General features: G+C 59.7%; 114 protein-coding genes and 2 pseudogenes (1 of these 116 only partly in view). 52 read left to right on the forward strand and 64 right to left on the reverse strand.

Going from position 1 to position 110,376, the window contains the following annotated elements; genetic code table 11:
• Positions 1-141 precede the first annotated feature (141 nt).
• Genes AB4Z13_RS23760 through AB4Z13_RS23770 form a run of 3 tightly spaced genes read right to left on the reverse strand, consistent with a single transcriptional unit; the run spans position 142 to position 670 of the window.
• Positions 142-375 (reverse strand): hypothetical protein, encoded by a 234-nt coding sequence (locus AB4Z13_RS23760; protein ID WP_439015987.1) that lies wholly within the window; start codon positions 373-375, stop codon positions 142-144.
• Positions 372-545, reverse strand: a complete 174-nt coding sequence (locus AB4Z13_RS23765) for a hypothetical protein (protein WP_439015988.1) — start codon at positions 543-545, stop codon at positions 372-374. Before AB4Z13_RS23765 ends, AB4Z13_RS23760 begins: the two co-directional genes overlap by 4 nt.
• Positions 524-670, reverse strand: a complete 147-nt coding sequence (locus AB4Z13_RS23770) for a hypothetical protein (protein ID WP_439015989.1) — start codon at positions 668-670, stop codon at positions 524-526. Before AB4Z13_RS23770 ends, AB4Z13_RS23765 begins: the two co-directional genes overlap by 22 nt.
• 229 nt (positions 671-899) lie before the next feature.
• Between AB4Z13_RS23770 and AB4Z13_RS23775 the strand changes: the two genes are divergently transcribed.
• Positions 900-1,643: an SIMPL domain-containing protein gene (locus tag AB4Z13_RS23775; RefSeq protein ID WP_442206940.1), complete on the forward strand. Its 744-nt coding sequence runs from the start codon at positions 900-902 to the stop codon at positions 1,641-1,643.
• Between the two features lie 115 nt (positions 1,644-1,758).
• Here the strand turns inward: AB4Z13_RS23775 and AB4Z13_RS23780 are convergent, their stop codons facing one another.
• From AB4Z13_RS23780 to AB4Z13_RS23815, 8 genes are all read right to left on the reverse strand, one after another.
• Positions 1,759-2,130 (reverse strand): hypothetical protein, encoded by a 372-nt coding sequence (locus AB4Z13_RS23780; protein ID WP_113324515.1) that lies wholly within the window; start codon positions 2,128-2,130, stop codon positions 1,759-1,761.
• A gap of 152 nt (positions 2,131-2,282) precedes the next feature.
• A complete protein-coding gene (locus AB4Z13_RS23785; protein WP_113324514.1) occupies positions 2,283-2,588 on the reverse strand; it encodes a hypothetical protein in 306 nt (101 codons plus the stop codon).
• Between the two features lie 122 nt (positions 2,589-2,710).
• Positions 2,711-3,133: a secondary thiamine-phosphate synthase enzyme YjbQ gene (locus tag AB4Z13_RS23790; RefSeq protein ID WP_439015991.1), complete on the reverse strand. Its 423-nt coding sequence runs from the start codon at positions 3,131-3,133 to the stop codon at positions 2,711-2,713.
• A gap of 73 nt (positions 3,134-3,206) precedes the next feature.
• Complete coding sequence (locus tag AB4Z13_RS23795) at positions 3,207-3,560, reverse strand: DUF1428 domain-containing protein (protein WP_113324512.1); 354 nt, start codon at positions 3,558-3,560, stop codon at positions 3,207-3,209.
• Positions 3,561-3,666: 106 nt separating this feature from the next.
• On the reverse strand, positions 3,667-4,890 hold the full coding sequence (locus AB4Z13_RS23800; protein ID WP_442206941.1) for an MFS transporter: 1,224 nt from the start codon (positions 4,888-4,890) through the stop codon (positions 3,667-3,669).
• Positions 4,891-5,013: 123 nt separating this feature from the next.
• Positions 5,014-5,706, reverse strand: a complete 693-nt coding sequence (locus AB4Z13_RS23805; RefSeq protein WP_442206942.1) for a hypothetical protein — start codon at positions 5,704-5,706, stop codon at positions 5,014-5,016.
• 104 nt (positions 5,707-5,810) lie between these two features.
• The gene (locus AB4Z13_RS23810; RefSeq protein ID WP_007824207.1) at positions 5,811-6,209 is read right to left on the reverse strand and encodes a DUF427 domain-containing protein; all 399 of its coding nucleotides are present in this window, start codon (positions 6,207-6,209) and stop codon (positions 5,811-5,813) included.
• Positions 6,210-6,435: 226 nt separating this feature from the next.
• Positions 6,436-7,371, reverse strand: a complete 936-nt coding sequence (locus AB4Z13_RS23815; RefSeq protein ID WP_113185690.1) for a phytanoyl-CoA dioxygenase family protein — start codon at positions 7,369-7,371, stop codon at positions 6,436-6,438.
• A gap of 135 nt (positions 7,372-7,506) precedes the next feature.
• Here AB4Z13_RS23815 and AB4Z13_RS23820 point away from each other — a divergent pair, with 135 nt between their 5' ends.
• Positions 7,507-8,370: a helix-turn-helix domain-containing protein gene (locus AB4Z13_RS23820; protein ID WP_442206943.1), complete on the forward strand. Its 864-nt coding sequence runs from the start codon at positions 7,507-7,509 to the stop codon at positions 8,368-8,370.
• On the opposite strand, the gene AB4Z13_RS23825 is transcribed toward AB4Z13_RS23820, so the two are convergent.
• The 15 genes from AB4Z13_RS23825 to dnaG all read right to left on the reverse strand — a co-directional run bounded on the left by AB4Z13_RS23825 (position 8,367) and on the right by dnaG (position 24,266).
• The gene (locus tag AB4Z13_RS23825; RefSeq protein WP_442206944.1) at positions 8,367-9,254 is read right to left on the reverse strand and encodes a DMT family transporter; all 888 of its coding nucleotides are present in this window, start codon (positions 9,252-9,254) and stop codon (positions 8,367-8,369) included. The two genes, AB4Z13_RS23820 and AB4Z13_RS23825, sit on opposite strands and share 4 nt — an antisense overlap.
• Before the next feature lie 72 nt (positions 9,255-9,326).
• Positions 9,327-10,127: an AraC family transcriptional regulator gene (locus AB4Z13_RS23830; RefSeq protein ID WP_442206945.1), complete on the reverse strand. Its 801-nt coding sequence runs from the start codon at positions 10,125-10,127 to the stop codon at positions 9,327-9,329.
• A 108-nt stretch (positions 10,128-10,235) separates the two neighbouring features.
• On the reverse strand, positions 10,236-11,033 hold the full coding sequence (locus tag AB4Z13_RS23835; protein WP_442206946.1) for an APH(3') family aminoglycoside O-phosphotransferase: 798 nt from the start codon (positions 11,031-11,033) through the stop codon (positions 10,236-10,238).
• Between the two features lie 49 nt (positions 11,034-11,082).
• Positions 11,083-11,244 carry a hypothetical protein gene (locus AB4Z13_RS23840; RefSeq protein WP_183740999.1) on the reverse strand — a complete coding sequence of 54 codons (162 nt, stop codon included), beginning with the start codon at positions 11,242-11,244 and terminating at the stop codon, positions 11,083-11,085.
• Positions 11,245-11,352: 108 nt separating this feature from the next.
• Positions 11,353-12,450: a DUF930 domain-containing protein gene (locus AB4Z13_RS23845; RefSeq protein WP_442206947.1), complete on the reverse strand. Its 1,098-nt coding sequence runs from the start codon at positions 12,448-12,450 to the stop codon at positions 11,353-11,355.
• 48 nt (positions 12,451-12,498) lie between these two features.
• On the reverse strand, positions 12,499-13,239 hold the full coding sequence (locus AB4Z13_RS23850; protein WP_442207052.1) for a DUF930 domain-containing protein: 741 nt from the start codon (positions 13,237-13,239) through the stop codon (positions 12,499-12,501).
• A gap of 108 nt (positions 13,240-13,347) precedes the next feature.
• Positions 13,348-13,641 (reverse strand): GYD domain-containing protein, encoded by a 294-nt coding sequence (locus AB4Z13_RS23855; RefSeq protein ID WP_113324502.1) that lies wholly within the window; start codon positions 13,639-13,641, stop codon positions 13,348-13,350.
• Between the two features lie 243 nt (positions 13,642-13,884).
• Positions 13,885-15,939: an RNA polymerase sigma factor RpoD gene (rpoD, locus tag AB4Z13_RS23860; RefSeq protein WP_112543627.1), complete on the reverse strand. Its 2,055-nt coding sequence runs from the start codon at positions 15,937-15,939 to the stop codon at positions 13,885-13,887.
• A 445-nt stretch (positions 15,940-16,384) separates the two neighbouring features.
• On the reverse strand, positions 16,385-16,732 hold the full coding sequence (locus AB4Z13_RS23865; RefSeq protein ID WP_442206948.1) for a GFA family protein: 348 nt from the start codon (positions 16,730-16,732) through the stop codon (positions 16,385-16,387).
• Between the two features lie 10 nt (positions 16,733-16,742).
• A complete protein-coding gene (gene tdh, locus AB4Z13_RS23870; RefSeq protein ID WP_113324500.1) occupies positions 16,743-17,780 on the reverse strand; it encodes an L-threonine 3-dehydrogenase in 1,038 nt (345 codons plus the stop codon).
• Between the two features lie 23 nt (positions 17,781-17,803).
• Positions 17,804-18,991 carry a glycine C-acetyltransferase gene (locus AB4Z13_RS23875; RefSeq protein ID WP_113324499.1) on the reverse strand — a complete coding sequence of 396 codons (1,188 nt, stop codon included), beginning with the start codon at positions 18,989-18,991 and terminating at the stop codon, positions 17,804-17,806.
• 67 nt (positions 18,992-19,058) lie between these two features.
• Positions 19,059-19,787, reverse strand: a complete 729-nt coding sequence (locus AB4Z13_RS23880) for a class I SAM-dependent methyltransferase (protein ID WP_442206949.1) — start codon at positions 19,785-19,787, stop codon at positions 19,059-19,061.
• 61 nt (positions 19,788-19,848) lie between these two features.
• A complete protein-coding gene (locus AB4Z13_RS23885) occupies positions 19,849-20,310 on the reverse strand; it encodes a cupin domain-containing protein (protein WP_442206950.1) in 462 nt (153 codons plus the stop codon).
• A 75-nt stretch (positions 20,311-20,385) separates the two neighbouring features.
• Positions 20,386-22,251 (reverse strand): DNA helicase RecQ, encoded by a 1,866-nt coding sequence (gene recQ, locus AB4Z13_RS23890; protein WP_442206951.1) that lies wholly within the window; start codon positions 22,249-22,251, stop codon positions 20,386-20,388.
• Positions 22,251-24,266 (reverse strand): DNA primase, encoded by a 2,016-nt coding sequence (dnaG, locus tag AB4Z13_RS23895; RefSeq protein WP_113324530.1) that lies wholly within the window; start codon positions 24,264-24,266, stop codon positions 22,251-22,253. Before dnaG ends, recQ begins: the two co-directional genes overlap by 1 nt.
• 666 nt (positions 24,267-24,932) lie before the next feature.
• Between dnaG and AB4Z13_RS23900 the strand changes: the two genes are divergently transcribed.
• Positions 24,933-25,829: a hypothetical protein gene (locus tag AB4Z13_RS23900; protein ID WP_442206952.1), complete on the forward strand. Its 897-nt coding sequence runs from the start codon at positions 24,933-24,935 to the stop codon at positions 25,827-25,829.
• Here AB4Z13_RS23900 and AB4Z13_RS23905 read toward each other — a convergent pair.
• Positions 25,810-26,262 (reverse strand): GatB/YqeY domain-containing protein, encoded by a 453-nt coding sequence (locus tag AB4Z13_RS23905; protein ID WP_113185705.1) that lies wholly within the window; start codon positions 26,260-26,262, stop codon positions 25,810-25,812. The two genes, AB4Z13_RS23900 and AB4Z13_RS23905, sit on opposite strands and share 20 nt — an antisense overlap.
• 368 nt (positions 26,263-26,630) lie before the next feature.
• On the opposite strand from AB4Z13_RS23905, the gene carA reads away from it, so the two are divergent.
• Together carA and AB4Z13_RS23915 are read left to right on the forward strand one after the other, a co-directional pair.
• On the forward strand, positions 26,631-27,836 hold the full coding sequence (gene carA / locus AB4Z13_RS23910; protein ID WP_442206953.1) for a glutamine-hydrolyzing carbamoyl-phosphate synthase small subunit: 1,206 nt from the start codon (positions 26,631-26,633) through the stop codon (positions 27,834-27,836).
• Positions 27,837-27,950: 114 nt separating this feature from the next.
• Entirely contained in the window at positions 27,951-28,271 is a 321-nt protein-coding gene (locus AB4Z13_RS23915) for an antibiotic biosynthesis monooxygenase (RefSeq protein ID WP_442206954.1), read from the forward strand.
• 118 nt (positions 28,272-28,389) lie between these two features.
• Here the strand turns inward: AB4Z13_RS23915 and AB4Z13_RS23920 are convergent, their stop codons facing one another.
• From AB4Z13_RS23920 to AB4Z13_RS23930, 3 genes are all read right to left on the reverse strand, one after another.
• Complete coding sequence (locus AB4Z13_RS23920) at positions 28,390-29,793, reverse strand: MATE family efflux transporter (RefSeq protein WP_442206955.1); 1,404 nt, start codon at positions 29,791-29,793, stop codon at positions 28,390-28,392.
• 140 nt (positions 29,794-29,933) lie between these two features.
• Positions 29,934-31,181 carry a TCR/Tet family MFS transporter gene (locus AB4Z13_RS23925; protein WP_113325104.1) on the reverse strand — a complete coding sequence of 416 codons (1,248 nt, stop codon included), beginning with the start codon at positions 31,179-31,181 and terminating at the stop codon, positions 29,934-29,936.
• Between the two features lie 134 nt (positions 31,182-31,315).
• Complete coding sequence (locus AB4Z13_RS23930) at positions 31,316-32,221, reverse strand: LysR family transcriptional regulator (protein WP_442206956.1); 906 nt, start codon at positions 32,219-32,221, stop codon at positions 31,316-31,318.
• Positions 32,222-32,331: 110 nt separating this feature from the next.
• On the opposite strand from AB4Z13_RS23930, the gene AB4Z13_RS23935 reads away from it, so the two are divergent.
• Positions 32,332-33,324: an aldo/keto reductase gene (locus AB4Z13_RS23935; protein ID WP_442206957.1), complete on the forward strand. Its 993-nt coding sequence runs from the start codon at positions 32,332-32,334 to the stop codon at positions 33,322-33,324.
• Between the two features lie 52 nt (positions 33,325-33,376).
• Here the strand turns inward: AB4Z13_RS23935 and ypfJ are convergent, their stop codons facing one another.
• Complete coding sequence (gene ypfJ, locus AB4Z13_RS23940; RefSeq protein ID WP_442206958.1) at positions 33,377-34,309, reverse strand: KPN_02809 family neutral zinc metallopeptidase; 933 nt, start codon at positions 34,307-34,309, stop codon at positions 33,377-33,379.
• Between the two features lie 85 nt (positions 34,310-34,394).
• Positions 34,395-34,883, reverse strand: coding sequence for a DUF2306 domain-containing protein (locus tag AB4Z13_RS23945; RefSeq protein WP_439016009.1), 489 nt, complete (start codon positions 34,881-34,883; stop codon positions 34,395-34,397).
• 85 nt (positions 34,884-34,968) lie between these two features.
• Between AB4Z13_RS23945 and AB4Z13_RS23950 the strand changes: the two genes are divergently transcribed.
• From AB4Z13_RS23950 to AB4Z13_RS23965, 4 genes are all read left to right on the forward strand, one after another.
• Complete coding sequence (locus tag AB4Z13_RS23950; RefSeq protein ID WP_442206959.1) at positions 34,969-35,739, forward strand: LytTR family DNA-binding domain-containing protein; 771 nt, start codon at positions 34,969-34,971, stop codon at positions 35,737-35,739.
• 77 nt (positions 35,740-35,816) lie between these two features.
• The gene (locus tag AB4Z13_RS23955; protein ID WP_442206960.1) at positions 35,817-36,845 is read left to right on the forward strand and encodes a zinc-dependent alcohol dehydrogenase family protein; all 1,029 of its coding nucleotides are present in this window, start codon (positions 35,817-35,819) and stop codon (positions 36,843-36,845) included.
• A 172-nt stretch (positions 36,846-37,017) separates the two neighbouring features.
• Positions 37,018-40,503, forward strand: a complete 3,486-nt coding sequence (gene carB, locus AB4Z13_RS23960) for a carbamoyl-phosphate synthase large subunit (RefSeq protein WP_442206961.1) — start codon at positions 37,018-37,020, stop codon at positions 40,501-40,503.
• A gap of 119 nt (positions 40,504-40,622) precedes the next feature.
• Complete coding sequence (locus tag AB4Z13_RS23965) at positions 40,623-41,813, forward strand: T6SS phospholipase effector Tle1-like catalytic domain-containing protein (RefSeq protein ID WP_442206962.1); 1,191 nt, start codon at positions 40,623-40,625, stop codon at positions 41,811-41,813.
• 22 nt (positions 41,814-41,835) lie between these two features.
• Here AB4Z13_RS23965 and AB4Z13_RS23970 read toward each other — a convergent pair whose 3' ends face one another.
• Both AB4Z13_RS23970 and AB4Z13_RS23975 read right to left on the reverse strand, forming a co-directional pair.
• Entirely contained in the window at positions 41,836-43,281 is a 1,446-nt protein-coding gene (locus AB4Z13_RS23970; protein ID WP_442207053.1) for a UdgX family uracil-DNA binding protein, read from the reverse strand.
• On the reverse strand, positions 43,281-44,513 hold the full coding sequence (locus tag AB4Z13_RS23975; RefSeq protein ID WP_439016014.1) for a putative DNA modification/repair radical SAM protein: 1,233 nt from the start codon (positions 44,511-44,513) through the stop codon (positions 43,281-43,283). Before AB4Z13_RS23975 ends, AB4Z13_RS23970 begins: the two co-directional genes overlap by 1 nt.
• Positions 44,514-44,762: 249 nt before the next feature.
• Between AB4Z13_RS23975 and greA the strand changes: the two genes are divergently transcribed.
• From greA to AB4Z13_RS23990, 3 genes are read left to right on the forward strand one after another with little or no spacing between them, the layout of a single operon-like run.
• Positions 44,763-45,239 carry a transcription elongation factor GreA gene (gene greA / locus AB4Z13_RS23980; RefSeq protein ID WP_113325123.1) on the forward strand — a complete coding sequence of 159 codons (477 nt, stop codon included), beginning with the start codon at positions 44,763-44,765 and terminating at the stop codon, positions 45,237-45,239.
• A 31-nt stretch (positions 45,240-45,270) separates the two neighbouring features.
• Complete coding sequence (locus AB4Z13_RS23985) at positions 45,271-46,320, forward strand: glycosyltransferase family 4 protein (RefSeq protein ID WP_439016015.1); 1,050 nt, start codon at positions 45,271-45,273, stop codon at positions 46,318-46,320.
• A gap of 51 nt (positions 46,321-46,371) precedes the next feature.
• Positions 46,372-47,166: a hypothetical protein gene (locus AB4Z13_RS23990; protein WP_442206963.1), complete on the forward strand. Its 795-nt coding sequence runs from the start codon at positions 46,372-46,374 to the stop codon at positions 47,164-47,166.
• A gap of 103 nt (positions 47,167-47,269) precedes the next feature.
• On the opposite strand, the gene AB4Z13_RS23995 is transcribed toward AB4Z13_RS23990, so the two are convergent.
• Complete coding sequence (locus AB4Z13_RS23995) at positions 47,270-47,737, reverse strand: Lrp/AsnC family transcriptional regulator (protein WP_007824299.1); 468 nt, start codon at positions 47,735-47,737, stop codon at positions 47,270-47,272.
• A 230-nt stretch (positions 47,738-47,967) separates the two neighbouring features.
• Here AB4Z13_RS23995 and trxB point away from each other — a divergent pair, with 230 nt between their 5' ends.
• The 6 genes from trxB to AB4Z13_RS24025 all read left to right on the forward strand — a co-directional run bounded on the left by trxB (position 47,968) and on the right by AB4Z13_RS24025 (position 53,901).
• The gene (trxB, locus tag AB4Z13_RS24000) at positions 47,968-48,942 is read left to right on the forward strand and encodes a thioredoxin-disulfide reductase (RefSeq protein ID WP_113325115.1); all 975 of its coding nucleotides are present in this window, start codon (positions 47,968-47,970) and stop codon (positions 48,940-48,942) included.
• A gap of 22 nt (positions 48,943-48,964) precedes the next feature.
• Entirely contained in the window at positions 48,965-49,861 is an 897-nt protein-coding gene (locus AB4Z13_RS24005; protein WP_112543602.1) for a LysR family transcriptional regulator VtlR, read from the forward strand.
• 557 nt (positions 49,862-50,418) lie between these two features.
• Positions 50,419-50,712, forward strand: coding sequence for an ArsR/SmtB family transcription factor (locus tag AB4Z13_RS24010; protein ID WP_113325116.1), 294 nt, complete (start codon positions 50,419-50,421; stop codon positions 50,710-50,712).
• Between the two features lie 2 nt (positions 50,713-50,714).
• The gene (locus AB4Z13_RS24015) at positions 50,715-51,881 is read left to right on the forward strand and encodes an MFS transporter (RefSeq protein ID WP_113325117.1); all 1,167 of its coding nucleotides are present in this window, start codon (positions 50,715-50,717) and stop codon (positions 51,879-51,881) included.
• 24 nt (positions 51,882-51,905) lie between these two features.
• Positions 51,906-53,030, forward strand: coding sequence for an alkene reductase (locus tag AB4Z13_RS24020; RefSeq protein ID WP_113325118.1), 1,125 nt, complete (start codon positions 51,906-51,908; stop codon positions 53,028-53,030).
• A gap of 73 nt (positions 53,031-53,103) precedes the next feature.
• Positions 53,104-53,901, forward strand: a complete 798-nt coding sequence (locus tag AB4Z13_RS24025; RefSeq protein WP_113325119.1) for an aminoglycoside phosphotransferase family protein — start codon at positions 53,104-53,106, stop codon at positions 53,899-53,901.
• Here the strand turns inward: AB4Z13_RS24025 and AB4Z13_RS24030 are convergent.
• Positions 53,898-54,923 (reverse strand): NAD-dependent epimerase/dehydratase family protein, encoded by a 1,026-nt coding sequence (locus AB4Z13_RS24030; RefSeq protein ID WP_442206964.1) that lies wholly within the window; start codon positions 54,921-54,923, stop codon positions 53,898-53,900. The genes AB4Z13_RS24025 and AB4Z13_RS24030 overlap by 4 nt on opposite strands.
• An 89-nt stretch (positions 54,924-55,012) precedes the next feature.
• Here AB4Z13_RS24030 and AB4Z13_RS24035 point away from each other — a divergent pair, with 89 nt between their 5' ends.
• Positions 55,013-55,921, forward strand: a complete 909-nt coding sequence (locus AB4Z13_RS24035; RefSeq protein ID WP_442206965.1) for a LysR family transcriptional regulator — start codon at positions 55,013-55,015, stop codon at positions 55,919-55,921.
• A 34-nt stretch (positions 55,922-55,955) separates the two neighbouring features.
• Here the strand turns inward: AB4Z13_RS24035 and AB4Z13_RS24040 are convergent, their stop codons facing one another.
• Entirely contained in the window at positions 55,956-56,237 is a 282-nt protein-coding gene (locus AB4Z13_RS24040) for a DUF2188 domain-containing protein (RefSeq protein WP_007824317.1), read from the reverse strand.
• 239 nt (positions 56,238-56,476) lie between these two features.
• On the opposite strand from AB4Z13_RS24040, the gene AB4Z13_RS24045 reads away from it, so the two are divergent.
• The gene (locus AB4Z13_RS24045) at positions 56,477-57,571 is read left to right on the forward strand and encodes a calcium:proton antiporter (protein WP_113322082.1); all 1,095 of its coding nucleotides are present in this window, start codon (positions 56,477-56,479) and stop codon (positions 57,569-57,571) included.
• A gap of 126 nt (positions 57,572-57,697) precedes the next feature.
• On the opposite strand, the gene AB4Z13_RS24050 is transcribed toward AB4Z13_RS24045, so the two are convergent.
• Positions 57,698-58,900, reverse strand: a complete 1,203-nt coding sequence (locus AB4Z13_RS24050; protein ID WP_113322081.1) for a pyridoxal phosphate-dependent aminotransferase — start codon at positions 58,898-58,900, stop codon at positions 57,698-57,700.
• Between the two features lie 385 nt (positions 58,901-59,285).
• Here AB4Z13_RS24050 and AB4Z13_RS24055 point away from each other — a divergent pair, with 385 nt between their 5' ends.
• The 3 genes from AB4Z13_RS24055 (at position 59,286) to AB4Z13_RS24065 (ending at position 61,175) form a co-directional block, all read left to right on the forward strand.
• Positions 59,286-59,585 (forward strand): hypothetical protein, encoded by a 300-nt coding sequence (locus AB4Z13_RS24055; RefSeq protein WP_442206966.1) that lies wholly within the window; start codon positions 59,286-59,288, stop codon positions 59,583-59,585.
• Positions 59,575-59,910 (forward strand): sortase, encoded by a 336-nt coding sequence (locus AB4Z13_RS24060; protein WP_442206967.1) that lies wholly within the window; start codon positions 59,575-59,577, stop codon positions 59,908-59,910. The genes AB4Z13_RS24055 and AB4Z13_RS24060 overlap by 11 nt, the downstream gene beginning before the upstream one ends.
• A 110-nt stretch (positions 59,911-60,020) precedes the next feature.
• Positions 60,021-61,175: a PQQ-dependent sugar dehydrogenase gene (locus tag AB4Z13_RS24065; RefSeq protein WP_442207054.1), complete on the forward strand. Its 1,155-nt coding sequence runs from the start codon at positions 60,021-60,023 to the stop codon at positions 61,173-61,175.
• Here AB4Z13_RS24065 and AB4Z13_RS24070 read toward each other — a convergent pair.
• Positions 61,172-61,621 carry a hypothetical protein gene (locus AB4Z13_RS24070; RefSeq protein ID WP_442206968.1) on the reverse strand — a complete coding sequence of 150 codons (450 nt, stop codon included), beginning with the start codon at positions 61,619-61,621 and terminating at the stop codon, positions 61,172-61,174. The genes AB4Z13_RS24065 and AB4Z13_RS24070 overlap by 4 nt on opposite strands.
• Positions 61,594-62,157: a DUF1176 domain-containing protein gene (locus AB4Z13_RS24075; RefSeq protein WP_442206969.1), complete on the reverse strand. Its 564-nt coding sequence runs from the start codon at positions 62,155-62,157 to the stop codon at positions 61,594-61,596. The genes AB4Z13_RS24070 and AB4Z13_RS24075 overlap by 28 nt, the downstream gene beginning before the upstream one ends.
• 110 nt (positions 62,158-62,267) lie before the next feature.
• Here AB4Z13_RS24075 and AB4Z13_RS24080 point away from each other — a divergent pair, with 110 nt between their 5' ends.
• The 3 genes from AB4Z13_RS24080 to AB4Z13_RS24090 all read left to right on the forward strand — a co-directional run bounded on the left by AB4Z13_RS24080 (position 62,268) and on the right by AB4Z13_RS24090 (position 64,478).
• Positions 62,268-63,158 carry a DMT family transporter gene (locus AB4Z13_RS24080; RefSeq protein WP_439016035.1) on the forward strand — a complete coding sequence of 297 codons (891 nt, stop codon included), beginning with the start codon at positions 62,268-62,270 and terminating at the stop codon, positions 63,156-63,158.
• A gap of 488 nt (positions 63,159-63,646) precedes the next feature.
• Positions 63,647-63,862 carry a cold-shock protein gene (locus AB4Z13_RS24085; RefSeq protein ID WP_007824341.1) on the forward strand — a complete coding sequence of 72 codons (216 nt, stop codon included), beginning with the start codon at positions 63,647-63,649 and terminating at the stop codon, positions 63,860-63,862.
• A 145-nt stretch (positions 63,863-64,007) separates the two neighbouring features.
• Positions 64,008-64,478 (forward strand): BA14K family protein, encoded by a 471-nt coding sequence (locus AB4Z13_RS24090; RefSeq protein ID WP_442206970.1) that lies wholly within the window; start codon positions 64,008-64,010, stop codon positions 64,476-64,478.
• A 63-nt stretch (positions 64,479-64,541) separates the two neighbouring features.
• Here AB4Z13_RS24090 and AB4Z13_RS24095 read toward each other — a convergent pair whose 3' ends face one another.
• Positions 64,542-65,414 (reverse strand): oxidoreductase, encoded by an 873-nt coding sequence (locus AB4Z13_RS24095; protein ID WP_442206971.1) that lies wholly within the window; start codon positions 65,412-65,414, stop codon positions 64,542-64,544.
• Between the two features lie 98 nt (positions 65,415-65,512).
• Between AB4Z13_RS24095 and AB4Z13_RS24100 the strand changes: the two genes are divergently transcribed.
• Positions 65,513-65,893, forward strand: a complete 381-nt coding sequence (locus AB4Z13_RS24100) for a winged helix-turn-helix transcriptional regulator (protein WP_442206972.1) — start codon at positions 65,513-65,515, stop codon at positions 65,891-65,893.
• On the opposite strand, the gene AB4Z13_RS24105 is transcribed toward AB4Z13_RS24100, so the two are convergent.
• From AB4Z13_RS24105 to AB4Z13_RS24120, 4 genes are all read right to left on the reverse strand, one after another.
• Positions 65,890-67,266, reverse strand: a complete 1,377-nt coding sequence (locus AB4Z13_RS24105) for an ATP-binding protein (RefSeq protein ID WP_113323657.1) — start codon at positions 67,264-67,266, stop codon at positions 65,890-65,892. The two genes, AB4Z13_RS24100 and AB4Z13_RS24105, sit on opposite strands and share 4 nt — an antisense overlap.
• A gap of 25 nt (positions 67,267-67,291) precedes the next feature.
• Entirely contained in the window at positions 67,292-67,993 is a 702-nt protein-coding gene (locus AB4Z13_RS24110) for a response regulator (protein ID WP_007824352.1), read from the reverse strand.
• Positions 67,994-68,485, reverse strand: a complete 492-nt coding sequence (locus tag AB4Z13_RS24115) for a MarR family winged helix-turn-helix transcriptional regulator (protein WP_310386998.1) — start codon at positions 68,483-68,485, stop codon at positions 67,994-67,996.
• Positions 68,486-68,617: 132 nt separating this feature from the next.
• A complete protein-coding gene (locus AB4Z13_RS24120) occupies positions 68,618-68,875 on the reverse strand; it encodes a hypothetical protein (RefSeq protein ID WP_442206973.1) in 258 nt (85 codons plus the stop codon).
• Here AB4Z13_RS24120 and AB4Z13_RS24125 point away from each other — a divergent pair.
• A pseudogene (locus tag AB4Z13_RS24125) lies at positions 68,840-69,112 on the forward strand (aminotransferase class IV); the annotation flags it as partial. The gene AB4Z13_RS24120 and the pseudogene AB4Z13_RS24125 overlap by 36 nt on opposite strands.
• Before the next feature lie 106 nt (positions 69,113-69,218).
• Here AB4Z13_RS24125 and AB4Z13_RS24130 read toward each other — a convergent pair.
• Together AB4Z13_RS24130 and AB4Z13_RS24135 are read right to left on the reverse strand one after the other, a co-directional pair.
• Positions 69,219-69,485, reverse strand: a complete 267-nt coding sequence (locus AB4Z13_RS24130) for a hypothetical protein (protein ID WP_113323654.1) — start codon at positions 69,483-69,485, stop codon at positions 69,219-69,221.
• 175 nt (positions 69,486-69,660) lie between these two features.
• Positions 69,661-70,278 (reverse strand): DUF1236 domain-containing protein, encoded by a 618-nt coding sequence (locus AB4Z13_RS24135; RefSeq protein WP_439016041.1) that lies wholly within the window; start codon positions 70,276-70,278, stop codon positions 69,661-69,663.
• Between the two features lie 278 nt (positions 70,279-70,556).
• Here AB4Z13_RS24135 and AB4Z13_RS24140 point away from each other — a divergent pair, with 278 nt between their 5' ends.
• Both AB4Z13_RS24140 and AB4Z13_RS24145 read left to right on the forward strand, forming a co-directional pair.
• On the forward strand, positions 70,557-71,201 hold the full coding sequence (locus tag AB4Z13_RS24140; protein WP_310386993.1) for an MBL fold metallo-hydrolase: 645 nt from the start codon (positions 70,557-70,559) through the stop codon (positions 71,199-71,201).
• An 11-nt stretch (positions 71,202-71,212) separates the two neighbouring features.
• Positions 71,213-71,773, forward strand: a complete 561-nt coding sequence (locus AB4Z13_RS24145; RefSeq protein ID WP_442207055.1) for a DUF1349 domain-containing protein — start codon at positions 71,213-71,215, stop codon at positions 71,771-71,773.
• Positions 71,774-71,872: 99 nt separating this feature from the next.
• Here the strand turns inward: AB4Z13_RS24145 and AB4Z13_RS24150 are convergent, their stop codons facing one another.
• From AB4Z13_RS24150 to AB4Z13_RS24165, 4 genes are all read right to left on the reverse strand, one after another.
• A complete protein-coding gene (locus AB4Z13_RS24150) occupies positions 71,873-72,214 on the reverse strand; it encodes a tRNA-binding protein (protein WP_442206974.1) in 342 nt (113 codons plus the stop codon).
• 11 nt (positions 72,215-72,225) lie between these two features.
• Positions 72,226-73,053, reverse strand: a complete 828-nt coding sequence (proC, locus tag AB4Z13_RS24155; protein ID WP_439016044.1) for a pyrroline-5-carboxylate reductase — start codon at positions 73,051-73,053, stop codon at positions 72,226-72,228.
• A 3-nt stretch (positions 73,054-73,056) separates the two neighbouring features.
• Entirely contained in the window at positions 73,057-73,557 is a 501-nt protein-coding gene (locus AB4Z13_RS24160) for a YbjN domain-containing protein (RefSeq protein ID WP_113323648.1), read from the reverse strand.
• Between the two features lie 400 nt (positions 73,558-73,957).
• Positions 73,958-74,218, reverse strand: coding sequence for an accessory factor UbiK family protein (locus AB4Z13_RS24165; protein WP_113185736.1), 261 nt, complete (start codon positions 74,216-74,218; stop codon positions 73,958-73,960).
• Positions 74,219-74,410: 192 nt separating this feature from the next.
• On the opposite strand from AB4Z13_RS24165, the gene lgt reads away from it, so the two are divergent.
• The 6 genes from lgt to AB4Z13_RS24195 all read left to right on the forward strand — a co-directional run bounded on the left by lgt (position 74,411) and on the right by AB4Z13_RS24195 (position 80,429).
• Entirely contained in the window at positions 74,411-75,262 is an 852-nt protein-coding gene (gene lgt / locus AB4Z13_RS24170) for a prolipoprotein diacylglyceryl transferase (protein ID WP_439016045.1), read from the forward strand.
• A gap of 19 nt (positions 75,263-75,281) precedes the next feature.
• Positions 75,282-76,382 (forward strand): class I SAM-dependent methyltransferase, encoded by a 1,101-nt coding sequence (locus AB4Z13_RS24175; RefSeq protein ID WP_439016046.1) that lies wholly within the window; start codon positions 75,282-75,284, stop codon positions 76,380-76,382.
• A gap of 109 nt (positions 76,383-76,491) precedes the next feature.
• On the forward strand, positions 76,492-77,286 hold the full coding sequence (gene pgeF, locus AB4Z13_RS24180; protein ID WP_442206975.1) for a peptidoglycan editing factor PgeF: 795 nt from the start codon (positions 76,492-76,494) through the stop codon (positions 77,284-77,286).
• A gap of 5 nt (positions 77,287-77,291) precedes the next feature.
• Positions 77,292-78,443 carry a M24 family metallopeptidase gene (locus tag AB4Z13_RS24185; RefSeq protein ID WP_113324361.1) on the forward strand — a complete coding sequence of 384 codons (1,152 nt, stop codon included), beginning with the start codon at positions 77,292-77,294 and terminating at the stop codon, positions 78,441-78,443.
• Between the two features lie 102 nt (positions 78,444-78,545).
• Positions 78,546-79,391: a hypothetical protein gene (locus AB4Z13_RS24190; RefSeq protein ID WP_442206976.1), complete on the forward strand. Its 846-nt coding sequence runs from the start codon at positions 78,546-78,548 to the stop codon at positions 79,389-79,391.
• Positions 79,392-79,496: 105 nt separating this feature from the next.
• Positions 79,497-80,429, forward strand: a complete 933-nt coding sequence (locus tag AB4Z13_RS24195) for a ribose-phosphate pyrophosphokinase (protein WP_007824382.1) — start codon at positions 79,497-79,499, stop codon at positions 80,427-80,429.
• Between the two features lie 54 nt (positions 80,430-80,483).
• Here the strand turns inward: AB4Z13_RS24195 and AB4Z13_RS24200 are convergent, their stop codons facing one another.
• The 3 genes from AB4Z13_RS24200 to AB4Z13_RS24210 form a co-directional block, all read right to left on the reverse strand.
• Complete coding sequence (locus tag AB4Z13_RS24200) at positions 80,484-82,019, reverse strand: hypothetical protein (RefSeq protein ID WP_442206977.1); 1,536 nt, start codon at positions 82,017-82,019, stop codon at positions 80,484-80,486.
• Between the two features lie 105 nt (positions 82,020-82,124).
• A complete protein-coding gene (locus AB4Z13_RS24205) occupies positions 82,125-83,654 on the reverse strand; it encodes a hypothetical protein (protein ID WP_442206978.1) in 1,530 nt (509 codons plus the stop codon).
• A 168-nt stretch (positions 83,655-83,822) separates the two neighbouring features.
• A complete protein-coding gene (locus AB4Z13_RS24210; RefSeq protein WP_442206979.1) occupies positions 83,823-86,612 on the reverse strand; it encodes a bifunctional diguanylate cyclase/phosphodiesterase in 2,790 nt (929 codons plus the stop codon).
• Between the two features lie 416 nt (positions 86,613-87,028).
• On the opposite strand from AB4Z13_RS24210, the gene AB4Z13_RS24215 reads away from it, so the two are divergent.
• The 5 genes and pseudogenes from AB4Z13_RS24215 to AB4Z13_RS24235 all read left to right on the forward strand — a co-directional run bounded on the left by AB4Z13_RS24215 (position 87,029) and on the right by AB4Z13_RS24235 (position 92,204).
• Complete coding sequence (locus AB4Z13_RS24215; protein ID WP_442206980.1) at positions 87,029-87,640, forward strand: 50S ribosomal protein L25/general stress protein Ctc; 612 nt, start codon at positions 87,029-87,031, stop codon at positions 87,638-87,640.
• A gap of 186 nt (positions 87,641-87,826) precedes the next feature.
• Positions 87,827-90,184 (forward strand): EAL domain-containing protein, encoded by a 2,358-nt coding sequence (locus AB4Z13_RS24220; RefSeq protein WP_442206981.1) that lies wholly within the window; start codon positions 87,827-87,829, stop codon positions 90,182-90,184.
• A gap of 26 nt (positions 90,185-90,210) precedes the next feature.
• Positions 90,211-90,933, forward strand: a complete 723-nt coding sequence (locus AB4Z13_RS24225) for a substrate-binding periplasmic protein (protein WP_442206982.1) — start codon at positions 90,211-90,213, stop codon at positions 90,931-90,933.
• Positions 90,934-91,027: 94 nt separating this feature from the next.
• Positions 91,028-91,744 (forward strand): aminoacyl-tRNA hydrolase, encoded by a 717-nt coding sequence (gene pth / locus AB4Z13_RS24230; protein WP_442206983.1) that lies wholly within the window; start codon positions 91,028-91,030, stop codon positions 91,742-91,744.
• 5 nt (positions 91,745-91,749) lie between these two features.
• Positions 91,750-92,204 (forward strand): annotated as a pseudogene (locus AB4Z13_RS24235) (GNAT family N-acetyltransferase).
• A 25-nt stretch (positions 92,205-92,229) separates the two neighbouring features.
• Here AB4Z13_RS24235 and clpS read toward each other — a convergent pair.
• Complete coding sequence (clpS, locus tag AB4Z13_RS24240) at positions 92,230-92,541, reverse strand: ATP-dependent Clp protease adapter ClpS (protein WP_442206984.1); 312 nt, start codon at positions 92,539-92,541, stop codon at positions 92,230-92,232.
• Positions 92,542-92,768: 227 nt separating this feature from the next.
• Between clpS and ychF the strand changes: the two genes are divergently transcribed.
• Positions 92,769-93,872 (forward strand): redox-regulated ATPase YchF, encoded by a 1,104-nt coding sequence (gene ychF / locus AB4Z13_RS24245; protein ID WP_442206985.1) that lies wholly within the window; start codon positions 92,769-92,771, stop codon positions 93,870-93,872.
• Between the two features lie 119 nt (positions 93,873-93,991).
• On the opposite strand, the gene AB4Z13_RS24250 is transcribed toward ychF, so the two are convergent.
• A complete protein-coding gene (locus AB4Z13_RS24250; RefSeq protein WP_442206986.1) occupies positions 93,992-95,062 on the reverse strand; it encodes a hypothetical protein in 1,071 nt (356 codons plus the stop codon).
• 82 nt (positions 95,063-95,144) lie between these two features.
• On the opposite strand from AB4Z13_RS24250, the gene AB4Z13_RS24255 reads away from it, so the two are divergent.
• Together AB4Z13_RS24255 and AB4Z13_RS24260 are read left to right on the forward strand one after the other, a co-directional pair.
• Positions 95,145-95,615, forward strand: coding sequence for a MaoC family dehydratase (locus tag AB4Z13_RS24255; protein ID WP_113322017.1), 471 nt, complete (start codon positions 95,145-95,147; stop codon positions 95,613-95,615).
• Positions 95,612-96,079 (forward strand): MaoC/PaaZ C-terminal domain-containing protein, encoded by a 468-nt coding sequence (locus AB4Z13_RS24260; RefSeq protein WP_442206987.1) that lies wholly within the window; start codon positions 95,612-95,614, stop codon positions 96,077-96,079. The genes AB4Z13_RS24255 and AB4Z13_RS24260 overlap by 4 nt, the downstream gene beginning before the upstream one ends.
• Positions 96,080-96,134: 55 nt before the next feature.
• On the opposite strand, the gene AB4Z13_RS24265 is transcribed toward AB4Z13_RS24260, so the two are convergent.
• From AB4Z13_RS24265 to petA, 4 genes are all read right to left on the reverse strand, one after another.
• A complete protein-coding gene (locus AB4Z13_RS24265; protein ID WP_310386951.1) occupies positions 96,135-96,677 on the reverse strand; it encodes an adenine phosphoribosyltransferase in 543 nt (180 codons plus the stop codon).
• A gap of 116 nt (positions 96,678-96,793) precedes the next feature.
• Entirely contained in the window at positions 96,794-97,666 is an 873-nt protein-coding gene (locus AB4Z13_RS24270) for a cytochrome c1 (RefSeq protein WP_113322015.1), read from the reverse strand.
• Between the two features lie 25 nt (positions 97,667-97,691).
• Positions 97,692-98,960: a cytochrome b gene (locus AB4Z13_RS24275; protein WP_310386948.1), complete on the reverse strand. Its 1,269-nt coding sequence runs from the start codon at positions 98,958-98,960 to the stop codon at positions 97,692-97,694.
• A 14-nt stretch (positions 98,961-98,974) separates the two neighbouring features.
• On the reverse strand, positions 98,975-99,550 hold the full coding sequence (petA, locus tag AB4Z13_RS24280) for a ubiquinol-cytochrome c reductase iron-sulfur subunit (RefSeq protein ID WP_310386946.1): 576 nt from the start codon (positions 99,548-99,550) through the stop codon (positions 98,975-98,977).
• 287 nt (positions 99,551-99,837) lie between these two features.
• Between petA and AB4Z13_RS24285 the strand changes: the two genes are divergently transcribed.
• Positions 99,838-100,767 (forward strand): endonuclease/exonuclease/phosphatase family protein, encoded by a 930-nt coding sequence (locus AB4Z13_RS24285; protein WP_442206988.1) that lies wholly within the window; start codon positions 99,838-99,840, stop codon positions 100,765-100,767.
• Here AB4Z13_RS24285 and AB4Z13_RS24290 read toward each other — a convergent pair.
• Entirely contained in the window at positions 100,738-102,633 is a 1,896-nt protein-coding gene (locus tag AB4Z13_RS24290) for an ABC transporter ATP-binding protein (RefSeq protein ID WP_442207056.1), read from the reverse strand. The genes AB4Z13_RS24285 and AB4Z13_RS24290 overlap by 30 nt on opposite strands.
• 162 nt (positions 102,634-102,795) lie before the next feature.
• Between AB4Z13_RS24290 and AB4Z13_RS24295 the strand changes: the two genes are divergently transcribed.
• The gene (locus tag AB4Z13_RS24295; protein ID WP_007824443.1) at positions 102,796-103,047 is read left to right on the forward strand and encodes a CopG family ribbon-helix-helix protein; all 252 of its coding nucleotides are present in this window, start codon (positions 102,796-102,798) and stop codon (positions 103,045-103,047) included.
• Between the two features lie 67 nt (positions 103,048-103,114).
• Here AB4Z13_RS24295 and AB4Z13_RS24300 read toward each other — a convergent pair whose 3' ends face one another.
• Positions 103,115-104,971, reverse strand: coding sequence for an ABC transporter ATP-binding protein (locus AB4Z13_RS24300; RefSeq protein ID WP_442206989.1), 1,857 nt, complete (start codon positions 104,969-104,971; stop codon positions 103,115-103,117).
• 384 nt (positions 104,972-105,355) lie between these two features.
• Here AB4Z13_RS24300 and AB4Z13_RS24305 point away from each other — a divergent pair, with 384 nt between their 5' ends.
• Together AB4Z13_RS24305 and AB4Z13_RS24310 are read left to right on the forward strand one after the other, a co-directional pair.
• Positions 105,356-105,817, forward strand: a complete 462-nt coding sequence (locus AB4Z13_RS24305) for a tRNA (cytidine(34)-2'-O)-methyltransferase (RefSeq protein WP_310386939.1) — start codon at positions 105,356-105,358, stop codon at positions 105,815-105,817.
• Between the two features lie 187 nt (positions 105,818-106,004).
• A complete protein-coding gene (locus tag AB4Z13_RS24310; RefSeq protein WP_442206990.1) occupies positions 106,005-107,651 on the forward strand; it encodes a Na/Pi cotransporter family protein in 1,647 nt (548 codons plus the stop codon).
• Positions 107,652-107,653: 2 nt separating this feature from the next.
• Here the strand turns inward: AB4Z13_RS24310 and AB4Z13_RS24315 are convergent, their stop codons facing one another.
• A complete protein-coding gene (locus tag AB4Z13_RS24315) occupies positions 107,654-107,914 on the reverse strand; it encodes a hypothetical protein (protein ID WP_037100062.1) in 261 nt (86 codons plus the stop codon).
• Positions 107,915-108,048: 134 nt separating this feature from the next.
• Here AB4Z13_RS24315 and hemF point away from each other — a divergent pair, with 134 nt between their 5' ends.
• The 3 genes from hemF to AB4Z13_RS24330 all read left to right on the forward strand — a co-directional run bounded on the left by hemF (position 108,049) and on the right by AB4Z13_RS24330 (position 109,707).
• A complete protein-coding gene (gene hemF, locus AB4Z13_RS24320; protein ID WP_029868581.1) occupies positions 108,049-108,960 on the forward strand; it encodes an oxygen-dependent coproporphyrinogen oxidase in 912 nt (303 codons plus the stop codon).
• A 160-nt stretch (positions 108,961-109,120) separates the two neighbouring features.
• On the forward strand, positions 109,121-109,396 hold the full coding sequence (locus tag AB4Z13_RS24325) for a hypothetical protein (RefSeq protein WP_029868580.1): 276 nt from the start codon (positions 109,121-109,123) through the stop codon (positions 109,394-109,396).
• Positions 109,397-109,521: 125 nt separating this feature from the next.
• Entirely contained in the window at positions 109,522-109,707 is a 186-nt protein-coding gene (locus AB4Z13_RS24330; protein WP_007824454.1) for a DUF1059 domain-containing protein, read from the forward strand.
• 2 nt (positions 109,708-109,709) lie between these two features.
• Here the strand turns inward: AB4Z13_RS24330 and AB4Z13_RS24335 are convergent, their stop codons facing one another.
• On the reverse strand, positions 109,710-110,376 hold the 3' portion of the coding sequence (locus AB4Z13_RS24335; protein ID WP_442206991.1) for a CCA tRNA nucleotidyltransferase. Its footprint extends 590 nt past the window's final position; the window shows 667 of its 1,257 coding nt (coding positions 591-1,257); its start codon lies beyond the right edge, outside the window — the gene reads right to left on this strand; it ends in the stop codon at positions 109,710-109,712.

Here is a 110,376-nt window from a genome sequence, read left to right on the forward strand (position 1 = left end):
AGACAAAGGTCGTCCCGATCAGCAACAGCGCCGCATAGCGATAGCTATCGCTTTCCAGAATGGGAGCCGAAATCAGCAGCAGCCACAGGATGACGAGGACGGGCTTGAGGCGGGAGGGCGTGGCAATCGGCTCTTCGCTCGCTACCATAGAGAATATTGCACCCTTCTAGCATAATCGGCGGCGCGAAGCAGATACGTGACCGAGCGGCGTATTCCCTTGAATTTCTGCCGTCTGTAGTCGAGCTTCGTCGCAATCGCCGTTTCGTGGCTGTTTAGCCCTAGCTCTATCAGATTGTTCTCGACCGTAAAGGTATTAACCTCGGTCGACCACCCGCGTTCTAATGCCACATCGAAGGGATAGACCATGACGGTCATCGTCCTTCCTGCGGCCCGTGGATGCAGCGGCCGGTGGCATCGCCGAATTTCGTCGTCGCCTTCTTCAGGATGCCTTTGGACTGGTGGTTGAGCAACTTGACCAGTTCCGCTTTCGGAACCGCGGCAAGCGCAGCCTCTGCACGTTCCATCAGATCGGGCTGCGGTTCCACGTCATCTTCCATGATGATCGCTGCATCATGCCGACGTCGAGCGCCAGCGAATCGGCCTTCCGCGAAAGCCCTTCCCATCGGGCGATGGAGCGGTTCAGGTTGATGACATAGGCACCGATTTTCATAAAAGCGAAACTTCAGCATGAGACAGAAATGCGGTTCTTTATAAGTCGAGGCTTAACCGCGGGCAACATCCACACGCCCAGATTACCTACCATGCGTTGATTACCCCCTACACCCTTTAGTCGAAAGCAATCATCATGGTAAAGCAATTCTCATATCGATTCCTGCCGCAATAGCTTCACAATCCACAGACACAAAGCTCGCAGGGACGCAAACAGCCGAGGAACAAACATGGCGCCGAACTACACCAAGACTGCCCTTCTGACAGCCTTTCTGAGCCTGCCGCTCGCGGCATCAGCTCCGCTTCTTGCGCAGGAGAATCGGCCGCGCGAAGCGGTCATCAACGTATCAGGAGAAGGCGAATCGGCATTGGCTCCCGATATGGCCGTCGTCAATCTCGCAGTGGTCAAACAGGCAAAGACAGCCCGTGAAGCGCTCGACGAAAACAACAAGGCGATGGACGAGGTGCTGGCCGCGCTCAAAAAGAGCGGCATTGCCGATCGCGATCTGCAGACCTCGGGCTTTTCGATCCAGCCGCAGTACAATTACCCGCAGCCGGTCGACAACCAGCCGCAGCCGCCGCAATTGATCGGCTACCAGACCAGCAATTCGGTCACTGTCCGCGTCCGCGACCTGTCCAAACTGGGCGAGATCATCGATCAGTCTGTCACGCTCGGCATCAATCAGGGCGGCGATATCCAGTTCACCAACGACAAGCCGGAAGCAGCCTTGGAGGCAGCCCGCAAAAACGCTGTCGCCAACGCGATCAAGAAAGCGAAGACCTTGAGCGAAGCCGCCGGCGTGAAGGTCGGCCGCATCGTCGAGATCAGCGAGAATGTCATGCGCCCGATGCCGCAGCCGGTCTACCGCGCCGCGATGATGAAGGAAGCCTCCGATGCCGCTGCCGTTCCGGTCCAGGGCGGCGAGAACAGCTACAATGTCACCGTCAGCATGACTTTCGCAATCGAGCAGTAAAGCTCGACAGGGCGCTTCGGCGCCCTGTCCCGACGTGAAAAGCTGCTCAAAAGAAAACCGCCCTTGCTGTCTGCAAGGGCGGTTTTTTATGCGATGGACGATCGTGCGCCTGGTATCAGCGGCGCATGAGCGGGCAACCGCGAACGTTGCCGAAGGTCATCTGGTCGGGGCCGCGGCGGCTCCAGCCCTGTACGACGACACGGCGCGGCGTGACATCGACGACGCGCGTGCGGCGCAGGCCGTAATCCTCGGCGATGTTTTCCGCCATGCGCGGATCGCAGCCGCCACGCGGTGGACGCCCGTAACCCGGCGGACGGCCGTAACCCGGCGGCGGTGGCGGCGGGCGGCGCCAGTCCGGTGGGGGCGGACCACGGTCCGGTTCGCCAATAATGATATTCACCTGTGCTGCAGCCGGCGCAACGGTGCCGGCCAGTGCAGCAGCGGAAAGAAGGGCGGCAAGCCCCGCCTTCGCCAGAAACTGCATCATGAAAAAGATCCTCGTGGTTGATAGCCGCGCGGGCAACTGCCGGAGCCTGTTCCGGAATCACTTACATACAGTTCCGAGAGAAAACGGGTGACGGTGTCGCGGTCAAGGCAAAACGGCCGGAGCTCAAGTTTTCCTGACTCCGGCTGAACGAATTAGCGATACATGAGCGGGCAACCGCGCGCATTGGCGAAGGTCATGCGGTCCCAGCCACGGCGGTCACGGCCGGCAACGACGACCCGGCGGGGCGTAATGTTGGAAATACGCACGTCGCGCAGGCCGGAATAACGGGCCTTGCGGATGGCCTGCATCGGCGAGCAGCCGCGAACCGGCGGGCGATGATACTGCGCCTTGACGACGAAATCCGTCTGGGGCGCGGCGAAAGCAACGGAGCCGGCAAACGGGAGGGAACTCAGGGCGAGCAGTGCGGCAAGCGAAGCCTTGGCAAGGAAATGCGACATTGGGGTTGTCTCCTCGTAGTGTTTCCTCGATCTCCCTTTTGGGATTGTCTGGAGACTAAACGCATGAAGCTGAATGCCGCTCGAACCGCCCATTCAGTTGGCATTCACAAGGGTTAATGACCTCACGGACTCAGATGCAACACCACCTCGCGTCGGTGCGGCCGGTCTCGGTGCTCGAAGAGATAGATGCCCTGCCATGTGCCGAGCATCAGCCGGCCGCTGCTGACGGGAACGCTGATCGAAACCTGCGTGAGCGCCGCCTTGATATGCGCCGGCATGTCGTCAGGCCCCTCCGTCGTATGGACGACCCAGCCCATCGACGGATCGGATGACGGTGGCACGAGGCGACGGAAGAAACTGTTGAGATCCGTCTTCACGTCGGCATCGGCATTTTCCTGAATGAGCAGCGAGCAAGAGGTGTGGCGCACAAAGACCGTCAGCAGCCCCTCTTCCAAGCCGGACCGGCACACGAAGTCATTGGCCTGATCGGTAAATTCGTAGAGGCCCTGGCCGAGGGTGGAAATCACAAAGGTAGTCTGGGGCAAGGCTGTCTCCGTCGCAGATTGTCTCTGCGAGGTGCCGTGCCTTGCCCTCGAAGTCAATGGCATCGGCTCGATGTTAGAGCCGCAGCAACTCCTCGAAACCGCCATAGATCATGCGCTTGCCGTCAAATGGCATCTTCCACTTGTCGCTGGAAAGGCGCGGATCGGCCATGACCTTGGCATTGACCTCGTCGCGCTGCTGTTTGGATTCGTAGAGGATCCAGGAGAAGACCACCACCTCGTCATCCTTGGCCATCACCGCGCGTGGAAATGAGGTCAGCTCGCCATAGGGCACGTCGTTGCCAAGGCATTCGACATATTCGAGCGCGCCGTATTCCTTCCAGATCGATCCGGCATAGGCGGAGAATTCCTTGTAGGCATCGACATTCTCGCGGGGAACGGCGACGATGAAACCATCAACATAGGACATAGCATTTCTCCTCTCGTGTTAACGTCCGAAGGACGCTCGACGCCGGCCACATCCGACATTGCCGCGTCAATTAACGCCCGCGGCCGATGCAACAAGGAGATAAAGCCTAGCCCTGAAGGGTCTTCACCTTCAGCAGGTCGGGAAAAAGCCGCGTCCACAAGAGCACGACGACGATCGTACCGAACCCGCCGACAATGCCGGCCATGACCGGGCCGACCACGCCGGCAAGCATGCCGGATTCGAATTCGCCAAGCTGGTTCGAGGTGCCGATGAAGAGCGAATTCACGGCATTGACGCGGCCGCGCATCTCATCCGGTGTCAGAAGCTGCACGAGAGAGCTTCGCACAACGACGCTGACCGTATCGGAGGCACCGATGACGAGCAGCGCGATGACGGAAAGCGCAATGTTGGTCGAGAGCGAGAAGACGATGGTGGCGACACCGAAGACCGCGACCGCCGCCATCATCTTCCGGCCGACATTCGATGTGAGGGGCCGACGGGCCAGCACGATGGACATGGCAAGCGCACCGATTGCGGGCGCCGCGCGCAGCAGGCCAAGACCCCACGGGCCGGCATGCAGGATATCGCGCGCAAACATCGGCAGCAGCGCTGTCGCGCCGCCAAGCAGTACCGCGAAGAGATCGAGCGAAATCGTGCCGAGCATCACCGGCCGGCTGCGGATGAAGGAAACGCCGGCGAAGACGGAGGTAAGTGTCACCGGCTCGCGTTTCGAAGGCGTCCACTCCATGCGGATCGAAATCACGTTGAAGCTCGCGACAGCAAAAAGCACGGCCGCGATCGCGAAAGGCGCAATGGGGCTGACGCCATAGAGAAGACCGCCGAGCGACGGGCCGATGATCAGCGCCGTCTGCATCAGCGAGGTAGAAGTGGCAACGGCTCTCTGCAGCATCGAGGCCGGCACGATATTGGGCAGGAGAGCCGCCATGGTGGGCCGCTCGAACGCGACGACGGCGCCCATGATGGTGACCGCGACCAGAATTCCAACCGGCGAAAGCCATTGCTGCCAGGTCGCGACCGCCAACACCAGTGCAGTGATCGCCTCGATCAGCTGGCAGGCGAGCCCGATCCGGCGGCGATCGAACCGGTCGGCGACGTGACCGACGACAAAGGTCAGCACGGCCATCGGCAGGAACTGGCAGAAACCGACGAGTGCGAGCGCGAAGGCGCTGTGTGTCTGATCATAGATCATCCACCCCATGGCGATACCCACGGCCTGGAAGGAAAGCGAGGAGAAGACTCTGGAGGCGGCGAAGTTCAGATAGCCGGGATGGCGCAGAACGCTATCCCGCTCTTTCACTGGTATGTCCATTGTTCAGTCACCGGCCTGCGGCCGAGCCACAGGCACATATAGGAATCTTATAAGAACGGGACGGTGTTCTGCTTGAAAATGATTTATGTCAACCGGAATAAGCTCCGGCGCGCAATTGCCGCATCAACGTGGGGGCGGACAGCAGCCGACCATTTGGCACGCGGCAGTATGGAGTTGGTCGCGCATATCAAGCAGCCACATGGTCTCTTCCATGACATCAAGGATTGCCGTACGCAAACCCGGATCGACAAGCGCGAGTAGCTCGTTCTGCGAACTGCCTATGGTCGCTGTGCCGCCGAGAAGCCTCCTCATCTGCTCGACAGAGGGAGCGGTGGAAATCTCGACCCTATCCAGGATGTCCGGAGACGGAATGCCCATCCAGGCAAGTGCGGAAGCGACGAGCACTTTGGAAAGTGCCCGGCACAGAGGACAGGACAATTCCTCGGATGTGTTGACGATCTTCCGTTTGAAACAGGCGATTGTCGCCCGGACCTTGCTGTTGACGGCTGCGAACATGCCGACTGCGATCCTGCGGGCAGCGTCGACAGGTCTCAATATGTAGACCCTTTGTCGGCTCCTGAGTGAGGTGGCGGCACTATTTTCCTCATTGAAACCCTGAACAAGGAAATCGCCCCTTCCCGCCAGTATTTCCAGAAGGATCAGAACGTATCCGTCACTGCGAGAAATATCGAATTCAAGATTGAAAGAACCATCGCCGATGCTCTCTACAATCCGGATATCCAATACTTCGGAGCGAAGCTCCACCTGATCCAGTTTCATGAAGCCCCCGGTCTGCAGTATCCTCGCGCGCGGCAAAGATACTGCAACCTGAGAGGGATTCATATTAACCCAATACGCTTACGCATCCGGCGTCATCTTGAACCTGGTGCGTAGATCATAGGTGGAAGTCAAGTTATCCCTTAGAACTGCCCTGCTTCGGGCGACGACAGCTCTTCGATGGAATCGACCCTGTCAGGGTAAAAGGCCATATAGCCCTTGATGTTGGCGACGGCGGGATTGGGCGTCTCATACGTCCAGATCGCATTCTTCGAACGCTCACCGCCAACAGGAATGCTGTAGTAGGAGGCGTCCCCCTTATAGGGGCAATGGCTCTCGTGGTCGGTGCGCTCCAGCAGCGACATGTCCACATCCTTGCGTGGAATATATTGCACCGGTGGATAGGAAGCCTCGCGAAGCGTCAGCGCATCATGCGTATCGGCAATCACTCGGCCACCCAGTTTGACGACGATACGGGAGGGATTGTGTTCGACGGTGATCGGATGGTCCGGCCCGGGAATCTTGATCGGCTTGCCTGACATGGATGTCATCTCCGGATTGAAATCTCTTGGAAAGAGATAGGGTACGCAAGCGACCATCCCAAGGGGTCAGCAGCCCCCTTCTCGTTCTCGAGATTTTATAGGCCTACAGATGTGTGGTTGAGGGACAGCATCGGCGGCTTCGTGCCGGACTTCGCAGTGATATCGCCAATGATGATGAAAGAGCCGCGAAGGCGTCCACCTCCGCGGCTTATGATCTGCTATCCGCTTACCAGCGGTCGAGGCCGAGCAGCTTACGGCCGAGTGGCGTCAGCTCGGCGGTCTTGGCATTGTGCTTTTCCCATTCGCGCGGATCGCCGGGGAAGGCATCACGCTTCGGATGGTCGAGTTCCCGCCATAGGCGGATGCGCTCTTCGCGTTCTTCGGCATTGTCGTATTCGGCCGGATGCATGGAGATATATTGCGCCATGCGCACACGGTTCTCCGCATGGTTCGGGCGAACACCATGGGCAAGCAGCGAGTTGAAGATCATCAGATCGCCCGGCTCCATATCGATATTGACAGTCGAAAGGCCGGTCATGTCGGGATGCATTGGATCACGATCCTCAGGCTGCGTCTTCACCCATTCGTCGAAATGCTCGAAGAGATAGGGCACGCACTGGAAGCCGCCGACATCGCCGTCCTGCTTCTTAAGACTCAGTACGCCCTGCACACCGATCGGTAGCGGCCGGATGGACGTATCGACGTCCCAATGGATGAAGCCGTTCGGATTGCCCTTGACCTTCTTCGGCGGGTTCAGATTGGCGCGGTCGATCGTCACCCACAGGTCTTCGCGGTCCCAGATGTCGACGAAGACATCGTAGACGCGCTTTTCCATGCGGTTATCCCAGAGGGCCTGGTGATTGTAGATCTCCAGCATGCCTGTATTGTTGAGCTCTTTCATCTTGTGCTCACGGCGCTGCGGCGCATACCAGGTGGAAGAATCGTTCGGATCCTTCTCGTCAAAACGCCAGAGCACTTCCGCAAGCCGCTCGACATTGGCTGCAGGAACGGCCTGGCGAACGATCACATAGCCCTTTGTCGTCCAGTGCTGCCAGTCCGCCTCCGAGAGCACGCGCAGCGGCAATCTCTTCTTGATGTCCTTGAGCTGGGTGGTGACCGACGAGGCCGTCGGATGAGCGTCGCGTTTCGCTGCCAGTTGCATGAGATCCTCCCATCGTTTGATTCATCCCTGTGGTTTCAGGCAATAAGGAGAGTGTAGTGCACGGGCGCCGGCCATGTTGTGCCAGCTTGGCAAATTATGATACTATTCTGGCGTCAATAGTCCGAAAGGCGCCCGATGAGGCCTTATCTAGAGATATTGCCGCGGCATGCCGACAGCTCCTGGAGCATGCTGAACCGACGGCTGGATGACGCGATCCCGTTCCAGTGGCACCATCATCCCGAGTTCGAGCTGACGCTGACACTGAATTCCATCGGCCAGCGTTTCATTGGCGACCATACCGGGGAATATGAGGATGGCGACCTCGTGCTGGTCGGCCCCAACCTGCCGCACACCTGGGTATCGCGCGCGAAATACAACGAGGCAAACCCGCATATCGCCCTCGTGCTCTGGTTCCATCCGGACTGGATACAGAAGATGACATCAGGGGCTGTGGAGCTTCGTCCGGTCGAGTCCATGCTTGCCCGTGCAGATCGCGGCCTGCACTTCTCGAAGGAGGCAGCCGAAGCCGTCCGCAACGATATCGAGGCGATCTTCGCAAAGCCGCCTGCCGAACGGCTGCTCTCGCTCTTCGACATTCTCGGCTCCATCGCCGGCGACCGGCAGGCATCTGCGCTGGCCAGCACACCCGGCCAAAGCCGGGAATTGCAGGAGAGCCGTGAGCGCATCGACCGGGTACTCACCCACCTGCATCTGAATTATGCTCGCACGATCGCACTGGAAGAGCTCGCCGATATAGCCGCACTCAGCGTCTCCGGCCTGCACCGGCTCTTCCGCCGCCACACTGGTACGACCGTCTCCGACTATCTGATCCGTATGCGCATCGGTGATGCTTGCGCGCGCCTTTCGGCCACGGTCCAGCCCGTCGGCCATATCGCCGATGCGGTCGGCTATAGTTCGCTTGCCAATTTCAACAGGCAGTTCAGAACGCAAACCGGAATGACGCCGCGGGAATATCGCAACGTCTTCCGCCGCGCCTAAGCTTTCCCGTTTCGGCGTAGGCTGGCGAAACCAAGCCCGATGACGGCTGCGAGCACACAGGCGATCCCGAATATCTGGTTGAGGCCGATCGCTTCCCCCAGGAAAAGGAAGGCGAAGATGACGGCGGATACCGGCGCTACGGCGGTAAACAGGGACGCCTCTGCACCGCTGACGCGCTCCGCCCCCGCATACCAGAGCAGGAAGCCGCCGACTGTCGGTACCAGCGCATAATAGACCACGGCAAGGATGGCGGACCGCAAACCGATGCCGATATCATGATACTCGAACAGAGCCGGTACGGCTGCGACCATAAAACCGATCGCCGTCATCAATGCCGACTGCGTCAGCGGCGGAATGGCCGTACCAAGCCGCTTGTTCAAGAGAATGAACAGCCCTTCGCAGATGACGGCCCCGAAGATCAGCATGTCCCCGACAAGAGACCCTTGCCCGGCCGCCGGCGAAAAGGCGATCGAAAAGACACCCGCAGCCGCAAGCCCGATCGCCAGCAGCAGGAAACGATGCGGCCTCTCGCCAAGCAGGAGGATGGAGATCGCCGCGGAGACGACAGGTAGCGTGCCGATGATGACGCCGGCATTGGCCGCCGATGTCAGCGACAGGCCTGAAATCAGCAAGGTCGTGTAGCCGACGCTCCCGACCCCCGCCTGTGTGACGAGGATCAGCCAGTCCCGCCCGGAGAGCCGCGGCAGCCGCGATCCCGTCCAGCGCATGAGGAAAAGGAAGAAGGGAAAGGCTACGGCAAAGCGTAGCGCCGTCGCCGTAAAAGGCGGCAGGCCCGAGGCAATGACCTTACTGGCGATGACAGTGCTGCCAACCGTCACCATGGCCAGCGTGAGATAGATGTAACCCTGAAATTCCCTGCTCATCTGCCGCTCCCTTCGAGATGGAGCAAACAAACAGGTTGGGCAGCGCGGGGTCTTGAACGAAATTGCAGGAGATCAGGAATGGCCGCGCGCATAAGCGCCGGGCGTCAGGCCATAGCGGGAAACGAAGGCGCGCGTCATATGGCCCTGGTCGGCAAAGCCGCTTTCGGCCGCAGCCTCCGCCAGCGACGAACCGCCGGCGATCAGCCGCCGGGCAAGATGCACGCGAGCCTGAACGAGATAGGCATGCGGCGTAAAACCCGTCGCCCGCGCAAAGGCGCGCAGCACCTGAAACCGGCTGAGGCCGCTCTCCCCTGCCAGATCGGAAAGTGAAATCTCGGCCGCCGGATCATCATCGATCATGCTGCGGGCGTGAACAATGGAATGCGGTGCCGTTGCCGGCTCCTCCCGCATCGCCGTTTCCCGCAGGGCATCGGCAATGACCGACAACAGCAACTCCTCGCAGCGCATTCGTTCCTCGTTGCGGGTCACGGCAGAAAACAGCACGCGAAATCGTTCGGCGAGCAACCTGTCGTGAATGACGGGGTGCGGAATCTCCGAGCGGCCGATCCCGCCTTGTGCAACCTCGCGCGCAAGACCCTCCATCACGGCAGGATCGAAATATAGAATGCTCCAGGAGCGCGCCTCGCCGATCGGCGTTCCGTCATGAACCTCATTCGGATTGACGGTGATGAGATCGCCGGCCTCCGCCTCGACCATGCCGCGTCCGCTCAGCGATTTCTGCGCACCGGAAAAGATGAGGCCAATGCCGAACTGCTCATGCGTATGGCGCGCGAAACGATGGCCTGATGTCGCCACCACTGCTTCAACGCCCGGCACGGACGAACGCAGCATCCTGAACTGGCTGGTGGCCATGGCAATCTCCTTTCCGGCCGACTCTGACAGCCGGCCGCAAGCCGGGCAAGCGACGCGGAAGCAAGTCCAGCAAAAGTGCGCAGCGATTTTGCCTCAAAACAAAGAGTTCTAAAAGAACTCATCCAGGAGCTGATAGTAGTCCAGCTTCACGGGATCGATGATCGACAGGCCGTAAGCATTGAGAAACAGCCGCACGAACTCCTCGCCGAAATTATAGGCGATGCTGTGGCAGGCAAGCGCGACATCCTGATAGCGGTCGGCGACGCCAAGGCGGCAGCAATCGACATAACCGGCAAACCGCCCGTCTGCGACCATGAAGTTCGGCAGGCAGGCATCGCCATGCGTAACGACGAGATTTTCGCTTTCGGGCCGCAGCCGCTGCAATTCGCCGAAGAGGAAGAAGGCGCTTTTGCCGAGACGTATCTCGTCGAAATCCGTCTCGTCGACGACGCCGGCTCGCATGCGCGCTTCAGCGACCGCGAGGCGCTTCTCCAGACGATGATCGAACGGACAAGCGCTGATATCGACGTTATGGAGAGTGCTGAGCGCAGAGGCGAAGATCCCGACGCGCTCTTCCGGCAACAGCGTCGCGGCACTGACGAGATCCGCACCCGGCAGCGCCGTCATCAGGAGAAAACTACGTTCGCCATCGCTCTCATGGGCGATGACCTCGGGGCAATCGAGGCCTTGGCTGCGAAGCCAGACAAGCCTCTCGGCCTCATCGGCAAGCTCGCAAAACGGCCCCGCCTCCTCGACCTTCAGGTAAAGCCCGGGACGCCTCTCGCCTTCCAATCGGAAAACGCAAGCCGAGGAACGGCCGAGCGCGTCCCGCCGCCATTCATAGCCGCCAAGATGGCTCCGGAGCGAAACCGGAAGCCTGCCATCCTCCTGAAGCGGAACGACCATGACGATCCTGTATGGGAAGAAACTCTGTCTGAAAGTCGGTGTGGGCGCTTTAGTGGAAGGTTTCGGCCGGCGCGCTTTCCAGAAGAATTTCGAAAGCTTCTTCCAGGGCGGCGACCAGAATATCGGTCAGCTCGTCTGCCTTGTTTTCCAGAAACATCAGGCTGACGGCTTCTTCCTGACGCTCGAAGAAGTGCTCGATCTCGTTCGACATATCATTGTCCCCTTATCCACCATAATCATCACGGCCATGGGAAAACGATAGAGATAGTTCCTTGCGCGTGGCTTGTTTCGGGATGGGCGCGACCAAAGGTGCCGCGGACTATTCGCGAATATCGTATTTTCCATACTGGCTACGGGGGATCAAGCCGCCCACTTCGTGGGCAAACGAAACCACTTTCGTGGCATCCGCATCCACCTCACAACGGAAACGAACATGGTACCAGCCCTTGGCCGTACCAAAGGCTGCATCGTCAATATTCAGCAGGGTCCCTGCTCGCAACCCGTACTGGGGTAGTGCGTAGGGCTGGTAACTCGGGGAACCGTAAGCGAGTTGGGCTCGAAGCTCGCTGGCGCAAAGAACGGCCACCCTTTTGCTGCGTGGGAGACCGTCGACTGCAGACTGCGCAAGGGAGCTTCCGTCCTCAGTGGACGAGAACAGCGTCTTGGCGTTCGCCAGATCATTGTTCTTCACCATCTCTTTTGGCTTTTCAGGAGTTTTCTGCGCCGGCGGCTTGGTCTGCTCGATACTGGTCTTGGCTTCACCCGACACGTCTGCTGACGGCCCATTTGGCTCCGGAGAAGCATCAGCCGCCGCAACTTCCGGAAGCTTCACATCATCTGGAACGGGCCTTGATGGAGGCGTCTCAGTTTTTGGTTTCTCCGCAGCGGCCTCTGTGGGCACTTGCTGCGGCTCAACATCGCGCTTTGGGGGCGTCGTTGCCGGCTTTGCTTCGCCTTCAGACGAATTGCCTGCCAACGTTTTTTTGGGACCACTATTCTTATCACCAAATTCCGTGACAACACGCATCGGCGGCATAGGCGTCTGCTTCGTTTTTTCTGCCGTCTCTGCGGCAGGCGGAGGTGATTGCGGAGGTGGCGGTGGAGGCGGTGGCTGCTTGGCCTTCGCCTGCTCCTTCGGCTTCTCTTCCTCTTTCGGCTTTTCCTCGGGCTTCTTCTCTTCCGGTGGCGGGACGAGCTCGACCTTAACGCTCTCATCTTCTGCAGGCTTCGGCTGAATATCAGGCAAGCCGAAAATGAGGAGCGCGACGACTGGAACATGCACGAGCACGGACGCGACCACAACCCAGCGAACGCGAGGCTCCTGGTGCTCCTTTTCGTGGTCCGTATCTGCCGGTTCGACTTCGTCTTCTGTCACAGCAGCGATGTGGCCTTTAAAACTGGCAGCATCAAGCCACAAATCGAAAAAACCTCGTGAAGTTTGTGCACAGCGCCTATCGCTTCAGGCTCACTGATCGGCCTCGCCATCATCGGCGACCAGATTGTGTTCCTGCCACTCGCTCCTCGGAATGGCGTCACCTATGGCAAAGGCAAAGGCGACAACCGCCTGCCCCGCTGGATCGACCTCGCAATGGAACCGGACGTTGAACCAGCTGCGCTTGCTGCGAAAAGCCCCGCCATCCACCTCGACGCTGTTACCCCTCACCTTCTCCGCTTTCATGGCATAGGGCGCAACGAGGTCAGGGGCAGAGCCCGGACGCGAACGGCTGATCTGCTCCAGCGCTTCGAGATTGCAGAGCTGCAGATTGCGCTCCCCGCCGGACAATGTGCCGAGCAACTGGCGCGCCTCGCGACTGCGTGGGCTGGCCAGCGTCTTTCCCGAAAAGAGCTCTTTTGCCTGCCTTAACTCCGGCGGACCCGACGTCACCGGCTTCGGCGATGTCGGCAATGGAGGAGGCATCTCCCTCGATGCCGTCTCGGCTGCCGGCAGGGCATCCTCTCCCGCGGCAGAATTTGCTTTCTCTTCGCTCTTGTCCGGCAGCGGCTGGACGGCTTGCGGCGGAGCTGGAGTGGCGATCGCGGGCGGTGTCACGACTTCAACGTCGATGCTGTCTTCCGGCGCAGGCCTGATGGACTGCACATCAGGCAGGAAAGCAAGCAGAAGCAAGCCGATGACCAGATGCAGTACGAGCGATACCGGCCAGGCCGGATCGAACTTTCCTCTCTGCAACTGGCCGGCATGTTCCATCGGCAAGGCAAGTCCATGCTCTGGGTTCAAGGCGCAGCGACACTGCCAGCGCCGCGGGACAACCGCAACGCCGCATCCGGCTCATCACCAGCTATTGGCCATCCTGACCTACGAGAGCGACGCGATGATGTCGCGGTAGTTCACTTCCGAAAATGCCTTCATGGTTTTCGTGCGGACGTTTCCGCCTGTGGCGAGAGACAGCGTGAAGCGCGCCATCACGCGATCATCAGGCGCCTCGCAGACGGCCACCATGTCATATTCGCCCATGGTGAGATAAAACTTGTCGAAGGAACCGCCCATGCCGCCGAGCATGTTCCTTGCCGCATCCAGTCGCTTGGCAGAATCCTTCACGTTCCGGATGCCCTGATCGGTCCAGTTTATCAGCAGAATGTAGGTGGTCATGCTGCACCTCCCGACGGAGGCCACGGTCACGCGGCGCATGATACAGCTCGCACGCCGCGACCGCTCTCTTCCCCCGCTGCCGAAATTATAGGCCTGTCACCACATAGGGACAAGCGGCGCGAGAGTCATCAATCGGGCTAGACGTTCCCCGACGGGCTAATCCGCTCAGGATCGCAGGCAGAGAAAAACCCGGCCAACAAGGCTGGCCGGGTTCTGGTATCGATCGTCTGGAAGCGTGAAAGCTCAGCTGTCGAGGAACGAGCGCAGCTTTCTGGAGCGGCTCGGATGCTTGAGCTTGCGCAGCGCCTTCGCCTCGATCTGGCGGATACGTTCGCGGGTAACCGAGAACTGCTGGCCGACTTCTTCGAGGGTATGGTCGGTGTTCATGCCGATACCGAAGCGCATGCGCAGAACGCGCTCTTCGCGCGGCGTCAGCGATGCCAGAACGCGGGTCGTCGTCTCGCGCAGGTTCGCCTGGATGGCGGCGTCAATCGGCAGCAGCGCGTTCTTGTCCTCGATGAAATCGCCGAGATGCGAATCTTCTTCGTCGCCCACAGGGGTTTCGAGCGAGATCGGCTCCTTGGCGATCTTCAGGACCTTGCGGACCTTTTCGAGCGGCATAGCGAGCTTTTCGGCCAGTTCTTCCGGCGTCGGCTCGCGGCCGATTTCATGCAGCATCTGGCGCGAAGTGCGGACGATCTTATTGATCGTTTCGATCATGTGCACCGGAATACGGATCGTGCGGGCCTGGTCGGCGATCGAGCGGGTGATCGCCTGACGGATCCACCATGTCGCATAGGTCGAGAACTTGTAGCCGCGGCGGTACTCGAACTTGTCGACCGCCTTCATCAGGCCGATATTGCCTTCCTGAATGAGGTCGAGGAACTGCAGACCGCGGTTCGTGTACTTCTTGGCGATGGAGATGACGAGGCGAAGATTCGCTTCGACCATTTCCTTCTTGGCGATACGCGCTTCACGCTCGCCCTTCTGCACCATGTGCACGATGCGGCGGAATTCCGAGATCGAAATGCCGGTTTCCGTTGCGAGATTCTGGATCTCCTGGCGGATGTCGCGGATCGTCGTGTTCTCGCTCTTGGCGAATTCCTTCCAACCGCGGGCGGCCAGATTGCCGATCGACTTCATCCAGTTCGGATCGAGCTCAGCACCCTGATACTGCTCCAGGAACGAGTCGCGCTTGACGCCGTAGGATTCGGCCAGACGAAGCAGGCGGCCTTCGTTCTGCACGAGGCGCTTGTTGATGTCATAGAGCTGCTCGACCAGCGCATCGATGCGGTTCTGGTTGAGCGACAGCGACTTCACGGCCTTGATCAGCTCGTCCTTGAGCTCCTTGTAGCGGCGCTCCTGAGCGGAAGACAGCGTGCCCGTGGCAGCAAGGCGCTGCTCGACCTGCTGGTCCTGCAGCTTGCGCAGCTTCTTGTAGGTCTCGGCAATGATGTCGAGCGTTTCCATGACCTGCGGGCGAAGCTCGGCTTCCATCGCGGCGAGAGAGAGGTTGGATTCGTCCTCGTCCTCTTCTTCCTCTTCCGGAGGCATGCCTTCGCCGCCGACATCGGTGATGTCGTCGTCACCGGAGCGGGCGCGGCGCGTCTTTTCCTTTTCCTCGGCAGCCTTGCGGTCGGCCTCGATCTTCTCGGGGCTCTGGAACTGCGGGGCAGCCTTGGCTTCCGGACCGGAATAGGTCGTTTCGAGATCGATGATCTCGCGCAGCAGCGTCGTGCCTTCGTTCAGTTCGTCGCGCCAGATGATCAGCGCCTGGAACGTCAGCGGGCTCTCACAGAGGCCTGCGATCATCGTTTCGCGGCCGGCCTCGATGCGCTTTGCGATGGCGATTTCGCCTTCGCGCGACAGAAGCTCGACGGAACCCATTTCGCGCAGATACATGCGCACCGGGTCGTCGGTACGGTCGGTCGGCTCTTTCTTCTTGGCGGTCGCAAGCGCGGTACCGCTGGAAGGTGCGAGTTCGCCGCCCTCACCGTCCTCACTATCAGAGCTGTCGTCGTCATCGCTACCGGAAGCGCCGGCTTCCTCGGCTTCTTCGTCTTCGATGACGTTGATGCCCATATCTGACAGCATCGACATCGTGTCTTCGATCTGTTCGGACGTCACTTCTTCGGAAGGCAGGACGGCGTTCAGCTCGTCCATCGTCACATAGCCGCGCTTCTTGGCGGCCTTGATCATCTTCTTGACCGCGTCATCGGAAAGATCGAGAAGAGGGCCGTCGCTTGCGCCGTCGCGTTCGACTTCCGCTTCTTCGTTCTCTTTGACCTTCGTTGCCATTTATATCGTCGCCTTCCTGACGCTATTCATACTCGCTTCGGTGAATGGCCCTGTCGTGGCCTGGCACGTGCGCGCCGGCCTCGAATCACCTATACCCACCTAACGGGATGACATTTAAAGCCTGATTAACCACGATAGCCGGCATCGGACAGCAAAATTTCATTGCTATTGGATTTCCGGCCATGGTTGTGCGATCCGCCTTGACCCAGTTCACCGCTCAAGTCGAACGGTGATTCCCACAAAATTTGTTCTCGTCAAGCTTTTCCAGAAAAAAAGCCCCCGAAAACCCGGAAAAAGCCTTATCCACAGGCTTTGAACCGCGCCAGCGATTGCTACGCTTATTTAGTATGTCACCAGGGAAAGACAAGGGCAGAAAAATTCTGCACTTGACTTTGCGTGAGTTCGACGTCGCAACGCCGCTGCTGCGTCGAACAAGAAAGCCGGCTTACCGCGACAGACCGTCGAACGCATTCACCGTCAGGGCAGACAGATCGAACGCCGGAATGCAGCGCAGATTGACGGATGCCATCTCCATGCCATTGGGCGCCGTCGCTTCCCCAAAGGGCGCGATGCCGCACTTGGCGCAGAAGTGATGTTTGATGGCATGGCTGTTGAACGTATAGGTCGACAGGTTTTCTTCCGGCACCGTCAGATGCAGCTTCTCCCGTGGCACGAAGCCCAGAAGCCCGCCGCGCCGGCGGCAGAGCGAGCAGTTGCAATCGACTGCTTCCGTAAACGCGCCTTCAACCGTAAAGGCGATATTGCCGCAGTGGCAGCTTCCCTCGTATTTCATTTCCGTCTTCTCACATCCAATCCATCACGACCTTGCCGGAATTGCCCGAGCGCATCGCCTCGAAACCATCTCGAAATTCGTCGATCTTGATGCGATGAGTGATAACCGGCGACAGATCCAGGCCACCCTGCACGAAGGCGATCATCTTGTACCAGGTCTCGAACATCTCGCGGCCATAGATGCCCTTGAGGTTCAGCATCTTGAAGATCACCTTGTTCCAGTCGATCTCGAAACCAGCAGGCGCAATCCCGAGGATGGCGATCTTTCCGCCATTGTTCATCTTGTCGATCATGTCGCGGAATGCGGGCGCGGCACCTGACATTTCAAGTCCGACATCAAAGCCTTCGGTCATACCGATCGATTTCATCACATCGGCGAGGTTTTCCTTCGAAGCATCCACGACGTGATCGATGCCGAGCTTGCGGGCAAGATCGAGCCGGTTCGGATTGATATCGGTGATGACGACCTTGCGTGCACCGGAACGCTTGGCAACCAGCGCGCCCATGATGCCGATCGGCCCCGCACCCGTCACCAGCACGTCTTCGCCGACGAGATCGAAGGAGAGCGCGGTGTGAACGGCATTGCCGAACGGATCGAAGATCGCTGCGATCTCATCCGTGACATCGTCGGGGATGGCAACGACATTGGCTTCCGGAATGCAGACGAACTCGCCGAAGGAGCCCGGCCGGTTAACGCCGACGCCGAGCGTATTGCGGCAAAGATGCCCCCTGCCCGCACGGCAGTTGCGGCATTTGCCGCAGACGATATGGCCTTCGCCGGAAACACGTTCGCCGACGCGGTATTTGGTAACGGCGGAGCCGATCTCGGCGATCTCGCCCGAGAATTCGTGACCGACCACCATCGGCACCGGAATGGTCTTCTGCGCCCACTGATCCCAGTTCCAGATATGCACGTCCGTGCCGCAGATCGCCGATTTCTTCACGCGGATCAGCACGTCGTTCGGGCCGACTTCCGGCACCGGCACGTTCTCCATCCAGAGGCCGACTTCGGGCTTCGCCTTGACCAGTGCTTTCATCATGTTGGACATGATCTTTTCTCTCCTCAAGGCTCTTAGATAACGCCGAGTTCACGGCCCGCTTCGGCAAAAACGGCAATCGCCCGCTCCACGTCCGCCTTCGAATGCGCAGCCGACATCTGGGTGCGGATACGCGCCTGCCCTTTCGGCACGACGGGGAAGGAGAAGCCGATCACATAGACGCCCTTTTTCAGCATCAGTGCCGCCATATCCTGCGCAAGCTTCGCATCGCCCAGCATGACCGGGATGATCGCATGACCCTCGCCCGCCAGCGTGAAGCCGAGTTTGGTCATTTCGGAGCGGAAGAGCGATGCATTGGCCGTCAGCCGCTCACGCAGCGCATCGCCATTTTCAATGAGGTCGAAGACCTTCAGCGAGGCGGCGGCAATGACCGGCGCCAGCGTATTGGAGAAGAGATAGGGGCGCGAGCGCTGCCGCAACCACTCGACGATCTCGGCCTTAGCCGAAGTATAACCACCGGACGCGCCGCCGAGCGCCTTGCCGAGCGTACCGGTGATGATATCGATACGGCCTTCGACGCCGCAATATTCCGGCGAGCCGCGGCCATGCTTGCCGACGAAGCCGACGGCGTGGCTGTCGTCCACCATGACCATCGCACCGTACTTTTCCGCAAGATCACAGACGCCCTGGAGATTGGCGATGATACCGTCCATGGAGAAGACGCCATCGGTCGCAATCATCTTGAAGCGGCTGCCTTCGGCCTTCTTCAGCTCTTCTTCCAGCGCCGCCATATCATTATTGGCGTAGCGGAAACGCTTGGCCTTGGAGAGGCGCACGCCATCGATGATCGAGGCATGGTTCAGCGCATCGGAAATGATCGCGTCCTCTTCGGACAGCAGCGTCTCGAACAGACCGCCATTGGCATCGAAGCAGGAGGAATAGAGGATCGTGTCTTCCATGCCGAGGAAGGACGAGATACGGGCTTCAAGCTGCTTATGCTCTTCCTGCGTGCCGCAGATAAAACGCACCGAGGCCATGCCGTAGCCGTAACGGTCAAGCGCCTTCTTACCGGCGTCCGCCAGTTCCTCGTTATCGGCAAGGCCAAGATAGTTGTTGGCGCAGAAATTCAGCACGCGTTCACCAGAGGCAACGGCGATTTCGCCGGCCTGCTTCGACGTGATGACGCGCTCTGATTTATAGAGGCCGGCATCCTTGAGCGCAGCCAGTTCGCCGCGCAGGTGCGAGAGGAAATTCGAGGTCATTGAGGGCCCTTCTCTTGATGTTTCCCGTCTGAGCGTCGGTTAGCATATTGCCGCTGGCTTGTCTTGCTCAACGCTCGACCGAGATCAGCAGAAACATCGGCCGGTCGAGCTCTTCGACCCATTCGGGATGCGCGGTCAGATCCTGCTCGTTCGGCGCCCATTCTTCGACATGGCGGATCGTAAAACCAGCCGATATCAGCATATTGATAGTCGTGCCGAGGCGGCGATGCTGCTTGACGACACCCTTCGCCAGCCAGTCCGTTGTGCGGCTTCCCTCGACGGCATAGCCGTCGAGCGGCCATATGCGCTGCCCATCGGCATCCGTGCTCCAGCCGGCATTGCGCGGCGCCATGAAGATCGGATGCTCGATCGTAAAGACGAAACGCGAACCGGGAACGAGCGCCCGGTAGACTGTGGCGACAAGCCGCTCGAAATTTTTGACATAGTGAAAAGCGAGCGAACTATGCGCGAAATCGAATGAGGCTTCCGGCAGTTCCAGCTCTTCGAGATCGGCAATCCCATAGGTGATCGCCTCATCATGCGTATCCGCCCTAGCCCGGCCGATCATGTTCTCGGATATGTCGAGGCCGAGGACACTTGCAGCACCCACCGAGCGAGCATGGCGGGCAAACCAGCCGAAACCACAGCCGAGATCGACCACCCGCTTGCCTGTGAGATCAGGTAATTGCGCCCGAACCGCCGGCCATTCGGCCGCACCCTCAAGCCCTTCGACCGAGCGGCGCATGGCGCTGTATCCGGCGAAGAACTCCGCCGTGTCATAGATATTCTGGCTCATGATAATCCTCCGGATGGCCCTTATAGGATACCATCCATCATCATCTCAAGGATCGGGCATCTCAGGGATCGGGACCGTCGCCGATCTCCACGAGGCCGAACCTATGCTGGATCGGCAAGATCGATTCCGGTGTCGCCGCACCAGCCCGTTCGAGCTCCACGAAGAAATGCTCGAAGCCACCAGGCGTGACGAAGCCCATCATCCGGCCCATGCCATCGCTGACATTGCGCCAATGATGCGGAACATTCGGCGGCAGCACGACGACGGAGCCGACGGGCGCCTCGATCATCTCGTTTCCGCACCAGAAACGATAGCTCCCCTCGATGACCCGAAAGACCTCCGTCTCCCGCGTGTGCATATGCCGCGACGGGCCGGTGCCTGGCGCCGAGAAGGTTTCCCATATGCCATAGGCGCCGGCGGTTTCCTCCGCCGTTGCATGAATGAAGACCTGCCCGCCATGCGGATGTCTGGCAATCCGCTCGCGCCCGGGCAGTGATGTGACTGCTCTGTTGAAATGTGCCATTGAAGTTCCCCCAAACTCTGGAGCAACCCTAGCAGAGATCTGTGCCGATTGCAGCGGAAGGCAGGTGCAACCGGACTATTCGTCGTGGGAGAGAATGATATCGAGGAAAGCGTCGCCGTAACGCTCGAGCTTCGATTGGCCGACGCCCGAAATGCCGAGAAGCTCCTTGCGGCTGCGCGGCCGCTCGGTGGCAAAGGCGATCAGCGTCGTATCCGGGAAGACAACATAGGGCGGCACGCCGAGTGACTTGGCAATCGACATGCGCTCGGCCCTCAGCGCTTCGAAGAGCGTGCCATCCGCCCCTGAAAGCCCGGTCCTGCGCTCCGCTCGCTCAGTCTTCTTCGCTCTGCGCTCGGAAGGCGCGCGATCCTTGCGGAAGAAGACCTCACGCTCACGCTTGAAGACGGCGCGCGCCTCCGGCTCGAGCTTCAGGGCTCCGAACGCCTCATGGTCGACGCGGATCAGCCCCATCGCCATCAGCTGGCGATAGACCGATTGCCAGGTGCGAACGGCAATATCCTTGCCTGCGCCGAAAACAGGCATATCGACATGGCGAAAGCGTTCGGTCTTTTCATTGCTATTGCCGACAAGCACATCGATCACATGCCCGGCGCCGAAACGCTCGCCGGTGCGGTAGATCGCAGCCAGCGCCTTGATCGCCGCCTCGGTCCCGTCCCATGTCTCGACCGGCTTCAGGCAGGTATCGCAACCGCCGCATTTGCCACCATGCGCCTCGCCGAAATGCGCCAGGATCGCTTGGCGCCGGCAGGAAGCCGTCTCGCAGATCGCCAGCAGCGCATTCAGCTTGCCGCGCTCGATGCGCTTGATCTCGTCGGCCGCATTGCCCTCGTCGATCATCCGCCGGCGCTGGATCACGTCGGCCATGCCATAGGCCATCCACACCTCGGACGGCAGGCCGTCACGTCCGGCGCGGCCCGTCTCCTGATAATAGGCCTCCACCGAGCCCGGCAGATCGAGATGGGCGACATAACGCACGTTCGGCTTGTCGATGCCCATGCCGAAGGCAACTGTCGCGACAAGGCAAAGCTCTTCTTCCTTCAGGAACGCATCCTGGTTGGCGTCGCGCAGCGCTCGGTCCATGCCGGCATGATAGGCGAGCGCCCGTATGCCCTGGGTGTTCAGCCAGTCGGCGGTTTCCTCCACCTTGGCCCGCGACAGGCAATAGACGATGCCGCTATTGCCTTTGTGGCCGGAAAGGAAACGCAGGAGCTGCTGGCGCGGCTGGTCGCGCTCAACGATCTCATAGGAAATATTCGGCCGGTCGAAGCTGGTGGTGAAGACTTCGGCATTGTCGAGCATCAGCCGCTCGATAATATCCTCCTGCGTATGCGGATCGGCCGTCGCCGTCAGCGCGATGCGGGGCACACCGGGATACTGTTCCGCAAGCTTGCCGAGTTCGCGATATTCCGGCCGGAAATCGTGGCCCCATTGCGAGACACAATGCGCTTCATCGATAGCAAAGAGCGCGATCTTCGTATTGCCGATCAGCTCGCGGAACCCATCCATCAGGATGCGCTCGGGCGTCACATAGAGCAGATCGAGATTATCAGAGGAAATGCCGCGACGGATCGCGCCATACTCCTCGCGCGAAATCGAGGAATTCAGTGCCGCGGCACGGATCCCGAGTTGCTTCATCGCCTCCACCTGATCACGCATCAGCGCAATCAGCGGCGAGACGACGATACCAAGACCCGGGCGGCAAAGAGCCGGAATCTGGAAGCAGAGCGATTTGCCCGCACCTGTCGGGAAGAGCACGACGGCATCGCCACCGGCAACCACATGCTCTACGACTTCCTGCTGCCGCCCGCGAAAGGCGGGATAGCCGTAGACACGCTTCAGCACATCGAGCGGCTTGGCCGCGCCTGAAAACAGCGCATCGGATGCGGAAAACAGCGGCTCGTGGCTTTCAGTCTGCGACATCAGTGGCTCGCAGCGCCCTTGACGCGCCCGGAGAGCACACCGAAGCCATCGATAATGGCTTCCTGGTTTTCGAGCCGCAACGCCTCGAAATGCACTTCCTGCGAAGCGCGCATCAGCCGGTCGATCTCGGCATCGTCGCCCGCCTCGGTCGCCTGGGCGATATCACGCTCCAGCTCGATCTTCTGCCAGCGCAGATCCTTGGCGCGCTTGTGGAAGGCGAGCGCCTGGCGATAACCCTCACGGGCATCTTCCATCGCTGCCTGCTCGGTAGCCGTCCAGAGCCGGGCATTACGCACCTGCTGGTCAAGGTTTTTCAGGAGCGAACCGAAGCCGGCGACATCAAGGCATTCCAACAGGTAATCACGCGTCAGATGTGGCCCGGCGACAACGGCAGCTGCTCCCAGCATCGCCGACCAGAGCTTCTGCAGATCGCGATTGTCATAATCGATGGCAGCGATCTCATCATAATCGTCCAGCATCAGCGCGGGATGGTTGACGACGGTCAGCGCCAGCACACACTCCCGGAGCGCCGCATTTTCCTGATGGCCACGCACGAGCCCCGAACGGGTCAGGCGATCCGATGCGAATGCCTGCGTTCGAGGTCCTCCGGCCTTCCCGCCCCGCTCCTTCTGCCCACGGAAATTGCCCCCGCCGAAATTGCTGCCTCCTGAAAAATTGCTGCCGCCACCGAAGTTGCGCCGGTCGCCGCCGCGGTTCTGGAACTGCGGCTGGAAGAAGCTGTTCAGCCGGTCGCGCATGTCCTGCTGGTAATGGCGCCGCACATTCTCGTCACCAATGACGGCAACGAGCTGTTTCAGCCGTGCTTCCAGCTCGGCGCGCGCCTCAGGCGTATCGAAGGTCCCGTTTCTCGCCTCGCGGTCCCACAGCATTTCCGACAGCGGCTTTGCCTGCGCCATGACCTTGTCGAAAGGCGCCCTGCCGTCCTGACGCACGAGATCATCGGGGTCCTTGCCGTCAGGCAGCAGCGCAAAACGCACGCTCCGCCCCGGCTTAAGATGCGGCAGCGCCAGATCGGCGGCGCGGTTGGCGGCGCGAATGCCGGCGCCGTCGCCATCGAAGCAGAGCACCGGCTGCGACGTCATCTTCCAGAGCAGATCGAGCTGGTTTTCGGTCAGCGCCGTACCGAGCGGTGCCACGGCATTCTCGATACCGGCCTGATGCAGCGCAATGACATCCATATAGCCTTCGACGGCAATGATGGTGCCTTCGCCATTTGCGCCCTGCATCGCGCGACGCGCCCGGGCGAAATTGTAGAGCACGTTGCCCTTGTGGAAGAGTTCGGTCTCGTTGGAATTGAGATATTTCGCCGGCGCATCCGGTGACATGGCGCGTCCGCCGAAAGCAATGACCTTCTCGCGCGACGACAGGATCGGGAACATGATGCGGTCGCGGAACCGGTCGTAGGAAACAGGCACATTCTCGTGCACCACAAGCCCGCAGGCCTCGATCTGCTCCTTGCTGACACCCTTGCCGGCCAAGAATTCCTTAAGCGCATTGCGGCTGTCGGGTGCAAAACCGAGCCGGAAGGTCTCGATGGTGCGCCCCGTCAACCCGCGGTCGCGCAGATAGGCGCGTGCCCTCGCACCATTCGCCGTCTGCAGCTGGTCCTGAAAGAACTGGGTCGCCATTTCCATGACGTCGAGAAGCGAGGTACGCTCCTTCTCGCGTCTTTCCATCTGCGGATCGGCGACCGGCATCGGCACGCCGGCCATGTCGGCGATCGTCTGCACCGCCTCGGGAAAGCTCAGGCCTTCGAGCTCGGTCAGGAAGCGGAAATGATCTCCGGTCACGCCGCAGCCGAAGCAATGGTAACGGCCCTTGCGATCCTCGCAATGGAAGCTCGGCGACTTCTCGCCATGGAAAGGGCAGCAGGCCCAATAGTCGCCGCGCGACACGTTGGTCTTGCGCTTGTCCCAGCCCACGCGCCGCGCAATCACGTTCGAAATGGGAACGCGGTCGCGGATATCGTCCAGGAAGGTGGGGGAAAAGCGCATCTCTACCTCTTGCAGAACATCCATATAAGCAGCTTTACCGCGCCGCGCCACGAAACTTCTGCCGTAAATCCCGCTTTTCACAGGGCGCAGGACATTGTCACAAACGTCGGCCAATGCCACTCAACAACGTGTTATCGGCCCCTGACTGGGGGTGCGACATTTTTGACATTTTCCAAGTTCCGAGAGAATGGCGCCGTCCATATCGCGGAAAGCCGGTTCGGAGAAAGAATATGAAAAAACAATCAGTTAAAAGAGATCGGAGTGGGTTGCCCAGGCTTTTTCGGAGTGCGCGGCCGAACTCCATATTCACATCCCGAAAGGCCGAATCCGGGATTATTATATTTTTGTAATTTGAATAAGCCGGGGGCTGGCCATAAGTTCGAACTCAACAAAGCGATCCCCAAGCGAGGCACCATCCCTACCCCCGGCGCCGCCTCGCAAGGGTGCCTTTGCAAATACCCGCCGGCTTGGGTTTCGACCCTGCGTCGCTGACGGAAGCAAAGAGCAAGAAGGCAGGAGCGCCCCCAGCTCCTGCCTTCTTAATTTTTGGGCTATACGCCGCCGCTTTTATTGAGCTTTACCTTACCAATTAACCCCTAAAATACAAAAGCATTGACACTTCCAATAGGCGTGGCAAATGAATGCGCGAAACTCCTGGACAGCGCTATGGCCTACACCGCAGAAAATCTTGCAGCCGACGATAGTTTTCTTGCTGCAATTCTTCATTGTGCCAATGAAATGCTCGCGATTTATCGCGACAGCCCGCGTATTGCATCGATATTCGCCGCACAGCAGCGCTGGCTGATGGCGCATACTGGTTTTGCTCTCTATTACGGCTATCCTGGTGAAGAGAGGCGCGGCCTCTATTCCGGCCGCTTCATCGATTTCGTCATCCAGAACAAGATCGCCAGCCGCAACACGGCAGCTGCCTTCGTGCAGGAAATGCTGGTCTACCGGTTTCTGCGTCCCATTCCGGGCGATGACAAACGTACGCGCTTCCTTGAGCCGACGGAAACGGCGGAGCATCATTTTACCAAATGGCTGGTCGCCCATCTGATGATTCTGGATAGCCTCGATGGCGGCCGCCGCGCGAAAAATCTGATGGCCGATCCAACATTGATCGCCCGCCTGCAGCCGATAATCGCCAAGAAGATCATCGAAACCCAAGCAGTGCGCGATCCGGGCGCTACCTTCAATCTCTTTAATTGGGCCAATTCCGGCGGCCTCGTGATGGACTATCTGATTTCGCGCCTGCCGGGCTTTCCGCGTTCTGCCGATCGCGTCATCGTCGGCCCGTTGTCGCTGCGCGAGATTCGCGATCAGTTCATGATTTCCAATACCCACCTGAAACGCCTGCTCGCGCAGGCCGCCGATATGGGAAGCGTGGGATGGACCGAACCGCCGAGAAAGGGCGATTTCTGGCTCTCCCGCGGTTTCGTGCTCGAATATTGGAACTATCAGGCGGCGAAATTCGCCATCATCGATTCAGCCGCCGAAGCCGCGCTTGGGCCTGCGGTCGAAGAACAACCGCAGGCAAGGCGCCTTATTTCAGCAGCTCTTTGACGGTGCCCGAAGCCTTGGCAAAGTCCATCTGTCCGGCATAGCGCTCTTTCAGGGCAGCCATGATCTTGCCCATGTCCTTCGGGCCTTCTGCGCCAACTTCCTTGATGATGGCGGCGATATTGGCACGCACCTCATCGTCGGAAAGCTGCTTCGGCATGAAGTCCTGGATAACGACAATTTCCGCGCGCTCCTTGGCTGCAAGCTCGGGGCGGGCGTTCTCTTCGTAGATCTTCGCCGACTCATCGCGCTGCTTCACCATCTTGGCGAGGATCTGCAGCACTTCGTCGTCTCCCGCCTCTTCCTTGCCGACGCCGCGATTGGCGATGTCGCGATCCTTGATCGCGGCCTGGATGAGGCGGATGGTGCCGAGACGCTCCATCTGCTTCGCCTTCATGGCTTCCTTGAGCTGGGTGGCGAGTTGATCGCGCAGCATGTCATTACTCCTTCTGAAGCACCGGACCGAAAAGTGTGAAGGGGCTTTTCAGATAAGCCGATGCTTGAACAAAAACTTGAAGCGGCGAATCCGTTTCCCGGCCCACCGCTCTGGAATGGCGCTTTCATAAACCACGCTGATGTGTGGGATCAAATAAATTGCGAGAATCCCGGCAATATCGGCAGGAAAAGTGCCGCAATCTGCAGTACAAAGATTGACCTAGGCAGAGAGCGTGGCTATCTACCGCCACCTGCACCAAAATTCGTGATCAGGCGTCAAACGCGGCAAAAGCCGCGCGCCTGCACCTGCGAGATCAAATGGCCGGCTCGCGTTTTCAGAACGCCAAGCCCGCCGGAAACGGGATGAAGATGACCGCGACAGCACCCTGGACAACCGAAAAGCCGACCGCCCTGCTCGTTCTTGCCGACGGCACCGTCATCGAAGGCAAGGGTATTGGCGCAACCGGCAGCGTTCAGGCGGAAGCCGTCTTCAACACGGCGCTCACCGGCTACGAGGAAATCCTCACCGACCCCTCCTACCTCGGTCAGATCGTCACCTTCACCTTCCCGCATATCGGCAATATCGGCACCAACGAAGAGGATATCGAAGACCTGACGCCTGCAGCACGCCACGGCGCGGTCGGCGTGATCTTCAAGGCCGATATCACCGCGCCCTCGAACTACCGTGCTGCCAAGCATCTCGACGCCTGGCTGAAGGCCCGCGGCATCATCGGCCTCTGCGGCATCGACACCCGCGCGCTAACGGCCTGGATCCGCGAGAACGGCTCGCCCAACGCCGTCATCGCTCACGATCCTTCGGGAAATTTCGACATCGAAGCGCTGAAGGCGGAAGCCAAGGCGTGGAGCGGCCTCGAAGGCCTCGACCTCGCCAAGATCGCCTCCTCCGGCCAGTCCTCGCAGTGGTCGCAGACACCTTGGGTTTGGAACGAAGGATACGGTGAACTCGCCGCCGCCGACAGCAAGTACCATGTCGTCTGCTTGGATTACGGTGTGAAGCGCAACATCCTGCGCCTCTTCGCCGGTCTCGATTGCAAGGTCACGGTCATGCCGGCAACGGCGAGTGCCCAGGATGTGCTCGCCCTTCAGCCGGATGGCATCTTCCTGTCGAACGGCCCGGGCGACCCGGCCGCTACAGGTGAATATGCCGTGCCAGTCATCAAGGAACTGATCAGCACCGATATCCCGGTCTTCGGCATCTGCCTCGGCCACCAGATGCTGGGCCTGGCACTCGGCGCCAAGACCGAGAAGATGCACCAGGGCCATCACGGTGCAAACCACCCGGTCAAGGATCACACGACCGGCAAGGTTGAGATCGTCTCCATGAACCACGGCTTCGCGGTCGACACGAAGTCGCTGCCCGAAGGCGTTGAAGAGACTCACGTATCGCTGTTCGACGGCACGAATTGCGGCCTGCGCGTTCTCGGCAAGTCGGTCTTTTCCGTCCAGCACCACCCGGAAGCCTCTCCCGGCCCGCAGGACAGCCACTACCTCTTCCGCCGCTTTGTTAACATGGTGCGCGAGAAGAAGGGCGAAGCGGCACTCGCCGAACGCTGATACCGGATCAAGGCTCGCTCAGGCGGGCCTTTTTTCTTGCCGGCATATTGACCTCAACTTAACTTGAGGAATTACAGAACTGCCTGCAACACATCAGATGCAGGAGAAGATCGGATGAGCGGAGCTTTCTACAGGATAGACAAATTCGTCGTACCAGCTGCGGCGCGCGAGGAATTTCTCGTCAATGTGATGATGACCCATAAGGTGCTGGAGGCACAGGGCGGCTTCATCAATCATACGGTGCTGGAACAGGTTGCCGGCCCCGGCGAATTCAATTTCGTCACGGTTGCCGAATGGGAAAGCGCCGATGTCGTCGAACGCGTGCGGGCGGTCGTTGCTGCAGCCCACAAGGCCGCCAATTTCGACCCGCAGGAAATGTTTGCGCGCCTCGGCATCCGCGCAGATATCGCCAGCTACAAGCCCGTGGCCGCCTGATACTAGAGCGCCGTGCGTCCATTCGGACGCACAAAGGACGTTCTAACTCTTTGAATCTACGCATTAGGCTTCCGAAAATCGATTCCGATCTTCGGGCCGATGCTGTAGGACGGCCGGCTCAGGCGCCGGCCGCAGCCCCTTCCCGGCGAACGAGAATATAGAAGCGCGTGCAGAGCATGGCGGCCGCGGCCGCAAGCCCGACAAGAAAGCCTAGCCAGATGCCGAGACCGCCGAGACCGAGCGGGAAGGCAAAGGCCCAGGCGAGGAAAAAGCCGATCGGCCAATAGGCAATCAACGCCAGGATCATCGGCACGCGCGCATCCTTCAGCCCACGCAGCAAGCCGCTGGCAATCGCCTGCACGCCATCGACGAACTGGAAGAGACCGGCGATGACGATCAGCGGACCGGCATAGGCCAGCACCTCGGGCGCTTCCGGCAGGCTGACATCGAGAAACAGGCGCGCCAGAAGCTGCGGCACGGTCGCAAAGATGACACTGCCGATGATCGCAGCGATGCTGGCGATGATCAGCACCGTGATCGCCGCGCGTACCAGCCCGGTATGATCGCCCTGCCCGTGCGCGACACCGACCCGCACCGTTGCCGCCTGGCCGAGACCGAGCGGGATCATGAAAGCCATCGATGCCCACTGCAGAGCGATGCCATGCGCAGCAAGCTCGATCGTACCGATATGGCCCATCAGCAGCGAGGCTGCCGTGAAGAGGCTCACTTCGGCGAGGATGGTGATGCTGATCGGCAGGCCCAAGCGTATGACTTCGAAAAAGGCATGCCAGTCCGGCTTCCAGAAGCGCACGAAAATCTCATAGCGCCGCGTCTCCTCCCTGCCCTGTACATAGGAGAGGATGAAGAGGAAACCGGCCGCCTGCACCGCAACGGACACGATGGCGGCCCCTTCCAGCCCCATGACCGGCAGACCGAAATGGCCGAGCACGAGGATGTAGGCGCCGATCGCATTCAGCACCAGCATGGCGATGGTGACCTGGAGAATGACGCCAGCCTTGCCGATGGCGCTGACAAGCCCGCGCATGACATTATAGAGCAGACCCGGCAGCACACCGAACTGACCGATGATGATATAACCGTGGGCAAGCTTCGCCACTTCAGGCTTCTGCCCGAAATAACGCAGTATTGCCTCGGAATTGTAGAAGGCCGGCTGCATCAGCAACCAGTAGCAGATGACGACCCAGATACCCATGCGCAGCGACCGGCGCACGCTCACGACATCGCCGCGGCCATAGGCCTGGGCCACCATCGGGATAACGGCAATCGCAAAGCCAGAACCGAAAATCAGGATCGTGAACAGGAACTGCGCGGAAAGCACCATGGCGGCCAAGTGCTCTGCTCCGAGCTGACCGACGATCATCACATCGGTCATGCCGATGCCGAATTGCGCGAGCTGAGCGCCGATCAGCGGCACGCCGAGCATCAGCGTGGCGCGAAAATGCGCAGACCAGCGGTTGTCGTTTGCAGGCGCAACGGCGCGCACGTCGATCGGCGTGTCCATGACACTATTCCTGAGATTGAATCGTTAAGGGCCGCAGTGCGGCAAAATATCATGTCGGCTTAGAGCAAAGCGACGCAAAGAACCACCCCAAAACAGGCAGATGCTGAAAAATTCATCACGGCTTCACTGTTTTTGATGGATCACTCCGCTGCGTTGAAGGCTTGTGCCGGTGTTTTCGATGTCGTCACCCGCGTCAGGAATACAACCGCAGCAAGGAGGATGAAGAAAGCGGCCAGCAGATAGGGCGCGCCGGCAAAGGTGATAGGTGCATCCGGCTTGGTGAAATAGCCGAACATCTGGGTGAAGATCAGCGGGCCGATGATCGTCGTGATGCTGCCGATGCTGGTAAGCGCGCCCTGCAACTCACCCTGTGCGGATGGCGGCACCTTGCCGGCGGCAATGCTGCGCAGCGGCGGATCGGCAACATTCTCCATAACCGTCAGTACGATCACGGTATAGACGACCCAGCCCTCCCAGGCGAAAGCATAACCTGTGAGGGCGGCCATCGAGAAACACAGGCCGAGCAGCGCCGTCTTCCATTCACCGAGTACAGGCACGACACGCGGCAGAACGAGTCCCATGACCACAGCGGCGCCGATCCCGTAGAGGCCGAGAGACAGGCCGATCTGCCCTTCGCTCCAACCATAGCGGAAGGTCGAGACGAAGGGCCAGACCGAGGGATAGACGGCATGGGCGAGGAAAAATAGGAACATCACGAGGCAAACCCAGCCGATGCCGGGATAGTGCCGCATCTGCCGCAAAGCGCCGAGCGGGTTTGCGCGCTTCCATTCGAAGGTACGGCGGTTCTTCGCTTCGAGCGTTTCCGGCAGCAGGAAACAGGCGGCAACAAAATTGATGAAGGAAAGCGCGGCGGCACCATAGAACGGCACGCGCGGCCCGAACTCGCCAAGGAAGCCGCCGATCACGGGGCCGACGGTGAAACCGACACCGAAGGCGATACCGATTAGGCCGAAATTCTTGGCGCGGTTCTCTTCATTGCTGATGTCGGCAATGTAAGCCGAGCAGGTGGCGAAACTGCCGCCACTGATGCCCGCGAGCACCCTGCCGACGAAGAGCATCCAATAACTGGTGGCGATGGCGCAGATGAAATTGTCGAACGCGAAGGTCAGCACCGAGAGCAGCAGGATCGGACGGCGCCCGAAACGATCGCTCAAGTTTCCGAGCAGCGGCGCAAACAGAAACTGCATCAGCGAGTAGATCAGCATCAGCCAGCCGCCGTCCACGGCTGCATCGCTGACCGTGCCGCCCGTCAATTGCTCCAGATAAACAGGCAGTACCGGCATGATGATCGCAATGCCGATAACGTCCAGAAAGAGAATGATGAAGACCAGGAAAAGGCCGCGGCGAACGAATTTCGGATCAAGCATAAGACATCTCTACAGCTGATATTTTCTGGAAAGACGATCTCGTCGCCGGATATATGACATAGCCGATTGGAATGACCGAAACAATACGTGAACATTTCAATGTTTTTGATGGAGAGACCGCCGAAACAGATGGTTCACGCGTTCTTTCGCTGCTCCATCCGTACAAAATCGACAAAAGCCCGCAATGGCGCGGGCATGTGGTGGCGGCTCGGATAATAGAGAAAGGGGCCGGAAAATTCGCTGTCCCATTCCTCAAGGATCGGCACTAGCCTGCCCTCAGCAATGCCTGACGCAAGCAGTTCTTCAAAGGTACGGATGACGCCGAGACCGGCAAGGGCGGCCTCGATCTCCATCTCCACAGCATTGGCGATGATGGGACCGGATGGCGTAATCACGAGCACTTCGTCACCCCGTTCGAATTCCCAGGCAAGCGAAGCGCCGCTGATGAAGCGATGGCGGATGCAGCTATGCTCCAGCAGATCCCGCGGATGTTGTGGCACGCCCCACTTTTCCAGATAGGCGGGAGCAGCCGCCGTCACATAGCGCTGCCGGCGCGGACCGATCGGCACGGCAATCATGTCGCGCTCCAGCCGCTCGTCATAACGAATGCCGGCATCGAAGCCGGCGGCCAGCACATCGATGAATGTATCTTCGGCAATGATCTCCAGCGTGATCTGCGGGTAGAGCGCCAGAAACCGCACGGCGAGATCGGCCATGAAGAGCTTTACGACGATACCAGGCACGTTGAGCCTGAGCGTGCCCGCCGGACTGTCACGAAAACTGTCGAGCTGACCGAGCGCGGCCGCCACTTCCGCAAGCGCCGGCGAAAGCCTCTCGAGCAATCGCTGGCCCGCCGCCGTCAGCGTGACGGAGCGCGTCGTACGATTGAGAAGCCTGACACCGAGCCGCTCTTCGAGGCGCCGCAGGGAGTCGCTCAGCGACGACGCAGAAACCTCGCGCTTGCGGGCTGCGGAGCGGAAGCTGCGCTCTCTTGCAATTGCGGCAAAGGCATCCAGATCACTGAGGGGAAGGTCGTCCATTGTGCATTTTCCCGTACGGCCCGTTCGAGACTATCCGGATTATCGCACAAATTCGGCTGCGGTAAAACAGCATCCGAAGACGCCGTCGGGCGCCGCTGAAGGAGAAGAAAATGCAGACCTATCGTTTGGGAAAAACCGGTCCAGAAGTCTCGGCTATCGGCCTTGGCTGCATGGGCATGTCGGGCATGTACGGCCCATCTGATCGCGCTGAAAGCATTGCGACCATCCACGCAGCGCTCGATGCCGGCATCAACCTGCTCGACACAGGCGACTTCTATGGCACGGGCCATAATGAAATGCTGATCGGTGAGGCGCTCAAGGGCCGCAAGCGCGAAGACGCCATCATCAGCGTCAAGTTCGGGGCGTTGCGTGATCCCTCCAATGGCTGGAACGGCTACGACGCGCGCCCGATCGCCGTGAAGAACTTCCTTGCCTATACGCTGCAGCGCCTAGGCGTCGATTATATCGACATCTACCGCCCTGCCCGCCTCGATCCGAATGTGCCGATCGAGGACACGGTCGGCGCGATATCAGATCTCATCAAGGCTGGTTACGTCCGCCATGTCGGGCTGTCCGAAGTCGGCGCCGATACGATCCGCCGGGCCGCTGCCGTCGTACCGATTGCCGACCTGCAGATCGAATATTCGCTGATCTCCCGCGGCATCGAAGGTGAGATCCTGCCCGCGACCCGTGAGCTCGGCATCTCCATCACAGCCTATGGCGTGCTGTCGCGCGGCCTCATCAGCGGCCACTGGCAGAAAGGCCAGCAGGGCGCAGGCGATTTCCGGGCCGTCAGTCCGCGCTTCCAGGAAGGCAATATCGATGAAAACCTTGCTTTGGTGGAAGAACTCCGGAAGATCGCCACCCTCAAGGGCGCCTCGGTCGCACAAGTCGCGATCGCCTGGGTAGCGGCACAGGGCAAGGATATCGTACCGCTGGTCGGCGCCCGCCGCCGCGACCGGCTGACGGAAGCGCTCGGCTCCCGCGCAGTGGAACTCACCGCAGACGATCTCTCCGCCATTGAACGCGCCGTGCCGAAGGGGGCCGCCAAGGGCGCCCGTTATCCTGAAGCTCAGCTCAAGCACATGGACAGCGAAAAGTAAGCTGCCCGGCTGACCGGCACCCTGCCTTCGGGCAGGGTGCCGAATATCCTGATCAGATCGGGTTGGAGAAAGTATCGCAGGCCGAAAGCTGTCCGCTATCGAAGCCACGCTTGAACCAGCGCATGCGCTGCGCCGACGTGCCGTGGTTGAAACTCTCAGGCACGACATAGCCCTGCGAACGCTTCTGCAGCGTATCGTCGCCGATCTGCTGCGCAGCGTTCAACGCCTCCTCCAGATCGCCGGCGTCGAGAATGCCTTTCTGCTGCGTATACTTGCCCCAGATGCCCGCAAAGCAATCTGCCTGCAGTTCGACGCGGACCGACATCTTGTTGGCATCGGCCTCGCTCATGCTCTGGCGCGCCTGATTGAACTTCGGCAGGATGCCGAGCAGGTTCTGCACGTGATGGCCGACCTCATGGGCGACCACATAGGCCTCGGCGAAATCGCCGGATGCGCCGAACTGGTCGGAAAGCTGTTGGAAAAAGGCCGTGTCGAGATAAACTTTGTGATCACCGGGGCAGTAAAACGGACCGGTGGCAGCCGAGGCAAATCCACAGGCCGACTGGGTCTGGCCGGAGAAGAGCACGAGACGTGGCTCCTCATAATCCTTGCCCTGCGACTGGAAGATGCCATGCCAGGTATCTTCGGTTTCGGCGAGAACCGTGCGCACGAAGGCGGTCATCTCGTCATTGGCAGGCGCCTGTGGCGAAGACTCGCTCTGCGAATAGCCGGAATCGCCCGTCGAACCGCCGCCGCCATCCATCACCTGCATCAGGTCGATACCCATCGCCTTGAAGATCAGGTAGATGACCACGAGAAAGATGATCGTGCCAATGCTGAGCCCGCCACCACGACGGCCAACGCCGCCGCCTGATGGAAAGCTGAAGCCGCCGCCACGGCCGAAGGGATTGCGTCCCATGCCACCGGATGGATCGCCACGGCGATCCTCGATATTGTCGGACTGACGCCGGCCTTTCCATTCCATGATCGATCTCCCCGGCGATGCGCCTCATGCATGCTCACAGGAGTCAGTTATATATCCGCCGCGAGGACGAATTCCAGCCGCTTCCTCACGCGACCCGGCTGCGGCGCGGACGAAACCCGATGGCCGCGCCGATCGCAGCGGTGACCAGCCCAAGCAGCGCCAGGGCCAGCCAGCTATTGCCGGAGAATGTGACCGCATGCATCAGCCGGCCCGGCAGCAGTGTCGCAAGGCCGGCAACGACGATGCCGCCAAAATACATGCCCGATACGATCCGCCGATGTGTACGGATATCATGTCGCCGCGCGGCAAGAACCGCCCGCCAGCTTCCGGCCAGCACGAGGACGGAAAGAAGATGGATTGGGCTGAAGCCATAGACGAGATTGATCTGGTGGATGAAGAAGCTCGACAGAGCCGTCACCACCATCAGCACCATCCAGATTTTGCCGAGCAGACGATGCCGCGGCGTGCCCTTCGGCCACGCGAGCAGATAGGCGCCGAGGATAGCCGCCGGCACCACGGCGGCAACGTGGACCTGAATGGCAACAGGGGCATTAAGCAGAGGTTCCAGGGTCATGAGCGGCTCCGGTTGAATTCGTCCCCCGTTTCCGGCATGACTGCATTCCTCTCAACAAACATGGCGTAGACGGCGGGAAAACTTCGTGGATCACCCATCCTTGCAATCCACGCTTCGCGAATTGCAGGTCTTCTGGCGCGCGCCGCGCTTCTGGGGAACCTTCCTCGCCATCGTCCTGATCTTCGCGATCACCGGCCCCTATGGGACGATGGAAAGCATGGCGGCCGGCGAGCGCTTCGCCTACTGGCTGGTCCTGCACGCCGTCGCCTGGTCCATCGCCGTCCTATTTTCGGTTCTTGCCGATGCGCTGCTGCGCAAGGTGCTGGACCGCATGTTCTGGCGCATGATGATCGGCTCACTGGTCGCAGCCCTGCCGATCGGCTTTGCAATCGGCCTCGTCGACTATGCCTTCACTGGCAATCCGGCCGCGCTTGGCAGCAGCTTCGCAAGGGCGCTCTTCGCGCTGCCGCTCTGCGCCCTCTTCTGCTTTTTGACCTACCTCGCCATGCATCGGCAGATCGAGCAGGCAACGGCGCAAACACCTCCGGCAGCCTCCGTACTCGACCGGCTGAAGCCACAGAACCGCGGCGCCCTGCTGCGCCTTTCCGTGCAGGACCATTATACCGAGGTCATCACCAGCCGCGGCCGCGAGCTGGTGCTCCTGCGCTTTTCCGATGCGCTGCGCGAGATCGGAGAAACGCCAGGGCTTCAGGTGCACAGGTCGCATTGGGTGGCCGATGCCCATGTCGAATCCCTGAAACGCGATAACGGCAAGATCCTGATCCTCACCCGTGACGGCACGCAGATCCCGGTCAGCCGGAGTTTTGCCGAGGAAGCCCGCAAACGCTTCGGCTGAAGAAATGCCGGCAAATGCTTGACGCGACTCCTGCTTTCCCGCTTCCTGATGATAAGGAGACCTGGAGGAGAATGCCGATGAAAGCCGTGCGCCTGGAAGCGACCGGAAAGCTGTTTCTGCGCAAGGTCGAAAAGCCCGTTCCCGGACCGGGTGATCTGCTGGTGTGCGTGGAAGCTTGCGGCATCTGCGGCACCGACCGGCATCTTTTCTTGGGTGAATTCCCCTCCCATCCACCAGTGACCCTCGGCCACGAATTCGCCGGCATCATCGAAGCGGTCGGCCCCGAGGTCACCGGCTTCCACCCCGGCATGCGGGTCACGGGCGATCCCAATATCGCCTGCGGGCGCTGCGAGGAATGCCACAACAGCCGCGTCAATCTCTGCCGGAACCTGCAGGCGATCGGGATCCATAAAGACGGCGGTTTTGCCGATTATGTCATCCTTCCGCAGAAACAGGCCTTCGCCCTGCCGCTTGGCCTCGATCCCCTGCACGGCGCCTTTTGCGAGCCACTCGCCTGCTGCCTGCACGGCGTCGATCTCGCCAACATCAAGACAGGCGCTTCCGTGATCGTGCTTGGAGGCGGTGTGATCGGCCTGCTCACCGTCCAGCTTGCCCGGCTCGCCGGTGCGACACGCATTCTTCTGGTTACCCGTAACGCCGAGAAACGCGCGCTCGCCGAAAGGCTTGGCGCGACGGTGACCTTCGATCCGTCACAGGCGGATGCCGTCAGCGGCATTACCGGAGAAGGTGGATTGCTGCCCGGCGGCGGCGATGTCGTCTTTGAATGTGCTGGTGTGCCGGAAACGATGATGCAGGCTTCCAAGCTTGCAAGACGCGGCGGCACGGCCATCATCCTCGGAGTCATGCCGCAAGGCGCAAAGATTGAGATCGAGCCCTTCGACCTGCTGTTTCGCGAAGTGAACCTCGTCAGCTCTTTCCTCAACCCTTTCACGCACGGGCGCGCCGCCGATCTCATCGCCTTAGGCGCAATCAAGGTGGAGCCGCTGATTTCGCGTCGGATCACACTCGAACAGGCGCCTGAAGCGATCGCCAATCCGGCGCTTGGCGGCGAGATTCGCACGCTCGTCGTGCCCGGCGGGCAATAGGCTTCCAAAGGCCGGTCCGAATTCCTGTCGATTCCATGATTTATGGGGTTCCGTTTGCAAAAACATTTGCCTATAAGCCGCTTCTAGCCTGAAAAGACCCTCAATGCGCGACCCGACCCGGTGACCTCCCACCCTGGCCGGCTTTTTGCGCAGCTAGAAATGGATATCGCCCATGCCGAAGCGCCAAGACATCAAATCGATCCTCATCATCGGTGCGGGACCAATCGTCATTGGCCAGGCTTGCGAATTCGACTATTCCGGCACCCAGGCCTGCAAGGCGCTGAAGGAGGAAGGCTACCGCGTCATCCTCGTCAACTCCAACCCGGCAACGATCATGACCGATCCGGGCCTCGCCGACGCAACCTATGTCGAGCCGATCACCCCTGAAGTCGTCGCCAAGATCATCGCCAAGGAGCGCCCCGACGCGCTGCTGCCGACCATGGGCGGCCAGACGGCACTGAATACCGCTCTCTCGCTGAAGCGCATGGGCGTGCTCGATCGCTACAATGTCGAGATGATCGGCGCAAAACCTGCCGCCATCGACATGGCTGAGGACCGCGCGCTGTTCCGCGAGGCGATGGCCCGCATCGGCCTTGAAACGCCGCGCTCGATGCTGGCAAACGCCACCGACATCAAGGACGCCGACCGCAAGACGCATGAGGCTGAGCGCACCAAGCTGCGCGAAAGCCTTTCCGGCTCCGATCTCGACAAGGCGCTTGACGAGCTGGAAAACCAGTGGAACCTCGGCGAGAGCGACCGCAAGCAGCGCTACATGAGCCATGCCATGGCGATCGCCGCCCAGGCGATCGACCATGTCGGCCTGCCCGCCATCATCCGCCCGTCCTTCACGCTCGGCGGCACCGGCGGCGGCATTGCCTATAACCGCTCGGAATTCTTCGAAATCGTCGGCAGCGGCCTCGATGCCTCGCCGACCACCGAAGTGTTGGTCGAAGAATCCGTCCTCGGCTGGAAAGAGTATGAGATGGAGGTCGTCCGCGACAAGGCGGACAACTGCATCATCATCTGCTCCATCGAAAACATCGATCCGATGGGCGTCCATACCGGCGACTCGATCACCGTCGCTCCGGCGCTGACGCTGACGGACAAGGAATACCAGATCATGCGCAACGCCTCGATCGCGGTGCTGCGCGAGATCGGCGTCGAAACCGGCGGCTCGAACGTGCAGTTCGCCGTCAACCCGAAGGACGGCCGCCTCGTCGTCATCGAAATGAACCCGCGCGTGTCGCGCTCCTCGGCGCTGGCCTCCAAGGCCACCGGCTTCCCGATCGCCAAGATCGCCGCCAAGCTCGCGATCGGCTATACGCTCGACGAACTCGAAAACGACATCACCGGCGGCGCGACGCCGGCGTCGTTCGAACCGTCGATCGACTATGTCGTCACCAAGATCCCGCGTTTCGCCTTCGAAAAATTCCCGGGCGCATCCCCGGTTCTCACCACGGCCATGAAGTCGGTCGGTGAAGTCATGGCGATCGGCCGTACCTTCGCGGAATCGCTGCAGAAAGCACTGCGTGGCCTCGAAACCGGTCTGACCGGCCTCGACGAAATCGAGATCCCGGATTCCGAAGAAGGCGAATCCAGCCACAACGCCATCCGCGCCGCGATCGGTACGCCGACGCCGGACCGCCTGCGTATGGTCGCCCAGGCGCTGCGCATGGGCCTCAGCATCGAAGAGGTTCATGAAGGCTGCAAGATCGACCCGTGGTTCATCGCCCAGCTCAAGAACATCGTCGAGATGGAAGCCCGCATCCGCGAGCACGGCCTGCCTGATGATGCAACCAACCTGCGCATGCTGAAGGCCATGGGCTTCTCCGACGCCCGCCTCGCCACCCTGACCGGCAAGCGCCCGAAGGAAGTGGCCGAGCTGCGCAACGCGCTCAACGTCCGCCCAGTCTTTAAGCGCATCGACACCTGTGCCGCGGAATTCGCCTCGCCGACCGCCTACATGTACTCGACCTATGAAACGCCTTTCGTCGGCGCTGCGCGCTCCGAGGCGCTGGTCTCCGACCGCAAGAAGGTGGTCATCCTCGGTGGCGGCCCGAACCGTATCGGCCAGGGCATCGAATTCGACTATTGCTGCTGCCATGCCGCTTTCGCGCTGAAGGATGCCGGCTACGAAGCAATCATGATCAACTGCAACCCGGAAACGGTTTCCACCGACTACGACACCTCCGATCGCCTCTATTTCGAGCCGCTGACGGCCGAAGACGTGATCGAAATTCTGCGCGCAGAGCAGGAAAAGGGTGAAGTCGTCGGCGTCATCGTCCAGTTCGGCGGCCAGACCCCGCTGAAGCTCGCAGAAGCGCTCGAAAAGAACGGCATCCCGATCCTCGGCACCGCGCCCGACATGATCGACCTTGCCGAAGACCGCGACCGTTTCCAGAAGCTTCTGATGAAGCTCGATCTCAATCAGCCGAACAATGGCATTGCCTACTCGGTCGAGCAGGCCCGCCTCGTCGCCGCCGAAATCGGCTTCCCGCTGGTCGTGCGCCCGTCCTACGTGCTTGGCGGCCGCGCCATGCAGATCCTGCATTCCGAAGGCCAGCTGCAGACGTACCTGCTCGACACGGTTCCGGAACTGGTACCCGAGGATATCAAGCAACGCTACCCGAACGACAAGACCGGCCAGATCAACACCCTGCTCGGCAAGAACCCGCTGCTGTTCGACAGCTATCTCAGCCACGCCATAGAGGTGGACGTCGACTGCCTGTCCGACGGCACAGACGTCTATGTCGCCGGCATCATGGAACACATCGAGGAAGCCGGCATCCATTCCGGCGATAGCGCCTGCTCGCTGCCACCGCGCACGCTTTCGCGCGAGATGCTCGACGAGCTGGAGCGCCAGGCGAAAGCCATGGCAAAGGCCCTCAATGTCGGCGGCTTGATGAACGTCCAGTTCGCCATCAAGGACGGCACGGTCTACGTGCTCGAAGTCAATCCGCGCGCTTCGCGCACGGTGCCTTTCGTCGCCAAGACCATCGGCGCGCCGATCGCCAAGATCGCCGCCCGCGTCATGGCCGGCGAGAAGCTGGATGCGACCTTTGCGGCTTACGGCGAGAAGCCCGATCCGCGTGCCCTGAAGCACATCGCCGTCAAGGAAGCAGTCTTCCCCTTCGCCCGTTTCCCGGGCGTCGATACGCTGCTCGGACCGGAAATGCGCTCGACCGGCGAAGTCATCGGCCTCGATACCGATTTCGCGCTGGCCTTCGCCAAGTCACAGCTCGGCGCCGGCGTCGAATTGCCGCGTGAAGGCACGGTCTTCGTTTCCGTGCGCGACGAAGACAAGCCGCGCGTTCTGCCGGCGATCCGCATCCTCGTCGAACAGGGCTTTAAGGTTCTCGCGACCGGCGGCACCGCCCGCTTCCTCGCCGAAAACGGCATCACCGCCGCGAAGATCAACAAGGTTCTCGAGGGACGTCCGCATATCGAAGACGCCATCCGCAACCGCCAGGTCCAACTCGTCATCAACACGACCGACGGCAACAAGGCGATCTCGGATTCGAAGTCGCTGCGCCGCGCCACGCTGATGCAGAAGGTGCCCTATTACACCACGATGGCCGGCGCCGAAGCTGCCGCCCAAGCCATCAAGGCGCTCAAGGCCGGCAATCTCGAAGTCCGCCCGCTGCAGAGCTACTTCTGATCCCGGGAGAGGCATCGCCTCTTCGCGCTCGCCTCCTAGGCTCGTCAAAACTGCGACCCAAAATTGCAGACATGGATACTTGGTGTTAGCCTGCTCCCCGGCCGTATCGGGGAAGCAGCATGTCGAAGAATATCGTCATCCTGTTCGACGGCACGTCGAACGAGATAACTGCAGATCGCACCAATATTTTACGTCTGTTCGGAACGCTGAAGCGCTCCGACGAACAGATCGTCTATTACGACCCCGGCGTCGGCACGCTGGGTGCGGCAGACGCCTGGTCGCCCTTCTACCGCAAGTCTATCGAGGTCTGGGGCCTTACCACTGGTTGGGGTCTCGATGAAAACGTCAAAGGCGCCTACCGCTTCCTCGTCGAAAATTACGATGCCGGCACGCCCGACGATCACGGCGGCCATCCCGACAGGGATCGCATCTATATTTTCGGCTTCAGCCGCGGCGCCTATACGGCCCGCGTTCTCGCAGGTTTCATCCATGCTTTTGGGCTGTGTAGCAGATATCACCTGAACCTGCTCGATTACGCTTACAGAACCTATAAGGGCATTCCCGAACAGGAGCAGCGCGCCGATGGCGGGGATCCCTCATCGGCCTTCAAGAGCATGCGGCTCTACGAGCGCATGCTGCGCAACGACCGCCCGCCGATCAAGCTGCTCGGTCTCTTTGATACGGTTGCCTCTGTCATCGAAAAGGGCAAAGGGCGCATTCAGTTCAAGACCCACCCCTTCACCCGCAAGAATCCGAGCGTCGAATATGTGCGCCATGCCATGGCGATCGACGAACGCAGAACCATGTTTCAACCGGAATTGTGGGCGCCGGATCAGGATTACCGCGGCAATCCCTTCAAGCCCGCGATCGCAAAACAGGACTTTAAGGAGGTCTGGTTTGCAGGCGTCCACGGCGATATCGGCGGCGGTTACCCGGAGGCCGAGAGCGCACAGATCAAGATACCGCTCGACTGGATGATCCGCGAAACGGGGCCCTCAGGCTTGCTCTACGTTTCGCGCACGATCAACAATATCGTCCTTGGCAAAAGCGACAAATACTATGTCGAGCTCAATGCGGCAGCGCCGCTGCACAACTCAATGAGCGTAGGGTGGAAGCTGCTCGAATATATCCCGCGGCGCGTGCCGGAAAACTCCTGGCGCAGGCGCGGCGACAGAAGGGGCATTTATCTGCCCCGCGAAGACAGGCGTTTCATCCCCGACGGCGCAAACCTGCATGAATCCGTGAGGGTGCGCATGGTGACCGGATATAATCCGCCGAACCTGCCGAAAGATCCGGTCTTCGTCCCCTGACGCATTGAATCGAATTCTACGCTCAGGCAGCCAGGCCCTTGATCAGATTCATATCTTGCCGGAAGCGGGTCAGCTCTTGTGCCCTCCTCCCCTCGTCCGGAATTCGCAGCAGATAGGAGGGATGCACCGTGACAAAGAGCAATCGCCCCTCCTCCATCGCGATCGGGCGTCCGCGCAGATCCTCCAGCTTCTGCTTCTCGCCGGTCAGCGAATAGAGCGCCGTCGCGCCCATCGCCACGATCAATTTCGGCTTTACGAGATCGAGTTCCAGCTTCAGCCACCAGCGGCAATGCTGCACCTCGCCGAGATTGGGCTTCTGGTGGATACGCCGCTTGCCGCGCGGCTCGTATTTGAAATGCTTGACGGCATTGGTGACATAGAGCCTCGACCGATCGATGCCGGCCTGCGCGATCGCTTCGTCGAAAACCTTACCCGCCGGCCCGACAAAGGGTCGACCTGCGAGATCCTCCTGATCGCCTGGTTGCTCGCCGACGAACATGATCTCGGCATCATCTGGCCCTTCGCCGAAGACGGTCTGCGTCGCCTTCGCATGCAGCGGGCATTGGCTGCAGACGGCGGCCTCCTCGCGCAATGCCTCCAGCGTTCCCGCAGGGGCCATCTGCGGGGCCGGCATGCGGGCTGCCGCCTCCTGGATCTTATTGTGATAGGGAAGCGGCATGGTCGCCTCGCGCTCGGCCATGGCGAGCACTTTTGCTTCGGCCTCGGCGATCAGGCCAGGGATGAGATCGGCTTCCGGCAGGTTCTTCCAGTATTTCTTCGGCATCTCTGCCTGCATGGCCTTCACCTTCAGCCGCGCCGGATTGAAGATGCTGGCATAATAGATGCGCCAGAGATCATCGGTCGCGTCACTGATGTCAGGTTTCTCGCAGGCCACATTGCTTGTCGTCAGCCGCTCGCCGTCCCAGGCGGCCGAACCCTTCGGCGTCGCGATCAGCCAGTCCATGTCGGTGAAGCGGCGTTGGAAGAAGGGCGCCTTGCGCGCGACGATATAATGATCCGGCTCGAACCAGGCTATGAATTTTCGCCGCCCGCCGGCAGGTGCCGCCACCTCCTTGAAGCGCACGAAGGCCGTCATCTTGTGGGCGTCGCGATGCACGCTCTTCTGCATCAGCAGAGCACGCGAAACCTCTTCATCGGACGCCAGATCCAGCAGGTTCCGGTTTTCCTGCAATCGCCAGAGCAGGCTATAGAGCAGCGAAAAACGCCTGGCATCGCTATGGCAGATCACGGCCTCGGCTAACGCCATGAAAGCCGGCGAAACGCTCATCGGCTTGGCGTCGGCAGGAGGAGCAGGCGGCAAGGCGTCACGCTGGAAGGCAAAGCCCGGTTCGCTGCTCTTTTCATGCCAGTCGATCTCTTCTGGCAGAATCCCAGCTGCGGCGAAGGCGCGAGCGGCCTTGCGCCATTCCTCGAAATTGCCCCTACCCTCCAGAACCACCCGGCGCATCATAGCAGCGACAACTGTTCGGGTTTTGGCTCGAACATCGCGCGCAAGTCCGGCCGGTCGACAAGACGATGCGGCGTCCAGCCCTCGACAGTGATGAAGGCCTGCACCTTGCGGATCGACACGCCGAGCCGCGGCAAGTCTTCAAGCCGCAGACGGCGTTGCCGCCGCTCAGTCAGGATCGCCTTTACCGTCTTGGTGCCGAGGCCCGGCACACGCAGCAGCTTCTCGCGATCGGCGCGGTTGACATCGACGGGGAAGTCCTCGCGATGGCCGAGTGCCCAGGCGAGCTTGGGATCGAGATTGAGATCCAGCATGCCGCCCTGCTGTGTCGAGGTGATTTCGTCGATGCCGAAACCATAGAAACGATAGAGCCAGTCCGCCTGATAGAGCCGGTGCTCGCGCATCAGCGGCGGCTTGATGAGCGGCAGGTTCTTCGAACTGTCGGGGATCGGGCTGAAGGCGGAATAATAGACTCGTTTGAGACCATAGCTGCTATAGAGCTGGCCGCTGGTCGACAGGATCGTCGCATCATTGGCGCCGTCGGCGCCGACAATCATCTGTGTACTCTGGCCGGCCGGTACGAAGCGCTTGCGCCTCTTGGTCTGCAGCGTCGGCTCTTCCGCAGCCTCGATCTTCAGCCTGAGATCGCCCATCGACCGGCGGATACTGGCCGGCTTCTTCTCCGGCGCAAAACGGTTGATGCCGCTATCGGTTGGCAGTTCGATATTGAGCGACAGGCGATCGGCATAGAGCCCCGCCTCCTCGATCAGATGCGCGGAGGCCTCCGGAATGGATTTCAGATGGATGTAGCCGCGAAATTGATGCGTGACCCGCAACTCCCGCACGATGCGCACCATTTCCTCCATCGTGTGGTCGGACGAGCGGATGATGCCGGAGGAGAGAAACAATCCCTCGATATAGTTGCGCCGGTAGAATTCCAGTGTCAGCCAGACCACTTCTTCCGGTGTGAAGCGGGCGCGCTCGACATTGCTGGACGAGCGGTTGATGCAATAGGCACAATCATAGATGCAGAAATTGGTGAGCAGGATCTTCAGAAGCGAGATGCATCGCCCATCCGGCGCATAGGCATGGCAAATGCCCGAGCCTTCGGTGGAGCCGAGCCCTCCAGAGGCAGCCGAATCCCGTTTGACTGTGCCGCTGGAGGCGCAGGAAGCATCATATTTGGCGGCATCGGAGAGGATCGCCAACCGTTCTTTAAGCGATTTCTTCATCCTGATGTTCACTAAATGTTCACGGTGGCAAAATCAAGACGAAGAAATGAGCCTCCACCCAACTTCCCTTCAAAAGCAGGCACTTCTGCGGGAAGCGGAAAGCTTCGGTAAGAATTTTATGGAAATCGCGCGTGCCGATCTGCTATAAGCAACGAACTAAGATTGTAGCACGGTTCCGAAGTTCCCTTCGGGACCTGTTTTCTTTTGTGTCTGCGAGAACTGCAGACGCGGGGAGAGAAGGACGAAAAAATGGTTGATAAGGTACCGATGACACAGGGTGGTTTCGTCAAGCTGCAGGAAGAACTGCGCTGGCGCCAGCAGGAGGAGCGCCCGCGAATCATCGAGGCAATCGCGGAAGCGCGCGCCCATGGCGACCTTTCCGAAAATGCCGAGTACCATGCCGCCAAGGAAGCGCAGAGCCACAATGAGGGCCGCGTCGCCGAGCTCGAAGACCTGACGGCGCGCGCCGAAGTCATCGATCTCTCCAAGATGTCGGGCGACAAGATCAAGTTCGGCGCCAAGGTGAAGCTCGTCGACGAGGACACCGAAGAGGAAAAGACCTACCAGATCGTCGGCGATCAGGAAGCCGATGTGAAGCAGGGCCGTATCTCGATCTCCTCCCCGATCGCCCGCGCACTGATCGGCAAGGAAGTCGGCGATTCCATCGAAGTCAACGCGCCGGGTGGTTCGAAGGCCTACGAAATCCTCTCCGTCTCCTGGGGCTGATCGCCCGCGCCTCCCTCTTCAAGAGCAGCCAGTGCCGGATATCAGTGACGTCGAGATCATCGCGCCCAACCTGAAACGCCGGCTCTCCGGCGTCACGTCGACGATCGTCCAGCTCATCCCCTGCCAGATCCGGCTAGGGATCAGGATCGCAGCCCTCGGCCCCGGCCTTCCGCCGGAACTTCCGCGCCTGAAATGGCCGCAGCTTGCTGGCCTCCGGCGTCCGCCCGCGGGACGGCGTCACCGGGTCTGGCACGCACGCCGCAACAATGAGATGGCGGCGGGCATCCTCATGCGTCACGTGCTGCGCATGCCGCTGAAGCTCGTCTTCACCTCGGCCGCCCAACGCCGACATAGCTCCTACACCCGCTGGCTGATCCGCCAGATGGATGCTGTCATCGCCACCAGCAGCCGTTCCGGCTCGTTCCTCAAGGTACCATACACGGTCATCCAGCACGGCGTCGATCTCACGCTCTTCCATCCCCCCGAAGGGTCTGTCGACACGATCGCTGCCACAGGCCTGCCCGGCCGCTACCTCATTGGCTGCTTCGGTCGCGTCCGCCATCAGAAAGGCACCGATCTTTTCGTCCAGGCGATGATCGCGCTGCTGCCGCAGTATCCGGACTGGACGGCCGTGATTTCCGGTCGCGTCACCCCGGAGCACATTGCATTCGCCGACAAGCTGAAGGCCGATATCGCCGCAGCCGGCCTGACCGACCGCATCGTCTTCATTGGCGAAGTGCCAGATATCAAGGTCTGGTATCGCCGCCTGACGCTCTATGTCGCGCCCTCCCGCAATGAAGGCTTCGGCCTGACACCGCTGGAGGCCATGGCTTCGAAAACAGCGGTCGTGGCCTCTGACGCCGGCGCCTACGCTGAAATGATCGTGCCCGGCGAGAACGGCATCATCGTGCCGCCAGGTGACGGCGAGGCACTGGCGGCGGCGATCGCCACCTATCTTGCTGATCCCACCCTCGCCATTGCGCAGGGCGAAACGGCGCTGGCGCACGTGCGAGAAAATTTCGCGCTGGAAAAGGAAGCGACGGCGATCAATCGGATTTACCAGCAACTTCTCGGCGCGTAAGCCGTTCGTCAGACCATGGCAACGACATATCAGGGAGGTAGGGACACGTAGATGTCGACCGCAAACGACAACGAAAACCTGGTCAACGTGCTCTGTATGAAGTGGGGGACGCTCTACGGCGCCGAATATGTCAACAATCTCTACCGCGGTGTCAAACGACACCTGAAGCGCCCGCATCGCTTTGTCTGCTTCACCGACAATACCGCCGGCCTCGACGAGGGTATAGAAACCTTCCCCCTGCCTGAGCTCGGCCTGCCGGCCGGCTCCAAGGATCGCCGCTGGCAGAAGCTTGCGCTCTTCCGCCGCGAGCTTGCCGATCTCAAGGGCATCGGCCTCTTCCTCGACCTCGATCTCGTCATCGTCGATGATCTGGAACCGCTCTTCCAGCATCCGGGAAAGTTCCTCATCATCCGTGATGACGATCTCTTCCGCGCCAAGCCGCTGCGCATAGTCAATCCCACCCGCGACAGGTTCCTGGGCTCGGTCGGCAATAGTTCGGTCTTCCGCTACGAAATCGGCGCCCACGCTTATATTCTGGATACCTATATCGCCGATCCGGTGGCGGCCATGTCCAAATACGAGATCTCCCAGCAGTTCCAGAGTGCGCAGCTCGCAGCGCATGGACATCTGCAATACTGGCCGCGCGAATGGTGCGTGAGCTTCAAGAATGCCTGTGTGCCCAGCCACATCAACAGTTTCTGGCGCGATCCCGAGCTGCCACCGGAGGCCAAGATCGTCGTCTTTGCCGGCAGTCCGAAAATGAGTGAAGTTTTTGAAGGCGGCGGCCAGAAATGGTATCGCCGCATCGGCAATACCGATTGGCTGAGCAAGGCCTGGCGCGGCTAAAGCATGTCGCGCAAAAGTGTGTAGCGGTTTTGCGGCAACGACATGCAAAAACAAGAGCCTAAAGCGTGGCAAGCGGATCTGGAAGATCGCGACACGCTTTAGATTACAGTTCGACGAGCCCGAGCTTCTTCACCTGGCGGATCGTCAGCATGGTGCGAACGGTATCGACATGCTCGTTGGCCGTCAGCACCTCGATGACGAAATCCTGGAAGCGTGTGAGGTTTTGGGCCACGCAATGCAGCAGGAAATCGCTGTCGCCGGAAACCATCCAGGCCTGGCGCACCAGCGGCCATTCGGTGGTGGCAGCGGCAAAGGCCTTCAGATTGGCTTCGGACTGATGTTTGAGGCCGACCATGCAGAAGGCGACGAGATCGAGCCCGAGCTTCGGGCTGTTCAGCATCGCGTGATAGCCTTCGATGACACCCGCCTCTTCGAGCTTGCGCACCCGGCGCAGGCAGGGCGGCGCTGAAATTCCCACCCGGTCGGCAAGTTCCACATTGGTCATGCGGCCGTCGGCCTGCAGTTCCCGCAATATCTTTATGTCGATAACGTCAAGTTCAGCGCGAACCACGCTTAGGCCTTTCTTTAATTCCCCGCGGGCAGCTTCTATATAAAGCGACGGAATACGCAAGAAAGTTTCAGTCAGATGACGGAATCTTGCACAGCGCCTGCATTTGCCTTGTTGGTAATGCAAGGCTGCCCTTGAATAAAAGCATTGGTCGTTCATAAATGGCGCAGGGATCGCGAAACGGCCTTATTCGCCTCTTAGCCGCCGCATCCTGCAAGTCGAAAGGAAATTCCATGTCTGCCCGCCATACCAAGGTGCTCATTATCGGTTCCGGACCTGCCGGCTATACGGCAGCGGTCTATGCCGCGCGCGCCATGCTGAAGCCGGTTTTGATCGCCGGTCTGGAACAGGGCGGCCAGCTCATGATCACCACCGATGTCGAGAACTATCCGGGCTTTGCCGATCCTATCCAGGGGCCCTGGCTGATGGACCAGATGCTGCAGCAGGCGCAGCATGTCGGCGCCGAGATCGTCAACGACCTCGTGACCGAAGTCGACCTCAACCAGCGTCCCTTCGTCGCCCGCACCGATAGCGGCCAAGTCTGGACTGCCGATACGCTTGTTATTGCGACCGGCGCCAAGGCCAAGTGGCTCGGCATCGAAAGCGAGCAGCATTTCCAGGGCTTTGGCGTGTCTGCCTGCGCCACCTGCGATGGCTTTTTCTACCGCAACAAGGATGTGATCGTGGTCGGCGGCGGCAACAGCGCCGTCGAAGAAGCGCTCTATCTGTCGAACATCGCGAAGTCGGTCACCGTCGTGCACCGCCGCGACAGCTTCCGTGCAGAAAAAATCCTGCAGGAACGTCTCTTCTCCAAGGAGAACGTCAAGATTCTCTGGAATACCGAAGTCGCCGAGATCACGGGCACGCCGGCAAAGCCCCCAATGCCGCCGTCCGTTTCCGGTGCTCGCCTGCGCGACACCCGCACCGGCGCCATCACCGATGTCGTCGTTGACGGCGTCTTCGTGGCGATCGGTCACGCGCCGGCAACCGAACTTTTCAAGGGCAAGCTGAAGCTGAAGGACAGTGGCTATCTCTGGACCGCACCGGATTCGACTGCGACCAGCCTGGAGGGAGTCTATGCCGCAGGCGACGTGACGGACGATACGTTCCGCCAGGCGGTCACCGCCGCAGGCATGGGATGCATGGCCGCCCTCGAGGCAGAACGTTATCTGACGGGCCACATGCCCGTTGCCGTAGCAGCGGAGTAACAGTGGCATGAGGGGTGGGGGAATGCCATTGGACTGGGACAAGCTGCGTATTTTCCACGCAGCTGCCGAAGCCGGATCGTTTACGCATGCGGCTGACAAGCTGCATCTGTCCCAGTCGGCCATAAGCCGTCAGGTCAGCGCGCTCGAGCAGGATGTGGGCACCAAGCTCTTCCACCGCCACGCACGCGGCCTGATCCTGACCGAACAGGGCGAACTGCTTTACCGCACCGCCCATGATGTGCTGCTGAAGCTCGAAACCGTGAAGATGCAACTGACCGAGACGACGGAAACGCCGTCCGGCAAGCTGCGCGTCACCACGACAGTCGGCCTCGGCCAGGGATGGCTGACCGACAAGATCCAGGAATTCCTGCAGCTCTATCCCGATGTGCAGATCCAGCTCATCCTCGACAACGAGGAAGTGGATGTGAACATGCGCCATGCCGATTGCGCTATCCGCCTTCGCCAGCCGCAGCAGTCGGACCTCATCCAGCGTAAGCTCTTCACCGTGCATATGCACGTCTATGCGGCCCCCTCCTACATCAACCGCCACGGCGAGCCGCAGACGATCGAGGATCTCGACAATCACCGCATCATCACTTTCGGGGAGCCTGCGCCGAACTACCTGCTCGACGTCAACTGGCTGGAAATCGCCGGTCGCTCGTCGGACAACAAGCGCATTCCGCATCTGCAGATCAACAGCCAGACCTCGATCAAGCGGGCCTGCCTGCTCGGCATCGGCATCGCCTGCCTGCCGGATTATATCGTCGGTCGCGACCCCGGTCTGATCCAGCTGGCAATCAATGCCGACGTCCCCTCCTTCGATACCTATTTCTGCTATCCGGACGAGATCAAGAACGCCGCCAAGCTGAAAGCCTTCCGCGATTTCATCGTCAGCAAGGCCCGCAACTGGAACTTCTGATTTCCATTTTTATGGAACGAATTTCAAATCATGCAACCCACGCATGACTGACATGCACAAAAAAGGGTTGTTGTTTGCTCATTAAAGCACCATATCGCACATAGCTGATGCACACGGTGGCTTTTCCTCCCAGTTCCACCGCATTAGCTGTTCCCCTCTGGAGGTTTTTGACCTTCACACTTATAAGGGCCCTGGTTTTCCGGTGGCCCTCTTTTTTTGCCCGAATTTTTGTCGGTAGATACCGCAATGCGGAAAAATTTGTGCAGTGCATAGCAGACATGCACAAAAATGTATTGAAAGCTGCACAAAGAACCACCATATCGCTCATAGCTGATGCATTTGGTGGCTTCTCTCCCAGTGCCACCGCGTTGGCTGTTCCCCTCTGGAGGTTTTTGACCTTCACACTTAAAAGGGCCCTGGTTTTCCGGTGGCCCTCTTTTTTTGCTTAAAACTTAAGCAAGCCGGAAAAACCGTCAGCTCACGCCTCCGTGATTTGCATATCGAAAATCACCGATCCATATATCGGGAAAATCCGATTTATACTTCGATGAACGACGATGGACAAAGACGAGATTCTCAAGGCATTGGCCAACCCTGCCCGGATGGACATCCTCAACTGGTTGAAGAATCCGGAAGAGCACTTCCCGACGCAGGAACACCCGTTTGAAATGGGCGTCTGCGCCAGCCAGTTCGAACGCTGCGGCCTTTCCCAATCCACAGTTTCCGCCCATCTCGGCACGCTTCACCGCGCCGGCCTCGTCACCAGCAAGCGCGTCGGCCAGTGGATCTTCTACAAGCGTAACGAAGAAACGATCGCTGCCTTCCTCCAGCAGCTAACGCAGGATCTTTAATCATGCCCCTTGCCCTGCTCGTTCTTGCCTTGAGCTCATTTGCGATAGGCACCACCGAATTCGTCATCATGGGCCTTCTGCCCGAAGTCGCAGCCGACCTCTCTGTCACGATCCCTGAGGCCGGCTGGCTGGTTACGGGTTATGCGCTGGCCGTCGCGCTCGGTGCCCCCATCATGGCGGTCTCGACCGCCAAGCTGAAGCGCCGCTCGGCACTCATCATGCTGATGGCCTTCTTCATTGCCGGCAACCTGCTCTGCGCCATCGCTCCGAATTATTGGGTGCTGATGGTGGCACGCATCGTCACCGCCCTCTGCCACGGCGCCTTCTTCGGCATCGGCTCGGTCGTCGCCGCCAATCTCGTCAGCGAAGACCGCAAGGCACGCGCCGTCGCCTTGATGTTTACCGGCCTGACGCTCGCAAACGTGCTCGGCGTGCCGCTCGGCACCGCCATCGGCCAGGCCTTCGGCTGGCGCTCCACCTTCTGGGTCGTTACCGCCATCGGCATCGTCACCATTGCCGGCCTGATCGCCATCCTGCCCAGGGATAAGCAGGAAGAGCAGAGCAGCATTCTGCGTGAGATCGCCGCCTTGCGGAAGGGCCGCCTCTGGATGGCGCTCTCGGTTACCGTCTTCTTCTCGGCCTCGATGTTCACGCTCTTCACCTACATCGCTCCGCTGCTGCGCGACGTGACGGGCATCTCGCCGGAAGGCGTCACCTGGACCCTGTTCCTGATCGGCGTCGGCCTGACGGTCGGAAACCTGATCGGCGGCAAGCTCGCCGACTGGCGCCTCGGCACAGCCCTTGCCGCCATCTTCGCGGCGATCGCACTGACTTCAGCGATCTTCTTCTATACGAGCCGCTTCTTCATCCCCGCCGAGATTACCCTCTTCCTGTGGGCCGCCGCCACTTTCGCCGCGGTTCCCGCCCTGCAGGTCGGCGTCGTCGGTTTCGGCAAGGAGGCCCCGAACCTGGTCTCGACTATCAATATCGGCGCCTTCAACACCGGCAATGCCCTTGGCGCCTGGGTCGGCGGCATGGTCATCGATGCCGGCCTCGATCTCAATCGCGTTCCCCTCGCCGCAGCCGCCATGGCCCTGATCGGCCTTGCCGCCACTGTTCTCACCTATCTCTCCGGCCGGGCGCAGACTGCCCCCGCTGCTGCCGAGTGATCCCCCAAGCAGAAAGGACCTTCCATGGCCAAGCTTTTCCAGCCGACTCAGATCGGCGATATCGCGCTCAAGAACCATATCGTCATGGCGCCGCTCACGCGTAACCGTTCTCCGGGCGCAGTCCCGAACGACCTCAACGTCGAATATTATCGCCAGCGCGCCACGGCCGGCCTCATCATCACGGAAGCGACCGCCATCACGCATCAGGGCCAGGGCTATGCCAACGTTCCCGGCCTTTATAGCAAGGAAGCCGTTGATGGCTGGAAGCGCGTGACGGACGCGGTTCATGCCGAAGGCGGCAAGATCATCGTGCAGATGTGGCATGTCGGTCGCATCTCCCACACGACGCTGCAGCCGAACGGCGGCAAGCCGGTGTCCTCGACCAACCGTATCGCCAAGGCAAAGACCTATCTGGTCAACGCTGACGGTAGCGGCGCCTTTGCCGATACGTCCGAGCCCCGCGCGCTCGAAGCCTCCGAAATTCCGGGCATCATCGAGGATTATCGCAAGGCTGCCCGCGCTGCGATCGATGCCGGCTTCGACGGTGTCGAAATCCACGGCGCCAACGGCTATCTGCTCGACCAGTTCATGCGCGACGGCGTCAACGACCGCACCGACGAATATGGCGGCTCGATCGAAAACCGCACGCGGTTCACCTTCCAGGTGGTCGAGGCCGTAACCAAGGAAATCGGCGCTCGCCGTACCGCAATCCGCATTTCGCCGGTCACGCCGTCGGGTGAGTCCTACGATTCCAATCCGCAGGCGCTCTTCACGCATGTCGTTGAAGGTCTCGCCAAGTACGACCTTACCTATATCCATGTCGTAGAAGGCCAGACCGGCGGCGACCGCGATTATCGCCAGGGCGACAACCCGTCTTTCAATTACAAGGCGCTGCGCGCCGCCTATGAGAAGGCTGGTGGCAAGGCTGCCTGGATGGTCAACAATGGCTATATCAGAGATATGGCGATCGAAGCCGTCGAAAACGGCACGGCCGATCTCGTCGCCTTCGGCAAGCCTTTCATCTCCAATCCCGATCTCGTCGAACGGCTGGAAAAGAACCTGCCACTCAACCCGCCGGACCAGTCTACCTTCTACGGCGGCAGCGCAAAGGGCTATGTCGATTATCCGGCCCTGGAAAAGGTCGCCTGATCGTCTTGGACAAACAGAAATCCCGCCATCCGGCGGGGTTTCCATTTCAGGCCATTGCCGCTAGCTTGCGCCGATGTTCTCTCCCTATCTCGAACGCTGGTCGCTGACTGCTGACGGCGAACCCATCATCACCCATTCAAGCCACCTCCTGCCGGTCATCTGGCAAAACAAGCCGGCCATGCTGAAAGTCGCGACCCACAGCAGCGAACGCGAAGGCGCGCTGTTGATGAAGTGGTGGGACGGCGATGGCGCTGCCCGTGTCTATGCCCAGGAAGATGATGCAGTTCTGCTGGAGCGCGCGACGGATAAACGCTCGCTGCTGAACATGGCAATGAATGGCGAGGACGACGAGGCAAGCCGCATCATGGTGCGCACGGCGGCAAAGCTGCACGCGCCCCGCCCTACTCCTCTCCATGACTCCACACCGCTAAAGCGCTGGTTCCGCGATCTGGAGCCGGCCGCCCTCACCCATGGCGCCACCTTTGCCGACTGCTGGAAAACGGCGAGCGCTTTGCTGGCCGAGCCACAGCAGTTCAGCATTCTTCACGGCGACATTCACCACCGCAATATCCTCGACTTCGGCGAACGGGGCTGGCTGGCGATCGATCCCAAGCGTCTCTGGGGCGAACGCGGCTTCGACTTTGCCAATATTTTCGCCAATGAAGACCTGCCGACGATAACGGACCCCGCTCGTCTGAAGCGTCAGCTTGCGATCGTCTCCAAGGAGGCCAATATCGAGCCGACCCGCCTGCTGAAATGGATAGCCGCCTATTCCGGTCTTTCCGCCGCCTGGTTCCTCGAAGATGATGACCACGTGTCGGCAGAAAAGCCTCTGACTGTCGCCCGCATCGCGCTCGCCGAACTGGCTTAACCCGCCTTCCCGACATGAGAGAGAGGTGCCGCGGTCGTTGCTCCATGCGGCTCTGGTAGGGAGCCCTGTGCAATGAGCGAGGCCCACACTGCCTCGTCTATCGGCGTGTGCGGCTCGGTTCCGAGTTCGGCGACCAGCTTGTCGTTCCTCATGCGCAGCGTCACCTTCCAGAGGTAGCGCATCTCCTTCAGTTCATGCATGACCGTCATGAAGGGAGCGAGCAACGGCACGATGAACCAGGGGAAACGACCGATCTTGGCCGCACCGCCGGCAACACGCCGGACCGCCTCCGCCATTTGCCGGCCATCGCCATCCCAGAAGCCGTTCATGTGATAGCAGGCGAAAGCCGGAAGGCGCTCGGCACGCTCGACGAGCTGCACCATCGTCTCGGCTACATCGGGCAGATAGGCCCATTGGTGACCGATGCCCGGCCTAGCCGGATTCTTGATCGTACCAACAGGTTTGCCCGGCGTGGCAAAAGCAGCGGAGAACCAGCTATTGCTGGTAGCGCCCGGCCCGAAGAAGTCGCCGGCGCGGACGATGATGACGCCAGTGCCGGTCTCGGAAGCAGCCTTCAGGCGCTTCTCCATCTCGACGCGGATCTTGCCCTTCTTCGTCACCGGGTGCTGCGGACTATCCTCCGTCACAACAGGAAACGCATCCGGCCCGAAATTGTAGACGGTGCCTGGCAGCACGATGCGGGCGCCGACGGCACGAGCTGCGGCAATCGTATTATCCAGCATCGGCAGAACCAGCTTCTCCCAGTCGCGATAACCGGGCGGATTGACCGCATGCACGATCAGGCTTGCGCCTTCGGCAGCCTTGCGCACGTCCGCCAGATTCATCGCGTCCCCCTGTATCCAGTCGAAACCCTGCCCGCTCGCGGATGCTTTCGCGGCGTTGCGGTTGAGCGCTCTGACCTTCCAGCCGCGTGACTGCAGCTTGCGGGCGACCGCACTGCCGACGCCGCCGGTGGCGCCGAGAACCAGCGCCAGTTTCTTGTCCTGATATTCGCTGCTCATGATCGTCTCCTTGTTCGATGAGACGACTATGCCTTCAACCCGAGATAAACAAAATTGACGAAATAAGTTCCGCTGCTATACATAATTATATGGGCACCGAACCAAGCTGGGATTTCTATCGCTCCTTCCTCACCGTGCTGCGCCAGGGGTCGCTCTCGGCCGCCGCCCGTGAGCTCGGCCTGACGCAGCCGACAATCGGCCGCCATATCGCCGCGCTCGAGGAGGCTGTCGGTGCAGAGCTTTTTATCCGCTCTTCGAATGGCCTGCTGCCGACCGATGTGGCGCTCGACCTCCAGCCCTATGCCGAAACATTGGCAACGACGGCCGCCGCCTTCCTGCGCACAGCATCCAGCAAGCGCGACAAAGTGGAAGGCACCGTGCGCATCAGCGCCAGCGAGGTCATCGGCGTCGAAGTGCTGCCGCCGATCATCGCCGATCTGCAGGAAGCCTATCCGGGCTTGCAGGTGGAGCTTTCGGCATCGGATGCGCTGGAAGATCTCATGAACCGGGAGGCGGATATTGCTGTGCGCATGGCCGAACCGCAGCAGGATGCACTTCTGGTGCGGCGCATCGGCGATATCCCGCTCGGTTTTCACGCGCATCGCCGCTATTTGGAACGCCACGGCACACCGCAAACCCTCGCCGAGCTTGCCGGTCATCGCATCATCGGCTTCGACAGGCAGACAGCCTATATCCGCATGATGCGAAAGCTCTACCCGGCCGTGGATGAACTCACCGCCACCTTCCGAACCAGCAATCATCTGGCGCACTACACGGCCATTCGCGCCGGTGTGGGAATCGGCATCTGTCAGACCGGGCTGGGCCGTCCCAATTCCGATCTCGTTCACATTCTGGCAGATGAATTCGAAATCCAGCTCGGCACATGGGTCGCCATGCACGAAAGCCTCAAGACCTCGCCCCGCTGCCGTGTCGCCTTCGACGCGCTGGTCAAGGGTCTGCTGAATTATATCAAGTCATGCAGGGAAACGCGCGCCTGACGACGCGCTGAAGGATTTCAGAAAATCAACCGGATCAGGGCTCCGGGGAAACCTCGGGCGAACGGCCTTTGGTAAAGCCGTCCACGACCTCGGTCTCGGGACGATCGCCACCTTCGGCATATTCTTCGTGCCACTTGCCCTGCGCATCCTGCCAGCTGATCTCGGCGGAATCGCCGCCAACCTGCTGCTCGGCCGCAACGATACGGGCTGCTTCGAGCGCTTCGGAGTGGCTCGGAAATGCCTCGGAATAGACGTCTCCAAGCTTGTAGGCCCAGCCGCCGTCATGCGGTACGACTTCGTAGACCACCTTGACCATGCATGTGTCTCCTCTTCTTCTCGTTGCGCATCCGTAGGCTCCCGGATCATGTCCGGTTCAGCGCGGGCCGCTTGAGAAGATTTCCAGGACGCCGCGATCTGGGTTCCGGCTGCCGTATGAAAAGCAGTATTTCATTAATCGTCACAGACTGCAAATTTCATCAGTGGGGAGTCTGCTTGCATAGAAAAATCACCGGCTTAGATTCCCCGAGGGAATCAAAATCGGCGCTGGTGGTAGAAATGGCATTGCATCTTAAGGAAGAAAAATTCCTGATCGTGGCGGTCATTGTCGCGGTCATCACCTACTTGCTGGAACATTCGGTCACGGAGGCCGGCCGGGGCATGGCGCTTTTCGCCGCCGCCGCGCTGATTGCAACCATCGTGCTCGCCTCCATGCGCGTCGCCCATCACGCGGAACTGCTGGCCGTCAAGGTTGGCGACCCCTACGGCACGATGATCCTGACGCTCTCGGCAGTCGCTGTCGAAGTCATCATCCTTGGCATCATGATGAGCGGCGAGGAAACGTCGCCGACGCTCGTGCGCGACACGATCTATTCGGCTCTCATGCTCGATATCAACGGCATCCTCGGCCTTGCCGCCCTGCTCGGCGGACTGAAACATGGCGAGCAGCCCTATAACGACAATTCCGGAAAGACCTATGGTGTGATGATCCTGACCGCCATGGGCATCTCGATGATCGTTCCGGAATTCGTGCCCGGCGACAAGTGGCACTATTATTCCGGCTTCACCATCATCGCCATGATCGCGCTCTACGGCCTTTTCCTGCGCATGCAGGTCGGCCAGCACAGCTACTTCTTCTCCTACAGCTATCCGCGTTCGGAACGGCAGAAGGAACATCCCGAGGAACATGACGGAGAGGGATCGGTCGCGACCTCGATCACCATCATCCTTATCGGCGTGGTCATCATCGGCGCGCTTGCCGAATTCATGTCAGGCTTCATGAGCGAAGGCCTGCGCGATACCGGCGCTCCTGTTGCCGTGACTGCCATCGTGGTTGCCGCCATCTCCGCCGCACCGGAAATTTTGACGGCCTTGAGGGCGGCGCTCCGCAACCGTATGCAGGCAACCGTCAACATCGCCATGGGCGCGTCTCTCTCGACGGTCATCCTCACGGTACCGGTCATGGAAGCGATCGCGCTCTATACCGGCCAGCCCTTCATCATGGCCATGTCGCCGGTCCAGACCGTCATGGTGGCGATTACCCTGATTGCCGCCGCCATCAACCTCAATGACGGCGAGACGAATGCCATCGAAGGCATGACCCATTTCATCCTCTTCGCCACCTTCATCATGCTGACGGCGATCGGACTTTGAATCTGAAATCAGCGGCTTAACGCGACAATCGGAATCATTTTCGCAGCGCGTTCAATTAGAAGGTCAGGACAAACAAAAAGCCCGCCATCCCTGGCGGGCTTTTTTAATGCGGCTGATAGCCGATGATTACTTGCAGGCGCCGCAGAAGCGCTGGATGCGGCGGCACGCTTCTTCCAGAAGCTCCTCCGAGGTCGCATAGGAGATGCGGAAGTTCGGGCCGAGGCCAAAGGCCGAGCCGTGAACGACGGCAACGCCTTCCGATTCCAGGAGTTCGGAAACGAAATCCTCGTCCGTCTCGATGACTTTGCCGGACGGGGCTGTCTTGCCGATGAGCCCGGCGCAGGACGGATAGACGTAGAAGGCGCCTTCCGGCACCGGGCAGACGATGCCCTTGGCCTGGTTCAGCATGGAAACAACGAGATCACGGCGGCCTTCGAAGATCTTCTTGTTCTCTGGGATGAAGTCCTGCGTGCCGTTCAGCGCTTCGACAGCCGCCCACTGGGCGATCGAGGTCGCACCCGATGTCTGCTGCCCCTGGATCATGTCCATAGCCTTGATCAGCTGGATCGGGCCTGCCGCATAACCAATACGCCAACCGGTCATCGCATAGGCCTTGGAGACGCCGTTCATCGTCAGCGTGCGGTCGTAGAGCTTCGGCTCGACTTCGACGGGCGTGACGAATTTGAAGTCACCATAGGTCAGGTGCTCGTACATGTCGTCCGTCAGCACCCAGACATGCGGATGCTTCATCAGCACGTCTGTCAGCGCCTTCAGCTCGTCATGCGTATAGGCAGCGCCCGTCGGGTTGGACGGCGAATTGAAGATGAACCACTTGGTCTTCGGCGTGATCGCCTTTTCGAGATCGGCGGGCTGGAGCTTGAAATTATGCTCCTGGGTGGCCGAAACGAAAATCGGTGTGCCGCCGCAGAGCGCCACCATCTCGGGATAGGACACCCAGTAAGGCGCGGGGATCACGACTTCATCGCCGGGGTTCAGCGTCGCCATGAAGGCGTTGAACAGGATCTGCTTGCCGCCGGTGCCGACGATCGTCTGCTCCCAGGAATATTCCAGACCGTTCTCGCGCTTGAATTTGGCGGCAATCGCCTTACGCAGTTCGGGGATACCGGACACCGGCGTGTATTTCGTCTCGCCGCGATTGATCGCGTCGATGGCGGCTTTCTTGATATTCTCCGGCGTATCGAAATCGGGCTCGCCTGCGCCGAGGCCGATGACGTCGCGTCCTTTGGCTTTCAGCTCGCGCGCTTTCTGAGAAACGGCGATGGTGGCTGAAGGCTTCACGCGGGAAAGGGCATCGGCAAGGAAAGCCATGATATCGGTCCTACAAGGTTGAAACGGGCAGAAGGCCGGGACCGGAGTTCTGCGCTAAGCTCTATGTCCAATGTGTGACATCATTTCAAGCGCAAAGGCGTGATGGCGGCAATGATTCTTATTGATCGATTGCCGCACCTGCCTCTGGAATTTTGAACCGAGGTTCGAAGAGACGCCGCAAGGGGTGGATCCAGGCTCACAGGAAGTTGAATCAGTTTCTGAAGTCGGCCCTGTTTTATTCCTTAAAATCAAGGTTATCGCCCGTTTACCATTTGCCACGAATAAGCCGCAACAAATGCCGCGGCATGCCGCAATTCGGTCGTGAGAGCGCCGAGATCAAACCGCTACTCTATCACCATCCGACATTGGTTATTGAGGGTATGCCATGTTTCTGGAAGACGAGCACGCAGCGGGACGTCTGCGCGCAAGCCGGGTTTCTCTGTCGCTGATGGTGGCGGTCATCGCGTTTGCAAGCTGTGTCGTCGCGGCGTTCGGCCTCTTTTCAGTCGCCGAAGCAGGACCGGCCATGGCTTCCAGTTCGCTCCACGCTTCCTATGCCGACCAGAAGATTGCCGATGGCGTAGCAGTGCTTTTCGCCGCGTTGGTCGCCGCAAACGGGCTCGCCATCTGGCTGCGTCGCATTAAGGGCCTTGTCATCTGGGGAGGCGGGCGCGATGCCCGCTAAGCCGCAGCGTTCCAGCTGGACCGAGGAAGCGGACACGTTCGAGCCGCTGCCGACCTACATGGAGCTGGCAATGGCCGCCGCGTCTGCCCACGAGGCACCGCCTGCACCGCCAAGACCCCGTCTTCCCGGGCTTTCGATCGTCGAGAAACTGGTCGCCGTCGGTATCGTTTGCCTTACCTTCTACGGCATGGCGCTGATCGGCTGCGGACTTTTCCTGAAAGCTGAAGCAAAGCGCACCGGCTACTACATCACACAGCGGATAATGAGCGCGGAATTGCAACAGGCCGATTTCGATACCCGTTTCCCTCCCCGCGTAATCAACTGACCTGCTCTCATTCAATCCGAGAACACAAAACCGTTATGGAGCGCCGACTACGGTTGAAGCGCACCATGCCCCGCGCCACCTTCCCCTTAAACTGACGACGGGGGATTATGATGGACGCCATTTCGACTTTCCGTTTCGCCGCGCTGCTGGCAGGAGCCGCTGCTTTTGCAAGTCCAGCTCTTGCCCAGATCGGGGACATCGTCAGGACGCAGGAAGTTTCGGTTCGTGTCGAGAAACTCGCCGAAGGGCTGGAGCACCCCTGGGCAGTCGAGGTCCTGCCTGATGGCGGCTATATCGTCACGGAGCGGCCGGGGCGGCTGCGCATCATCCGCGACGGCAAGGTTTCCGATCCGATCGATGGCGTGCCAAAGGTGAGCGCCCGCGGCCAGGGCGGCTTGATGGATGTCGCGCTTGCCCCGGATTTCGCCACCAGCCGAAAGCTCTACCTGACCGCCGCAACTGCCAGCGACCGAGGCTCCGGCACCGAGGCTTTCAGCGCCACACTATCCTCAGATGAAAAGAGCCTCAAAAACGTCACGCCCATTTTCACCATGCGGCACTTTACCCGCGGGAACATCCAGTACGGCTCACGCATCGCGATCGCCCCCGACGGCTCACTGTTCATCAGCGTCGGCGATCGCGGTGACCGCAACCGCTCGCAGGACTGGAAGGATGACGCCGGCTCCATTGTCCATCTCAACGCCGATGGCAGCATTCCCGCCGACAATCCCTTCAAGAATAGCAGCAAAGCCCTGCCAGAGATCTGGTCCAAGGGCCATCGCAATCCGCAGGGCATCACCTTCGACAGTGCCGACGGCAAGCTCTACACCGTCGAGCATGGCGCACGCGGCGGCGACGAGATCAACAATCCCGAACCCGGCAAGAATTACGGCTGGCCCATCATCACCTATGGCCGCGACTATTCCGGCGCCAAGATCGGCGAAGGCACCGCCAAGGAGGGCCTGGAGCAGCCCCTGCACTATTGGGATCCGTCGATCGCCCCGGGCGCTCTCGTGGTCTATCGCGGCAAGATGTTTCCGGAATGGAACGGCAATTTCATCGTCGCCGCCCTGAAGTTCCAGTTGCTGTCGCGCATGCAGCGGGATGCGAGCGGCGCCTTCACCGCCGAGGAGCGCATGTTCGAAGGCGATTACGGCCGCATCCGCGATGTGATCGTGGCCCCCGATGGGGCATTGCTGATGGTGACCGATGAGAATGACGGCGAATTGCTTCGGGTTTCCCGCGCCCCAGACCGTGCCGGCTAAAGCGAGTTCCGCAATTCCTTGCGGATCATGAATTTCAGCCCTGACCATGTTTCGTTGACGGCGCAGACCTTGACGTCGACGAGGCCTGTCGGCAGCAAAATCTCGCGCAACGCGTCCTCCGTGATGCTGGTCGCCACCTTCGAGCTCTTCTTCGGCCAGGATATCCAGACCATGCCATCGGGCCTGATCACACGGAATAACGCCGCCGCCATCTCTTCCAACGCCACACGATGTGTTTCGAAGACGTGGATATAATCGAATTGCCGATCGGGGGCCTTTGGAAAGACTCGTTCGACCGTAGCGAAACCCTCGAACCGGCTGATCTCGGCCAACCCATCGGGAACATTGATGAGCAAGGCCGTCTGTCCCGGTTTGAGCCCCAGCTTCCTTGCGAGCGGCGTGCCGGAATATCCTGCCGTCATTGGCGCTTCCACACGAGCGGCCATGTTGCCGGACCGCCATCGGCCCTTGCATCGCACCCTTCCTTGATGCGCACTTCCTCGAGAACAAGGAAATCCGTGTTCTCAGGCTCTGCGACGCGCCACGCATAATAGCTGCCGCAATCGCCCATGCCACGCCCCTTCACGAAGGAAGTGAAACGCCTCTCCATCGCATCGTAGCGGATGTTGAAACCCGTATCGCCTGTCGTTTCTGAAAACTTCAGCGGAAAGACCGTTCGAGAAATCTGGCTGCCCTGACCGCCATAGATCGCGGAAGGCATGTTGTAGGCACCGGCCGGGCCGCAGGGCACGATGATCAGCCTCATCCCCTTCTCCTGAGTGACTTCGAAGGCGTCGCCATAGGCAAGGCGCCGCTCTTCGATATGGCAGTTGCCATCATCAGGCTCGATATCCGCCCGCACGGACTCCGGCAGATCGGCAAAGAGCGAAATCAGACGGACGGACGAGGAAGCCTCGGCTGAAGCGCTCTCAAGCCCCGCCAGAACGACTGCTGTCGCGACGGCAATCAGTTGCCCCCTCATCTGCATGTCCTCCGAACCATATGGGGAATCCTCATCCTTGCCGAAAAGAAATGCAACTGCTAACCCGCTGAGCATAGCTCCCAGACGCTTCCCCAACATCGAGGGTGAAAATGACGCGCATTCAGGCGAACCTCCTTCTATTGCTTGCAGCCGCCATCTGGGGCGGAGGCTTCGTCGCCCAGTCGACGGCAATGAAGGCGATCGGTCCCTTCTGGTTCATCGGCCTGCGCTTCGCCATCGCTGCACTTGCCACCCTGCCGTTCACGCTCTTCGAAGCCCGCAGGGCAAAGATCGCAACCAGCCGCAGACATCTCGGTCTCTATCTTTTGATCGGACTGGCGCTCTTCGGCGGCGCGTCGACACAGCAGGTCGGCCTGCAGACGACGACCGTCACCAATTCCAGCTTCATCACCGGCCTCTATGTGATCTTCGTGCCGCTGATTGCCGTCTTCTTCCTGCGCCGCTCGCCGCACTGGATCATCTGGCCAGGCGCCATCATGGCCGTGTCAGGCATTTACCTGCTCTCCGGCGGCCAACTCTCGGCCCTTACGATCGGCGACCTGCTGACCGTCGTCTGTGCCATCTTCTGGTCGGTCCAGATCACGCTTGCCGGAACGACGGTTGGGGAAACGGGTCGGCCACTTGCCCTGTCCAGCGCCCAGTTTGCGGTCACGGCAGTCTGCGCGCTCATCATCGCGGCCATTTTCGAACCGATCAGCCTGTCAGATATCCGCGCGGCAGCACCCGAAATCCTCTATGTCGGCATCTTCTCCTCGGGCGTCGCCTTCGTGCTGCAGGTCGTCGCCCAGCGCTACACCACGCCGTCACAGGCGGCGATCTTCCTCTCCGCCGAAGCACTGTTCGGCGCCTCGCTCGCCGCACTTCTTTTGGGCGAGAGCATGCCGCCGCTCGGCTATGTCGGTTGTGCGCTGATGTTTATCGCTATGCTTGTAGTCGAGCTCGTGCCCGAAATGACCCGTCGACGCTCGCAAACGGCCTGAACACGCGTCCATTTGTGGGGCGTTTAGTGCCAATTGAAATTTTTTTTAAGCAGGTGTTAAGACGCGCTAGCGTTGCATTTTTGGTAAAATCTGCCCGGAACTTATATTGCAGACGATATAAAACGTTAATCATTTGCTCCCGACGGAGGATTTTTTGCGTTTTTGCGAAAACAGGTCATTTTTGCGGGTGTGTTCTTAGGGACACGTTAAAAAACTTTTGCTTGCCAAAATCCTTCAAACGCAGCACTCTTCGCGCGTTCGGGCATTTTGCGAGCATGGGAAGTCCTTAAGAATTTGCGAGCCGGAAACGCTAATATTCCGGTCAGCCGGTCCCAAAAAACAGCAGGCGTTAAGTCCTGTCTGGAACCGGCGGAGGTAGAGGGGACCTTTTTCTCACATTTCAAGATTGCCTGCCAGCGTCTTCGCAAGAAGGCAATAGCGTAATGCTGCCCGTGTGGATGGCGGGCGGAGACAAAAGGACCTGAGGCATGGCCGAGACTGGCACTGTAAAATTCTTCAATACCGACAAGGGCTTCGGCTTTATCAAGCCGGACAAAGGTGGCGCCGATATCTTCGTTCACATTTCTGCCGTTCAGGCTTCCGGTCTGGCCGGTCTGACGGAAAACCAGAAAGTAAGCTTCGACACGGAGCCGGATCGCCGCGGCAAGGGCCCGAAGGCCGTCAATCTGCAGATTTCAGGCTGAACCCTCGCATAGGCGTGGAATTCGAGTTGAAGCCCGGCAGCGGATGCCGGGTTTTGTCGTTCAGCCTTCGTTCAGCATGACGCCGCTAGTTTCAGAACCATTGAGAAGGGACCGCTTCCGGTTCCCGATACCGGGATTTTACGCCATGAACAGGCTTGCAAAGACCATTCTTCTGACCGCAACCGCTGCCGCCTTCACGCTCTCGGCCATCGGCGAAGCCTCTGCAGGCGATCGCTACTGGCGTCATGGCCACGACCACGGCAACGATGCGCTGGTCGGTGGTGCTGTCGGCCTTGCCACTGGCCTGATCGTCGGCTCTGCCATCGCCAATGCCAATAATGGCCCGGTCTATGAAGAGCGCCGCTACATCGACCCGCCGGTCTATGAGCCGGAATATGCTCCGCCGCCGGTTTACCGCGCGCGTCCGGTCTACTCCGAACCGGTCTATTCCGAGCCGGCCTACGGCCGCCCCGTCTATGGTCGCCCAGTCAGCGCCATGGAACCCTGGAGTGCTCAATGGCAGCGCTATTGCTCTTATCGCTACCGCAGCTTCGATCCGCAGAGCGGCACCTATGTCGGCAATGACGGTCGCGAACACTTCTGCGTCGCAAGCTGATAGGCTGAAGATATTCTGACGAAAAGCGCCGCCACAGTGCGGCGCTTTTCTTTTGTCCACACCTCAGCCGGCCTTCTTCTCCCAGGGCATAGGCTTGGCACCTCCGTCCTGTTCAAAATCGGTCGACTGGCTGACGACTCGCCAAGTGCGATCGGCTTCCATTCGCGCAGCATCCGCCTTCTCCACGGCCGCGGCCGCGTCGCTGCCGAGCAGCAGGCGTAGCGGCGGTGTATCGAGCGAGGCAATGTGCAGGACCACGGCGGCCGCCTTGGCCGGATCGCCGGGTTGGCGGCCATTATAGTTGCGTTGGTAATCTGCCATGGCACCAACCGTTTCAGCGTATTCCGGGCGACCTTCATAAATCGCCGTCGACGAGCCAGCGAAATCCGTGCGGAAGCCCCCAGGCTCGATCACCGTTACCCTGATGCCGAGCGGCCCAACCTCCTTGGAGAGCACTTCGGAAAAGCCCTCGACACCCCATTTTGCCGCCGCATAGGGTGCACGCCCGACAGGACCGATCCTGCCACCGACGGAGGAGAACTGGATGATGTGCCCTGCCCCCTGCCCGCGCATGACCGGGATCGCCGCCTTGGTCATGATGATTGTGCCGAAGAGATTGGTCTCGATCTGCGCCCGGAAATCCGCAAGGCTCGTATCCTCAATCGGCGCGACATTGCCGTAACCGGCATTGTTGACCAGCACATCGAGCCGGCCGAATGTTTCGACCGCGGTTTTCACCGCAGCTTCCGCCGCCGCCTCATCAGTCACATTGAGCGGCAACGTGAAAACGCGGGGACCATACGCTTCGACGAGATCGGCAAGCTGGTCGGGATCACGCGCCGTCGCGACCAGCTTGTCGCCGGCCTCGAGCACGGCGTCAGCGAGCGCACGCCCGAGACCGCGCGAACTTCCTGTAATCAACCAAACCTTCGACATGGGAAACCTCCTTTTCGGTTCCCGCTCCATTTAGGATCTATTGTTTCCAATGGAAAGAAGGTACCTTGGAGATCTATACACACCTGAAAGTAACTGTAATGAGAGACGACATCTTCGACTTCTGCCGCAATATGAGCGACGAGCAGGATGCACGCGCCCGGCAGATGCTGGAACGCGCCGCCGCCAAATGGCCGCTGCGCGTCCTGCATGTGCTTTCTGAGGCCGATGGCCCCTTGCGGTTTTCAAGGGTGCTGGAGCGGGTGGAGGATATCAGCCAGAAGGTGCTGACACAGACATTACGCACACTCGAAAGCGACGGCCTCGTCATCCGCACACTCTATCCGCAGGTGCCTCCGCGCGTGGAATACGAGTTGACGCCACTCGGCCGCGAACTGCTGACCCAGGTCGTCTCGCTCTGGCGCTGGATCGTCATTCACCTGAATGAATTCGACGCCCCCAAACCGGCTGCAAAAAGCTAGGCCGGAAGACGCACAGTCGCTCTCAGCCCACCGAGCGGGCTGTCGCCAAGCGTGATATTGCCGCCGTGGCTGCGGGCGATATCCCGCACGATGGCAAGCCCGAGACCGGTGCCCGAAGCATCGAGATTACGTGCGCTATCCAGCCGGAAGAACGGCTTGAACACATCCTCCCGGTACTTCTCCGGGATGCCGGGACCATTGTCATCGAAGACAATCGTCAGCCACTTCGCGCCATGCTTGGCCTCGATATGGAGCGTGTCGGCATAGCGCCTTGCATTCGAGGCAAGATTGGTCACAAGCCGCAGGAAGGCATTGGGGCGCACCGAGATATGGTCCTCGCCCTCGATGGAATAGGTCAACACCTTGCCATGCAGCTCGAAATCAATCTCGAGCTTTTCGAAGATCTCGCTGAGCTTCAGCTCGCCGACATCCTCCTCCACCTCACCCTTGGCAAAGGCCATATAGGCCTCCAGCATGGTCTGCATATCGTTGACGTCTTCGTTGAGCCCGGCAAGATCAGGGTTGTCCCCGGCGAGCGCCAGCTGCAGCTTGAAGCGCGTCAGGATGGTTCTGAGGTCGTGGCTGACGCCTGAGAGCATCGCGGTGCGCTGCTCCATCTGCCGCTCGATACGCTCACGCATGAGAATGAAAGCAAGGCCGGCCCGGCGAACTTCGTCAGCGCCGCGCGGATAGAAACTATCGGCCTTCTGTCCCTTGCCGAAATTTTCCGCCGCCCGCGCCAGATTGAGGATCGGCCGGATCTGGCCGCGCAGGAACAGGATTGAGATGGCGATCAGCACGAGTGACGCGCCGACCATCCAGAGAATGAAAATATGCGTGTTCGATGCATAGGCCTGGCTGCGTTTGGTGATCACACGCAGGATGCGGTTGTCGAGCTTGATACGGATCTCGATGAGGTTGGAATTGCCGACCGTATCGATCCAGAACGGCCGACGGATTTCTTCGGTGATCTCGTCGCTCAGAATGCCGTCGAGGATCGAGAAGAACGGCTTTTCACGCGGCGGCGGCAGATCTCCATCCGGCTCGATTGAAATCTGCAGGTTGAGCTGGTCGCGGGCAATGCGGGTTATATCGCTGTAATCATCACCCTGCGGATAGGTGTCGATGACCTCGATGATAGCAGCAATATCGCGGGTCACGGCGAGCGACAGCCGCTCCGTCACCATCTGCCAATGACGTTCCATGAAGACCGCTGCGACGACCGACTGCAGAAGCACCATCGGAATGATGATGATGAGCAGCGAACGCGTATAAAGGCCCGTCGGCAATCGCCGGCGCAGCCAGCGCACGAACCAGCGCCAGCCGGGTGCAGGAGAGCGGTCTTCCCGCCGCAAGCTGTCGAATGTCACCATTTGCGCCGGTCCCGAACCCGTCGTTTCAGTCGATGCTCAGCCTGTATCCGATACCGCGCACTGTCTGCAGCCAGACCGGATTGGCAGGATCATCCTCGATCTTGCGGCGCAGACGGTTGATCTGCACGTCGATGGTACGTTCGCCGACTTCCGCATCGTCTCCGATGAGCTCGTGCCGCGGGATAGTGTCGCCGGCCCGGCGGGCAAAAAGCAGCATGATCTCCTGCTCACGATCCGTCAGGCGGATCACTTCTGCAGCCTTCTTCAGCTCCTTGCGCGTCAGCGAGAAGGTGTAAGGACCGAACATGATCTGCTCGATCTTCGGCGTATCGCCGCCGCTGTTGCGCCGCAGGATATTGTTGACGCGCAGGACAAGTTCGCGCGGATCGAAAGGCTTGGGAAGATAATCGTCGGCGCCGGCTTCAAGCCCGGCAATACGGCTGTCGGATTCGGCAAGCGCCGTCAGCATGATGATCGGCACATTCTTCACGGCCCTGAGCCCGCGTGTCACCTCGATGCCGGATTCGCCCGGCATCATAACGTCCATGATGATGAGGTCGAAATCGAGCCCTGCCAGCTTGCGCTGCGCCTCCGCCCCATCAGAAGCAATGGTCACGCGAAAACCATTTTCCGTCAGGTAGCGGTTCAGCAACGCGCGGATACGGGTATCGTCGTCGACGACGAGAAGATGCGCCGCGTCATCGGAAATGCCTGTCTTGACCGCCATTCAATCCGCTTTCTGTCTGTCTCGCATGCCTCTGAGGAATGCCTTTACGCCCTCTCGCGCCTCCGAGGTAGCTCCCTCGAATGCCCGTTCAATACGGCGTGATTGCGGCTCGGCGAGCGCCAGTGCCAACTCCCTGCCCGATTTGGTGGGATAGAGCTTGCGCTGTCGGCGATCCTCCGGGCCTGCTACCTGCCGAATATAGCCTGAATCGATCAGTTGTTTCAGCACTCTTGCAAGGCTCTGCTTGGTGATCTTCAGCGTATCGAGCAGATCGGCGACCGTCATGCCCGGATTTCGGTTGACGAAGTGCACGACGCGGTGATGCGCCCGCCCAAAACCGCTCTTTTCGAGAATGGCGTCGGGATCGGATACGAAGTCGCGATAAGCGAAGAAGAACAGCTCGATGATCTCGAAATCGATGATCCCGACATCTTCCATCGGCGTGGCCAGCGGCTCAGGTTTGCCTGCTTTCGAGCTGGTCTGTCGTGGCACTCGGCATTTCCTCTCTCTTGGCGTGAGCCTTGCGGAACTTTCGCAAAATATGTCAGCTTTATTGACGTAATTTGCGTCGCCGCTAGCTTCCCGCGAACGTTGCAGGCCCGCGGACTGTTCTTTCCCCGGAAACTAAAGCCCGCCCGGCAAATCTCCAACGCAACGCGCAATTTCCCCTTGCGTCAGTGGATAGAACGTAATGGGGACAACAATCAACAGACATGGCGCAAACGTGCCGGAGGAGGCAAGGATGGCTTCAGTTCTCTGAAGCTTACGTGCGGCCGATCGCACGACGCGCGGGAGTGAGATGATGAGCGTTTCCGCGCAGGCGAACCGCATCAACGTGGCGAGAACGCCAATATCGTCTTCGTCGAGGATGGCGTCATTCACACGCCGACCCCGGATTGCTTCCTGAACGGCATCACTCACCGGACGGTGATCGAACTCGCCAAACGCCGTGGCATTGAAGTCGACGAACGGGCCTTCTTCCCGGAAAAGCTGAGCAGCTTCTCCGGGCGCTGCCAGACCGGTTCGACAGCGGACGTTACTCCCGTGTCTGAAATCGGCCCGTATTGCGTCACGCCGGCGACGATCGCCGAAACGCTGATGAATGATTACATGAAAGAATCTATTCGGCCGCCGCTATCGCCGCCGAATAAACCATCCACCGATCATGCGGACCCGGCCAGGCGCGTGCGTTTGCCGGCCGTTTCGTTGTCCAGCGTCCGAACCTTCAGCGTGCCTTGGCCATAACCAGCCCGGCGACCGACGAAAGGATGCCGCCGCCGATCAGTCCGCCAATGCCGTCAGCGATCAGCCCGGTCATTGCTGCTTCCCCGCCGACCATGCTGAGCAGCATGCCGCCGCCAATGCCGCCGATGGCGCCCGCAATCGTGCGGGCAACGACATTGATCGCCTGCTGTTTCAGCGCGGCGCTTGCGACATTGCCGCCGACTGCCCCTGCAACCAGTTGTGTGATGAGCGGAAGTAGCGCTTCCATGATTTTCTCCTCTGGCGATCTCCCCGATCGCCGACTCATGCCATCACCGGATGACATGTTAGAATATTATCATGTTTACGAGGAGAAGTAGAGGATTCTGGCAACCCATGCGAGAGCTCTGCGGATCCTTTATGGAAAGGAGAAAGGCGGCAGCATGGCCGCCTTTCCCATGAGCTTATTGATAGACATAGACGATGCGGCGCGTGCCCGGGTCGACCAGCACCGGCCGATCGTTGATGCGGACATAGCGATACTGGTAATCCGGAATCGTCTCGAATGTCACGTCTGCAGGTACTTCGGCACCGACGACCACATCACCGCCAAGCCGCACGGCCTGCCCCGGCGTAGTGTCGATATAGGTGCGGACTTCCTCCGGCGGCGTAATCGCCTCGACCGAGCCGACCGGACCGATCAGCTCGTCACCGGGTGCAGGCATCGGCTCAGCCGGCACGACACTGGAGGTCGTCTCATAAGTCACCACAGGCACGCCGAGATCGTCGCGATGCTGCTCTACGATGACAGGCGAGCCACCCTGATCGACCTGCAGATATTCGGCATAGACCCAGCCGCGCACGCCGTTTACATCGACGCGGCACCAGCGGCTGCCTTCAATGCAGCCGTCAAGCACGGCTGTCGAGCCGCGCGTGGCAAGGCCGACGGAGGGATATTGCGGGCCAGGCCCGGAGCGGATGTTCAGGTCGTTGATGGACCTCGCCACCATCTCCGCCTGAGCAAGGCCGGCACTCGCAGCCAGAAAGGCGCCGGCCAGCAGAAGGTTTCTCTTCAAGGTCATTCTAGGTCTCCTTGTTGCGATGGGCTGAGAACGCACGGGTTGCGTGGTTGTTCCGCCGCGGCCGGCGTGGCTGAAGAATGGCATAAAGAAGGCCGAAGCAAGCATCTGAAATCGCTTCAAAAATTCACTTGTAGGCAGCGCAGCGCCGCTCTCCGAAAGCCGATAAATTCCTGTTGCAGCCTGTCTTTTTCGCGTGAGCCGGCCGAAAATTCAGGCTGCCTTCGGCTGCGTTTGCGCCTATAGAGACAGGCAATTGAAAGACGCGAAGCGAGGCATTCATGGGCATGCTCCAGGCCGGCATCATTCCGGTAACCCCCTTCCAGCAGAACTGCACCATTCTCTTCGACCCCGATACGAAGGAAGGCGTGGTCGTCGATCCCGGCGGCGACGTCTCTGTCATTTCGGGCGTGATCGAAGAGCAGGGCTTCAAGATCAAGGAAATCTGGCTCACCCACGGTCATCTGGACCACGCCGGCGGCGCCAAGGAGCTCAAGGAAAAGCTCGGTGTCGATATCGTCGGCCCGCATGAGGACGACCTGCCGCTCCTGCAGCGCATAGAAACCCAGGCCGAGAAATATGGCATACAGGGCCTGCAGAACGTCACGCCCGACCGCTGGCTGAAGGATGGCGACAAGATCTCCTTCGGCTCTCACGAATTCGAAGTCTATCACACGCCGGGCCATGCGCCGGGCCATGTCATCTATTTCAACCGCGCCCAGAAGTTCGCCCATCTCGGCGATGTACTCTTCAACGGCTCGATCGGCCGTACCGACCTGCCCGGTGGCAATCATCGCCAGCTTCTCGATTCCATCAGGGACAAAGTGCTGCCACTCGGTGACGATGTCGGCTTCATCTGCGGTCACGGCCCAGGCAGCCGCATCGGTGACGAACGCCGTGAAAACCCCTTCCTGCGGGAGATCTGAACGTGAAACATATGAGCTGGCTGAACCCGCCACCATTCTTCGAGGAACGTGACGGCGCGCTCCATGTCCGCTCCGGCGAAAAGACCGATTTCTGGCAGGGCACCTATTACGGCTTCCACCGCGACGACGGCCACTTTCTGCAGGAAAGCCGCAAGGGTGACTTCACCGCCGAGGTCACCTTCTCCGGCAATTATGAAGCGCTCTACGATCAGGCCGGCCTGATGATCCGTGCCGACGAGAAGCACTGGGTGAAATGCGGCATCGAATATACCGATGGGGCCAGGCATTTCAGCACAGTGGTCACCAACGGCAATTCCGACTGGTCGGCCTTCCGCATCGGCCATGACTTCGATGCCATCTCGGTCCGCGCCACCCGCAACGGCGACGCCCTGTTCATTCAGTACAGCACGGACACCATGGACGAATGGCGCATGGCCCGCCTCGCCTGGTTCGATCCCGCTTTCAAAGAGGTGCTGGTCGGTCCCGTCTTCTGCTCGCCGCAACGCGCCGGCTTCGAAGCCGTCTTCCACGATTTCACATTGAGCGATCCGCTCTCGCGCGACATTCACTGAGCCTGCTTGCAGTAAAGTCAGCCGTAAATGCGCTTCGCGCTTCGGCGAAGACCAGATCATTTATGCAATCGCAAAACGCAGCTGACCGGTCTGGCCGGCCTACATCAGCTTCTGGCCGTTCGGCACCGGCCGCTCGACAGCCGCAAGGACGATATCGCCCTTCTCATCGGCAAAACCGAGTGTCAGCACTTCCGAGCGGAACGGGCCAATCTGGCGCGGCGGAAAGTTGACGACGGCGAGCACTTGTCGCCCGACGAGCCGTTCCGGCGAATAATGAACCGTGATCTGCGCCGAAGATTTCTTGACGCCGATCTCGGAGCCGAAATCGATGAGCAGCTTGATCGCCGGCTTGCGTGCTTCCGGAAAGGGATTTGCCTCGATGATGGTCCCGATACGGATATCCACGCGCGCGAAATCAGCAAAAGCGATCTCTTCAGCCATCACAGTCTTTCTCAGCCGGCGAGCTCTTCGGCGCGCTTGCGGGCAGCCGCAAGCGCCTCGTCGAACAACGGCTGCATGCCATCTTCAGCCATCAATACGGAAAGTGCGGCCGCGGTCGTGCCGCCCGGAGAGGTGACATTCTGGCGCAGGCGCGCAGCGTCGTCGGGGGACTGGTGCAGCAGCTCACCAGCCCCCGCGACTGTTTCCCGCGCAAGACGCATGGCAAGGTCCGCCTGCAGGCCAAGTTTACGGCCCGCTTCTGCCATACATTCGACGAGATAAAACACATAAGCAGGCCCGCTGCCCGACAGCGCCGTCACCGAATCGATATCGGATTCGGAAGGCACCCATTCAACAGGGCCGGACACACGAAGAAGAGCATTGACGCCATCGCGCTGTTCAGCGCTGACACGCGCATTGGCATAGGCGCCGGTCACACCGCGCCCGACCATGGCAGGCGTGTTCGGCATGGCGCGCACCATGGCCGCCTCGCCGAGATGCTTTTCAAGGAAGGCGAGCGTCTTGCCGGCAGCGACCGAAACCACCACCGTCTGAGGCCCGACCACGCTTTTGACCGCCGGAAGCACGGCTTCCATTACCTGCGGCTTCACGGCAAGGAACAGGACCCCAGCCTTGAGACCGGGGGGAGCGGCCGTGACATGGGAGGCACCCGCATCGGCAATGGTCGCCAGCATCGCCGGCGATGGGCCGGGATCGACCACGACCACGGCGGAACCCGGAACGCCGCTCTTCAGCCAGCCGGAGAGCATCGCTCCGCCCATATTGCCGGCACCGATGAGAACGACTGGATTGGCAGCGGAAAAGGCATTCGCAGGCATGTTTTACGCCTCACCGACGGTTTCAAAGAGGACCGCTTCCATCGCCTTGTTGGCTTCCATACCGGACCAGACGACGAACTGGAAAGCTTGAAAATAAGCTTCGCAGGTATCGAGCGCGCTGGAAAGCAGAACTTCCACCTGACGGTTCGTGGGCTCGGCACCGCCGGCAAGCAGCAGCGATTGGCGGAAGATGACGACATCTTCCTGCCGCCACAGGTCGAAATGACCCATCAGCACCTGGCCGTTGATCGCCGAGAGCAGCTTCACCACCTCGTTGACCCTGATTTCGGGAACCTTGATGTCGAAGGCGCAGCCAAGATGCAGCGCTTCGAATTCCTCCATCCACGAGAAGGAGACGTGATAGTCGGCCCAGCGACCTTCGACCGTCATCGCGATCTCGTCTTCGCCGGAGCGCTCGAAGGCCCAGTCATTGTTTGAAGCCACGTACTCGATCATGTCGACCGGGTTCGACTGGCGTTCGACTTCCAATTCCATAAGGCTCATGCAGCACCTTCTTGACCGGAATGAATGCGGCCTAACTTCGTGAAAAACACAAAACGAGACACACGCAATACCGGAAACAACCACTGGGGATGATCGCTGAACCGCTGCCAGACTAACGCAGTGAACCTGCCCGGAGCTTACCAATTCGCTTCGAATCATCATTTAAAATCAGTGTATAATGCCCCTTGCACCCTGCCAGCCCCCTTCACGGAAATTTGGCCTGGCCTGCTGTGGAAAGCACTTATGGAATCAAATTCAGCGGGGGAGGTAAAAGACTCTGCCCATTGGCTTTTTTGGCAGTGTCCACAGGTGAAAAATCACACCCGATTTTTTTATCCAAGATGCGGCATGTAACATATGGGCCACGCCGCACCTTATACAGCATCTTCTTTAAGCTGAGTCACTTGCCCTTTGCAGCGAGCTTGGCCTCGAGCGCAGCGATGCGGGCTGCGAGCGCCTCGTTTTCGTCACGGGCCTTGATCGCCATTTCACGCACGGCTTCGAATTCCTCGCGCTTGACGACATCCATGCTGTTCAGCCAGCGCTCGGCATGAGCGTTGAAGGCGGTCTCGACCTCCTTGCGCACACCCTGCGCGGCACCTGCCGCATCGGTCATCAGCTTGGCGAATTCATCCATGATGCGGTTCGTTCCGGTCGTCATGGCGTATTTCTCCCTTCGCACGACGTGAATGTCAGGCCTTGCGGCCACTGAAATGGAGGTAGGGCTTCGCCGTTAAGGATGCAAGCGCTTTGCACGGGATAAGCCCTTGCGCACGGGGCCGTGACGAACAATGTACTTGACCGCCAAAGATCGCAGCGCCATGTTCCGCGCATCTCAACGGGTGGGAAAACCTTGCCGATAGCTGCTGATCTTCTTGCTATAATGCCTTTCCCTAATATCGACCCGATCGCTTTTTCGATCGGCCCGCTGGCGATTCATTGGTATGGCCTGGCCTATGTCGCCGGCATCCTGCTCGGCTGGGCCTATGCCCGCCGCATTGCTGCAAACCATGCACTCTGGCCGAACAATACCTCGCCCATATCAAGGTCCCAGCTCGACGACTTCATCGTCTGGGCAGCCCTCGGCATCGTTCTCGGCGGCCGCATCGGCTACATTTTCTTCTACGATCTCGGCGCCATCATCGAAAATCCGATCCGCGCCGTGCAGATCTGGAACGGCGGCATGTCCTTCCATGGCGGCCTGACCGGCACGACGATCGCCATGATCCTCTTTGCCCGCCGCAACCGCATCCCGATATGGAGCCTCTTCGATATCGTTGCGACGGTCGTGCCCTGTGGCCTGTTCTTCGGCCGTATCGCCAATTTCATCAATGGCGAGCTCTGGGGCCGGCTGACGGATGTGCCCTGGGCAGTCGTCTTTCCGACTGGCGGCCCCTTCGCCCGCCATCCGAGCCAGCTCTATGAAGCCGGCCTCGAGGGCATCGTCCTGCTGCTCGTTCTTGCCGCCCTCGTCTACGGCGCCAAGGCCCTGAAGAGCCCCGGGCTCATCACCGGCGTCTTCGTCTGCGGCTACGCGCTCTCACGCATCTTCGTGGAATTCTTCCGCGAGCCGGATGCGCAGCTCGGCTACCTGCTCGGCACAAACTGGCTGACGATGGGCATAGTCCTGTCCCTCCCGATGATCCTGCTCGGCCTTTGGGCGATCTTCCGCGCCCGCCGCCAGGCTGCTGCCCTGCAGCACTGAAGCTCCCGGAACGACCGCCATGACCACCGCATTAAGCGAAAAGATCAAGACGATCATCCAGGCAAACGGGCCGCTCAGCGTCACCGACTATTTTTCGCTCTGCCTTGCCGATCCCGAACACGGCTATTACCGCACCCGCGAGCCCTTCGGCCGTTCGGGCGATTTCGTCACCGCACCTGAGGTCAGCCAGCTCTTCGGCGAAATGATCGGCGTCTTCGTCGTCCACGCCTGGCAGCGCCACGCAACGCCTGCAGGCGTCCGCCTCGTCGAGATCGGGCCCGGCCGCGGTACGATGATGGCGGACATGTTGCGCGTGATTTCGCGCATCGCCCCGCCGCTCTTCGACAACATGACGATCCATCTCGTCGAAACCAGCGAACGCCTGCGCGATATCCAGAGCCAGACGCTGGAAGCCTATGAAGGCAAGATCAGCTGGCATGCTGGCTTCGACGAAGTGCCCCCCGGCTTCACATTGATCGTCGCCAACGAACTCTTCGACGCGATCCCGATCCGCCAGTTCATCCGCACCTCGACCGGCTTTCGTGAACGCATGGTCGGCCTCGACGCCGATGGCGAACTGATGTTTGCGGCCGGCGTCGCCGGCCTCGATCCAACGCTGCTGCCGGAACCCGCGCAAAACGTGCCGGCCGGCACCCTGTTCGAGATTTCGCCTGCCCGCCAGGCGGTCATGAGCGCCATCTGCGAAAGGCTGCGGATCTTCAGCGGCACAGCGCTTGCGATCGACTACGGGCATCTCGTCACCGGTTTCGGCGATACGCTGCAGGCCGTGCGAATGCACGAATTCGATCCGCCGCTTGCCCATCCCGGCGAAGCGGATCTGACCAGCCATGTCGATTTCCAGCAGCTGGCGGAGACGGCAGCGTCTGCCGGCGTCCACATTAACGGCGCACTGCATCAGGGCGACTTCCTGACCGGCCTCGGCATCCTCGAACGCGCCGCAGCCCTCGGCCGCGACCGCGAGCCGAATACGCAGCAGATCATCCAGAGCGCGGTCGATCGGCTCGCCGGTGCAGGTGAAGGCCGCATGGGCGAACTCTTCAAGGTGCTCGCCGTCTCCTATCCGGCGATCGACCTGATGCCGTTCCGTCCGGTGGATTGACAGCCAGCCTTACGCTCGCCAACATCCGCCGCAAAATGACACCGCTTCGCCGGACAATGTCCGGCCAGGATGACGTCGAACCCTCTCCAAAGCCCCGGAATATTATCAGATGACAGACGCGGCCTCTCCCGCACCGATTGAAAGCGCGCTGCTGAACGAAGCGACCGGCGGCGCGATCCGCCACGGCTATTTCACCCGCGCAGGCGGCGTTTCGCAGGGCATCTATCGCGGCCTCAATGTCGGCCTCGGCTCGCATGACGAACGCGAAAATGTGCAGGAGAACCGCAGACGCGTCGCCGCCTGGTTCGACCTGCCGATAGAGCGACTGGCAACCGTCCATCAGGTCCATTCGCCTGACGTCGTCACCATCGGGTCCGACTATGATGGTGTGCGGCCGCCGGCGGACGCGATGGTCAGTGCGACACCGGGTATCGCACTTGGGGTGCTCGCCGCCGATTGCGGCCCGATCCTCTTCGCCGACCCCGAAAACCGCGTCATCGGTGCTGCCCATGCCGGCTGGAAGGGCGCGCTGACAGGTGTGCTTGAAAACACCATAAATGCCATGGAAGCGCTTGGTGCCGACAGGGCCAATATAGTCGCCTGCCTCGGCCCCTCGATCAGCCAGGCAAGCTATGAGGTCGGCCCGGAATTCGTCGAGCGCTTCCTTGCCTATGATCCGGCCTATGAGCGTTACTTCATCCCCTCCCCGACAGCGGGTCACGCCATGTTCGACCTGCCAGGCCTGACCGTCGATCGGCTGAAAAACGCGGGCGTGCGCGCCGAAAGCCTCGGTCTCTGCACTTATCCCGATAGCGAGCGCTTTTTTTCCTATCGGCGGACCACACATAAAAAGGAGCCGGATTACGGCCGCCAGATTTCGGCGATCAGCATCAGGGAGATGTAAGCAGCATGGCACTTCATTTCGAACGGGCTGAATTCGCAAGCCGGCTTGCCCGCCTGACGGACAAGATGAAGGAAGAAAAGCTCGATGCCCTGCTGCTCTTTGCGCAGGAAAGCATGTACTGGCTGACCGGCTACGACACGTTCGGCTACTGCTTCTTTCAGACGCTGGTCGTCAAGGCTGACGGCACAATGACGCTCCTCACCCGCTCGGCCGACCTGCGTCAGGCCCGGCATACCTCCGTTATCGAGGACATCCATGTCTGGGTCGACCGCGTCAATGCCGATCCGACGATGGACCTCAAGAACCTGCTGGTCGAAATGGACCTGCTCGGCACCCGCATCGGCGTCGAGTACGACACGCACGGCATGACCGGCCGCGTCGCCCGGCTGCTCGACGCGCAGCTGACGACCTTCGGCCAGATCAGTGATGCTTCCTACCTCGTCAGCCACCTGCGCCTCATCAAGAGCCCAACCGAGGTTGCCTATGTCGAGCATGCCGCCGTGCTGGCAGACGATGCGCTGGACGCAGCGATCCGCCTGACCAAGCCGGGTGCCGATGAGGCCGATATCCTCGCCGCCATGCAGGGCGCGGTTTTCTCCGGCGGCGGCGACTATCCGGCCAACGAGTTCATCATCGGCTCCGGCGCGGATGCACTGCTCTGCCGTTACAAGGCCGGCCGCCGCAAGCTCGACGCCAATGACCAGCTGACTCTCGAATGGGCCGGTGTTTACGCACATTATCATGCCGCCATGATGCGTACGATTGTCATCGGCGAGCCGACGCATCGCCACCGAGAACTCTACAATGCCTGCCTCGAAACGATCCAGGCGATCGAGACCGTGCTGAAGCCTGGCCATACCTTCGGCGATGTCTTCGACATGCATGCCAGGATCATGGATGAGCGCGGCCTCGCCCGCCATCGCCTGAATGCTTGCGGCTATTCGCTCGGCGCGCGCTTCTCGCCGTCCTGGATGGAGCACCAGATGTTCCATGCCGGCAATCCGCAGCCGATCGAGCCGAGCATGTCGCTCTTCGTGCACATGATCATCGCCGATTCCGACACCGGCACAGCCATGACCCTCGGACAGACCTATCTGACGACAGGAGAAGCCCCTCGTGCACTTTCGCGCCATCCGCTGGATTTCATCGGGGTCTAACCTCCGCAATCACCGGCAAGAATCCGGAATTGACAGACAGGTCCCCCCACCCCCATAAATTCGCATGGGGCTGACGCGAATGTGGGAAGGACGAACCGAGGGATGACGCGAGTTGCGACTGCACCCACGCTCCTGATCTGTCTTGCCTTGCTTTCTGCTTGCAACACGACCGATGCATTGACGCTCACGCCGCCGATGGAAATCGGCGACTCTTCGATGAGTCAGCGCTCATCCACACCGGTGACGCAGAGCGAAGCCGAGCGTATGGCCGGAGCGCCGCAACGGACCTTCCCGGCGACACCCCGCCGGAACAGCTATACGCCAGCTTACAGCGAGCAGACCTATCCGACCCAGCCGAACTACCAAGCGCAGGCCTACCGGCCCGGCACCGGCGCTCCGCCGACGACTATGCAGGCCCAGGCCGATGCGCTTTCCCGTGACGGCTCTTCGCCCGCTGCCTCCGGACCGATCGAAGGCCAATCACTGGCGCCACCATCCGCTGCCACCGAGCAACCGGCACCGCAGCAGCCGACGCAGACAGCAGCGCTTGATCCTTCGGTTTCATCATCGACCTCGGTACGCGGCAATACAGTGCGCTTCCTGCCCATCATCGGTGCGCCCGTACAAGCTGTCACCCCGCTGTCCCGCCAGCTTGGCGCGGAGGCGCGCGCTCATGGCCTTGCCATCAAGAGCTCCAACGACACCAGCAGCGACTATATTCTGAAGGGTTACCTCTCTGCTTTCAGCGACGAGGGCAAGGTCACCGTGGTCTATGTCTGGGACGTGCTTGACAATGCCGGCGCCCGCCTGCACCGCATTCAGGGACAGGAAAGCGTGCCGACGGCGGCGGCCGATCCCTGGGCCGGCGTGCCCGCCTCCGTGATGCAGCAGATCGCCTCAAAGACGATCACCGAGTTCACATCCTGGCGGCAAAGCCAGGGCGGTTAGTCACAAGCTTTTTATAAATATAAAAGTATGTGACGCCTTAGCCCTTGCATTCACCGGGAAGCTGGCTAAAAAGCGCGGCTATCAGCGCATAACAGGCGGACCAAGATGAAGGTTTTCGCAGGCAATTCGAACCGGCAACTCGCCGAAGCGATCTGCAACTATCTCAATGTTCCCTTAGGGAAAGCCAGTGTCCGAAGGTTTGCCGATCAGGAAATCTTCGTGGAGATCCAGGAAAATGTGCGCGGTGAGGACGTTTTCCTCGTGCAGCCGACCGCCTTTCCCGCCAACGACCACCTGATGGAACTGCTGATCATGATCGACGCGATGCGTCGTTCGTCAGCTCGCCGCATCACGGCCGTTCTCCCCTATTTCGGGTATGCCCGTCAGGACCGCCGCGCCTCCGGCCGCACGCCGATCTCCGCCAAGCTGGTCGCAAACCTCATCACCGAAGCCGGCGCCGACCGCGTCATGACGCTCGATCTCCATGCCGGGCAGATCCAGGGCTTCTTCGATATACCCACAGACAATCTCTTCGCTCTTCCCGTGCTGACACGCGACATCAAGAGCCACTATGACCTCAGCAACGTCATGGTCGTCTCGCCTGACGTCGGCGGCGTGGTGCGCGCCCGCGCGCTCGCCAAACGGCTGGACTGTCTTCTGGCCATCGTCGACAAACGTCGCGATCGGCCGGGTGAATCCGAAGTCATGAACATTATCGGCGACATCACCGGCAAGGACTGCCTGCTGATCGATGACATCGTCGATTCCGGCGGCACGCTCTGCAACGCGGCCGATGCGATGCTCGCCAAGGGCGCATCCAGCGTCACCGCCTATATCACCCACGGCGTCCTCTCCGGCGGCGCGGTCACCCGCGTCACTTCCTCGAAGCTGCGCGAACTCGTGATTACGGACTCGATCCAGCCGACCACGGCCGTGTTATCGGCCCACAATATCCGCGTCGTCACGACTGCTCCGCTGATCGGCGAAGCCATCAGCCGCACGGCCCAGGAAGAGTCCGTCTCCAGCCTCTTCGACTAAAAGAGCCGGTATTTGACCGGCTCTTTCGATCTTCGAATTGCAGTTCCCTTAACGTTATCGCTGATCCGCGTTGTGTGGCCCTCTCAAAGATTGACCATTAACAGTCACTGAGCCGTCAGCGTACCAAACGACAGCCCAGAGTAAACTGCCGTCCGAACTATTGGTATCAGCAAAGCCTTTGGCCATCATCATCCCAAAGCTGACCTGGCTGAGATCAGGTGCCTTTTTTGTGAGCTCCTGAACGGCAGCAATCGACTTGTCGAAATCATGAGCTGAAATCCAGAGCTCAAGCTGTGGGTTCTTGCCATCGACTTTACGAACAGTTCCGAAGATCTTCAGATCATATATGCCCGAGATCAGTTTCAACTGCTTGAGACTAATCGACATCGACTTGCTGCCGATCAGCTTTTCGCTAAACTTCTCACCCATTGCCCTCACATCGTCCTTGGTCTGAACTTGGGCAGTGATCAATTCGTTTCCGGCGGACGCGAAATCCAGACCTTCAAAGAGAACCTGCATATCCACATTATTCGGCAAAAGGGCCCAATAAGCGGCCGGCACCATCTGGCTATACATCTTCATATCCTGTGCCTTAACCGCCCAGGCTAGCCGCATTGCGTCAGGCTGCCCCTGAAGAATGACCGCAGAGCTCAAATACCCTGCCGCCAGATTTACCAGGGGGCTCGTGACTGTGAGGTTGGCTGCAGAAACTGATTCATTTAAAAACGAGAGAATCGGAAATGACGCAGTCAACAGTGTCCCGAACTTCTCAAAATCCTCAAGATCCTTAAACGATCCACCGCCATTAGCAAAAAGCGAAAGTATGAGGCTGTTGAATTCCTTTTTTGGAACATCGTTCAAGTGGTATTCGTGATCGATCTTGGCTGCGGAAATCTTAAAATCCGGTACCTGTGATTGAGATGCCTCCTGATAGTAATCCGAGAGCGACCAGCTACCGCTATAGTCGACGTGTCCGTTACCGGCAGAACTAGCTCGCCAATTTATCGTGTTGTCCATTTTGCCAGCGAGAAAAACAGCTTGGCGCTCGCCTATTTTAGAAAGGAAATCAACACCCCAGGCGGATGTATTTAACTGAACGCCAGATGTATTTAGATCAATCAGACCATCGAGCACAAAAGATCCGATGGTAAAATTGCCCTCAATAACTTTCCCATCGACTCCTTTAGCCAGCAGGGAGGCCTTTACACTATTCTCAGCATTGAGCTTGGCTACATTGTTGTCTTGTGGCGTGAAGAAAAACGACCATGGCCCGAACCCGGTCATCCTGAACGTCTTCGGATCCAGCCCATCGAAAAAGCCATTGAAATCAAGAGTGACTTCGAGACGGTCACCTGCCGGCTTGACTGTCAGGAAATCCGAATCCGCAAGATCTGGATACGAGCTGAGAAGGCCGGCGCGGAAATCGTCAGCATCTTTCTGCCGCATCTCTATAGCCTGCACCGAGCCGGTTGCAAAGAGAGCAAACAGCCCTGCAACCGCAACAAGTTTGAGACGCACCTCTAAAATCTCCCTATTCGCGCTGGTTGCAAATATGTGAGGGCCGCAGGACGCAAAGTCAAGCACAGCCATCGACGAAAGTCCTTTAAAAACAAAGACTAATGAACGTTTGGCACTAGGCAAAAAAGCCGGCGCGAGGCCGGCTTTTTTTCCATTCCAAGTTGCATGTCGGAGCGCTTATTGCGGCTGCTCCGATTCCTGACCCTGTTCCTGTTCGGGCTCCTGTCCTTGATCCTGATCCGGCTCCTCGGCATCCGGCCCCTTGATCTGCTGGCCGTTGATCGCCACAGAACCGTCGCCGGCGACGCTGATATCCCAACGCGAGCGGCCATCCGGGTCCGTCTTGGCAAAGCCCTTGGCCATCATCATGCCGAGGGAGACCTGCTGGAGGTTCGGATCGCTCTTGGCAAGCTCCTGGATGGCGGCGATCGACTTGTCGAGATCCCGCGCCAGGATCGAAGCTTGGAGCGAATAATCCTTCTGCGTATCGACGCGGCCCTGCAGCTTGCCAGTGACGTCAATATCGTAGACATCCGAGACCGCTGTGAACTTCGGCAGGTCGACGACGACGACGCCGTCGTGGAAGAGCTTCTCGGCAGCCAGCTTGCCGCTTTCTTCCGAATTGTTGCCCGACGAGAAATCGATCTTCATGAACTCATCGCCGAAAGCGGCGAAATCCATGTCCGGCACGGCGATCTGCATATCGATGCTCTTCGGCAGGAAGGCATGGTAGCTCGCCGGCACGACCTGGCTGTCGAGCGTGACCTCCTGGGCATTCATCCCGAAGGCAAATCGGACCGCATCGCTCGGCCCGTCGACCGAGAAATTATAGCCGAAGGCCTTGGCGCCGCCACTTCCGGCGACGGTGCCGACCGCCAGATTATTTACCGTGATCGTTTCGTTGGCGGAGGAGAACAGCGGAAAGGATGCCTTGAGGACGGACTTCAGCCTTTCGCCGTCTTCCTTGCTGAGCTCCTTCTCATCCACATGGTCAAGGATAAAGAAGACGATATCGCGAATTTCCTTCGCCGGCAGGCTGGCCACATCGGCATTGAAGTCGATCGAATCCGCCTTGATGGTGACCGGCGGCGTCTGCGCGCTGGTAACCGTCTCCGACAGCGCGGTAAACGCGCCACTCGCCTTGAAGTCCAGCCGGCCATTGCCGCTGGCGCTGTCAGTCGAATCGAGCCTGTAATTCAGGCCGGCAAAGCTCGCATCGACCTGATCGGCTTCGGACTTCGACGTGAGGCGGATATCGCTGGCCTTGAAATCGCCGGAACGTAGATAGGCGATCGCCGGATCGAAGACACCGTTATAGACCATCGAGGCAATGGAATAAGTGAAATCGGTGCTCTTGTCGTCCGGCCCCTTGACGTTGCCGGAGATGTTGAAGCTGTTGTTGCCTTCGAGATTCCAGAGCCCGCTGTCGAGCGGTGTGGCGAAGACCGACCAGGGCGTCAGCCCGTTCACCACGTACTTGGTCGTATCCACTTTCGAAAGCAGCTTGGCAAGATCGTAGATAACCTCATAGCGGGTACCCGCCGGGTTGACGGTCACAAAACCACTCTTGGCGAAATCCTCGGGCAGGAAGCCCGTCAGGCTGTCGCGAAGCTTGTTCGCTCCATCCTGATTGATCTCAGCCCCTTGCGCTGCCCCGAACAGCGATAGGGCAACAAGGCTCGTTGTCGTGACAAGTTTGAGACGCATTCACACTCTCCTCAGCCGCTTTGAATGCGGCCATAGGAAGATCGGATATCTTCCGGTGTCAACCCGGCACGTTTGGACAAATATTATTTTGCGACCACGGCTGAGAGTGAACGTATCCTGCCGGGCACTACCGCACGCGAAGGCCCTCGATTCTGATCTCGCCGTGCGTCAGGCCGCAGTGTTGAGGGTAACCGATTGTTGTTCCATTCGCGCCGGGCGACCGAAATAGTAGCCCTGGGCCTCGTCACAGCCTTCCGACGTCAATAGTTCGAGTTGGCTCAACGTTTCGACCCCTTCAGCAAGCACAGGGATCGACAGGCCGCGTCCCAGCGCCAGGATGGAGCGAATGACCGCCTTTGCTTCCTGACTGGTCTCGACTTCGTTCATGAAGCTGCGATCGAGCTTGATCTTGTCGAAGGGGAACGAGCGAAGGGTCTCGAGCGACGAATAGCCTGTTCCGAAATCGTCGATGGCGATCGCAACGCCCTGCTGCTTGAGCGCACGCATTGCAAGCAGCGCCTTGCTTTTGTCGACGATGATCGATGACTCGGTTATTTCAAGTTCGAGCCGCGATGCTGGCAGGCCCGTTTCCTGGAGGACGGAGCGAACCAGTTCGGCGATGTTTGCATGGGCGATCTGGATGGGCGAAATATTGACGGCGATCTTGATGTCGTCCTTCCAGCTGACCGCTTCCTTGCATGCCTCGCGAAGGACCCATTCTCCGATAGGCATGATTGCACCGCATTCCTCGGCAATCGGAATGAAATCGACGGGCGGAATATTTCCGCGTTCAGGATGGTTCCACCTGAGCAGCACTTCGTAGCCGGTCGTCTTGCCGGTCGCCACCGACTTCTGCACCTGATAGTGAAGGTACATCTGGTCGCGCTCGATCGCGACCCAGAGGTCACGCGCCAGCCTTCTCCTGTCGCGCGACACTTCATCCATGGACTCTTCATAGAAGCAGACATTGCGCCCGACCTCGTGTTTTGCGCGATACATGGCCAGATCTGCGTTTGCGAGAAGCGTTTCGGCGCTTTCGCCGGCGTCGGGGTAAAGTGCGACACCAACGCTTGCGCCGGGGACGATGTGATGCCCCTCGAAATCCATCTTCTCCATGAGCGTGGCTTCCAGCCGCGCAACGAAGTCGTCTAGCTCTGCCCTGTCATTGAAGCGCTTCACGGCCGCGAACTCATCACCGCCAAGCCTAGCGACGAGTTCCTCGTCACGCAGTATCCCGTTCAATCGTGCAGCCAATGTGCTCAACACGAAATCTCCGGCCACATGGCCCATCTGGTCATTGATCTCTTTGAATTTATCCAGATCGATGCCAATCACCGCAACCTTGGTCGACAGCCTTTTGGCAATTGTCAGCTGATGTGAGAGATAGTCATTGAAGGTGGGACGGTTCGGCAGACCGGTCAAAGCATCGTGCTTGGCCATGAACGCGATTTTCTCTTCGCGCGCCAGCCGCTCGGTAATGTCTTCGAATGTCGTAACCCAGCCACCATCCGCGAGAACATTGAACGTCGCAAGAATTGACCGGCCGCTCGTCGTCTGATGCACAAGGGTCTTCTGGCCGGAGCGCATGGTCGCCATATGCCTGCGATAGTGATCGGTCGCCCTCGAATCCGCGGCGTCACAATCGCCTAAAACGATCTGATAGCCGTTGCGAACGATCTCGGAATAGACAAGACCTGGGCGAATGAAATTCTCAGGGAACCCGAAGAGCTGGCTATACCTGGCGTTTGCGAGGATCAGCCGCTCATTGCGGTCAAACATCGAGATGCCCTGGCTCATGTTCTCCAGTGCCAGATCGAGGTTCCTCGATACTTCTTTGATGCGATCCCCGTCGATCTTTGCCTGCGTGATATCGCGGGTAATCTTCACGTATCCGATGAGATCATGGCCATCGTCATACACGGGTTGGATGACGACATGTGCCCAGAACGAGGATCCGTCCTTGCGAAAACGCAGCCCCTCTGCCTCAAATCTGCCGTTGGCGAGAGCGGATTCGAGCGCTCTCTGCGGAAGGCCATTCTGCTGATCCTCTATGGAGTAGAACCGGGCGAAGTTCTGGCCAACGATATCAGCGGCGCTATAACCCTTCGCGCGTTCCGCCCCCGTATTCCAGTTCGTCACGACGCCTGAAGGATCGAGCATGTAGATTGCGTAATCCGTCACGCCCTGCAAAAGCAGCTCAAACTTGGTTTCACTCGCACTCGCCTGCTTGGCCGCCCGAAACGCAATGATCGATGCCGAAATGCCTGAGGCGAGCATTGAGATCGATACGACGAGAATGATCGCCAGAAGGAACGGCTTGGAAAGCGCCTGCGGCTCGATCGCGTTTGCGCCCCCTTCGATAATCGCTAGCGCGCCCATTGCGGTGAAGTGCATCAAGACGATGCCGAGCGACAATGCAGATGCCGCAGCGAGAATGCTCCAGTTCGAACCTTTCCAGTTCTTTGTGAGCGTGAACCCCCAGGTCGCCATGGCAGCCGATACGATCAGCGCAGCAGTAACGAGATGCTGATCCCAACCGATGGTCCCAGGAACCTGCAGACCGGCCATACCGACGAAATGCATGGCTGCAACGCCGACGCCAAAGACAAGGCCTGCAGCAATATTGGCCTGAGAACCCGGAAGCGACACCGCGGCAAGGCCTGCCACAAAGGTAGAGGCAAAAGCCGCACCGAGCGAAATAAGCGTCAGATCGCGATCATAACCGACGACGATGCCCGGATCATAGGCGAGCATAGCGACGAAATGCGTCGACCAGATGCCGAAGCCGCCTGCCGCCCCCGCCACGGAGAGCCAGATCCAGCGTGGCACGCCGTTTGACCTGCCAGCACTTCTCAGGAACAGGATCGTTCCGAGATTGGACACAAGGCATAGTGCGGCGGCCAGAAGAACCAGCGTCAAGTCATGTTGGTATGTCAGGCAGTATACGATCGCAAACATGAGAAAACCCATTCTTTTCAAGCCTGACATCGGTCTTGCCGCGTTAAAGAAGGGATAATCCGGCGTCTTCACAGGTAAAGTGGAACCTTCTGTTCGACTTTGTGATTAACGGCCAAACAACGAAGGCTTATCAGCGGTTTTTGGAATTACTTGCAAAACACCAGGGATTGCATTTCGCGATCTTTTCGGGTGTAGTGCCGATGAGGCGCGATCAGCGGATACGGCCAACGGCATTGGTCCTGTCGACCGAGCCTGTCACCGCTTGCGTTTGCGTGACACTTATATTATAGGCCACGCGTCCGCGTAGACACCCTTGGAGGCAACGCGGATGAGGATGGGCTTGCCCGCCTCCGGTCCGACGGCACAAGGCTTCAAGCTCGCCGCGGGCTCTCCAAATAACCTCGAAAGGACTTGCCATGAGCCACGAAACTTACGAGCTCAAGGCCGAGGCGCGCGAACGGGTTGGTAAGGGGTCCGCCCGTGAACTCCGCCGCAACGGCTTTATTCCCGCTGTCATCTATGGTGACAAGCAGGCCCCAGTTTCTATCGCTATCAACACCAATGAGGTGACGAAGCGCATTCATGCCGGTGGCTTCATGACCACCGTTGCGACCATCGACGTCGACGGCAAGAAGTACAAGGTTCTGCCGAAGGACTACCAGCTCGATCCGGTCCGCGACTTCACGATGCACGTCGATTTCCTGCGCGTATCTGGCAACACCCAGGTTACCGTTGAAATCCCGGTTCACTTCGTCAACGAAGACAAGTCCCCGGGCCTCAAGGTCGGCGGCGTTCTGAACATCGTGCGTCACGAAGTCGAAGTTCACTGCCCGGCTGACGCGATCCCGGAATTCTTCACGGTTGACCTTTCCGGTCACAAGATCGGCGACAGCATTCATATTTCGGAAGTCACCCTGCCGAAGGGTGTGACGCCCGTCATCACCGATCGCGACTTCACCATCGCGACGATCATTGCTCCGGCTGGCGGCATCGACGAAGCTGCTGCCGAAGGCGAAGCACAAGCCTGATCGCTTCTACCAATTTGTAAAGCATAAGGCCCGTTTTCCGTGAGGAAGACGGGCTTTTTCATTGCCGAAAAAGGCTTATTTCAGCAACATTTAACACATTTATGGAAGCATGCTCCGGCTGGTTGCGAAGTCCCCGCCCTGCTGCGTGACCGCAGAATATTCCGACCCCGTGGAGCAAACGGAACCATGAATAATTCCGTTGAGAACAGATTTTTTGCGATTGTTTGCGGCGCGCTGCTTGTTTTTGTAGCTCCCCTCTTTGTTCTTTTTCTTTTCCTTTCCTCTGAGCGTGCCGACAAGGAAATACGCGACCATATTTCCGTTCTTCTTGTGGCGAATGCCCAGGCGCTCGCCAAGCCGCTTTGGGATCTCGATGCCGATAGCGTGACCCAGATCAGCGCGACGGTCGTTTCGCAGGGCGCCATCGTCAAGGTGGAGGTCCGCGACCAGTCCGGCGAGCTCGACGTCAGCCAGTCGACCATTCCGAGGTCCTTCGATGGCAAGCTGGTTCAGGTTTCCCGGGCCATCATCTACAACACCGTCGATGGGCCGAAGAACCTCGGCAGCATTTCCGTCTTCTATCCGGCACTCGGCCTGTTTTCCGGCCTGAAGCAGGAAGAGGTCGTCTTCATTTCGATCTTCATTTTCGCGGTGCTGGCCGTTTTCGCCACCGCACTCATCGGCAACCGCATCTTCGTCATCCAGCCTCTGATGCGACTGACGGCTGCGATCGAGGCGACACGCCAGCTCGGCTCCCGCCACCATGTCGACTGGCAGTCGAACGACGAAATGGGCCGCCTCGCCCAGAGCTTCAACGAAATGCAGACGAAGCTTGAAAACGAGGAAACCGAGCTGAAGCTTGCGCATCGCCGCACCACCGATATCTACAACCTGACGCCCGCCATGCTCTTCTCCCTCGACGAGGAAGACCACATCACCGCCGTCAGCGACTACTGGCTGTTTGCGACCGGCTATCACCGCGCCGCCGTCATCGGCCGGAACTTCTCCGATCTCGTTACCTCCTTCACCCGTGACAAGTTCATCAAGCGCAAGAGCCAGCGTGAGAACGGCACCGGCGACGTCACCGTCAAGTTCATCTGCATGGACGGCCGCATCATGGACGTCCTGATCATGGAATCGGCGCTCACGACTCACGGAGAGGAAGGTCAGTCGCTCTCCGTCATGACCGATGTGACGGAGCTGAAGGCCTCCGAAGACCGCAACCATCGCCAGGCAATCACTGACCATCTGACCGGCCTCCTGAACCGCCAGGGCTTCGAAGCCGTGCTCGACAGCAAGATCGCAGCCGCCGATGCCGCCGATCAGGAACTCGCCTGCCTCTTCGTCGACCTCGACCGCTTCAAGTGGATCAACGACAATATGGGCCACGCCGCCGGTGATGCCGCCCTCATCGAACTCGTGGAGCGGCTGAAGACGCTGCTTGCCCCCTCCGATGAAGCTGCCCGTCTAGGCGGCGATGAATTCGCCATCCTGCTGCCGGCAAAGAATGCAGAAAAACGCGCCCGCGCCATGTGCGACCAGATCGCTTCGATCTTCGAGACGCCCTTCGGCCCGGACATGCATCTCAGCGCCTCTGTTGGCATTGCGATCTATCCTCGCCACGCTGCGACCGCCGCCGAACTGCTGCAGAAATCCGACATGGCCATGTACGCCAAGAAGCGCGATGGCAAGAACGGCGCACAGATCTTCGATAGCGGCATGCTCGATCATGCCCGCCGCCGCGCCGAGATCGAAGCCCATATCGAAGCCGGCCTCGCCGACGACTGGTTCGAGGCCTATCTCCAGCCGATCGTCAACCTGAACGGCCGCGGTATCGCCGGCTTCGAGGCGCTGATGCGCCTCAATCATCCGCAGAAGGGTCTCATGCCACCGGCCGAGATCATCAGCGTGGCCGAAGAGACTGCCAAGATCGTCCGGGTCGGCAATGTCATCATGGAAAAGGCGATCGCCAATCTGGCGAAGATTTCTCGCCTGCCCGGCATGCAGGACACCTATCTCGCGATCAATTTCTCGCCGTTGCAGTTCGAGCCGGCGCTCGCTGCCCGCCTTGCCGCCATCCTCGGCCGCCACGGCATCCTGCCGGATCGTATCGTCGTCGAGATCACGGAGGCTGTGCTGATGCACGACAACCCGCAGATCCGCATGATCGTGACGGAACTCCGCCGTTTCGGCTGCCGCATAGCGCTTGACGATTTCGGCACCGGTTATTCGTCGTTGAGCTATCTCAACCGCTTCCCGGTCGACATCATCAAGATCGACCAGTCCTTCACCCGCGCCATCAATGATGCTGACGATGACGTGCGCCAGAAGAGCCGCATGCTGATCGAAGGCATCACCACGCTGTCGCACAAGATGAACTGCACCGTCATCGCCGAAGGCATCGAGACGGAGGAGGAATGCAGTACGCTGCACCAGATGGGCCTTGATTATGGTCAGGGCTATCTGTTCCACCGTCCGCAGAATGCCGCCAAGCTGATCGAGGAACTAAGCAGCTCGCTGCCGAACGTGGCACGCGCTTCATGAACTGACGAAATATCGGAGGTATCGCGATGAAAAAGCTGCTGCTTCTTGCACTTTTGACCCTGCCCTGTTTTGCCACGTCTGCCTCGGCCGAGACGGTATCCTTCGTGACCGAGGAATACGCCCCCTTCAACTACCGCGACGGAAAAGTCATCAAGGGCGCGACCGTCGAGCAGGTCGAGAAGATCATGGCCGATATCGGCGTCGAGTATACGATCGAGATAATGCCCTGGGCCCGCGCCTTCAGTCTCGCGCGCGCGACACCCATGACCTGCGTATTCGCAACCGCCCACAATGCCGCGCGTGACGGCCTGTTCAAATGGGTCGAGCCGCTGCTCGTTGACCGCAACATCCTGATCACCCGCCAGGGTTCGGGCGTCTCTGCCACCAATCTTGAAGAGGCAAAGAAATACGTCATCGGCACACAGCGCGACGATTACACGGAAGTGACGCTGAAGGAGAAGGGCTTTACCAAGCTCGACGTCGCCAGCGATTTCAACGCAACGCTGCGAAAGCTGCTTGGCGGGCGCATCGACATGATGCCGATCTCCGAACTCTATTTCGACAAGCTGAAGGCCGACCAGCCGCTGGAAATGGTGACGGTACTGTCCTCCCAGCCGATGGGTATTGCCTGCGAGAAGAATTTCCCGGACGATCTTCTGGGCCGCATGCGGGCCTCGCTGGACAAGCTGATCGCCAGCGGCGAACAGAAGCAGATCTTCCTGAAATATGGTCTGCATCTGCTGAAATGATCGGCCGCCTGCCGTTCACGCCCGCCTTTGCCACTTGACTTTGCCGCCATTTCGCGGTGGTGAACGCCAACAGCTCTTGCAAGGAAGACAGGCCATGCTGATCATTGCGGGTCTCGGCAATCCCGGCGCGAAATATGCCGGCAACCGGCACAATATTGGCTTCATGGCGGTGGATGCCATCTACCGCCGCCACAGCTTTTCGCCTTGGTCGAAGAAGTTCAAGGCTGAGATTTCCGAAGGAGAGCTGGCGGGTGAGAAGGTGCTGCTGATCAAGCCGCAGACCTTCATGAATCTGTCAGGCGAAGCAGTCGGCGAAGCCATGCGCTTCTACAAGCTGCAGCCTTCCGATCTCGTGGCGATCTATGACGAGCTCGATCTGCCGGCCGGCAAGGCGCGGCTGAAGACCGGCGGCGGCCATGGAGGCCACAACGGCATCAAGTCGCTCGACGCGCATTGCGGCAAGGAATACCGCCGCCTGCGCCTTGGCATCGGCCATCCCGGCGTCAAGGAACTGGTGCATAACCATGTGCTCGGCGATTTCGCCAAAGTCGACAGCGACTGGCTGGAGCCACTGCTCGACACGCTTGCCGACAATGCCGAGATGCTGGTCCGCAAAGAGGATTCCCAGCTCATGAACAAGATCGCGCTGGCGCTCGGCGGCAAGGCGGAAGAGGAAAAGCCGAAGCCGGAGAAGAAGCCAGCGGGAAAGTCCCATATCCATCAGGCCCGCAATCACGGCCAGCAGAAGCTTCCGGCGACCGGCCCCATGGCCGAGATGCTGAAAAAGATGTTCGGCAACAAAGGCGACTGAACGCAATGACTGTCGGGGACTTCATCATCCGACCTGCGGTCGTCGGCGATCTGCAGAACCTGACCAGCCTTTATCAGCACCTCAGCCCGACCGATCCGGTCCTCGCGCCTGATGTGGCAATGGAGCGTTTCTCCGCCATTCTGGCGCAACCCGGCATGACGGTCTTCATCGGCGTTGCCGGCGAGATTGCTGCTGCGACCGTCACGCTGATCATCGTGCCCAACCTGACGCGCAATGGCGCCTCCTATGCACTGATCGAAAACGTCGTCACCCACGGCGATCACCGCAAGCAAGGTTATGCCGGCAGGCTCATCCAGCATGCGATTGCGCAAGCCTGGAATGCCGCTGCTACAAGGTGATGCTGCTGACCGGATCGAAAAATCCGGCGACACTGCGTTTCTATGAAAACTGCGGTTTCATTCGAGACAAGACCGGCTACCAGATCCGCCGGCCGTCTTGAGACGCCTGTCCTATTTCTCAGGCCCCTATTCCTCAGGCTCCGTGGTGAACATCAGCGGAAAGTCCATCTCCTTGGCAAGGTCGATGGCCTCCTTGGCTTTTGTCTCCGCTATGTCCTTGGTGCAGACAACCACCACGCACGAGCCGAGCTTGTGCGCCGTCATCATCACACGGTAGCCGGTATCCTCGCTCATGCGGAAGACGATCCTCAGCACCATGATGACAAACTCGCGCGGCGTATAATCGTCATTGACGAGAATGACTTTGTAAAGCTTCGGCTTGTCCAGCTTGAGCTTCGTTCTGGTTTTGGGTTTCAAGGCAATATCGTTGTCAACCATCGGAAATCCGCCCTTGATGACATGGGAAGGGGGTTCGATCTAACTAAACTATTTCGATTGCAGAATTTCGACACTCGGTGTCGGCAAAAATCCCGCCATAACAAGAATAAGGCCACCAGACCCTGTCGGCAAGGGAGCCGCGAGAAAAGCTCTCTAAGACTTGACCGCTCCCCTCCTTTATCCCATAGGCACGGCCAAGGAATTCTAGAGAACAGCAGGTTTCAGCCATGGGCTTCAAATGCGGTATCGTCGGCCTGCCGAATGTCGGCAAATCGACCCTCTTCAATGCGCTCACCAAGACGGCGGCAGCACAGGCGGCGAACTATCCTTTCTGCACGATCGAACCGAATACCGGCGAAGTGGCCGTTCCCGACGCACGCATGCAGAAGCTTGCCACTATCGCCAAGTCGAAGGAAATCATCCCGACCCGGATCAACTTCGTCGATATTGCCGGCCTCGTGCGCGGCGCCTCGAAGGGTGAAGGTCTCGGCAACCAGTTCCTTGCCAATATCCGCGAAGTCGATGCCATCGTGCATGTGCTCCGCTGCTTCGAAGACGGCGACATCACCCACGTGGAAGGCCGCATCGACCCGGTTGCCGACGCCGATACGATCGAAACCGAACTGATGCTCGCCGACCTCGATAGCCTCGAGCGCCGCACCGAGCAGACGCGCAAGCGCGCCACTGGCAAGGACAAGGATTCCATGGCAATGCTGCCGATCATGGAAGCCTCGCTGGCGCTGCTGCAGGACGGCAAGCCAGTCCGCACGCTGCTTTCGAAGCTCGATGCCGAAGAGACCAACATCCTGAAAGGCCTCAACCTTCTGACATCGCACCCGGTTCTCTACGTCTGCAACGTCGCCGAAGGCGATGCCTCGACCGGCAACAAATATACCGAGGCCGTCGCTGCGATGGCCAAGGCTCAGGGTGCCGAAACCGTCACCATCTCGGCGGCGATCGAATCCGAAGTCGCCCAGCTTCCGGACGAAGAGGCCAAGGAATTCCTCTCGGCCCTCGGTCTTGACGAAGCGGGCCTCGACCGCCTGATCCGCGCCGGTTACAAGCTGCTCCATCTCATCACCTATTTCACGGTCGGCCCGAAGGAAACGCGGGCCTGGACGATCGAGCGTGGCACCAAGGCGCCGCAGGCGGCCGGCGTCATCCACTCGGATTTCGAACGCGGCTTCATCCGCGCCAACACCATCGCCTATGACGACTACATCCAGTTCGGCGGCGAAGTCGGCGCCAAGGAAGCCGGCAAGGCGCGCGACGAAGGCAAGGAATATGTTGTCCAGGACGGCGACGTCATCCACTTCCGCTTCAACACCTGATTGACCAAAGCATGTCGCGCAAAGCCGTTCAGCAGTTTTGCGACAACGACGTACGGAAAAACAAGACCTGAAGCGTGGGAAGCGGATCTGAAAGATCGTGACACGCTTTTAGCTGCCGCTCAGCCGGGCGGCAGCCTTTCCACTACGCCTGCGGGCAAGGCGCGCAGCACGATGCGCCGAAGCGGCATCCAGCCCGTACCGATGACGAGCACGATCACGCCGACGACAACAAGCGTTCCGAAGATGTAGGTATCGACGGTCGCACTCCCCTGCTGGAATATCCCATAGATCGCCAGTCCCAGTGTCAGCAGGCCGGACGTCACGAAAGCGCGCCGGTCAATGATCAGGCCAATCAGCATCAGCAGCGCGACGATCACGACGACAACAGGCGTCTTGAAGGAGTTGGCGTCCATGATATCCAGCCAGCCGCCGTCTAGTGAAAGCAATATCCGGATGCTGTAAAGCAGGGCCGGCGCGGCGACGAGATGAAGCCAGAAGGCGACATCCGATCGCGTTGTGCGGCGGAACCTGTCGCTGAGATCGAAGCCCAGTGCGGCGACGAACAAGCCGACGGCGCAGGCAAACAGGATGACCGACACGAGAGTCGGATGGTTGAGGATGAAGGCATCGTCGCCGCTCCCCCATTGCAGCAGGCGGAAGACAAGCGCGAGCACGAGGGCCAGCCCCGAGAAGATGGAGAGTGCAAGCGCAAGCGGCACACGGTAGCGCAGATAGAAAAGCCCCATGATGACGGGGAAGGCGACGATGAACCTATCGATACCATCGCCGGTCAGCCACAGATCGGCATTGGAGGGATAGACCGACAGCATCATCCGGAAGGTCCAGGAAAAAACCGCCAGCGTCAGCACGACAGCCGGCAGCGCGAGGCGCTGGCGCTTCACGAGGATTTCCGCCAGCACCAGGATCGCAGGCAGCACCGCATAGAGCGAAGCAAGCCCCCAGAGGCCCGCGAGTGCGATGAGAATGCCGATTGTGATCAGTACATCGTGGAAGCCGCGCACGAAGCGCGGTGTCTCGGTATCAGACCAGGCAGGCTCTTCAGGCCCGCTCGCACGTGCCTCGACGATCACGCCACGCGCTGCAAGGAACGGTGCCAGCTGCTCGCCGGCCTCGGCGGTGATCAACCCCTCCCGCGCCGCCTCATCGAGTATCGACCTTAGTTCTGCCATTCTGGTTCGCCCCCCAGGGAATCATTGAGCCCGCGCGGATGCTATTGTAAGCAATGAGGCCTGCCTATGATGAGAGACCCTGATGCCTGCAGAAAAGCTTGCCTATGAGGATTTCCAGCCCGGCCGGCGCTTCCCGCTCGGCCCGAAGCCGGTAACGGCACCCGAAATCATCGAATTCGCAGCGGAGTTCGACCCGCAACCGATGCATCTGGACGAAGCGGCAGGCCGCGCCAGCATCCTCGGCGGCCTTGCTGCCTCCGGCTGGCACACTTCGGCGATGTTCATGCGCATGATGGCCGACAGTTTCGTGCTGAACTCGCTTTGCGAAGGTGCACCAGGCGTCGATTTCATGGAGTGGCGCAAACCGGTGCTGGCAGGCGACACTCTCTCCGGCCATTCGACGGTGCTGGAGGCGCGTCCGATGCGCTCGCGTCCAGGCCTCGGCATCGTCAAATTCCGCCACGAGGTGGAAAACCAGCGCGGCGAATTGGTCTGCCTGTCGGAGAATTCCGTCATCTTTGGCATGCGTGGTAACCCGGAGGCCGACGTATGAGAATGACCGAACTTTACGCCGCCCGCGACAAGATTGAGATCGGCACCTACGTCTTTACCGAGGAAAATATCCTCCGCTTCGCACGGAAATACGATCCGCAGCGTTTCCATACCGACGGGCAAGCCGCGAAAGACACCATGTTCGGCGCGCTCTGCGCCTCCGGCTGGCACACGACGGCCGCCTGGATGCAATGCTTCCTCAAATACTGGATAGCGGAGATTGGCCGGCTGAAGAAGGAGGGCCTGAAGCCACCGAACCTCGGCCCCTCACCCGGCTTCCAGAAGCTGCAATGGCTGAAGCCGGTTTTTGTCGATGAGACGGTTAGCTACTCCGTGACCTTTCTCTCGGGCCGGCCGCTTGCATCGCGGCCAGGCTGGCATCTCAACACCATTCTTTGTGAAGGCGTCAATCAGGACAGTATTCCCGTCATCCGCTTCGAAAGCAGCGTGCTGGAATTTGAATGATCCGGCTGGAGCAATTTCAGCAGAGCTTGCAACGGCTCTACTGAAATTGAGATGCTCAATGACCGGCAAACTCTACGAGCGTGTGAACATCGACACCGAGGTCTTCGAGCTTCTTGCGGCCGCCGAGATCCGGCAAGTCGATGACGAAGCAGGCACCGACCACTTCCGCGCCGATCTGGCGAAGAAGCTGTGTCGCGCCCACAGCAGTGCCGCCCGTGGCGATCAGATCGTCAACGAGGATCACCTTCTCGCCCGGCTGGACGGCATCGCGGTGCATTTCCATCTCGTCCACGCCATATTCCAGGCTATAGGCGATGCGCACCGTGTCATGCGGCAGCTTTCCCTTCTTGCGGATCGGCACGAAGCCCGAGGACAGTTGATGCGCAACCGCGCCGCCGAGGATGAAGCCCCGCGCTTCCATGCCGGCGATCTTGTCGATCTTCAGACCGGCATAGGGCTGCACGAGCTCATCGACCGCCCGGCGAAAGGCACGCGGATTGCCGAGCAGCGTGGTGATGTCGCGAAAGATGATGCCGGGCTTGGGGTAATCCGGAATGGAGCGGATGCTGGCCGCAAGCTCCGAAAGCGTATTGTTCATCGATAATCCGTATCTGCGAGGGGCACAAAGCGCCCGCACACTATCAACTGCGTCGGATCAAACCAAATAAAAAAGGCGGCTAAAAAGCCGCCTTTTCCTCGGGACTAAGGGTCCGCTTAGTGATCGGTCCGGGAATAGATCGACCGCTTGGTCAGGTAGATCAGCACGGTGAAGATCAGCAGGAAGATCATGACCATGAAGCCGGTGCGCTTGCGTTCTTCGAGGTGCGGCTCGGACGCCCACATCAGGAACGACGAGACATCCTTGGAATACTGATCGACCGTCTGCGGCGAACCATCGTCATAGGTGACCTGGTCGTCGGAGAGCGGCTTCGGCATGGCGAGCACGTCAGCGGCATGGAAATACGGATTGTAATGCGAGCCCTGCGCCACCTTGACGCCCGCCGGCGGCTCTTCGTAGCCGGTCAGCAGCGCGTGAATGTAGTCGGGGCCGCTTTCCTGATACTGCGTGAAGATGTCGAAGACGAACTGCGGGAAGCCGCGCTCGACTTCGCGCGCCTTGGCGAGCAGCGACATGTCAGGCGGAGCCGCACCGTTGTTAGCGGCAGCAGCCGCTTCCACATTCGGATAGGGCGACGGGAAGTGGTCAGACGGAACCGCCTTGCGGGTGAACATTTCACCGCTGGCATCCGGGCCGTCCTGGACTTCGTAATTGGCCGCGAAGGTCTTCACCTGCGCATCCGAATAGCCGAGCTCGCTCAGCATGCGGAAGGGTACGAGGTTCATCGAGTGGCAGGCGGAACAGACTTCCGTGTAGACCTTCAAGCCACGCTGGAGCTGGCCCTTGTCGTAGTGACCGAACGGACCCGCGAAGGTCCAGTCGATTTCCTTGGGCTCCTTCAGCGGATAATGCGGCGTAGCGCTTTCCTCGTGATGAGCGGCCGGAGCCGCTGCTTCCTGAGCAAAAGCCACACCGGCAACACCGGCTGTGACCGCGAGCGACAGAATGCTTGCAACAAGCTTTTTCATGTTTCTATTCCTTCCCGTCGCTCGCTCAGGCCTTGGCCGCAGCAATCTTGTTGCGCTTTTCGAGCACCGCTTCAGTGATCGAGTTCGGAATACGGCGCGGTGTTTCCACCAGACCGAGAACCGGCATCGCGACCAGGAAGAAGGCGAAGTAGAGGAGTGTGCAGACCTGCGAGATCGTCGTGTACAGGCCTTCTGCAGGCTGTGAGCCAAGCCAGCCGAGGATGATCGCGTTGATCACGAACAGCCAGTAGAACAGCTTGAACCACGGACGATAAACCGCCGAGCGCACCTTCGAAGTGTCGAGCCAGGGCAGGAAGAACAGCACGAGGATCGCGCCGAACATGACGAGGACGCCGCCGAGCTTGGAGTCGATCGGACCGACGTTGAAGGTGATCGAACGCAGCATGGCGTAGAACGGTAGGAAGTACCATTCCGGAACGATGTGGGCCGGGGTCTTCAGCGGGTCGGCCGGAATGTAGTTGTCGGCATGGCCGAGATAGTTCGGCAGGTAGAAGACGAAGTAGGCATAGACGATCAGGAAGACCGAGACGCCGAGCGCATCCTTGAGCGTTGCGTAAGGCGTGAAACGAACCGTGTCCGTCTTGGTCTTGACCTCAACGCCCGTCGGGTTCGTCTGGCCGACCACATGCAGAGCCCAGATGTGCAGGACAACGACGCCGGCGATCATGAAGGGCAGCAGGTAGTGCAGCGAGAAGAAACGGTTCAGCGTCGGCTGGTCGACGGCGAAGCCGCCGAGAAGGAACTGCTGAACCCATTCGCCGACCAGCGGAAAGGCCGAGAAGAAGCCGGTGATAACAGTCGCGCCCCAGAAGGACATCTGGCCCCAGGGTAGAACGTAGCCCATGAAGCCGGTTGCCATCATCAGCAGGTAGATGACGACGCCGAGGATCCAGAGGATTTCGCGCGGCGCCTTGTAGGAGCCGTAGTAGAGGCCGCGGGCGATGTGCAGGTAGACGGCGACGAAGAAGAACGAAGCGCCGTTGGCATGCATGTAGCGCAGCAGCCAGCCGTGGTTGACGTCACGCATGATCTTTTCAACGGAGTTGAAGGCGATCGTCGTGTCGGCGGCATAGTGCATGGCGAGCGTGACGCCCGTCAGGATCTGTACGATCAGCATGACGGCGAGCATGGCGCCGAAAGTGTAAGCGTAGTTCAGGTTCCGCGGAACCGGATAGGCAATGAAGCTGTCATAGACCATGCGCGGCAGCGGAAGGCGCGCATCGACCCACTTTTCCAGGCCGGTTGATGGTTCGTAGCTGGAATGGCCACTCATTAATCAGTCTCCCCTCAACCGATCTTGATCTTCGTGTCGGACAAAAACGAAAAGGTCGGAATCGCCAGGTTCTGCGGCGCCGGACCTTTGCGGATGCGGCCGGCCGTGTCGTAGACCGAGCCATGGCAGGGACAGAACCAACCATTGTATTCACCGGCCTGACCGAGCGGAACGCAGCCGAGATGGGTGCAGGTGCCGATCATGACGATCCAGTTTTCCTTATCCTTGCCGCCCGAGCGGTCGGCGCCCGTTGCCGGAGCGTCGGGAGGAAGGTTTGCGTTGCGAGCGATCGGGTCCTTGAGATCCGACAGCTGGACGTCAGCGGCGGCCTTGACTTCTTCCGGCGTGCGGTTGCGGATGAAGATCGGCTTGCCGCGCCACTTGACCGTCAGCGACATGCCGGGCGTAAGGCTTGCGACATCGACTTCGATGGAAGCCAATGCCAGCGTCGACGCATCCGGGCGCATCTGGTCGATGAACGGCCATGCAACCGCAACGGCACCGACCGCACCAGCCATGCCAGTGGTGAGATAAAGGAAATCACGGCGAGTGGGCTCTGAAGCCTCGCTTGTCGTTACGTGTTCGCTCACGGCTTAACCATCCTCTGCGCAATTGTCGCGGAATTCCGCCCTGCCCCTCCAGAGGCGGCGAATCTATCAGAACAAATTTCGGCCATAGATTCCCCACCAATCCGGCGCGTTCTATGCTTGATCGCAAATTATGTCCACCCTTGACAAGGGGATGGGGGCACAATGTCGCGGGAAATTTCAGTGAATTTTTTAAGGCAATCACTGGCTTGCAACTTTGCTGCGTTGCAACAAACGAGGGGGCGTGTTAGGCGCTGGTGAGTTTGCCATATGAATTTGGATTTGCGCCGATGAGGCATACTGTTTTCTGCGTATTGAGCGTCCTCATCACCATTGTCCTGGCCCTCGTTTCGCTCCGCTATTTTACCGATTTCTGGCTGCTTTCGCTCGTTTACAGCTTCCAGATTCATCTCAGCATCGTTTGCGCCGTCGGCGCGGTCATTGCCCTCTTTTTCAAGCGGCACTGGTATGGCTTTCTGATGCTGGCGGTGGCAACCTTCCTGAATATCCACGGTGTCATCATGCTGCGCGAATTCGCCGGCAGGACGCCTCCGGAGAATGCTCCTCGCCTTTTCCGGCTAATGTCCTTCAACATCGAGAATGACAATTTTGAAAACGGTGGGCGGATTGCCGACGCCATACTGGCTTCAGGCGCCGATGTGGTCGACATCATGGAGGCCGAGCCGGTCTTTGCGCAGTTGCCACGGCTTCTGCAACTCTATCCCTACCGTATCGGCTGCGATGCGAGCGAGACATGCGATACGCTTGTGCTGTCGAAGCGTCCCTTTGTCCAGCAGGAGATCCATGACATCGGCGAGCTTTGGAAAAAGCGGCTCGTGTCGGTTTCGATCGACTTCGATGGAACGCCTGTCGATTTCCTGTTCCCTCACCTGTCCAAGCCATATTTTGATGATTTCCAGTCTGACGAACTCCAGGATCTCCCGACTTTCATGCAATCTCACACGGGGGCTCTGGTGGTCGCCGGAGACTTCAATTCCTCGATCCTCGCGCCGACGATTCAGCACTTTCTGCGCGGAACCGGCCTCACCACAGATTTCCCGGAACCAACCACCTGGCCGGTCAGCGCCGGCTCGTTCGGCATCAGCATCGACCATATCTTCGCAAGACCGCCGCTGCTCATCCGCTCGACGAGCCGGCTGGAGGACAGCTTCGGCTCGAACCATTACGGCCTAGTCAGCGATTTCGTTCGCGAATACTGAGCGCGTATCGTCATCGGAGGCGAGGAAGCCGCCCGACTGGCGTGCCCAGAGTTCGGCGTAGAGCCCGCCCTGCTTGAGGAGCGCATCATGCGTGCCTTCCTCGATGATCTTGCCGCGGTCGATCACGACAAGCCTGTCGAGTGCGGCGATGGTCGAAAGCCGGTGGGCGATCGCAAGCACCGTCTTGCCTTCCATCACGCGGTTGAGGTTCGATTGTATCGCCTCTTCCACTTCCGAATCGAGCGCCGACGTCGCCTCGTCGAGAACAAGGATTGGCGCATCCTTGAGCATCACACGCGCAATGGCGATACGCTGGCGCTGGCCGCCCGAGAGCTTGACCCCGCGCTCGCCGACATGCGCGTCAAAACCCTTGCGCCCCTGCTGGTCCCGCAGCCGCTCGATGAAATCGAGCGCTTCGGCGCGTCCGGCAGCCTCGACAAGGCGTTCCTCTCCGGCATCGGGCCGGCCGAAGAGGATATTGTCACGCACGGAGCGATGCAGCAGCGACGTATCCTGGCTGACCATGCCGATCTGCATACGCAATGATTCCTGGGTGACGGCAGCGATATCCTGCCCATCGATCAGAATGCGCCCACCTTCGAGATCGTAAAGACGCAGGAGAATATTCACCAGCGTCGACTTGCCCGCACCGGAGCGGCCGATGATGCCGACCTTTTCGCCAGGACGGATCGTCAGCGAAAAATTGTCGATGACCGCGTTTTCCTTGCCGTAGTGGAAGGAAACATTCTCGAAACGGATACCCGGATGCTTGATGACGAGTTCCTTCGCATCGGGGCGGTTGACGAGATGCAGCGGTTGGGAAATCAGCTCGGCCGCATTCTGAATGGTGCCGAGATTGCGCATGATGCCGTTAAACTGGGTCATCAATCGGCCGAGAAGGAAGTTCAACCGCAGAACCAGCGTCAGCGAAAAGGCGACCCCACCCGAGCTGATCAGCCCGCGCAGCCACAGATCGATGCTGAGGCCGGCCATGGTGACGATCATCAGGCCCGAGAGCAGCGCCATAGACGCACGAACCCCGGTGATGAAACGCGTGAACTTCAGCACCGTTTCCTGATAGGCGTTGAAGCCGTCAAGCATGTAGCGGTCGCTCTCCTCGTCGCGTGCGAAGAGCTTCAGCGTCTGGATATTGCTGTAGGCATCGACGATGCGGCCATTGAGCAGCGAGGCTGCCTCTGCGGTTTCACGCGAGTGATAGCGGATGCGCGGCACGAAATAGCGGGCAAGCACGCTGAAAGCCGCCAGCCAGAAGAGAACCACCGCCGCCAGCGAGAAATCGAGCTGCCCGACCAGAACCAGCGTGGTGACGGCATAGATGCCGACGAACCAGACGCTTTCCATCAGCGATGTCACGAGATCGCCCGTCGCCTGCCCCGCCGACCAGACCTTGGTAACGATGCGGCCGGAAAAATCGCTCTGGAAGAAAGCAAGCGACTGGCGCGACACATGCAGATAGGACTGCCAGCGCGCCAGATTATAGAAACCCGGCGTGATCACCTGCTGGTCGATCAGCGCGATCAGGAAGGCAACGACGAAACGGACAATGCCGATCAGCGCCAGCATGCCGAAAATCTCGCCGCCATGGGTGGCCAGAAGCGTGCCCCAGCCGGCTCCGGGCTTGATCGTGCTGAGGATGTCGACGAGGCGCCCGACGAACCAGAAGAGGGCTGCTTCGATTGCCGCCGACATGCCGCCGAGCACCAGCATGGCGATAAAGGGCCACCTGGCCTGACCGATGTAGAACCAGATGAATCCGAAAGTATTGCGCGGCGGCTGAAGATTGTCGCTGGCGCGGAAAGGATCTATCCAAGTTTCGAACAGGCGAAGGATCGGAGTGAGCAGCATCACCGCGATATAGGCCCGTTCAGAATTGCGGCAAAGAGAATATAAGGCGGACGCAACCTTATATTTTCGTAATGATCGGTAATATCGGCGTCATCTCCCTTGATACGGGTGGAAGCAGCCACGATCTCGTGCCATGATCGCGCCTTACCGGAGACCGCAGATATGGAAACGAAAACGCTCAATGCGCATCTTCCGCTTTCCCTTGCGGAAAAGCTCGACGCCCTGGCGGACGCGCTGGATGTGCCGCGCGACAGCATCGTGACGGAAGCCATCGCAAGCTGGATCGAACGGGAGGAACGGCTGCGGATTTTCACGCTTCAGTCGCTTGCTTCGAACTCGATCATCGTCGTGGAGCATCATCGTGTCATCGACTGGGCCGACAGCCTCTGCGCCGACCGAGTCCGCACGCTCTAAGCGGAAAATTGATTTCTTCGGCAGGACAAAAGAAAAGCCCTCCCCGCAGAAACGGGAAGGGCTTATTTTATTGGGCTGCGACTTCGGCCTCTTCCTCGTGATCGGCAAGGAAGCCGCCGGACTGGCGATTCCATAGATCGGCATAGATACCGCCATGGCTGACCAGTTCGCCATGCGTGCCGCTTTCGATAATGCGGCCCTTGTCCAGCACGATCAGCCGGTCCATCTCGGTTAGCGTCGACAGGCGGTGAGCGATCGCGATGACAGTCTTGCCTTCCATCAGCGCGAAGAGGTTTTCCTGGATCGCCGCTTCCACTTCGGAATCGAGCGCCGAGGTCGCCTCGTCGAGCACCAGGATCGGCGCATCCTTCAGGAAGACGCGGGCGATCGCGATACGCTGGCGCTGGCCGCCGGAAAGTTTCACACCGCGCTCGCCGACCTGCGCATCAAGCGCCTTGCGGCCGTGCATGTCGACAAGCCCTTCGATGAACTCCCAGGCATTCGCCCGTCTTGCCGCCTCGATGACGTCCTCATCGGTTGCGTCAGGACGCCCATAGGCAATGTTGTCGCGGATCGAGCGATGCAGCAATGACGTATCCTGCGTCACAACACCAATCAACGAGCGCAGGCTATCCTGCGACACATCTGAGATATCCTGGCCGTCGATGGTGATGCGCCCGGCTTCCAGATCGTAGAAACGCAGGAGCAGGTTCATCAGCGTCGTCTTGCCTGCGCCGGAGCGACCGACCAGACCGACCTTCTCGCCGGCCTTGATATCGAGCGACAGGTTGTCGATGATGCCCTTGCCCTTGCCATAGTGGAAGCCCATGCGTTCGTAATGGATCGCACCCTTCTTCGCCGTCAGCGCAGGCGCACCCGGCTTGTCGACGATATCGTGCTGCTTCGACATCATCTCCATGCCGTCATAGACGGTGCCGATGTTTTCGAAGAGCGCCGAGACTTCCCACATGATCCACTGCGACATGCCGTTGACGCGCATCGCAAGGCCGATGGCAATGGAAATCGCGCCGACCGAGATCGTGCCGTTCAGCCACAGCCAGATGGACAGGCTGGAAATGACAAACAGCGAAATGCAGTTGTTCATGTAGACGCTCATATGGAAGAGCGTCACCTTGCGCATTTGCCTGTGCACCGTGTCCAGAAAGCCGTCCATGCTCTCCTTGGCATAGACCTCCTCACGGCCTGCATGGGAGAACAGCTTCACGGTGGCAATGTTCGTATAGCTATCCACCACGCGGCCGGTCATCAGCGAGCGCGCATCCGCCTGCTGCGCCGCAATCTTGCGAAGCCGCGGCACGAAATAGGCGACGATGCCTATATAGATGCCGAGCCAAGCGAGGATCGGCAGCATCAGCCGCCAGTCGGCAGCCGCGATGATGACGATCATCGAAAGAAAGTAGGTCACGACATAGACGAAGACGTCGAGGATCTTCATGACCGTTTCGCGCACGGCAAGCGACGTCTGCATGACCTTTGTGGCCACGCGTCCGGCGAACTCGTTGGCAAAGAAGGTCATGCTATGGCGCAGCAGGAAGCGGTGCATCTGCCAGCGCGCGATCATCGGATAATTGCCGAGCATCATCTGGTGCATGATCAGCGAATCGAGACCGGCAATGAGCGGCAGTCCGATCAGCACCAGCGCGCCCATCCAGATCAGCTTGTGACCCTCATTCTGCAGGAAGGTCGCCTTATCGGCATTCGTCAACCAGTCGACGATATCGCCAAGGAACTGGAAGAGCGCCACTTCACCGACTGCGATCAGCGCCGTCAAGAAGGCCATAAGCGCAAGCCATCCCGCCGCCGGCTTGCTGTAGTGCCAGCAGAAGGCAAAAAGACCCTTCGGGGGAGCGACCGGCTCCTCGCTCGGATAGGGATTAAGTCGCCGTTCGAACCAGTCAAACATGAAATCGCTCCAGAACTTCCGCGTTCCGGCCCCGGCTTTGCGCTCTTAGGGCGCACGAAAGCACATATGGGAACCGGAGGCTCAAGGGGCGAGGCCGTAATGGCCGCGCAATTATTCAAAATGGGCAATTGGGGAAAGAAAAGCGCCTTATATGCGCCAGATCGCCAAGCGTGGCATCACGGGCGGGAGTCGCATCAGCACAAATGTATCCATGTCGGCGCTCCCTGTTGGCGATTGAAGATATGCACCGATAACGCGAAAATGCCTAAATTTCCAGCCCCGACCGCTCGGAAAGTGGCCATCGACAGGTCAAAAAGCGTTCTGTTGCCTCAAAATCACAGTTCGGATAGGCAAGTTGCTTATCATCTCAACGGACAATTTCCCATGGCAGACCTCAGACTGGCGCTCTATCAACCCGATATCCCAGGCAATACCGGAACGATCCTGCGCCTTGCCGCCTGCCTGGGTTTTGCGGTCGACATCATCGAGCCCGCCGGTTTCGACATTTCCGATCGAAATCTGAAGCGCGCGGGCATGGACTATCTGGCCACCGCCGCCCTCACCCGCCATGTCAATTGGGAACGCTTCGAGGAATGGCGCGCAGCCACCGGCCGCCGCCTGATCCTCGCCACCACGAAGGCATCGCAGCGCTACACGGATTTCGTCTTCCGTCCCGACGATATCTTGCTCTTCGGCCGTGAAAGCGCCGGCGTGCCCGATCATGTGCATGAACGCGCCGACGGGCGCATTCTGATTCCGATGGTGGAAGGCCAGCGTTCGATCAACCTTGCCGTCTCCGCCGCGATGATAACAGGCGAGGCAATGCGGCAGACCGCCTGGTCGTGAACCGGCCCATGCCGATCCTTGGCGGCCTTGATGTCGCAAACGACGCTTTGAATCGACGCAAAAGCGCCTATATTAATTAGCCAGGCAATCAATAATTCTGCACAAGCAGTGAGATTCCAATGATTTACTCGACTACGGAAACGTAGACCCGAGAAAACTTCTCAAGAAGAAGAAAAAGACCAAGGCCATGGAATCCACGATCGTCATGATCAATCTGTTCGGCGCGATTGCGCTGTTGCTCTTCGGCCTTGCGCAGGTCAAGGACGGTGTTACGCGTGCCTTCGGCGCACGCCTGAGGACCGGGCTTGCGACAGGCACCGCGAACGGGCCGCGCTCGATCCTGTCAGGTTTCCTGGCAACCATCGCCCTGCAGAGTTCGACTGCGACGGCCCTCATGACGGCCTCTTTCGTGGAGCGCGATCTCATCAAGCCGCGCATGGCCCAGATCGTGCTGCTCGGCGCCAATGTCGGGACTGCCGTGACCGCCTGGATAGTCGCTACCGGCATCGAATGGCTTTCGCCACTGCTTATTCTTGGCGGCATCGTGCTCTATCGCGGAAAGTCCAGCGCCCGCCACGGCGGCGGCGCGGCCATGATTGGCATCGGCCTGATGCTGCTCTCCCTGCATCTACTGAGCAATGCGACGGAGCCCATGCGCACGTCGCCGGCACTGGCTGCCTTCATCGGCCTGCTCGGCGATGCGTGGCCGGTCGCCCTGGTTTTTTCCGCAGCACTCGCCTTTATCTCGTCGTCGAGCCTTGCCGTCGTCGTCCTGATACTGTCGCTCGCGTCAACGGGCATCGTGTCCCCGGAACTGATCATCGTTCTCGTCCTCGGCGCCAATCTCGGCGGCGCGATTCCGCCCGTTGTCGCAACCCTCTCCGGCCCCGCCTCGGCGAGACGCGTCACGCTCGGCAATCTCATCGTCCGCACCGCGGGCTGCCTGATTGCGCTGCCGCTTGCCGGCTATGCGGCGCCGCTGCTTCAAATGCTGCCCTTCGGCCCCGCCAAGCTGCCGGTCGATACGCATCTGATCTTCAACATCCTTCTTGCCGCCGTGGCCTGGCCCTTTTCGCGGATGTTGGCTGTCTTTACCGCCCGCCTCGTGCCTGATGACGTGCAGCCGGATCAGGGTCCCAAGTTTCTCGATATGCAGGAGCTGTCGACGCCCGTCGTGGCCCTTGCCAGCGCGACGCGCGAAGTACTCGGCGTCGGCGATCTGATCGAACGCATGCTCCTGCGCGCTTCCGATGCCTTCGAACACAATGACATGTCCAAGCTCGCCGAAATCCCTGCGCTCGAAAAGCGCGTGGATCTGCTGCAGCAGGAGGTGAAGGTCTATCTCTCCAAGCTCGGCCGCGGCGGGCTCAGCGACGAGAATGCTCGCCGGTCTATCGTTATCATCGACTACGCGATCAATCTCGAGCATATGGGCGACATCATCGAGAAAGGCTTGCTGGAGCAGGTCGGCAAGAAGGTCTCGCTCGGCCTGAAATTCTCCGAAGACGGCTACAGGGAATTGCGCAAACTGTTTGATCTGACGATCGACAACCTGCGCGTCGCCCAGACGATCTTCGTCACCCGCGACTTCAATCTCGCCCGGCAGATGATGGAAGTGAAGGTCGAGGTCCGCCGCATGGAAAAGCAATCGGCCGAGCGACATCTGGAGCGGCTGCGCGACGGGCGTGCCGACAGCCTCCAGACGAGCTCACTTCATCTCGATATGCTGCGTGACCTGAAGCGTATCAATGCGCACATCGTCTCAGTGGCGCATCCGATCCTCGACGAAAGCGGCCTTCTGATCGAAAGCCGCCTGCGTGATGCAGCCGAATAAGTTCAATCGGCGGATGGCAAGCGACGCATGGTGAATTCGATCTGGTCGCCTTCCAGCTGGCGCCAGCTTTCCACTTCGGTCCAATAGGCGGCTTTCGGATATTCGTCGAACCATTCGCGCGCCTTGGCGCGGGCTTCCAAAAGCCCCATCCGGTATGTTTCGCGGACAAAATGATCCCTCTCGCGGGCGGACGCCTCTGCCCGATGCTTTGCTATTCTGCGCTTCAAGCCTTCGAAGGGCGGAGGCCCCGGAATTTTTGCCATAAAACCTACCTCTGCATGAAAAGTAGTATCGAAATCCGCCCTTTGCGAGTCGAATCTTGCAGGCGCTTTCCACTGCTGGCAGGCTTCTGCTGCACCTGCTAAACCGGGATTGTAATCAACAAAGAGCGAATCGCATGGAAAGACCGGAACTGCCGATCGGCCTGCCCGAAGACATCGAGGACAAAAAGACTGCCGCCCGTACATGGTTCGAGGGACTGCGGGACACGATCTGTGCTTCCTTCGAAGCGCTGGAGGATGAACTCGAAGGCCCCCTCTCCGATCAGGAGCCCGGCCGCTTTGTCGCCAAAGACTGGTCGCGCGAAAACGGTGCAGGCGGCGGTGGCCGCATGTCGATGATGGAAGGCCGCGTCTTCGAAAAGGTCGGCGTTCATACATCCACCGTCTATGGCGAATTCGCGCCCGACTTCCGGGCACAGATACCGGGCGCCGCCGAAGATCCGCGCTTCTGGGCGTCGGGGATTTCGCTGATCGCCCATCCGGTCAATCCCAACGTGCCGGCCGTTCACATGAACACCCGCATGGTCGTCACCACCAGCCGCTGGTTCGGCGGCGGCGCCGACCTGACCCCGGTTCTCGGTCGCCGCCGCACGCAGGAAGATGAAGACACACAGCTCTTCCACAAGGCCATGGAAATCACCTGCCGTAACCATGCGGTCGCCGATTACGAGGCCTACAAGAAATGGTGCGACGACTATTTCTTCCTCAAGCACCGCAACGAGGCGCGCGGTGTTGGCGGCATCTTCTACGACTGGCTGCATTCCGACGAGGAAGCCGGCGGCTGGAAAGCCGATTTCGCCTTCACACGTGACGTCGGCCGGGCCTTCGCCATGGTTTACCCCAAGATCGTCCGCTCAAACTTCAACAAAGACTGGACGGAGGCCGACCGTGACGAACAATTGATTCGCCGTGGCCGCTATGTCGAGTTTAATCTGCTCTACGACCGAGGGACGATCTTCGGCCTGAAAACCGGCGGCAATGTCGAATCCATTCTTTCTTCCCTGCCGCCCGTCGTGCGCTGGCCATAAGCCGGCGCCAAGCATGCGGGCAAAGACCGGCATGCTGATAAAGGCAAACCTGCTGGTAAATTTGAAATACTATTCCGGTAAAATCGCGTTGAACGGCCTTCATCAGAACTGAGTGCGTCCTAAATTAGTCTCTGTGCGTTACAATCGGAGGAGGATTGTCATGACGGTACAAAGCAGCTCGCCTGCTTCTGCAGATATCCAGGAAACGTCCCGCGCAATCGAAGCGCCCGAGTTTCTAACGCGCATCGCCGAAGACTTGAGAGCGAAAAGCGGTTCCGACCTGCCGCTCTCCTGCTTTGTCGAGCAGGTGAAATTGCAGCTCGCAGGCGGCAAGACTCCGGAAGAACTTCAACAGCAGGCAACAGGTGCTGCCAACAGCAACAGGCCTGCGCACCTTTCGGAGACTTACATGGCCTGGGCAATGCCCCATCAATAAACAGAGCCTTTCGGCCGGCGTCCAAGTCGGCCGAAGCTTTCTCCCCCGGAACCTTCTCCGTTGCCGCACATTCCTCAAACGCGCGAAAGCGCGATGGTTTTGTATTTCAGAGACAGGAGAAGACCATGCGACTTTTCGAATGCGGTACACTCGTTCCCGGATGCGATTGGCACACCAGGGCCGACAATGACGCTGAAGTCGTTCGCCGCGCCGTCGAACATATGAGAACAGCCCACGGCGAAACGACCATTCGCGAAAACATGGTGGACAATATCAAGGCCCGCATCCGCGACGAAGCGAACGCGGCCTGATCTCAACCTGCAATCTCCGAGAGCCGGGCGAGCAATGCCGCCCGGTCGGAGACAAAATTCTCTTCCACCCACTGGTTTTCCAAGGTCGACAGGATTTCACCGACCTTCGGGCCGGCCTGTATGCCCGTGGCCATCACATCTGCGCCGTTCAGCGGAAACTGCGGCTTCTTCCAGATGCGTGCATGATCCAGAAGCTTCGAAAGCCGCGCCGAACGGCTCATCTCATCAAAACTACCATTCTCTGCCTTGCCCCGAGCAACGCCAAGCGCCAGTTTCAGCCGCACGATGATGCCGTCCACGCCGTTTCTGTAGAGCAGCTTCTCGAAGGCGGCGGCGGAAATCTCGTCATTGACCGGGGCGGCTTTTGCCCAGGCCCTGAAATAGGCGGTTTCCGCATTCGAAAATTTCAGCCGTGCTGCCAATTCCTCCAGCCGCACCGGATCGGGCGGAATGATCGAGGCCAGCCGCAGCAGCGGATCAGGCTCCCAGCCGAGCGCCTTCTCGGTCGCAACAAGCGCGGGAATGGCATCGATGCCCCATTTTTCCGTTTCCGGCAGGATTTCCGAGAGAACTGCAACCTGCCGCATCCAGAGAAGCGCGCGGCCTGGATCTTCCGCCGACAGGAGCTTTCTGAGCTCCGACCAGACCCGTTCGGCCGACAGCGTTTTC

It is taken from the genome of Rhizobium sp. YAF28 (assembly GCF_052113285.1).
In the GTDB taxonomy this organism is placed as follows: domain Bacteria; phylum Pseudomonadota; class Alphaproteobacteria; order Rhizobiales; family Rhizobiaceae; genus Rhizobium.

Excerpts from the sequence above, each read along its gene's own strand:
- AB4Z13_RS24255 (WP_113322017.1), top strand. The coding sequence starts at position 95,145 with ATGCCTGCAGAAAAGCTTGCCTATGAGGATTTCCAGCCCGGCCGGCGC.
- AB4Z13_RS23905 (WP_113185705.1), bottom strand. The coding sequence starts at position 26,262 with ATGCTGCGCGATCAACTCGCCACCCAGCTCAAGGAAGCCATGAAGGCG.
- AB4Z13_RS23785 (WP_113324514.1), bottom strand. The coding sequence starts at position 2,588 with ATGTCGCATTTCCTTGCCAAGGCTTCGCTTGCCGCACTGCTCGCCCTG.
- hemF (WP_029868581.1), top strand. The coding sequence starts at position 108,049 with ATGGAAAGACCGGAACTGCCGATCGGCCTGCCCGAAGACATCGAGGAC.
- tdh (WP_113324500.1), bottom strand. The coding sequence starts at position 17,780 with ATGTCCAACATGATGAAAGCACTGGTCAAGGCGAAGCCCGAAGTCGGC.
- AB4Z13_RS24220 (WP_442206981.1), top strand. The coding sequence starts at position 87,827 with ATGAATAATTCCGTTGAGAACAGATTTTTTGCGATTGTTTGCGGCGCG.
- AB4Z13_RS23775 (WP_442206940.1), top strand. The coding sequence starts at position 900 with ATGGCGCCGAACTACACCAAGACTGCCCTTCTGACAGCCTTTCTGAGC.
- AB4Z13_RS23900 (WP_442206952.1), top strand. The coding sequence starts at position 24,933 with ATGGCCTACACCGCAGAAAATCTTGCAGCCGACGATAGTTTTCTTGCT.
- AB4Z13_RS23915 (WP_442206954.1), top strand. The coding sequence starts at position 27,951 with ATGAGCGGAGCTTTCTACAGGATAGACAAATTCGTCGTACCAGCTGCG.
- AB4Z13_RS24070 (WP_442206968.1), bottom strand. The coding sequence starts at position 61,621 with ATGGCCGCTCGTGTGGAAGCGCCAATGACGGCAGGATATTCCGGCACG.
- AB4Z13_RS24265 (WP_310386951.1), bottom strand. The coding sequence starts at position 96,677 with ATGAACAATACGCTTTCGGAGCTTGCGGCCAGCATCCGCTCCATTCCG.
- dnaG (WP_113324530.1), bottom strand. The coding sequence starts at position 24,266 with ATGCGCTTTTCCCCCACCTTCCTGGACGATATCCGCGACCGCGTTCCC.
- AB4Z13_RS24305 (WP_310386939.1), top strand. The coding sequence starts at position 105,356 with ATGGCAGACCTCAGACTGGCGCTCTATCAACCCGATATCCCAGGCAAT.
- AB4Z13_RS24080 (WP_439016035.1), top strand. The coding sequence starts at position 62,268 with ATGACGCGCATTCAGGCGAACCTCCTTCTATTGCTTGCAGCCGCCATC.
- AB4Z13_RS24290 (WP_442207056.1), bottom strand. The coding sequence starts at position 102,633 with ATGCTGCTCACTCCGATCCTTCGCCTGTTCGAAACTTGGATAGATCCT.
- AB4Z13_RS24325 (WP_029868580.1), top strand. The coding sequence starts at position 109,121 with ATGACGGTACAAAGCAGCTCGCCTGCTTCTGCAGATATCCAGGAAACG.
- AB4Z13_RS23935 (WP_442206957.1), top strand. The coding sequence starts at position 32,332 with ATGCAGACCTATCGTTTGGGAAAAACCGGTCCAGAAGTCTCGGCTATC.
- AB4Z13_RS24200 (WP_442206977.1), bottom strand. The coding sequence starts at position 82,019 with ATGGCTGTGCTTGACTTTGCGTCCTGCGGCCCTCACATATTTGCAACC.
- carA (WP_442206953.1), top strand. The coding sequence starts at position 26,631 with ATGACCGCGACAGCACCCTGGACAACCGAAAAGCCGACCGCCCTGCTC.
- ypfJ (WP_442206958.1), bottom strand. The coding sequence starts at position 34,309 with ATGGAATGGAAAGGCCGGCGTCAGTCCGACAATATCGAGGATCGCCGT.
- AB4Z13_RS23865 (WP_442206948.1), bottom strand. The coding sequence starts at position 16,732 with ATGAAATACGAGGGAAGCTGCCACTGCGGCAATATCGCCTTTACGGTT.
- AB4Z13_RS24095 (WP_442206971.1), bottom strand. The coding sequence starts at position 65,414 with ATGTCGAAGGTTTGGTTGATTACAGGAAGTTCGCGCGGTCTCGGGCGT.
- AB4Z13_RS23855 (WP_113324502.1), bottom strand. The coding sequence starts at position 13,641 with ATGACCACCTACATTCTGCTGATAAACTGGACCGATCAGGGCATCCGG.
- AB4Z13_RS24215 (WP_442206980.1), top strand. The coding sequence starts at position 87,029 with ATGAGCCACGAAACTTACGAGCTCAAGGCCGAGGCGCGCGAACGGGTT.
- AB4Z13_RS24210 (WP_442206979.1), bottom strand. The coding sequence starts at position 86,612 with ATGTTTGCGATCGTATACTGCCTGACATACCAACATGACTTGACGCTG.
- AB4Z13_RS23815 (WP_113185690.1), bottom strand. The coding sequence starts at position 7,371 with ATGCAACTGGCAGCGAAACGCGACGCTCATCCGACGGCCTCGTCGGTC.
- proC (WP_439016044.1), bottom strand. The coding sequence starts at position 73,053 with ATGCCTGCGAATGCCTTTTCCGCTGCCAATCCAGTCGTTCTCATCGGT.
- AB4Z13_RS24030 (WP_442206964.1), bottom strand. The coding sequence starts at position 54,923 with ATGAGCAGCGAATATCAGGACAAGAAACTGGCGCTGGTTCTCGGCGCC.
- AB4Z13_RS24195 (WP_007824382.1), top strand. The coding sequence starts at position 79,497 with ATGAAGGTTTTCGCAGGCAATTCGAACCGGCAACTCGCCGAAGCGATC.
- AB4Z13_RS23925 (WP_113325104.1), bottom strand. The coding sequence starts at position 31,181 with ATGCTTGATCCGAAATTCGTTCGCCGCGGCCTTTTCCTGGTCTTCATC.
- AB4Z13_RS24055 (WP_442206966.1), top strand. The coding sequence starts at position 59,286 with ATGTTTCTGGAAGACGAGCACGCAGCGGGACGTCTGCGCGCAAGCCGG.
- AB4Z13_RS24145 (WP_442207055.1), top strand. The coding sequence starts at position 71,213 with ATGAGCTGGCTGAACCCGCCACCATTCTTCGAGGAACGTGACGGCGCG.
- AB4Z13_RS24005 (WP_112543602.1), top strand. The coding sequence starts at position 48,965 with ATGCCATTGGACTGGGACAAGCTGCGTATTTTCCACGCAGCTGCCGAA.
- AB4Z13_RS24260 (WP_442206987.1), top strand. The coding sequence starts at position 95,612 with ATGAGAATGACCGAACTTTACGCCGCCCGCGACAAGATTGAGATCGGC.
- AB4Z13_RS24060 (WP_442206967.1), top strand. The coding sequence starts at position 59,575 with ATGCCCGCTAAGCCGCAGCGTTCCAGCTGGACCGAGGAAGCGGACACG.
- AB4Z13_RS23760 (WP_439015987.1), bottom strand. The coding sequence starts at position 375 with ATGACCGTCATGGTCTATCCCTTCGATGTGGCATTAGAACGCGGGTGG.
- recQ (WP_442206951.1), bottom strand. The coding sequence starts at position 22,251 with ATGTCGCAGACTGAAAGCCACGAGCCGCTGTTTTCCGCATCCGATGCG.
- AB4Z13_RS24300 (WP_442206989.1), bottom strand. The coding sequence starts at position 104,971 with ATGTTTGACTGGTTCGAACGGCGACTTAATCCCTATCCGAGCGAGGAG.
- AB4Z13_RS24150 (WP_442206974.1), bottom strand. The coding sequence starts at position 72,214 with ATGGCTGAAGAGATCGCTTTTGCTGATTTCGCGCGCGTGGATATCCGT.
- AB4Z13_RS24040 (WP_007824317.1), bottom strand. The coding sequence starts at position 56,237 with ATGGTCAAGGTGGTCTACGAAGTCGTACCGCATGACGGCGGCTGGGCC.
- AB4Z13_RS23810 (WP_007824207.1), bottom strand. The coding sequence starts at position 6,209 with ATGTCAGGCAAGCCGATCAAGATTCCCGGGCCGGACCATCCGATCACC.
- AB4Z13_RS23885 (WP_442206950.1), bottom strand. The coding sequence starts at position 20,310 with ATGGCACATTTCAACAGAGCAGTCACATCACTGCCCGGGCGCGAGCGG.
- AB4Z13_RS23880 (WP_442206949.1), bottom strand. The coding sequence starts at position 19,787 with ATGAGCCAGAATATCTATGACACGGCGGAGTTCTTCGCCGGATACAGC.
- AB4Z13_RS24010 (WP_113325116.1), top strand. The coding sequence starts at position 50,419 with ATGGACAAAGACGAGATTCTCAAGGCATTGGCCAACCCTGCCCGGATG.
- AB4Z13_RS23975 (WP_439016014.1), bottom strand. The coding sequence starts at position 44,513 with ATGAAGAAATCGCTTAAAGAACGGTTGGCGATCCTCTCCGATGCCGCC.
- AB4Z13_RS24285 (WP_442206988.1), top strand. The coding sequence starts at position 99,838 with ATGAGGCATACTGTTTTCTGCGTATTGAGCGTCCTCATCACCATTGTC.
- AB4Z13_RS23970 (WP_442207053.1), bottom strand. The coding sequence starts at position 43,281 with ATGCGCCGGGTGGTTCTGGAGGGTAGGGGCAATTTCGAGGAATGGCGC.
- rpoD (WP_112543627.1), bottom strand. The coding sequence starts at position 15,939 with ATGGCAACGAAGGTCAAAGAGAACGAAGAAGCGGAAGTCGAACGCGAC.
- AB4Z13_RS24275 (WP_310386948.1), bottom strand. The coding sequence starts at position 98,960 with ATGAGTGGCCATTCCAGCTACGAACCATCAACCGGCCTGGAAAAGTGG.
- AB4Z13_RS23850 (WP_442207052.1), bottom strand. The coding sequence starts at position 13,239 with ATGGAACATGCCGGCCAGTTGCAGAGAGGAAAGTTCGATCCGGCCTGG.
- AB4Z13_RS24050 (WP_113322081.1), bottom strand. The coding sequence starts at position 58,900 with ATGGCTTTCCTTGCCGATGCCCTTTCCCGCGTGAAGCCTTCAGCCACC.
- AB4Z13_RS24100 (WP_442206972.1), top strand. The coding sequence starts at position 65,513 with ATGAGAGACGACATCTTCGACTTCTGCCGCAATATGAGCGACGAGCAG.
- AB4Z13_RS23930 (WP_442206956.1), bottom strand. The coding sequence starts at position 32,221 with ATGGACGACCTTCCCCTCAGTGATCTGGATGCCTTTGCCGCAATTGCA.
- AB4Z13_RS24020 (WP_113325118.1), top strand. The coding sequence starts at position 51,906 with ATGGCCAAGCTTTTCCAGCCGACTCAGATCGGCGATATCGCGCTCAAG.
- AB4Z13_RS24175 (WP_439016046.1), top strand. The coding sequence starts at position 75,282 with ATGACCACCGCATTAAGCGAAAAGATCAAGACGATCATCCAGGCAAAC.
- AB4Z13_RS24295 (WP_007824443.1), top strand. The coding sequence starts at position 102,796 with ATGGAAACGAAAACGCTCAATGCGCATCTTCCGCTTTCCCTTGCGGAA.
- AB4Z13_RS24205 (WP_442206978.1), bottom strand. The coding sequence starts at position 83,654 with ATGCGTCTCAAACTTGTCACGACAACGAGCCTTGTTGCCCTATCGCTG.
- AB4Z13_RS24250 (WP_442206986.1), bottom strand. The coding sequence starts at position 95,062 with ATGGCAGAACTAAGGTCGATACTCGATGAGGCGGCGCGGGAGGGGTTG.
- AB4Z13_RS24190 (WP_442206976.1), top strand. The coding sequence starts at position 78,546 with ATGACGCGAGTTGCGACTGCACCCACGCTCCTGATCTGTCTTGCCTTG.
- AB4Z13_RS23965 (WP_442206962.1), top strand. The coding sequence starts at position 40,623 with ATGTCGAAGAATATCGTCATCCTGTTCGACGGCACGTCGAACGAGATA.
- greA (WP_113325123.1), top strand. The coding sequence starts at position 44,763 with ATGGTTGATAAGGTACCGATGACACAGGGTGGTTTCGTCAAGCTGCAG.
- AB4Z13_RS24315 (WP_037100062.1), bottom strand. The coding sequence starts at position 107,914 with ATGGCAAAAATTCCGGGGCCTCCGCCCTTCGAAGGCTTGAAGCGCAGA.
- AB4Z13_RS24075 (WP_442206969.1), bottom strand. The coding sequence starts at position 62,157 with ATGAGGGGGCAACTGATTGCCGTCGCGACAGCAGTCGTTCTGGCGGGG.
- AB4Z13_RS24270 (WP_113322015.1), bottom strand. The coding sequence starts at position 97,666 with ATGAAAAAGCTTGTTGCAAGCATTCTGTCGCTCGCGGTCACAGCCGGT.
- AB4Z13_RS24160 (WP_113323648.1), bottom strand. The coding sequence starts at position 73,557 with ATGAGCCTTATGGAATTGGAAGTCGAACGCCAGTCGAACCCGGTCGAC.
- pth (WP_442206983.1), top strand. The coding sequence starts at position 91,028 with ATGCTGATCATTGCGGGTCTCGGCAATCCCGGCGCGAAATATGCCGGC.
- AB4Z13_RS23820 (WP_442206943.1), top strand. The coding sequence starts at position 7,507 with ATGAGGCCTTATCTAGAGATATTGCCGCGGCATGCCGACAGCTCCTGG.
- pgeF (WP_442206975.1), top strand. The coding sequence starts at position 76,492 with ATGACAGACGCGGCCTCTCCCGCACCGATTGAAAGCGCGCTGCTGAAC.
- AB4Z13_RS23795 (WP_113324512.1), bottom strand. The coding sequence starts at position 3,560 with ATGTCCTATGTTGATGGTTTCATCGTCGCCGTTCCCCGCGAGAATGTC.
- AB4Z13_RS24085 (WP_007824341.1), top strand. The coding sequence starts at position 63,647 with ATGGCCGAGACTGGCACTGTAAAATTCTTCAATACCGACAAGGGCTTC.
- trxB (WP_113325115.1), top strand. The coding sequence starts at position 47,968 with ATGTCTGCCCGCCATACCAAGGTGCTCATTATCGGTTCCGGACCTGCC.
- AB4Z13_RS24090 (WP_442206970.1), top strand. The coding sequence starts at position 64,008 with ATGAACAGGCTTGCAAAGACCATTCTTCTGACCGCAACCGCTGCCGCC.
- AB4Z13_RS24135 (WP_439016041.1), bottom strand. The coding sequence starts at position 70,278 with ATGACCTTGAAGAGAAACCTTCTGCTGGCCGGCGCCTTTCTGGCTGCG.
- AB4Z13_RS23920 (WP_442206955.1), bottom strand. The coding sequence starts at position 29,793 with ATGGACACGCCGATCGACGTGCGCGCCGTTGCGCCTGCAAACGACAAC.
- AB4Z13_RS24110 (WP_007824352.1), bottom strand. The coding sequence starts at position 67,993 with ATGGCGGTCAAGACAGGCATTTCCGATGACGCGGCGCATCTTCTCGTC.
- AB4Z13_RS23780 (WP_113324515.1), bottom strand. The coding sequence starts at position 2,130 with ATGATGCAGTTTCTGGCGAAGGCGGGGCTTGCCGCCCTTCTTTCCGCT.
- AB4Z13_RS23840 (WP_183740999.1), bottom strand. The coding sequence starts at position 11,244 with ATGTCGAACGAGATCGAGCACTTCTTCGAGCGTCAGGAAGAAGCCGTC.
- AB4Z13_RS24165 (WP_113185736.1), bottom strand. The coding sequence starts at position 74,218 with ATGACGACCGGAACGAACCGCATCATGGATGAATTCGCCAAGCTGATG.
- AB4Z13_RS23990 (WP_442206963.1), top strand. The coding sequence starts at position 46,372 with ATGTCGACCGCAAACGACAACGAAAACCTGGTCAACGTGCTCTGTATG.
- carB (WP_442206961.1), top strand. The coding sequence starts at position 37,018 with ATGCCGAAGCGCCAAGACATCAAATCGATCCTCATCATCGGTGCGGGA.
- AB4Z13_RS23825 (WP_442206944.1), bottom strand. The coding sequence starts at position 9,254 with ATGAGCAGGGAATTTCAGGGTTACATCTATCTCACGCTGGCCATGGTG.
- AB4Z13_RS23945 (WP_439016009.1), bottom strand. The coding sequence starts at position 34,883 with ATGACCCTGGAACCTCTGCTTAATGCCCCTGTTGCCATTCAGGTCCAC.
- AB4Z13_RS24185 (WP_113324361.1), top strand. The coding sequence starts at position 77,292 with ATGGCACTTCATTTCGAACGGGCTGAATTCGCAAGCCGGCTTGCCCGC.
- AB4Z13_RS24025 (WP_113325119.1), top strand. The coding sequence starts at position 53,104 with ATGTTCTCTCCCTATCTCGAACGCTGGTCGCTGACTGCTGACGGCGAA.
- AB4Z13_RS24015 (WP_113325117.1), top strand. The coding sequence starts at position 50,715 with ATGCCCCTTGCCCTGCTCGTTCTTGCCTTGAGCTCATTTGCGATAGGC.
- AB4Z13_RS23800 (WP_442206941.1), bottom strand. The coding sequence starts at position 4,890 with ATGGACATACCAGTGAAAGAGCGGGATAGCGTTCTGCGCCATCCCGGC.
- AB4Z13_RS23835 (WP_442206946.1), bottom strand. The coding sequence starts at position 11,033 with ATGGTCGTTCCGCTTCAGGAGGATGGCAGGCTTCCGGTTTCGCTCCGG.
- AB4Z13_RS24140 (WP_310386993.1), top strand. The coding sequence starts at position 70,557 with ATGGGCATGCTCCAGGCCGGCATCATTCCGGTAACCCCCTTCCAGCAG.
- AB4Z13_RS23955 (WP_442206960.1), top strand. The coding sequence starts at position 35,817 with ATGAAAGCCGTGCGCCTGGAAGCGACCGGAAAGCTGTTTCTGCGCAAG.
- clpS (WP_442206984.1), bottom strand. The coding sequence starts at position 92,541 with ATGGTTGACAACGATATTGCCTTGAAACCCAAAACCAGAACGAAGCTC.
- AB4Z13_RS24225 (WP_442206982.1), top strand. The coding sequence starts at position 90,211 with ATGAAAAAGCTGCTGCTTCTTGCACTTTTGACCCTGCCCTGTTTTGCC.
- AB4Z13_RS24330 (WP_007824454.1), top strand. The coding sequence starts at position 109,522 with ATGCGACTTTTCGAATGCGGTACACTCGTTCCCGGATGCGATTGGCAC.
- AB4Z13_RS24035 (WP_442206965.1), top strand. The coding sequence starts at position 55,013 with ATGGGCACCGAACCAAGCTGGGATTTCTATCGCTCCTTCCTCACCGTG.
- ychF (WP_442206985.1), top strand. The coding sequence starts at position 92,769 with ATGGGCTTCAAATGCGGTATCGTCGGCCTGCCGAATGTCGGCAAATCG.
- AB4Z13_RS24310 (WP_442206990.1), top strand. The coding sequence starts at position 106,005 with ATGGAATCCACGATCGTCATGATCAATCTGTTCGGCGCGATTGCGCTG.
- AB4Z13_RS24130 (WP_113323654.1), bottom strand. The coding sequence starts at position 69,485 with ATGGAAGCGCTACTTCCGCTCATCACACAACTGGTTGCAGGGGCAGTC.
- AB4Z13_RS24065 (WP_442207054.1), top strand. The coding sequence starts at position 60,021 with ATGGACGCCATTTCGACTTTCCGTTTCGCCGCGCTGCTGGCAGGAGCC.
- AB4Z13_RS23875 (WP_113324499.1), bottom strand. The coding sequence starts at position 18,991 with ATGACCTCGAATTTCCTCTCGCACCTGCGCGGCGAACTGGCTGCGCTC.
- AB4Z13_RS23770 (WP_439015989.1), bottom strand. The coding sequence starts at position 670 with ATGAAAATCGGTGCCTATGTCATCAACCTGAACCGCTCCATCGCCCGA.
- AB4Z13_RS24105 (WP_113323657.1), bottom strand. The coding sequence starts at position 67,266 with ATGGTGACATTCGACAGCTTGCGGCGGGAAGACCGCTCTCCTGCACCC.
- AB4Z13_RS24045 (WP_113322082.1), top strand. The coding sequence starts at position 56,477 with ATGGCATTGCATCTTAAGGAAGAAAAATTCCTGATCGTGGCGGTCATT.
- AB4Z13_RS23830 (WP_442206945.1), bottom strand. The coding sequence starts at position 10,127 with ATGGCCACCAGCCAGTTCAGGATGCTGCGTTCGTCCGTGCCGGGCGTT.